The organism is Lentilactobacillus hilgardii DSM 20176 = ATCC 8290 (genome assembly GCF_000159315.1).
Classification (GTDB): domain Bacteria; phylum Bacillota; class Bacilli; order Lactobacillales; family Lactobacillaceae; genus Lentilactobacillus; species Lentilactobacillus hilgardii.
In genome coordinates this window covers 377,668-459,258 of record NZ_GG669993.1, presented here as the reverse complement: position 1 = coordinate 459,258, position 81,591 = coordinate 377,668, and the positions used below count along the sequence as shown (strand labels likewise).

General features: G+C 39.2%; 78 protein-coding genes, 3 pseudogenes and 1 riboswitch. Of the genes and pseudogenes, 57 read left to right on the top strand and 24 right to left on the bottom strand.

Going from position 1 to position 81,591, the window contains the following annotated elements; genetic code table 11:
- Positions 1 to 50: 50 nt before the first annotated feature.
- On the bottom strand, positions 51 to 368 hold the full coding sequence (locus HMPREF0519_RS06250) for a hypothetical protein (protein WP_003560656.1): 318 nt from the start codon (positions 366 to 368) through the stop codon (positions 51 to 53).
- A 174-nt stretch (positions 369 to 542) separates the two neighbouring features.
- Here HMPREF0519_RS06250 and gmk point away from each other — a divergent pair, with 174 nt between their 5' ends.
- From gmk to HMPREF0519_RS06190, 12 genes are all read left to right on the top strand, one after another.
- Positions 543 to 1,157: a guanylate kinase gene (gmk, locus tag HMPREF0519_RS06245; RefSeq protein WP_003554241.1), complete on the top strand. Its 615-nt coding sequence runs from the start codon at positions 543 to 545 to the stop codon at positions 1,155 to 1,157.
- Positions 1,158 to 1,159: 2 nt separating this feature from the next.
- On the top strand, positions 1,160 to 1,372 hold the full coding sequence (rpoZ, locus tag HMPREF0519_RS06240; protein WP_003560653.1) for a DNA-directed RNA polymerase subunit omega: 213 nt from the start codon (positions 1,160 to 1,162) through the stop codon (positions 1,370 to 1,372).
- 24 nt (positions 1,373 to 1,396) lie between these two features.
- A complete protein-coding gene (coaBC, locus tag HMPREF0519_RS06235) occupies positions 1,397 to 2,746 on the top strand; it encodes a bifunctional phosphopantothenoylcysteine decarboxylase/phosphopantothenate--cysteine ligase CoaBC (RefSeq protein WP_004561593.1) in 1,350 nt (449 codons plus the stop codon).
- A 23-nt stretch (positions 2,747 to 2,769) separates the two neighbouring features.
- Positions 2,770 to 5,166: a primosomal protein N' gene (priA, locus tag HMPREF0519_RS06230; protein WP_004561592.1), complete on the top strand. Its 2,397-nt coding sequence runs from the start codon at positions 2,770 to 2,772 to the stop codon at positions 5,164 to 5,166.
- Positions 5,167 to 5,193: 27 nt separating this feature from the next.
- Positions 5,194 to 6,138 (top strand): methionyl-tRNA formyltransferase, encoded by a 945-nt coding sequence (gene fmt / locus HMPREF0519_RS06225; protein ID WP_040472730.1) that lies wholly within the window; start codon positions 5,194 to 5,196, stop codon positions 6,136 to 6,138.
- Entirely contained in the window at positions 6,139 to 7,473 is a 1,335-nt protein-coding gene (rsmB, locus tag HMPREF0519_RS06220; RefSeq protein ID WP_004561590.1) for a 16S rRNA (cytosine(967)-C(5))-methyltransferase RsmB, read from the top strand.
- A 15-nt stretch (positions 7,474 to 7,488) separates the two neighbouring features.
- A complete protein-coding gene (locus HMPREF0519_RS06215; protein ID WP_003560642.1) occupies positions 7,489 to 8,238 on the top strand; it encodes a Stp1/IreP family PP2C-type Ser/Thr phosphatase in 750 nt (249 codons plus the stop codon).
- On the top strand, positions 8,231 to 10,300 hold the full coding sequence (pknB, locus tag HMPREF0519_RS06210; RefSeq protein WP_004561589.1) for a Stk1 family PASTA domain-containing Ser/Thr kinase: 2,070 nt from the start codon (positions 8,231 to 8,233) through the stop codon (positions 10,298 to 10,300). The genes HMPREF0519_RS06215 and pknB overlap by 8 nt, the downstream gene beginning before the upstream one ends.
- 83 nt (positions 10,301 to 10,383) lie before the next feature.
- Positions 10,384 to 11,277, top strand: a complete 894-nt coding sequence (rsgA, locus tag HMPREF0519_RS06205; RefSeq protein WP_004561588.1) for a ribosome small subunit-dependent GTPase A — start codon at positions 10,384 to 10,386, stop codon at positions 11,275 to 11,277.
- 11 nt (positions 11,278 to 11,288) lie between these two features.
- A complete protein-coding gene (gene rpe / locus HMPREF0519_RS06200) occupies positions 11,289 to 11,942 on the top strand; it encodes a ribulose-phosphate 3-epimerase (RefSeq protein WP_004561587.1) in 654 nt (217 codons plus the stop codon).
- Entirely contained in the window at positions 11,942 to 12,604 is a 663-nt protein-coding gene (locus HMPREF0519_RS06195; RefSeq protein ID WP_004561586.1) for a thiamine diphosphokinase, read from the top strand. Before rpe ends, HMPREF0519_RS06195 begins: the two co-directional genes overlap by 1 nt.
- 223 nt (positions 12,605 to 12,827) lie before the next feature.
- Complete coding sequence (locus tag HMPREF0519_RS06190; RefSeq protein WP_004561585.1) at positions 12,828 to 13,358, top strand: nitroreductase family protein; 531 nt, start codon at positions 12,828 to 12,830, stop codon at positions 13,356 to 13,358.
- A 168-nt stretch (positions 13,359 to 13,526) separates the two neighbouring features.
- Here HMPREF0519_RS06190 and rpmB read toward each other — a convergent pair whose 3' ends face one another.
- Complete coding sequence (gene rpmB, locus HMPREF0519_RS06185) at positions 13,527 to 13,712, bottom strand: 50S ribosomal protein L28 (protein ID WP_003554214.1); 186 nt, start codon at positions 13,710 to 13,712, stop codon at positions 13,527 to 13,529.
- Positions 13,713 to 13,938: 226 nt separating this feature from the next.
- Between rpmB and HMPREF0519_RS06180 the strand changes: the two genes are divergently transcribed.
- The 19 genes from HMPREF0519_RS06180 to HMPREF0519_RS06090 all read left to right on the top strand — a co-directional run bounded on the left by HMPREF0519_RS06180 (position 13,939) and on the right by HMPREF0519_RS06090 (position 33,783).
- Positions 13,939 to 14,304, top strand: coding sequence for an Asp23/Gls24 family envelope stress response protein (locus tag HMPREF0519_RS06180; RefSeq protein WP_003554212.1), 366 nt, complete (start codon positions 13,939 to 13,941; stop codon positions 14,302 to 14,304).
- Between the two features lie 32 nt (positions 14,305 to 14,336).
- The gene (locus tag HMPREF0519_RS06175; RefSeq protein WP_004561584.1) at positions 14,337 to 16,052 is read left to right on the top strand and encodes a DAK2 domain-containing protein; all 1,716 of its coding nucleotides are present in this window, start codon (positions 14,337 to 14,339) and stop codon (positions 16,050 to 16,052) included.
- 161 nt (positions 16,053 to 16,213) lie between these two features.
- Positions 16,214 to 18,244 carry an ATP-dependent DNA helicase RecG gene (gene recG, locus HMPREF0519_RS06170; RefSeq protein WP_035462904.1) on the top strand — a complete coding sequence of 677 codons (2,031 nt, stop codon included), beginning with the start codon at positions 16,214 to 16,216 and terminating at the stop codon, positions 18,242 to 18,244.
- Positions 18,245 to 18,256: 12 nt separating this feature from the next.
- Positions 18,257 to 19,300 carry a phosphate acyltransferase PlsX gene (plsX, locus tag HMPREF0519_RS06165; RefSeq protein WP_004561583.1) on the top strand — a complete coding sequence of 348 codons (1,044 nt, stop codon included), beginning with the start codon at positions 18,257 to 18,259 and terminating at the stop codon, positions 19,298 to 19,300.
- Positions 19,301 to 19,348: 48 nt separating this feature from the next.
- Positions 19,349 to 19,594, top strand: a complete 246-nt coding sequence (acpP, locus tag HMPREF0519_RS06160) for an acyl carrier protein (RefSeq protein WP_190870507.1) — start codon at positions 19,349 to 19,351, stop codon at positions 19,592 to 19,594.
- A 59-nt stretch (positions 19,595 to 19,653) separates the two neighbouring features.
- Positions 19,654 to 20,364: a ribonuclease III gene (gene rnc / locus HMPREF0519_RS06155; RefSeq protein WP_003560617.1), complete on the top strand. Its 711-nt coding sequence runs from the start codon at positions 19,654 to 19,656 to the stop codon at positions 20,362 to 20,364.
- 14 nt (positions 20,365 to 20,378) lie between these two features.
- Positions 20,379 to 23,930: a chromosome segregation protein SMC gene (smc, locus tag HMPREF0519_RS06150; RefSeq protein WP_004561582.1), complete on the top strand. Its 3,552-nt coding sequence runs from the start codon at positions 20,379 to 20,381 to the stop codon at positions 23,928 to 23,930.
- A complete protein-coding gene (gene ftsY / locus HMPREF0519_RS06145; RefSeq protein WP_004561581.1) occupies positions 23,931 to 25,376 on the top strand; it encodes a signal recognition particle-docking protein FtsY in 1,446 nt (481 codons plus the stop codon).
- A gap of 136 nt (positions 25,377 to 25,512) precedes the next feature.
- On the top strand, positions 25,513 to 25,860 hold the full coding sequence (locus tag HMPREF0519_RS06140; RefSeq protein ID WP_004561580.1) for a putative DNA-binding protein: 348 nt from the start codon (positions 25,513 to 25,515) through the stop codon (positions 25,858 to 25,860).
- Positions 25,861 to 25,873: 13 nt separating this feature from the next.
- On the top strand, positions 25,874 to 27,310 hold the full coding sequence (gene ffh, locus HMPREF0519_RS06135; RefSeq protein WP_003560609.1) for a signal recognition particle protein: 1,437 nt from the start codon (positions 25,874 to 25,876) through the stop codon (positions 27,308 to 27,310).
- A 107-nt stretch (positions 27,311 to 27,417) separates the two neighbouring features.
- Positions 27,418 to 27,693: a 30S ribosomal protein S16 gene (rpsP, locus tag HMPREF0519_RS06130; RefSeq protein ID WP_003554193.1), complete on the top strand. Its 276-nt coding sequence runs from the start codon at positions 27,418 to 27,420 to the stop codon at positions 27,691 to 27,693.
- Positions 27,694 to 27,710: 17 nt separating this feature from the next.
- The gene (locus HMPREF0519_RS06125) at positions 27,711 to 27,959 is read left to right on the top strand and encodes a KH domain-containing protein (RefSeq protein WP_003554190.1); all 249 of its coding nucleotides are present in this window, start codon (positions 27,711 to 27,713) and stop codon (positions 27,957 to 27,959) included.
- A 65-nt stretch (positions 27,960 to 28,024) separates the two neighbouring features.
- Positions 28,025 to 28,549, top strand: coding sequence for a ribosome maturation factor RimM (gene rimM / locus HMPREF0519_RS06120; protein WP_003560607.1), 525 nt, complete (start codon positions 28,025 to 28,027; stop codon positions 28,547 to 28,549).
- On the top strand, positions 28,539 to 29,324 hold the full coding sequence (gene trmD, locus HMPREF0519_RS06115) for a tRNA (guanosine(37)-N1)-methyltransferase TrmD (RefSeq protein ID WP_004561579.1): 786 nt from the start codon (positions 28,539 to 28,541) through the stop codon (positions 29,322 to 29,324). The genes rimM and trmD overlap by 11 nt, the downstream gene beginning before the upstream one ends.
- Positions 29,325 to 29,416: 92 nt before the next feature.
- Complete coding sequence (gene rplS / locus HMPREF0519_RS06110; RefSeq protein ID WP_003554184.1) at positions 29,417 to 29,779, top strand: 50S ribosomal protein L19; 363 nt, start codon at positions 29,417 to 29,419, stop codon at positions 29,777 to 29,779.
- Between the two features lie 136 nt (positions 29,780 to 29,915).
- Positions 29,916 to 30,911 (top strand): tyrosine recombinase XerC, encoded by a 996-nt coding sequence (gene xerC / locus HMPREF0519_RS06105; RefSeq protein ID WP_003560603.1) that lies wholly within the window; start codon positions 29,916 to 29,918, stop codon positions 30,909 to 30,911.
- 11 nt (positions 30,912 to 30,922) lie between these two features.
- Positions 30,923 to 31,465, top strand: coding sequence for an ATP-dependent protease subunit HslV (gene hslV / locus HMPREF0519_RS06100; RefSeq protein ID WP_035444769.1), 543 nt, complete (start codon positions 30,923 to 30,925; stop codon positions 31,463 to 31,465).
- 13 nt (positions 31,466 to 31,478) lie between these two features.
- Positions 31,479 to 32,888, top strand: coding sequence for an ATP-dependent protease ATPase subunit HslU (gene hslU / locus HMPREF0519_RS06095; protein ID WP_040472729.1), 1,410 nt, complete (start codon positions 31,479 to 31,481; stop codon positions 32,886 to 32,888).
- Between the two features lie 22 nt (positions 32,889 to 32,910).
- Positions 32,911 to 33,783, top strand: a complete 873-nt coding sequence (locus HMPREF0519_RS06090) for an aldose 1-epimerase family protein (protein WP_004561576.1) — start codon at positions 32,911 to 32,913, stop codon at positions 33,781 to 33,783.
- A 170-nt stretch (positions 33,784 to 33,953) separates the two neighbouring features.
- Here HMPREF0519_RS06090 and plsY read toward each other — a convergent pair whose 3' ends face one another.
- On the bottom strand, positions 33,954 to 34,580 hold the full coding sequence (gene plsY, locus HMPREF0519_RS06085) for a glycerol-3-phosphate 1-O-acyltransferase PlsY (RefSeq protein WP_190870461.1): 627 nt from the start codon (positions 34,578 to 34,580) through the stop codon (positions 33,954 to 33,956).
- A 148-nt stretch (positions 34,581 to 34,728) separates the two neighbouring features.
- On the opposite strand from plsY, the gene parE reads away from it, so the two are divergent.
- The 6 genes from parE (at position 34,729) to msrA (ending at position 42,449) form a co-directional block, all read left to right on the top strand.
- Positions 34,729 to 36,684 carry a DNA topoisomerase IV subunit B gene (parE, locus tag HMPREF0519_RS06080; protein WP_035444767.1) on the top strand — a complete coding sequence of 652 codons (1,956 nt, stop codon included), beginning with the start codon at positions 34,729 to 34,731 and terminating at the stop codon, positions 36,682 to 36,684.
- Positions 36,685 to 36,705: 21 nt separating this feature from the next.
- Positions 36,706 to 39,144: a DNA topoisomerase IV subunit A gene (gene parC, locus HMPREF0519_RS06075; RefSeq protein WP_004561575.1), complete on the top strand. Its 2,439-nt coding sequence runs from the start codon at positions 36,706 to 36,708 to the stop codon at positions 39,142 to 39,144.
- Positions 39,145 to 39,348: 204 nt separating this feature from the next.
- Positions 39,349 to 40,308, top strand: coding sequence for a LysR family transcriptional regulator (locus tag HMPREF0519_RS06070; RefSeq protein WP_003554169.1), 960 nt, complete (start codon positions 39,349 to 39,351; stop codon positions 40,306 to 40,308).
- Positions 40,309 to 40,336: 28 nt separating this feature from the next.
- Positions 40,337 to 41,266, top strand: coding sequence for a manganese-dependent inorganic pyrophosphatase (locus HMPREF0519_RS06065; RefSeq protein WP_003554167.1), 930 nt, complete (start codon positions 40,337 to 40,339; stop codon positions 41,264 to 41,266).
- 159 nt (positions 41,267 to 41,425) lie between these two features.
- Complete coding sequence (gene msrB / locus HMPREF0519_RS06060; RefSeq protein ID WP_004561574.1) at positions 41,426 to 41,857, top strand: peptide-methionine (R)-S-oxide reductase MsrB; 432 nt, start codon at positions 41,426 to 41,428, stop codon at positions 41,855 to 41,857.
- A 64-nt stretch (positions 41,858 to 41,921) separates the two neighbouring features.
- Complete coding sequence (gene msrA, locus HMPREF0519_RS06055; RefSeq protein ID WP_003554163.1) at positions 41,922 to 42,449, top strand: peptide-methionine (S)-S-oxide reductase MsrA; 528 nt, start codon at positions 41,922 to 41,924, stop codon at positions 42,447 to 42,449.
- A 73-nt stretch (positions 42,450 to 42,522) separates the two neighbouring features.
- On the opposite strand, the gene HMPREF0519_RS06050 is transcribed toward msrA, so the two are convergent.
- A complete protein-coding gene (locus HMPREF0519_RS06050) occupies positions 42,523 to 43,296 on the bottom strand; it encodes a class I SAM-dependent DNA methyltransferase (RefSeq protein WP_004561573.1) in 774 nt (257 codons plus the stop codon).
- A riboswitch (TPP riboswitch) is annotated at positions 43,291 to 43,385 on the bottom strand. (Overlaps the previous gene by 6 nt.)
- Before the next feature lie 200 nt (positions 43,386 to 43,585).
- Here HMPREF0519_RS06050 and HMPREF0519_RS06045 point away from each other — a divergent pair.
- Positions 43,586 to 44,842 carry a M20/M25/M40 family metallo-hydrolase gene (locus HMPREF0519_RS06045; protein WP_004561572.1) on the top strand — a complete coding sequence of 419 codons (1,257 nt, stop codon included), beginning with the start codon at positions 43,586 to 43,588 and terminating at the stop codon, positions 44,840 to 44,842.
- 176 nt (positions 44,843 to 45,018) lie between these two features.
- On the opposite strand, the gene HMPREF0519_RS14355 is transcribed toward HMPREF0519_RS06045, so the two are convergent.
- Positions 45,019 to 45,318, bottom strand: coding sequence for a zinc-binding metallopeptidase family protein (locus HMPREF0519_RS14355; RefSeq protein ID WP_004561571.1), 300 nt, complete (start codon positions 45,316 to 45,318; stop codon positions 45,019 to 45,021).
- 10 nt (positions 45,319 to 45,328) lie between these two features.
- Positions 45,329 to 46,147, bottom strand: coding sequence for an amidohydrolase (locus tag HMPREF0519_RS06040; protein ID WP_004561570.1), 819 nt, complete (start codon positions 46,145 to 46,147; stop codon positions 45,329 to 45,331).
- 549 nt (positions 46,148 to 46,696) lie between these two features.
- On the opposite strand from HMPREF0519_RS06040, the gene HMPREF0519_RS06035 reads away from it, so the two are divergent.
- The 3 genes from HMPREF0519_RS06035 (at position 46,697) to HMPREF0519_RS06025 (ending at position 49,949) form a co-directional block, all read left to right on the top strand.
- The gene (locus HMPREF0519_RS06035) at positions 46,697 to 47,314 is read left to right on the top strand and encodes a hypothetical protein (protein ID WP_004561569.1); all 618 of its coding nucleotides are present in this window, start codon (positions 46,697 to 46,699) and stop codon (positions 47,312 to 47,314) included.
- Between the two features lie 362 nt (positions 47,315 to 47,676).
- On the top strand, positions 47,677 to 48,666 hold the full coding sequence (locus tag HMPREF0519_RS06030; RefSeq protein ID WP_003560571.1) for an SGNH/GDSL hydrolase family protein: 990 nt from the start codon (positions 47,677 to 47,679) through the stop codon (positions 48,664 to 48,666).
- A 305-nt stretch (positions 48,667 to 48,971) separates the two neighbouring features.
- Complete coding sequence (locus tag HMPREF0519_RS06025; RefSeq protein WP_003560569.1) at positions 48,972 to 49,949, top strand: ADP-ribosyltransferase; 978 nt, start codon at positions 48,972 to 48,974, stop codon at positions 49,947 to 49,949.
- 127 nt (positions 49,950 to 50,076) lie between these two features.
- Here the strand turns inward: HMPREF0519_RS06025 and HMPREF0519_RS06020 are convergent, their stop codons facing one another.
- Positions 50,077 to 51,351, bottom strand: coding sequence for a hypothetical protein (locus tag HMPREF0519_RS06020; protein WP_004561568.1), 1,275 nt, complete (start codon positions 51,349 to 51,351; stop codon positions 50,077 to 50,079).
- A gap of 280 nt (positions 51,352 to 51,631) precedes the next feature.
- On the opposite strand from HMPREF0519_RS06020, the gene HMPREF0519_RS06015 reads away from it, so the two are divergent.
- The 8 genes from HMPREF0519_RS06015 to HMPREF0519_RS05980 all read left to right on the top strand — a co-directional run bounded on the left by HMPREF0519_RS06015 (position 51,632) and on the right by HMPREF0519_RS05980 (position 58,533).
- On the top strand, positions 51,632 to 52,381 hold the full coding sequence (locus HMPREF0519_RS06015) for an apurinic/apyrimidinic endonuclease family protein (RefSeq protein WP_004561567.1): 750 nt from the start codon (positions 51,632 to 51,634) through the stop codon (positions 52,379 to 52,381).
- Positions 52,382 to 52,399: 18 nt separating this feature from the next.
- Positions 52,400 to 53,182: an SDR family oxidoreductase gene (locus HMPREF0519_RS06010; protein WP_004561566.1), complete on the top strand. Its 783-nt coding sequence runs from the start codon at positions 52,400 to 52,402 to the stop codon at positions 53,180 to 53,182.
- 23 nt (positions 53,183 to 53,205) lie between these two features.
- Positions 53,206 to 54,162: a phosphoglycerate dehydrogenase gene (locus HMPREF0519_RS06005; RefSeq protein WP_004561565.1), complete on the top strand. Its 957-nt coding sequence runs from the start codon at positions 53,206 to 53,208 to the stop codon at positions 54,160 to 54,162.
- A 2-nt stretch (positions 54,163 to 54,164) separates the two neighbouring features.
- Positions 54,165 to 54,425, top strand: a complete 261-nt coding sequence (locus tag HMPREF0519_RS06000; protein ID WP_004561564.1) for a hypothetical protein — start codon at positions 54,165 to 54,167, stop codon at positions 54,423 to 54,425.
- 67 nt (positions 54,426 to 54,492) lie between these two features.
- Entirely contained in the window at positions 54,493 to 55,524 is a 1,032-nt protein-coding gene (locus tag HMPREF0519_RS05995; protein ID WP_003560557.1) for a LacI family DNA-binding transcriptional regulator, read from the top strand.
- 345 nt (positions 55,525 to 55,869) lie between these two features.
- On the top strand, positions 55,870 to 56,244 hold the full coding sequence (locus HMPREF0519_RS05990) for a cupredoxin domain-containing protein (RefSeq protein ID WP_004561563.1): 375 nt from the start codon (positions 55,870 to 55,872) through the stop codon (positions 56,242 to 56,244).
- 25 nt (positions 56,245 to 56,269) lie between these two features.
- On the top strand, positions 56,270 to 56,593 hold the full coding sequence (locus HMPREF0519_RS05985) for a cupredoxin domain-containing protein (RefSeq protein WP_004561562.1): 324 nt from the start codon (positions 56,270 to 56,272) through the stop codon (positions 56,591 to 56,593).
- Positions 56,590 to 58,533, top strand: a complete 1,944-nt coding sequence (locus tag HMPREF0519_RS05980) for a copper-translocating P-type ATPase (RefSeq protein ID WP_004561560.1) — start codon at positions 56,590 to 56,592, stop codon at positions 58,531 to 58,533. The genes HMPREF0519_RS05985 and HMPREF0519_RS05980 overlap by 4 nt, the downstream gene beginning before the upstream one ends.
- Before the next feature lie 90 nt (positions 58,534 to 58,623).
- Here HMPREF0519_RS05980 and HMPREF0519_RS14350 read toward each other — a convergent pair whose 3' ends face one another.
- Positions 58,624 to 58,797, bottom strand: a complete 174-nt coding sequence (locus HMPREF0519_RS14350) for an ArsR/SmtB family transcription factor (RefSeq protein WP_233419327.1) — start codon at positions 58,795 to 58,797, stop codon at positions 58,624 to 58,626.
- A 373-nt stretch (positions 58,798 to 59,170) separates the two neighbouring features.
- Between HMPREF0519_RS14350 and HMPREF0519_RS05970 the strand changes: the two genes are divergently transcribed.
- Positions 59,171 to 61,114: a heavy metal translocating P-type ATPase gene (locus HMPREF0519_RS05970; protein ID WP_004561556.1), complete on the top strand. Its 1,944-nt coding sequence runs from the start codon at positions 59,171 to 59,173 to the stop codon at positions 61,112 to 61,114.
- Positions 61,115 to 61,227: 113 nt separating this feature from the next.
- Here the strand turns inward: HMPREF0519_RS05970 and HMPREF0519_RS05965 are convergent, their stop codons facing one another.
- Both HMPREF0519_RS05965 and HMPREF0519_RS05960 read right to left on the bottom strand, forming a co-directional pair.
- Positions 61,228 to 62,496 (bottom strand): chloride channel protein, encoded by a 1,269-nt coding sequence (locus tag HMPREF0519_RS05965; RefSeq protein WP_004561554.1) that lies wholly within the window; start codon positions 62,494 to 62,496, stop codon positions 61,228 to 61,230.
- Positions 62,497 to 62,676: 180 nt separating this feature from the next.
- Positions 62,677 to 63,153, bottom strand: coding sequence for a GNAT family N-acetyltransferase (locus tag HMPREF0519_RS05960; protein ID WP_225428934.1), 477 nt, complete (start codon positions 63,151 to 63,153; stop codon positions 62,677 to 62,679).
- Positions 63,154 to 63,350: 197 nt separating this feature from the next.
- Here HMPREF0519_RS05960 and HMPREF0519_RS05955 point away from each other — a divergent pair, with 197 nt between their 5' ends.
- The 3 genes and pseudogenes from HMPREF0519_RS05955 to HMPREF0519_RS05945 all read left to right on the top strand — a co-directional run bounded on the left by HMPREF0519_RS05955 (position 63,351) and on the right by HMPREF0519_RS05945 (position 65,656).
- Entirely contained in the window at positions 63,351 to 64,061 is a 711-nt protein-coding gene (locus HMPREF0519_RS05955) for a TIGR00266 family protein (RefSeq protein ID WP_004561552.1), read from the top strand.
- A 235-nt stretch (positions 64,062 to 64,296) separates the two neighbouring features.
- A pseudogene (locus HMPREF0519_RS05950) lies at positions 64,297 to 64,951 on the top strand (aldo/keto reductase).
- A 54-nt stretch (positions 64,952 to 65,005) separates the two neighbouring features.
- Positions 65,006 to 65,656, top strand: coding sequence for an NAD(P)H-binding protein (locus tag HMPREF0519_RS05945; RefSeq protein ID WP_004561549.1), 651 nt, complete (start codon positions 65,006 to 65,008; stop codon positions 65,654 to 65,656).
- A 133-nt stretch (positions 65,657 to 65,789) separates the two neighbouring features.
- On the opposite strand, the gene HMPREF0519_RS05940 is transcribed toward HMPREF0519_RS05945, so the two are convergent.
- The 4 genes and pseudogenes from HMPREF0519_RS05940 to HMPREF0519_RS05930 form a co-directional block, all read right to left on the bottom strand.
- On the bottom strand, positions 65,790 to 68,357 hold the full coding sequence (locus HMPREF0519_RS05940) for a YfhO family protein (protein WP_004561548.1): 2,568 nt from the start codon (positions 68,355 to 68,357) through the stop codon (positions 65,790 to 65,792).
- Positions 68,358 to 68,362: 5 nt separating this feature from the next.
- Positions 68,363 to 68,512: pseudogene (locus HMPREF0519_RS14345) on the bottom strand (PAP2 family protein); the annotation flags it as partial.
- The gene (locus tag HMPREF0519_RS14775) at positions 68,445 to 69,032 is read right to left on the bottom strand and encodes a phosphatase PAP2 family protein (protein WP_004561547.1); all 588 of its coding nucleotides are present in this window, start codon (positions 69,030 to 69,032) and stop codon (positions 68,445 to 68,447) included. The pseudogene HMPREF0519_RS14345 and the gene HMPREF0519_RS14775, both read right to left, overlap by 68 nt.
- Before the next feature lie 10 nt (positions 69,033 to 69,042).
- Positions 69,043 to 69,984: a glycosyltransferase family 2 protein gene (locus HMPREF0519_RS05930; RefSeq protein WP_004561546.1), complete on the bottom strand. Its 942-nt coding sequence runs from the start codon at positions 69,982 to 69,984 to the stop codon at positions 69,043 to 69,045.
- 249 nt (positions 69,985 to 70,233) lie between these two features.
- Between HMPREF0519_RS05930 and HMPREF0519_RS05925 the strand changes: the two genes are divergently transcribed.
- The gene (locus HMPREF0519_RS05925; protein ID WP_040472728.1) at positions 70,234 to 70,644 is read left to right on the top strand and encodes a MerR family transcriptional regulator; all 411 of its coding nucleotides are present in this window, start codon (positions 70,234 to 70,236) and stop codon (positions 70,642 to 70,644) included.
- On the top strand, positions 70,628 to 71,371 hold the full coding sequence (locus tag HMPREF0519_RS05920; protein WP_004561544.1) for an SDR family oxidoreductase: 744 nt from the start codon (positions 70,628 to 70,630) through the stop codon (positions 71,369 to 71,371). The genes HMPREF0519_RS05925 and HMPREF0519_RS05920 overlap by 17 nt, the downstream gene beginning before the upstream one ends.
- 114 nt (positions 71,372 to 71,485) lie before the next feature.
- On the opposite strand, the gene HMPREF0519_RS05915 is transcribed toward HMPREF0519_RS05920, so the two are convergent.
- From HMPREF0519_RS05915 to HMPREF0519_RS05905, 3 genes are all read right to left on the bottom strand, one after another.
- A complete protein-coding gene (locus HMPREF0519_RS05915) occupies positions 71,486 to 72,892 on the bottom strand; it encodes a sensor histidine kinase (RefSeq protein WP_004561543.1) in 1,407 nt (468 codons plus the stop codon).
- Positions 72,873 to 73,568: a response regulator transcription factor gene (locus HMPREF0519_RS05910; protein WP_003560522.1), complete on the bottom strand. Its 696-nt coding sequence runs from the start codon at positions 73,566 to 73,568 to the stop codon at positions 72,873 to 72,875. Before HMPREF0519_RS05910 ends, HMPREF0519_RS05915 begins: the two co-directional genes overlap by 20 nt.
- A 90-nt stretch (positions 73,569 to 73,658) precedes the next feature.
- A complete protein-coding gene (locus HMPREF0519_RS05905; protein WP_003560520.1) occupies positions 73,659 to 74,234 on the bottom strand; it encodes a hypothetical protein in 576 nt (191 codons plus the stop codon).
- Positions 74,235 to 74,624: 390 nt separating this feature from the next.
- On the opposite strand from HMPREF0519_RS05905, the gene HMPREF0519_RS05900 reads away from it, so the two are divergent.
- Positions 74,625 to 75,500 (top strand): hypothetical protein, encoded by an 876-nt coding sequence (locus HMPREF0519_RS05900; RefSeq protein WP_225428932.1) that lies wholly within the window; start codon positions 74,625 to 74,627, stop codon positions 75,498 to 75,500.
- A 243-nt stretch (positions 75,501 to 75,743) separates the two neighbouring features.
- On the opposite strand, the gene HMPREF0519_RS13865 is transcribed toward HMPREF0519_RS05900, so the two are convergent.
- The 3 genes and pseudogenes from HMPREF0519_RS13865 to HMPREF0519_RS05890 all read right to left on the bottom strand — a co-directional run bounded on the left by HMPREF0519_RS13865 (position 75,744) and on the right by HMPREF0519_RS05890 (position 78,297).
- Entirely contained in the window at positions 75,744 to 75,896 is a 153-nt protein-coding gene (locus tag HMPREF0519_RS13865; RefSeq protein WP_003554091.1) for a hypothetical protein, read from the bottom strand.
- Positions 75,897 to 75,913: 17 nt separating this feature from the next.
- Positions 75,914 to 76,156 (bottom strand): GlsB/YeaQ/YmgE family stress response membrane protein, encoded by a 243-nt coding sequence (locus tag HMPREF0519_RS05895; protein WP_003560515.1) that lies wholly within the window; start codon positions 76,154 to 76,156, stop codon positions 75,914 to 75,916.
- Positions 76,157 to 76,558: 402 nt separating this feature from the next.
- A pseudogene (locus HMPREF0519_RS05890) lies at positions 76,559 to 78,297 on the bottom strand (pyruvate oxidase).
- A 224-nt stretch (positions 78,298 to 78,521) separates the two neighbouring features.
- Between HMPREF0519_RS05890 and HMPREF0519_RS05885 the strand changes: the two are divergent.
- Positions 78,522 to 79,463, top strand: a complete 942-nt coding sequence (locus HMPREF0519_RS05885; protein ID WP_004561539.1) for a restriction endonuclease — start codon at positions 78,522 to 78,524, stop codon at positions 79,461 to 79,463.
- A gap of 213 nt (positions 79,464 to 79,676) precedes the next feature.
- Here HMPREF0519_RS05885 and HMPREF0519_RS05880 read toward each other — a convergent pair whose 3' ends face one another.
- From HMPREF0519_RS05880 to HMPREF0519_RS05870, 4 genes are all read right to left on the bottom strand, one after another.
- Complete coding sequence (locus HMPREF0519_RS05880; RefSeq protein ID WP_003554083.1) at positions 79,677 to 79,886, bottom strand: helix-turn-helix domain-containing protein; 210 nt, start codon at positions 79,884 to 79,886, stop codon at positions 79,677 to 79,679.
- Positions 79,887 to 79,948: 62 nt separating this feature from the next.
- Entirely contained in the window at positions 79,949 to 80,353 is a 405-nt protein-coding gene (locus tag HMPREF0519_RS05875) for a DUF2975 domain-containing protein (protein WP_233419321.1), read from the bottom strand.
- Positions 80,304 to 80,525, bottom strand: coding sequence for a hypothetical protein (locus HMPREF0519_RS14340; RefSeq protein WP_004561537.1), 222 nt, complete (start codon positions 80,523 to 80,525; stop codon positions 80,304 to 80,306). Before HMPREF0519_RS14340 ends, HMPREF0519_RS05875 begins: the two co-directional genes overlap by 50 nt.
- A 487-nt stretch (positions 80,526 to 81,012) precedes the next feature.
- The gene (locus HMPREF0519_RS05870; protein WP_040472727.1) at positions 81,013 to 81,582 is read right to left on the bottom strand and encodes a nucleotidyltransferase family protein; all 570 of its coding nucleotides are present in this window, start codon (positions 81,580 to 81,582) and stop codon (positions 81,013 to 81,015) included.
- Positions 81,583 to 81,591: the final 9 nt, after the last annotated feature.

Genomic DNA, 81,591 nt, shown 5'->3' with positions numbered 1-81,591 from the left:
GATTTGCACTTTTTGAAACATTTTAACGTGGATAAATATATTTACTGCTATTATTTTATCTTTTGAATGGATCGAATTTCTAAAATATTTACAATTCGGGTCATGTTATGCTGTTGGTTTGCTAATAGGTATCTTTCATTAGATAATTTTGTGAGTTTTCCACTCATTTCCGGTGATTGATTATTAAATTGGATTTTTATTGGAAAACCAGCTTTTAGTGTTTGGCTAAGAAAAAGTTGGATTTGAAATTCCGGCATCTGAGGAAGATCGTTGTAGATCGGCTTTGTGGAATCGATTGCGAAAAAGCGGCGATAGTTGTTTTTAACCGTGTCTCGAATTTCTGCTAAATATGATTGATTACTTTGCATGTTATTTCACTCCGAACATTTGTTTGTGACTTTATTATACGAACGGCAGTTCGAAATATCAACCCCTAATATTAAAATTTTTATGATTTATTGCGAAACAGATGTTAGACTTGTAAAAATCTTAAAAATGAACGATAATGGTTGTTACTACAAATATTTGAAGGGATTTTGACGATGGCAAAAAGAGGAATGTTAATTGTTTTATCCGGTCCTTCCGGCGTTGGTAAGGGAACTGTCAGAAAAGCACTTTTTGAGGAACCGGATGTTGACTTTGAGTACTCAACGTCAATGACGACCAGAAAACCTCGTCCTGGTGAGAAAAACGGTGTTGACTATTATTTTGTTTCAAAGGAGCAGTTTGAACAGAATATTCAAAACGGTGAAATGCTTGAATACGCGAAATACGTTGACAATTATTATGGTACCCCATTAAAATATGTCAATGAGACTTTGAATTCTGGTAAGGATGTTTTCCTTGAAATTGAAGTAAATGGTGCGATGCAAGTTCGTGCAAATTGTCCGGATGCTGTATTCGTATTTTTGACGCCGCCCGACTTAATGGCGTTAAAGCATCGTTTAATTGGTCGTGGAACCGACAAAATGGATGTTATTAACAAGCGTATCAAAAAAGCCGTTGGTGAAATTAGTATGATGCGAAATTATGATTACGCAGTTCTAAATGACAAAGTGCCATTAGCCGTTGATCGGATTAAATCAATTATCAGAAGTGAACGATTAAAGGTTGCCAGAGTGATGCCCGATTATGAATCAATGTTAGGAGACGATTAATAATGTTACTTTATCCATCTGTTGATAAATTACTTGATAAAATTGATTCCAGATATTCATTAATTATGCTTGCAAGTAAGCGAGCACATGAATTGGATGCTGGAGCAAAACCATTGTTGGACAGTTATAAGTCCAGAAAATCGGTTGGTAAGGCTTTTGAAGAGATTGCTGCCGGTGTTTTGAAAATTGATCCCAAGAATCGTGATTTTAACTAATTAAATGAGTATGATGTCAATTAAGTGGCCGGAACAAGCAGATCGTTGTTCCAGGCCATTTTTTTGGGAATAATTAAAAGTCATAAAAGCATTTGGCTTTTGCTAATGCATACATCCTTGTTACAATTAAGTGTGAATTTAAAAATGGTGGTGACTGATTTGTTTCAAAATAAACGCGTTTCGCTGTATGTAACCGGTAGTATTGCTGTCTATAAATCTTTAATTCTGACTCGATTGTTAGTGAAGAATCATAACGATGTGCATGTTGTCATGACAGAGTCGGCTCAACGATTTGTCAGCCCGCTGACTTTTCAGAGTCTAAGCAAGAATCGGGTTGTCAAAGACGATTTTTCAACAGACGATCCTAAAACAATTCCCCATGTTGCGATTGCCGATCAGTCAGATTTAGCAATTGTTGCACCTGCAACGGCCGATACAATTGCCAAGATGTCTAACGGCATTGCGGATAATGTGGTTAATGCGGCGCTACTTGCAACCACCGCGCCGATTTATGTTGTACCAGCGATGAACGTCCATATGCTGGACAATTTTGCAACCCAAACAAATCTGCAGACATTGACTAGCGCCGGTATCAACGTGATGGACACTGCCGAAGGCTTTTTGGCGGAAGGTTATTCCGGTAAGGGGCGATTTCCCGAGCCCGAAGAAATATTAGATTGGGTGGATCAACACTTTAATTCGGGATCAAAGGAACTCGAGGGTAAACGAATTGTCATTACGGCCGGTGGAACGCGCGAGCCTTTGGACCCGGTTCGTTATTTGACAAATCATTCATCTGGAAAGATGGGATTTGCAATTGCAAAGGCAGCGCAGCTGGCTGGCGCCGAGGTGACTTTAATTACTGCAAATACAACGTTACCAAAGCCTGAAAGCGTAAAGGTCCTGCCAGTAGAAACCGCACGAGATTTATTGCAAACTGTTCAGAAGCAGTTTGTGGATGCGGATGTTTTAATAATGGCAGCGGCAGTTGCTGATTTTCGCCCAGCAACTGTTTCAGATAGAAAAATCAAAAAAAACGATCACAATGAGACGATGACTTTAGACTTGGTCAGAAATCCGGATATTCTAAAAGAAGTTGCGACAACTAAGAAAGCCTCACAGATTGTGATTGGTTTTGCTGCCGAAACAAATGATTTGATAACGAATGCCGAAAAAAAGATCAAGGCAAAACATCTTGATCTCATTGTCGCTAATGATGTTTCCCAAAAGGGGATTGGATTTAGTGCAGACAATAATCAAGTCACTTTCCTGTTTGCCAACGGAGATCAACAAAAAACATCAGTTGAGAGCAAACAAAAAGTAGCCCAGCAACTCATTCACATCTTAAGTCATCGTTTAATAAGCCGACAATGATTTACAAAGGGGGTGACTAATTCTTGCAGGTTGCACAAATTATTGTAGATGTGCCAACACGTCAAACAAATAATCCATATAGCTATTTAATTCCTGAAAACCTTGAAGAACAGATTCAACCCGGCATGCGGGTACAAGTTCCCTTCGGCCGCAGAAGAGTCACTGGTTTTGTGATTGGCCTTTCAGATAAAACATCCTTTGATGGCAAGCTTAAAAAAATCAGTTCACTCGTTGATCTTTCGCCGGTTATTACACCGGAATTGTTAAAATTGTCCGAGTGGATGGCAGATAAAACCTTTTCCTTTAAAATTAGTTGTTTGCAGACAATGTTACCCGGTGGTATGCGGACAAAATTTAAAAAGAAGTTATTAGCGACTGATCAAATACGGGATACCTACCCGGCTATTTTTCATGGTCAAAACGAAATTGACTATGATCGGCAAAAGTTTAATAACAAGACAATTGCAGAAATTTTGGCACTCCGAAAATCAAATCAGATTAAAGTTCATTATGAATTATCCAGTCATGCAAAACCGATATTGTCTAGAGCCTATAAAAGTAAGCTTAATCAACAGCAAATCGATCATGTGCTGATAGATGTTCAGAAACGTGCGGTTGGTCAACGCCGATTACTTAAGATGCTGTATGAACAACCGTCTCAAACGTTCCTTCAATCCAAGCTTTTGCACGAGGGTGTCGGTAGACAGGTACTTGATACAGCTGTTAAGCAGGGATGGGTAACCGAAACTCAGGTTAGAAGAATTCGAAATCCATTTTTGCAGCCCGTGTCAAGGAGTTATCCGCTTGACCTGAATGAAGATCAGCAAACTGCCGTCAATCGGATTAATAATGCAATTGGAAAACAAACGGACACGACTTTCCTGCTCGAAGGGGTGACCGGTTCCGGGAAGACGGAAGTCTATTTACAGGCGATGGCCCATGCACTGAGTATTGGTAAGACGGCGCTTATGCTGGTTCCAGAGATTACGTTGACCCCCCAGATTGTTGGCAGAATTCGAAGTAGGTTTGGGGACCAAGTGGCGATGCTTCACAGCGCAATGTCAAGTGGGGAACGGTACGACGAATGGCAACGGATTAATAGCGGTCAGGCAAAAGTTGTTGTTGGTGTTCGTTCGGCAATCTTCGCGCCTTTGAAGAATATTGGTTTAATTATTATGGATGAAGAACATGATAGTAGTTATAAGCAATCCGATACGCCGCGTTACCAGACCAGAGACGTGGCTAAATGGCGGGCAGTGTACAATCATTGCCCTGTTGTATTGGGAAGTGCAACGCCATCGTTGGAATCCCGTGCGCGAGCAATGAAGGGGGTCTATCAGCTGATCATGTTGCCTCATCGTTTCAACAACCATGCACTGCCCCACGTTTCGATTGTTGATATGAAAGATGAAATGGCTCATAATCGACATATTTTGTCCAAACGACTTTCAAACTTGATTACCGATCGGCTGGAAAAGCATGAGCAAATTATTCTGTTACTGAATCGCAGGGGTTACTCCTCTTTTATTATGTGCAGGGATTGCGGTTATGTTCCTCAATGCCCAAACTGTGACATCTCTTTAACCATGCATAAAGATACGCATACACTAAACTGCCATTTATGTGGTCATAAGGAACCGATCCCAACGGTTTGCCCCAAATGCCACAGTAAGCGTATTCGGCATTACGGGATTGGCAGCCAGCAGCTTGAAGAACAGGTTAAGGATCTATTTCCAACTGCCCGTGTTTTGAGAATGGATGTTGATACAACCCGGAAAAAGGGGTCTCATGAGGCAATCATCAATAAATTCGGTGCTCACAAAGCCGATATTTTATTAGGAACTCAAATGATTGCAAAGGGGCTTGATTTCCCGGAAGTGACACTTGTTGGGGTTTTAAATGCTGATTCAGCGCTTCAGTTTCCTGATTTTCGATCCAGTGAGCGAACATTTCAACTATTAACGCAAGTTTCCGGACGCTCCGGACGTGCTGATAAGCAGGGAGAAGTTGTGATACAAACATTTAACCCCGATCATTACGCTATTCAGTTGGCTAAAACACAGGATTACGAAAAGTTTTATCATACTGAAATGCGGATTCGTCATCTTGGCAAGTATCCGCCTTATTATTTCACCATCAAAATTACCGGCAGCTCACCATCTGAAAAACAGACGGCATATGAAATGCACCAAATTGCCGGTTTCCTGCGCCGGTATTTAACGAATAAGGCGATTGTATTGGGACCAACTCCTAAAACAATTACCAGGGTTAATAATCGTTATTTTTATCAAATCATTATTAAATATCGTCAGGAGCCGAAACTTAAAGCTGCACTTGATGACGTTTTAGTTAAGTCTCAAACAAAGCAGCAAGGAGGATTATTAATCTCAATTGATAATGAACCGCTCGACTTTATGTAACTTTAGAATGGAAAGGAAACGATAGTGTTGACAACAGTTGTGTTTATGGGAACTCCAAGTTTTGGCGTTCCGGTTTTGAAAGGATTGGTAGATCAGGGCTACCAAGTATTGGCAGCAGTTACGCAACCTGATCGACCAGTCGGCAGGAAACATCAGATTCAAAAATCTCCAGTTAAACAGCAGGCTGAAGCATTGAACATTCCGGTTCTCCAACCGGAAAAAATCAGTGGCAGTGACGAGATGCAACAATTAATTGAGATGCATCCCGACCTTATTGTCACTGCCGCATTTGGCCAGTTCTTACCAACCAAATTACTCAATGCTGTTAAAATTGCAGCTGTGAATGTTCACGGTTCTTTACTACCGAAATATCGTGGCGGTGCACCCATCCAGTATGCTATTTTAAATGGTGATAAGGAAACCGGGATCAGTATTATTTATATGGTGAAAAAAATGGATGCGGGTGACATTCTTGCGCAACAGGCGATTCCAATTAATAATACGGATGATACGGCTTCAATGTTTGCTAAATTGAGCCTTGTCGGCAGGGACCTGCTTTTAAAGACGCTGCCTAAAGTTATTTCCGGTGAGATAACCCCAATTAAACAGGATCCAGAAAAGGTCATTTTTTCGCCGACAATTAAGCCTGAAGAAGAGAAATTGGATTTTTTTAAATCAGCTTTTTTGGTAGATGCAAAGGTTCGGGCACTTCGACCGGATCCAACAGCGTATACGACTTTGAATGGTAAACGAACTAAGATTTGGAAATCAGCAGTAGTTGATGGGCAGACCCCCCGTAAACCAGGAGTGATTGTTGAGAAAACGAAGCATCAATTACAAATTGCTGCCGGTGGGGGTTCAATCTTGGAAATTTTGGAGCTTCAACCTGCTGGTAAACCAAGACAAGCGATTACAGATTATTTAAACGGAGCAGGGCAGGCCTTAAAAGTTGGCCAAAAGGTGATTAACTAAATGAAATATCAAACGAACAATCCACGGGAACTAGCTGTCAGAACACTATTGCGTACCAGTGGTGGTTCTTATTCAAATTTACAGATTAACGCGGTTATTGAATCAACGTCAATGAGTGATGTAGACAAAGCGCTTTTTACGAATATTGTTTATGGCGTGATTCAACATCGAATGACACTGGAATATCAATTGGTGCCATTTTTGAAAGATTCGGAAAAAACAGAAGACTGGGTGAAAGAACTTTTATATACAGCGATGTATCAGCTCGAATATTTGGACCGTGTTCCTAAACGCGCAATTTTTGACGAATCGATTAAAATTGCAAAGTCAATGGGACATGATGGCACACGGCGTTTTGTAACCGGTATTCTTCACCAGATGGATCGTAAGGGTGTCAGGGAACCTGACAAAATTAAAGATCCAGTCAAAAAGATTTCGATTAAATATAGCGTTCCTGAGTGGTTGGTATCGCTTATTGAAGGCCAATTGGGCAAGCAAAAGGCGGATCAAGTTTTTAAATCATTGAATCAAACGCCTAAACAATCCGTTCGGTTTAATAAAGCAAAAACAACCAAATCAAAATTGACTGATCAACTTACGCAGGCTGGATTTCAAACGGAAGATAGCCTTGTTGCCGGTGAAGGCATTATTGTTGATAAAGGGCAAGTGGTTCATAGTGCATTCTTTGAAAATGGTTTATTAACTATTCAGGATGAGAGTGCTATGCTGCCGGTTGAGTCAATGTCGATTCAGCCTGATGATTTGATTCTTGATGCTTGTAGCGCACCCGGTGGAAAAACGACTCAAATTGCAGCTAATTTAAAAAATGGGCGCGTCATTGCACTGGATATTCACCAAAATAAATTGAAAAATGTGATTAGAAATGCTAAACGACTTGGAGTAGATGGTGTGGTTGAAACCCAGGCGTTGGATGCCCGAAAAGTTGATGAGAAGTTTTCTGATGAAATGTTTGATCATATTTTAGTTGATGCACCATGCTCCGGATTTGGCTTGATGCGTAGAAAGCCGGAAATCAGGTATGATAAGACGTTAGCTGATATCAATCATTTATCACAAATTCAGCTGCAAATTCTTGAAGCCGTTGCACCGAAAGTAAAAACTGGTGGTACTATTACATATAGTACCTGTACAATCGTTCAACAAGAAAATCAAGAAGTGATTAAGCAGTTTCTTGATGCACATCCTGATTTTCAAATCGAACCAACCAAGACTGACCTGAATCTGACAACTGATGAAAACGGGATGATTAATATTTACCCCGATGATTTTGGCTCGGATGGATTCTTTGTCTGCTCTTTGGTTAGGAAATCGTAACGGAGTTGATACAATATGCAAATTGCCTATCAATCGTCTACCGGAAAAGTTCGCGATAAGAACGAGGATGCGGTTGGAAAATTCGAGAACAAGCAAGGATTAATTTTGGCCCTTATCACCGATGGCATCGGTGGCAATAATGCTGGTGAAGTTGCTTCCAAGATGGTCGTTACTCACATTGGTAGTAGTTTTGAAAAAACTGATATTAACAGTCTTTCCGACATTAAATCCTGGTTTACAGAGAAGCTGGCTCAGGAAAATGCCGCAATTATTAATCAATCAAATTCGGACAGGCGACTGAAGGGAATGGGAACAACGATGGTGGCTGCTCTTATCGATGGTGATGAAAGTCTCATTGCCAATATTGGAGATAGTCGCGGCTATGTTCTTTCAGGTGGCAAGCTTACTCAGATAACAGAGGACCATTCCTATGTTAATGAACTTGTCAAACATGGGGATATCACACCTGATCAGGCTAAAAACAATCCCTATAAAAATATTATTACTAAAAGTTTGGGGATTAACGATGATTCTTCGGCTGATTTTAAAGCGTACAGCATTCAAAAAAATGACCAGATTCTTCTTTGTACGGATGGACTGACGAACATGGTAGATGATCCGGATATTGAAGAAATTCTGTCGATGGATGAAGATATTCAAGCAAAATGCAATTTGCTGGTATCGCTTGCGAATAAAAATGGCGGCCTCGATAACATTACGGTTTTAGTTGCCCGCTATGATTCGGAGGTGATGCCGGATGAATAAGGGATTTGTGTTAAATGGCCGTTATAAAATTATTAGTCGGCTTGGTGAAGGTGGCATGGCCGATGTTTATCTGGCTGAAGATTTAATTTTAAATCGAGAAGTTGCCGTCAAGTTGCTGAGGCTTGATTTTCGGGATAATCCCAAAGCTAAAAAACGATTTCAACATGAAGCAATGGCCGCAACTGAATTGGACAATCCTCATATTGTTGGCATTTATGATGTTGATGAAGTTGAGGGTATGCAGTACTTGGTAATGGAGTACGTTGATGGGGAAGACCTTAAACATTATATTAAGGATCGTTTTCCAATTCCATATGCCGAAGTTGTGAACATCATGGAGCAAATTTGTTCGGCTGTTAGTGAAGCTCATCATCATAATATTATTCACCGGGATTTAAAGCCTCAGAATATTTTAGTAGATAAAAACGGTTATATTAAGATTACGGATTTTGGTATTTCACGACTTGAAAGTGAAGATACAATGACGCAGACCAAATCAATCATCGGATCTATTCATTACCTGTCCCCAGAACAGATTAAAGGCCAAATGGCAACTAAGCAATCTGATATATATTCGTTGGGAATTATTCTTTATGAAATATTGACAGGTAAAGTACCGTTTAACGGTGATACAGCCGTCTCAATTGCAATTAAACATTCACAGCAGCCGATCCCATCTGTCAGAGATTTTGATCCCCGGATTCCCCAAGCGCTGGAAAATGTGGTCTTAAAGGCAACAACCAAAAATCCACATGATCGTTACCCGGATGTTAATGCGTTAGCAGCGGATTTAAATACATCACTGGACAAATCCAGGGCAGACGAACCAAGATTCGTTGTTCCCGAAGAAAACGCAGAAATGAATGAAAAAACACGAGTGATGCCATTTTCTGCTTTTCCTGAAAATTCAATGACGGACAATGCTAATGCTGATCAACGTGAAGCACAAGAGACCAATCAAAGCGATGAAAAGCGGCCTAAAAGGAAAAGCCACAAAAGGCGTCGTCGATGGCTAATCGGTGGTATTATTGGTTTTTTAGTTCTTATATTCGCCGTTATTTTTATAGTCAGCGCAAGTGCCCGGACAACAGTGCCGGTCATTAGTGGTACTTTAAGAAATGATGCGACGGAAAAACTTGAAGATGCTGATTTGAGAGTGGGAAAAATTTCTTATCGAAATAGTGAAAAGGTCGATCGAAATCGTGTTATTACGTCTACTCCAAAAGAGAATACTAAAGTCAAAAAAAACACCCGGGTGGCACTCATTGTCAGCTCTGGTATCAAAAAAGTTCGTTTGGACAATTATGTTGGCCAGGATTATGGCGAAGTGAAGTCCCGTTTGGAAGCACAAGGATTTAAAGTTCGTAGAAGAAACGCTCCTTCGGGATCATTTCAGTCGGGAAAAATTCTTCAACAGGATTTTGCATCTGGAAAGCGGGTAAATCCTAAGGGCCATACGTTAATATTCGTTGTGTCCACTGGTATTCAACAAGTCATTCTAAAAGACCTGACTGATATGACCAAGGCTCAGGTTGTCAGTTACGCAAATAAAGAAAAAATCAATCCAACTTTTGATTACGTTTACTCCAACGAACAAAAGAAGGGACGGGTTGTTCGTCAATCACCGGCGGCTAACAATAGTATTCAGCAAGGCGGTAATATTATTGTTTGGTTATCAAGAGGTCCCCAAGCAAAAGCAAAGGATCAACTGGAGAGCTTTAATGTGAAAGTTACTATTCCATATTTTAGTAATTCTAACAATTCACAGTCATCATCAAGTTCTGCGTTTAGCAGTAGTGTTCAACCACAAACGTCTTCAAGTGAAACGCCGGCTCCGGAAACCGAGGCAAGTACGACCGCTTCTGGTGAAAATGTTGTTTTGATTTACTTGAAAGATCATGATCATGACTATTCAACTGTGTATAAACAAATGGTGATTACACGGGATACCACCGTGATATTGCCGTTCAAATTAACAAAGAATGAGGTTGGCCGTTACAAGGTGGTTCGTGACGGTAAAACCATTTTAAGAGATAATAATATTACTTACGATTCTCATTAAAAAAATAAAAACTGCAAAAGAAAGTTACTTGTCTGTATAATAGGGACGAAGTAACTTTTTTATTCTAAGACAGAGGTGATTAATTGACCAAGGGGAAAATTTATCAGTCATTGGCCGGTTTTTACGATGTTCATACCGCTGATGACAAAGTTTATCGGACTCGTGCCCGGGGGAACTTTCGGAAACGAAAGATTACGCCCTTAGTGGGCGACGACGTTGAGTTTCAAATCGAGGATGGCGATAAGGGGTATATTTTAGAAATATTGCCAAGGAAAAATTCTTTGGTTCGACCGCCAATTGCAAATATTGATCAGGCAATTGTCACAACGGCGGCAACGCAACCGGAGTTTTCGAGTAATTTATTGGATCGGCAGTTGATTGCATTAGAGATCAGCCAGATTCAGCCGATCATTTACTTTACCAAAACCGATTTATTGAGCGAAAGCAAACGACAGGTATTTGCAACAATCGCTGCTGATTATGCAAGAATTCCATATGAAGTTATTTTACCGGAATCGGCATTTTCGGATGAAGCTTTGAATCGGCTCCGTAAATTATTTTCAAAAAAAGAAAATGTCATCATGGGCCAAACCGGTGCAGGGAAGTCCACTTTGTTAAATCATCTGGCTCCTGATCTGGATTTAAAAACCGGTGAAATCTCGGCTGCATTGAATCGTGGGAAACATACGACACGTCGAGTGGCATTATTAAATGTCAACGATGGGTTGATTGCTGATACCCCAGGGTTCTCATCGTATGATACACTTGATATAGATTTTCGAGAACTTGCGGGCTATTTTCCTGAGTTTAAGCGAGCATCTTCAAAATGTCGTTTTCGTGGATGTATGCACGTTAATGAGCCGGATTGCGAGGTCAAACGGCAAGTTGAATCCGGTCAAATTATGAAAAGCCGTTACGAAAATTATTTACAGTTGTATACTGATATTAAGAACCGTAAACCAAATTATAAAAAGTGAGGAAGTTAATTATGATTAAGATTGCACCTTCAATTTTGAGTGCTGACTATGTAAATTTGCAAAGAGATATTGAAAAGGTTGATAAAGGTGGTGCTGAGCTACTTCATATTGATATCATGGATGGTGCCTTTGTGCCTGCACTATCATATGGGCCGGGCTGGGTTAAGGCAATTAAACCGATTACTAACTTAACGTTGGATGTTCACATGATGGTCCAAAACCCAGAACGTTATATTGATGACTTTGCAGATGCCGGTGCTGATATTATTGGTGTTCATAAGGAAGCAACACCACATATTCACCGTGCGCTTCAAATGATTAAAAATCGCAATGTTAAGGCTGAAGTGGTCATTAATCCAGGAACACCCGTATCAGCAATTACACCTGTTCTTTACATGGTTGATCAAGTTCTTGTTATGACTGTTAATCCAGGATTTGGTGGTCAAAAGTTCTTGCCTGAAACAGTTAAAAAGATTACAGAATTAGATAAGATTAAAAAAGAACAAGGATTGAACTTTGATATTGAAATTGATGGTGGCGTTAACGAAACCACTGTTGTTGGCGCATACAAAGCTGGCGCTACAGTTGCCGTTGCCGGTTCATATATTTTTAATGCTGACGATCCAGTTTTAAAGATCAAAGCATTAAAGGATGCTACTAGATAATGAAAGTTTTAAACCTTTTGGTTGGTGGGCCAATTGACTTGTGGCCTGCTGAATTGAAAGCGGGCAAAATGAATGGCGATTGGATCGGTATTGATCGTGGAAATCTATATTTAATTGATATGGGAATCGATCCAATTGTGGCTATTGGCGATTTTGATTCATTAAAGCCTGAGGAATTAAAGTTAGTAAAGACACATATCAAAGATATCCGCCAGTCAATTCCTGAAAAAGATGACACCGACACTCAATTGGGATTGAAAGTGGCTATTGAAGAACATCATGCGGATCGATTAGATATTTATGGTGCCACAGGTGGTCGTTTGGATCATTTCCTCGCTAATTTATGGATGGTCTTGGAACCGCGATTTAAAAAATATGCGCCTAAAATCAGAATGATTGATAAGCAAAATACGATCACCTTTTTCTTACCCGGTGAATATGACATCAAAAAGGAACCCGATAAAAAATATTTGGCGTTCGTTGCTTTGACACCAATGGATCATTTAACACTGTTTGATGAGAAATATAAACTAAATGATTATCAGGTTAAACGCCCCGTTTCTCTTGCCAGCAATGAGTTTGTCGGTAACAAGGCTCGATTTAAATTTGCCAGTGGGGTTATGTGTGTGATTCAAAGTAAGGATATTAATCGGTTTAATTAAGGTTGTTTTTCTCACATTCTTACTTGGCCATAAGCGTGATTATACTAAAAGAGGTTGGACAAATGTTATTTTGTCCAACCTTTTTTTGAGCACAAGCTTGTTTTAATGGTGGTAATTCCACCGATTCAAAACATGGTACAATGAGGATGTTGAAACGTTTTCCAACTTACGGTCAGTACTGTTTTTTTATTTATATATAAGAAGCAGGGAAAGAAGTTTTATTTTGAAGACAATTGATGCCATTATTAATCGAAAATCCGTTCGAACTTACACCGGAGAAATGATTTCAGATAATGATCTAAATCAAATCTTGACAACCGCGTATGCATCTCCGGTTTCAATGGGAAAATATGACAGTTTATCGCTTACGGTGATTACTAGTCAAGATTGGCTTCATCGCTTGGATCAAAATGCACAGCAAATTTTTAATGTCAGTCAGTCAATGCTGTATGGCGCACCACTATTTATTATAGTGTCAACGAAACTTCAAGAAACACCAGCAGATAATGCAGCTTATTCAAATGCAGCGACTATCATTGAGAATATGAATATTGAGGCTGTTGCACTCGGGATTGGCGCATGCCATATTTGGGGCGTCATTACAGCCTTAAATCAAAACAAAGCGCTTATAAAGGAAATGAAGCTGCCTGAGAGTCAAACACCAGTTGCAGGTCTGGTCTTGGGACAAACAGATGAAAAATATGAACAGCGTCATATTCCGATGGATCGAATCAAGACGCAAACGCTTGATTAACATTTCAAGTTTAAGTCGGTATTATAAATTGGTGTCGCAGAGTTGTTATGAATAAAGTTATTGTAAAGTGCAACAGAGACTAAAGAATCCGGAAAACCAGTTTATTCGGTTTTCCGGATTCTTTATTTTTCCACAAAAAAAAGACCGATAAAATCGATCTTTTTTTAACTAAACGCGAGTCACTTTACCCGATTTAAGTGTACGGGCAGAGATCCAAACTTTTTTTGGTTTGCCATCAACAAGGATCCGAACTTTTTGCAAGTTTGGCTTCCAGCTGCGACGGCTTGAGTTCAAGGCGTGTGAACGTTTGTTACCAAAGTGAGTACGTTTGCCACTGATAAAATCTTTAGCCATGGGGTAACAAATCTCCCTTCTATAAGAATTCTAGTGCTGAATTTCTGAATCATTACACTTGAATAATTTATCATAGTTGCCTTGATATTGCAACACTTTTCTTTCAAGTAATTATACTTGACACGGCTTTTAATCTTAATGGTGCTTACTTTGGTTTTGCTCGGGATTGTGGTAATATTAATTATCGTTAATATGTTGATAGACTAATTTAAGGAGGCTGTTACACATGGCCGTCAAAATAAAAACAAAGTTTGGTACAGTGGATATTGACAATGATGTCATTGCTAACGTTGTTGGCGGTGCTGCTACCGACAATTATGGTGTCGTTGGCATGGCAAGCCGTAATCAAATTCGTGATAATATGAATGATATTTTGAATAGGGAAAACTATTTCAAAGGTGTCGAGGTTAAACAGCATAACAACGAAATCGTCATCAATGTTTATATTATTGTCGCCTATGGCAATAAGATTTCTGAGGTGGCCAAAGCCGTTCAGGCAAAGGTTAAATATGATTTACAAAGCATGCTTGGTGTAACCGCTAATTCGGTCAATGTAATTGTTCAGGGTGTTCAAGTAGCAAACGAAGACTAAAATTACGACAATTGACCAAGGAGGAAAAGTAGTTGAAAGTAACGGAAATTACCAACACCGAATTTACGGCGATGGTTCAAGCTGCATCTAATAAATTAAATAAAAATACTGACTTTATAAATTCTTTAAACGTTTTCCCGGTTCCCGATGGGGATACTGGGACAAATATGAGCTTGTCGCTGGCAAGCGGTTATAAGTATGTTAATAAGGACGTTAGTACAAGTGTTGGCAGTCTTTGCTCATCTTTGGCAAAAGGGTTGCTAATGGGTGCCAGAGGGAATTCCGGTGTGATTCTTTCTCAAATTTTTAGAGGATTTTCAAAATCAACTGAAAATAAGGAAACATTAAGCGCTCAGGATCTGGCTGACGCCTTTGTATCTGGTACCGAAACGGCTTACAAGTCAGTTATGAAGCCGACAGAAGGAACAATTTTAACGGTTATTAGAATGGCAGCACAAGCCGGCAAAAAAACAGCTGCAACCACAAATGATATTGTAGCTGTAATGGATGCTGTTTACAAAAACTCAAAAATCGCGTTAAAAAAGACGCCGGATCTTTTGCCTGTCCTTAAACAGGTGGGTGTCGTTGACTCTGGCGGTCAGGGGCTCATGTTTGTCTTGGAGGCTTTTGATGACGTGCTAAACGGCCGTGTAGACGCTGAAAAGGGTGAATATCAACCAACGGATGCGGAAATGACAGAAATGATTGATGCAGCTCATCACCAAAGTGTTCAAAGCAAACTAGATCCTGATGATATCGTTTATGGTTATTGTACGCAAATAATGGTTCGAATTGGAAAAGGTAAAGAGGTTGATCGCAAATTTGATTATCAAACCTTTTATGATTATCTTGCTAAATTAGGCGACTCACTATTGGTTGTGAATGATGAGGAAATCGTTAAGGTTCACGTTCACACCGAGCATCCCGGTAAGGTCCTTGCCTGGGGTCAGGAGTTTGGCGATTTAGCAACTGTTAAAGTTGATAACATGCGTTTGCAGCAAGAAACAATTATCGAAAATGATGATGAAAAGGATATATCTTCACCGATTCAAAAGGCAGAAAGTATTGACGCCAAAGCAGACCAACCGGCTTCCGATACTGCCATTATCTCAATTTCTTCCGGTAAGGGACTTAATGATTTATTTAAGAGCTTGGGTGTCAATTACATTGTTAATGGTGGACAAACAATGAATCCCAGCACTGCTGATATTGTGAATGCCATTCAAGAGACGCATGCAAAACAGGTTATTGTGCTGCCTAACAATAAAAATATTTTCTTAGCTGCTGAACAGGCGGCTGAAGTTGTTGATATACCAACGGCTATTGTTCATTCTAAAACAATTTCCCAGGGAATTACGGCAATGCTGGGCTTTAACCCGGAAAATGCGCTAGATGAGAATCAAAAGGCAATGGAAGATAATTTACCAACGGTTAAATCCGGACAAGTCACAACGGCAATCCGTGATTCCAATATTGATGGTCTTGAAATTAAAAAAGATCAGTATATGGGCATTGCAGATGGAGAAATTGTAGCAGTCGATGATGATTTGATTAAAACAGCCGTTTCAATGGTCGGCAAGATGTTGGACGATGATAGTGAAGCAATTACAATCATTTGGGGAGATAACGCCAATGAAAGACTTGCTGATAAAGTCCAAGCCGGGATCATTCAGTTGGATGACGAACTCGAAGTTGAAGTTCATGAAGGCGATCAGCCGGTTTATCCGTTTTTAATTTCTGTAGAATAGTATAAGCAGTGAAGAGAGGCTGGGACAAAAGTTATGATACTTTGGTTCCCAACCTCTTTCTGCCGTCATTAAGGGACTTGTCTTCTAAGGACTTTTGGTCTTTTAAACTCGTAGATTTTGGATATGACCAAGACATTTTTAAAACGAAAGGAACGGTCAATTTGACTAGTTTAAACGATTCGGTGGCCGTACTAAAAGGAGTAGGCACTAAGCGTTTGGTTGCACTCAATAAGCTGGGAATTAACACGATTAATGACTTGCTGACGTACTTCCCTCGCCGATACGATGATTTATCAATTAAAGATCTTTCAAATGCCATTGATGGTCAAAAAGTAACGGTAAAGGGAATGGTTATTGCGCCGCCAACCCTTACCTATTTCGGGCGTAAAAAAAGTCGTTTAGTCTTTCGTCTGAAAATCAATGACAATATCTACACGGTTTCTTTTTTTAATCAGCCATGGCTGAAAAGGGAAGTTAATTCAAATGATGAGATCATTGTATTCGGGACTTATAATCGATCCAGAAATCAAATTCAAGGTATGAAAATTTTAACTGATCAGAGTTCTAATTCATTCGATTCAATTTACCCGGCAAGTAAAGAGGTTAAACAAGCCACAATTAAATCGTTAATTAAGATGGCATATGATATGTATCACACTCAATTAACAAATGTGATTCCGGATAAATTAAGAGCAAAATACCGATTGGAATCTTTTCCGGACACAATTCGAAATATCCATTTTCCAGAATCACCCAAAGCTGCACAGCGTGCTTTCAGAACCGCAAAATTTATGGAATTCTTCTTATTTGCAATGAAAGTGCAAATTCTAAGGGAATCTCATCGAAAAACGGATCCGCACGCGCAAATTCATTATCAACAGAGTTTGTTAGAGAAGTTTCAAAAAAGTTTACCATTTGATTTAACACCGGCACAACAAAAAGTTGCCCGTGAGATTTTGGCTGACTTAAATCGTCCCATTCAGATGAATCGACTGCTTCAGGGAGATGTGGGAAGCGGCAAAACGGTTGTTGCTGCAATGGCTATTCTAGCAACAATCAGTGCCCATAAGCAGGCTGCAATTATGGCACCTACCGAAATCTTAGCAGAACAGCATGCAAATAATTTTGCAAAAATGTTTGATGGTTTAGATGTCAATATTGCATTATTAACCGGAGATACTTCAGCGGCGGCTCGACGAGCAATGCTGCCAAGCATTCAAAGCGGTGAGGTGGATCTGATAGTTGGGACTCACGCCTTATTTCAAAATGACGTGCAATATGACAATTTGGGGTTGGCAGTGATTGATGAACAACATCGATTTGGTGTTAATCAAAGACAGGCACTTCGTCAAAAGGGAACCAGTACCAATATGTTGGCAATGACTGCAACACCAATTCCCAGGACGCTTGCGATTACGATGTATGGTGATATGGATGTTTCAATTATTAATCAGCTTCCCTCCGGTAGAAAGCCGATTAAAACAACATGGATAACATCGGCAAAGACCAATAGTGCGATTCGGTTTGTTAAAAAGCAACTTGACAATGGCAATCAAGTATATGTTGTGACACCGCTTATTGAAGAATCGGAAGCTGTTGATATGAAAAACGCGGTGGCCATTTTTGAGCGCTTTAAAACAATTTTTGAACCACAATTTAAGGTTGGGCTGTTGCATGGCCAAATGTCCAATCAGGAAAAAGATGACACAATGGTCAGCTTTAAAAATAATCAATTTCAAGTATTGGTTGCAACAACGGTAATTGAGGTTGGGGTCGATGTTGCAAATGCAAACACGATGTTAATTTTTGATGCTGATCATTTTGGCCTTGCTCAACTGCATCAACTTCGTGGAAGAGTTGGCCGTGGTTCAACCCAATCCTATTGTGTCTTAATTGCTGATCCTAAAAATGAGGTTGGCAAGGAAAGAATGAAAGCTGTTGCCAGTAGCACTAACGGTTTTTTTCTATCCCAAAAGGATCTGGAACTAAGAGGGCAAGGGGATATTACCGGAGCAAAACAGTCGGGAATGCCCGACTTTAAAGTTGCCGACCCTGTTGGTGATTTAAATATTTTGACAGTTGCTAATCAGGAAGCGCAAAATATTACGGCCGAAAAGCATTGGAAAAACAAGCCAGAGAATGTACAATTAGCAAAGTATTTGCAATTTAATCAAACTATTAATTATGACTAAGGAGATTCAAAAATGAAAATTGCCGTTGATGCAATGGGTGGAGATTATGCGCCCAAAGAGATTGTTGAGGGCATCGAGCTTGCCAGAGATGCCTATCCCGATATTGAGTTTCTTCTATTTGGGTTAACTGATCAAATCCAAAAATACTTAAAGGATGATACCAGAATCGAGGTCAAACAGGCTGACGAGGTCATCGAAATGGGTGATGAACCTGTTAAGGCTGTTAGGACCAAAAAACAATCCAGCATGGTTTTAGCAGCAACTTCTGTTAAAGAGGGGCAGGCGGATGCGTTTTTCTCGGCCGGTAATACTGGGGCAATTTTAGCATCCGGCCTGTTTATTATTGGTCGAATTAAGGGCATTGATCGTCCTGGGCTCGCAACAACGCTCCCAGTTATTACGAAGGATGATCAAAAAAACTTTGTGATGCTTGACGTTGGTGCCAATGCGGATACAAAGGTTTTGAATATGTATCAGTATGCTTTAATGGGTAAGTATTATGCTTCAAACGTTATGAAGGTTAACAATCCGCGTGTTGGCTTGTTAAATAATGGTACTGAGGCTGACAAAGGAGATATGGATCATCGAAAAGTGCATGATCTTTTAGCCGATGACTCTGATATTCACTTTATTGGGAATGTTGAATCTCGTGAATTACTAAATGGCGCAGCTGACGTTGTTGTAACGGACGGTTTTACGGGCAATGCTGTTCTTAAAAGTATCGAAGGTACGGCTTTATCAATGCTTCATTTGATTAAAGGGAGTATCATGTCTGGAGGTATGACATCCAAACTTGGTGCGGCCATGCTAAAGGGGACCTTTGGCCAAATTGCCAAATCAATGGATTATTCTCAATATGGCGGTGCTGTTTTAATGGGTGTCAAAGCGCCGGTTGTAAAAACACATGGTAGTAGCAAAGCGCCGACTGTTAAGAATACAATTGGTCAAATTAAGCAAATGATTGATTCTAAAATGATTTCTGATCTAAATAATTATTTAAACAGTCATACCGATCAGCTTCAGGAGATTAAAGAGACTATTAAAAACAGTAAATAGTTTGATATAATAGTTTTTGAATTAATAAATTGGAATAGGTGTAATATGATGGATAAAAATGAAGTATTTAATAAAATTGCAGACTTAGTCGCGGATCAATTCGATATTGATCGTGAAAAAATTAACGGCAGTTTGAATTTCCGTAAGGATTTAGATGCTGACTCAATTGATTTTGTTGAATTCGTTCTTGATCTTGAAGATACATTTAACGCAGAGATTTCTGACGACGATGCAGAAAAGCTAAATACAATTGACGAAGCTGTTGATTATGTTATGAGTCATCAAAAAGATTAACTTTTGATGGTCGAAATTGTTGATGTAACGAATTTGCACATTAATTTGGAGGCAATTATTTGATACCAGGATTAAATGAGATGTTAAAGCAGGACTTTAATATTCATATTGATGATCAGGATTTACTTGATGAGGCTTTTACACAGGCATCATATGTCAATGAACATCGTGATCAGCATCTAAAGTTTTATGAGCGACTGGAGTTTTTAGGCGATGCTGTTCTACAGTTGATTGTGTCAGAATATATTTTCAAACGCTATCCTAAACTTCCTCAGGGTCGGCTAACGAGATTGCGAGCTGCAATGGTTAATGAGCAGAGTTTCAGTACGTTTGCCAGGGAATGCCACTTTAATAAATATATCCGTTTGGGGAAAGGTGAAGAGAAGGCCGGCGCTCGTGACCGCGATTCGCTTTTATGTGATATTTTCGAATCATTTGTGGGCGCACTCTATCTGGATCAAGGAAAAAAGGTTGTCGAGGGCTTTGTTCAACAAGTGATCTTTCCCAAGTTGGATGAAGGGATGTTTGCTAAATTCTTTGATCATAAGACTGAACTACAGGAGTTGGCTCAAGCCGATGGCCCTGTTGATATTGATTATGAATTGGTTGATGAGTACGGCCCTGATAATGATCGACTCTTTAAAGTTAATGTCGCAATTGACGATAAACTATTAGGAGTCGGTATTGGCCATTCTAAGAAGGATGCGGAACAACGAGCTGCCCAAGAAGCTTTAAAACATTTTAGTAAACGGGAAGATAATTTAGTTTAGATTGGAGAAACATCGTGCAACTTAAATCCATTGAAATTATTGGCTTTAAATCATTCGCCGAAAAAACAAAAATATCTTTTCCGAATGGAATGACTGGAATCGTTGGCCCTAATGGAAGTGGAAAGAGTAATATAGCCGAAGCCATTCGTTGGGTACTGGGGGAGCAGTCTGCCAAAAATTTGCGGGGTTCTCGGATGCCTGATGTTATTTTTTCCGGTTCGGCTGATCGACGGTCGCTTAATATGGCGGCCGTTACTTTACTATTGGATAATTCTGACCATTATCTTGACTCACCATATTCAGAAATCAAGGTTTCACGAAAATTATTTCGTAATGGGGACAGTTCTTATTTTATTAATGAAAAGCAATGTCGTTTGAAAGACATTGCCAGTCTCTTTATGGACACTGGAATTGGGCAAGGTAGTTTATCAATTATTTCTCAAGGGAATGTTGAGAAAATTTTTAATAGTAAATCGGTCGAACGTCGTTCAATCATTGAAAACGTTGCGGGTGTCTATAAGTATAAGCGCCAGAAAACGACGGCGCAGGCTGAGATTGTCCAGACAAGTGATAATCTTGATCGGGTTAATGACATTATTCATGAACTGAAGGTCCGATTAAAACCTTTGGAAGAACAAAGCAGTCAAGCAACTGATTATCTAGATCAAAAGAAACGCCTTGACGAGTTGGAAAAAGAACAGTTAATAATGACCGCTAAAGGTCAGATCCTTCAAGAACAAATATTGGTTCAAAAAGTGAGTGGATCACAGCTGGTTGTGGATCGGCTCACGGCTCGGGTCCACCAAAAAGAGCAACAGCGTAATAAGCTGAAAAAAGCATTGAATTCTGGACGCCAACAGGTTGATAAACTCAATACGACGTTGGTATCAATTGCAACACGTATTGAGTCTTTGAAAAGCAAACAACAATTGTCTTCTCAGGAAAGTAGTTTTAAGAATGCAGATATGAAGCGAGTTTCAAATCAACTTAAGACCATTAATCAGCGACTTTCAGAATTAGAAAAGAAATTGGCCCGATCGTCTAAATTGGTCAATCAGACACAAGTCGCGTTAACGGTTAATAGAAGTAACTTGCGAAAAGTTCAACAGACTGCTGACGAAAACAGTGTTCCTGTTATTGAAGAAAAAATTAAGAAAGGGCATAGTCAATACTTTGACCTTTTACAGCAACAGAGTGATTTAAAAAATCAAATCTTAATGAATCAAAAAGATGCACAGCGATTTAATGAACAAACCGGCGCCCAGCAACAGCGGATTGGACGTGCTAACAGCGACTTAGAAAATCTTGAAAGTCAAATCCGAGATAAGGATGAAGCCTATCAGGGATCGGTGAAAAAGTTGCAAAATGAGCAACAAAAATTAACCGACTTAAAACGATTGTTGAAACAAAAGACTGATCTTGTCAATGAAACGCAGTCAAACTGGTTGTCCGCTTTAAAAATTGCTGAACAGGCTAAAGCTAAAGTTAATTCATTGAAGAATTTGCATGACTCCTACAGGGCTTTTTATCGGGGAACAGCTAACCTGCTTAGACATCGATCGGCTCTTGAGGGTATCTATGGGCCGGTTTCAGATTATGTTAAGGTAAATGATCGGTTCGTAAAAGCGATTGAAACTGCACTTGGCAGTCAGGCACAACATATCATTGTTCGTGATAATACAAGTGCATCGGCGGCAATTAAATTTATGACCAAGAATCGATATGGCCGTGTCACATTATTGCCGGTTTCAACAATCAAATCTAGATTTTTAAATGCCGGCATAGTTTCGTCAGCAAAACAAGTTTCCGGATATGTTGGGATTGCTTCCAATCTAGTTTCCGTGCCGGAAGAATTCCAAGCGATTCTTGACTTCCTTTTGGGGACAACCCTGATTGCTGAAACGTTGGATGATGCCATTCAGCTGTCTCAACAAATCAATCATAGAACGCGTATTGTTTCTTTGGATGGCCAGATTGTTAATGCTGGTGGGTCACTAACCGGGGGCGCAAATAGATCAGAGGGGCAAGGCGTTCTTGTTCAAAAAAGTGAACTTGAGAAGCTTGAAGCTTCAACCAAGGAGATGTCAGTCAAGTTGACTGAAAAAGAACATCAACTGCAAATTGCTAAACAAGAGCTGCAGAAGATTCAGGCTTCCTTTGATCGCGGCAGACAATTGGTGTTTCAGTCAGGGCAGATGGTTGATGCACAAAAATCAGCGCTGGATTCTTTAAGAGCTTCCAAAACCAGTCAAAAACGGGAACTTGATGCGTTAAAGCTATCTTTGCATAACGTTAAACAGCAAAACCAAGATTCTTCAGATCAAAATCTGGTTTTAAAAAAATCACAATTGGACCAAGAAATTAAGCAAGTGGCATCTGCCATAGAAAAGAACCAGTCACTACTTAGTGATGTAAAGAAAAACGCTGAAAGTTTTGAAAAACAAAAGCAATCATTACATGACCAAATTGTCATTTCGAAAGAACAGTTGCAGCATTATCAAGACGATCAAAAAAGACTCTCAAGTCAGTTTGATCAATTGAAAAATCAACGTCAGGATTTGGAGACACGATCAAAAAATCTTCAAGCGGATCTTTCTGAGCAGATCGATCCTGAAAAGATTACAAAATTAATTAAAGAAAGCTCTGACAAACAAAGAGCATTAACAACTTCTTTGAAAACACAAAAGGAGTTGGTTGATCGGTCAGATAAGCAATACGATCAATTACAAAATGACATTCGAAATCAACAAATGAATTTGAATAATGCCACATATGAATTGAAAAATAATCGGGAGGATTTTCAAAATCTTCAAAAATCATTGGATAGCTCACTTAATCAACTATCTCATGATTTCGGGATCCTCAAATCAGATTTAAGCCACACCGAATGGAATTGGGATCTGGAAACGATTTCTCGACAAATAAAATTATTGAGAACGGGTATTAATGAGATTGGTCCCGTCAATATTTCAGCTATTCAGGAATTTCAAGATGTTTCCGATCGTTATGACTTTTTATTGAAACAACAGCAGGATTTAACAGATGCCAAAAATCATCTGACGTCTACTATGGGTGAAATGGACACAACAATTTCCAAAAAATTCCAAACAACCTTTGATAAAGTAGCAAAGTCCTTTTCAAAGGTTTTTGTTGAGATGTTCGGTGGCGGTGAAGCAAAATTAGTCCTAACGGATCCTGACAATATGCTGACAACTGGCATTGAAATAATGGTTAAACCGCCTGGTAAGAATTATCGGAGCTTGAGCCTACTTTCGGGTGGGGAAAAGGCATTAACGGCAATCACGCTGCTTTTTGCAATTATTAAGGTGTCACCTGTGCCTTTCTGCATTTTAGACGAGGCAGAGGCTGCTCTGGATCCCTTTAATGCGGATAGATTTGCTAGGTATTTGAAAAAATTTGGCGATGAGACCCAATTCATTGTTATTACCCACCGAAAGGAAACAATGATTTATGCTGATACGCTTTATGGCATTACCATGCAAGAATCAGGCGTTTCAAAAGTTGTAAGTGTTAATTTGGATAATTTAAAAACAGAGGTGAGTTAAATGGGCTTATTTGATATCTTTAGACGTCGTTCGAAGAAGAACAAGGACGAAGAAAAAGAAAAACAAGAAACCAAATCTGTTCAAGATCAGCAACAAGCTACCGAAGAATCCAAATCGGTTGAACAGGAAGTTAAACAGGAATCATCTCACCAGAATGAGCCGGAAAGTGCTGCTAAAAGTAAGAGTGAGGACTCAAAGGCTGACGAAACCAAGGATTCAAGTGTTTCATTTTCAAAAGATTCACAGAACGCCGAGAAGACAAAGCCAGTTGCTCAAGCATCGACTCCAGACGTATCAGAAGCTGTTGAAACCGGGGGAAAGCCAACTATTGATCCCTCGAAAAGCAATGTGCATGATGAGGATAAGAAACAAGAAGGACCTTTGGATACAGGCGTTACTGGCAAAGCACAGACAATCGACGAAAAACCGGTTTCTGATGTAGATGACCATTCTAAAGTACCAGAAGCTCCCGAGACAGCAGGTATGGATTCTGAGACCGCATCAGAAAGTGGGGCAACTCAATCATATGAGAAGGGATTAGCTAAGTCCCGCTCATCATTTGGTCAAAAGCTCAATGCGTTATTGGCTAATTTTAGACACGTGGATGAATCTTTCTTTGATGATCTTGAAGATATGTTAATTGAGTCTGATGTCGGTTTTGAAACATCTATGAAGATTGCGGACGACTTGCGCGAAGAGGTTAAGCTTCAGAATGCAAAGAAGCCTAAAGATGTTCAAAATGTTATTGTGAAAAAGCTGATTGATATGTATGATCAGGCTGGAAATGGCGAAAATCCCGCCATCAATTTGGCTAAGAGCGGACCAACTGTTATTTTAATGGTCGGTGTCAATGGTGTTGGTAAAACGACAACGATTGGCAAAATGGCCAAGATGTATAAAGATCAGGGGAAGAAAGTTGTGCTTGCAGCAGCAGATACGTTTAGAGCGGGTGCGATTGAACAATTAAATGTTTGGGCTCAACGAGATGGTGTTGATATTGTAAAAAGTAAGCCCAAAAGTGATCCATCATCAGTTGTTTTTGACGCTGTAAAAAAGGCGCGTGATGAACACTATGATATTTTAATGGTCGATACAGCTGGTCGGCTGCAAAATAAAGTCAACCTGATGAACGAGTTAAGCAAAATGAAGAAAATTTTGACACGAGAAATTCCCGAGGCACCACATGAGGTACTATTGGTGCTTGATGCAACTACTGGCCAAAACGCAATGACACAGGCAAAAATGTTTAAAGAAACAACGGATGTGACTGGAATTGTATTAACCAAGCTGGATGGCACTGCTCGAGGTGGCATTGTTTTAGCAATTCGTTCCGAACTTCACTTGCCGGTTAAGTACGTTGGACTTGGGGAAAAAGTGACTGACCTGAAGCCCTTTGATCCAAATGATTTTGTTTATGGGCTGTTCAAAGGATTGATTTCAGAATAAGGTTGTTAAATCCGGAGTTGACGGCATTTAAAAAAGTCGGTAATCTAAGTAAGTGTGTAAGCTAACTCAACGGCATATTGATTTATAGCCAAGGACCATTAGCTTTTGCAGATCACTTAATCAGAGGAGTTCAAGTATGGCTAATGAACTTGAAAAGACTAATTATATCAATTCGTTATTTGAATTTTACGAGCCTTTATTAACTAAAAAACAGGCAAATTATATTCAACTGTATTATGCTGATGATTTTTCGTTGGGTGAAATTGCTGAAGAGTATGAGATTAGCCGTCAGGCAGTGTACGATAATATTCGGCGATCGGAGAAAATATTGCAGCAGTATGAAGATAAGTTAAATTTATATCATAGTTTTGTTGAACGTAATGATAAATTGGATCAGATTCAAGCGTATACTGCAAAGCACTATCCTCATGATGCCGAGTTAAATAAAATGATCAGTAGCTTAGAGACTACCGAAGAAGAATGAAAGTGGTGAAATAATGGCTTTTGAAGGACTAACTGAACGTTTACAAAACGCTATGAAAAAGCTCCGTGGCAAGGGCAAGGTTAGCGAAGCCGATCTTCGTGCAACCATGCGGGAAATTCGTTTGGCATTGCTTGAAGCCGATGTTAATTTCCAAGTTGTTCGAACGTTTGTTAAAACCGTTGAAGAACGTGCAAAAGGTGCCAAGGTTCTTGAAGGATTAAACCCATCTCAACAAATTGTTAAAATTGTTGACGAAGAGTTAACCAAGACAATGGGCCAGGAAGCCGTTCCCTTAAATAAATCCGAAAAAATTCCAACGGTGATCATGATGTCGGGGCTTCAAGGTGCCGGTAAAACGACAACAGTTGGTAAACTGGCGCTTAAATTAAAGAACGAGCAAAATGCCCGACCGTTATTAATTGCAGATGATGTTTATCGACCAGCAGCTATTGAACAATTACAAACGGTTGGTCAACAGGTGGATGTGCCGGTCTTTCAGCTTGGAACGGATGTTGATCCGGTTGAGATTGCCAAGCGAGGTCTTGAAAAGGCCAAGGAAGATCATAACGACTATGTGATTATTGATACTGCAGGTCGTCTTCAAATTGATGAAAAGTTGATGGACGAACTTGGTAACATAAAAAAGGCTGTTAATCCTGATGAAATCTTGCTGGTTATTGATGCAATGACTGGGCAAAATGCTGTTGCGACGGCAGAGGGATTCGATAAGACACTTGATGTTACTGGTGTTGTATTAACAAAATTAGATGGTGACACCCGGGGTGGTGCTGCGCTTTCAATCCGCGCGGTTACAGGTAAACCGATTAAATTTGTCGGCCAAGGGGAGAAAATGGAAGACTTGGATGTCTTTCACCCCGATCGGATGGCTTCTCGTATTTTGGGAATGGGTGATATGCTTTCCCTGATTGAGAAAACCCAGAAAGAATATGACCAAAAACAGGCCGAAGAATTATCTGAAAAGATTAAAGAAAATACGTTTGATTTCAATGATTTTCTTGATCAGTTGGATCAGATTCAAAAGATGGGCCCTTTGGATGAAATTATGAAGATGATTCCGGGGATGGCTAATAACCCAGCCCTTCAAAACGTTAATATGAATCCAAAGGACATGGATCATTTAAAAGCAATTATCTATTCAATGACTGAACAGGAACGAACAGACCCAGATGTTATGAATCCGTCACGTAGACGGCGGATTTCTCGGGGATCCGGTCGGCCGATTCAAGAGGTCAATCGGATGATTAAGCAATTTGGTCAAATGAAGACGATGATGAATAAAGTTTCCAAGGGAAACATGTCCGGAATGGAAAATATGATGGGGCAGACCGGGATGGGCGGTAAGCTCTCCAAGTTGGCAATGAAACAGTTTGGTCGGAAAATGAAAAAGAACAAAAAGAAGCGATTAAAAAAGAAACGTAAAAAGCATTAAAAACCAATATTTTAAAGAGTTTTAACGGTGTAAAGAAAAAAACCTTTACAAGCACTGAAAATACTGGTATATTATTAATCGTTAAATGATTATAGGAGGTAAAATGCATGTCAGTAAAGATTCGCTTAAAACGCATGGGTTCAAAGAAACGTCCTTACTACCGTATCGTAGTTGCAGATTCACGTAGCCCTCGTGACGGTCGTTTCATCGAAAATGTTGGTACTTACAGCCCATTAACTCAACCAGCTAAGGTTACTCTTGAAGAGGAATCAATCATGAACTGGTTAAACAATGGTGCTCAACCATCTGATACTGTTCGTAACTTATTATCAGATGCAGGTATCATGAAGAAATATCACGACGCTAAATACTCAAAAAAGTAAGTGAGTGATTTGTCATCATGGTTAGTGTTGATAGATTAATTAAAAAGATTGTTTCACCGTTAGTCGATTATCCTGACGAAATTCAAATTTCGCATAATGAGTCTGATCGTTTTATGGAATATCATCTTCAGTTAAACGAAGAGGATGTTGGACGAATCATTGGCAAACATGGTCACGTGATTCAGACTATTCGAACGGTTGTTTATAGTGTCCCAGTTAATGGGCCTAAAAAAGCTCGTTTAATCGTTGACGATGAAAAACAGTAAAGTGGTTCTTAAGCGAAACGAATGTTTTGTTTGAGAGCTTTTTTATTATTTGGATGGAGGATTAAATGGACTACTATAACGTTGGAAAAATTGTTAACACACAGGGACTCAAGGGTGAAGTAAGAGTGATCGCAATTACCGATTTTCCAGAAAAAAGATTTAAAAAAGGGAACACGATTTTTGCCCAAACCGAAAAGTCCAAGGCCTTAATTTCGTTAGAAATAGATGGCGTCCGAAAACATAAAGGTTTTGTGCTTTTACATTTTAAAGGTTACCCGACAATTAATGATGTTGAATTTTTAAAACCATCGACACTTTTGATTGGCGCAACCAGTCTCTCAGATGATGATTTAAAACCGGGTGAATATTATTATCACCAAATTATTGGACTGGATGTTTATGAAGGAGATAATCTGGTTGGCCAGGTAAAAGAAATCTTATCTCCCGGAGCCAATGATGTCTGGGTCGTTCAACGGAAGGCCAAAAAAGATTTATTACTGCCTAAAATTGATTCCGTTATTAAAGAAGTCGATCTTAAAAATCACAAAATTAATGTAGAGATTCCGGAGGGCCTAGACGATGCGAATTGATGCGTTAAGTTTGTTTCCAGAAATGTTTGCGGTACCTATGCACGATTCGATTATTGGAAGGGCTATCGAGAATCAAACAATTGATTTAGAAGTCACGAATTTTCGTGAGTTTACGGAAGATAAGCATAGACATGTTGATGATTATCCATTTGGTGGCGGAGCAGGGATGCTTTTGCAGGCACAACCAATTATTGATGCGTATGATCATACAAAAGTCGTGTCACAAAAAGCTGGTTATCCAGCCGGAAAAGTGATTTTAATGGATCCAGCTGGAAAAACATTTACACAACAAGATGCCGAAAAGCTTTCTTCAGATGAACATTTAACATTTGTTTGTGGTCATTATGAGGGCTATGATGAGAGAATTCGATCAATTATTACAGATGAATATTCTCTTGGAGATTTTGTTTTAACCGGTGGTGAGTTGCCTGCGATGGTGATGATTGACGCAATTACGCGACTTATTCCGGGCGTTTTGGGTAATAATCAGTCAAAGGTTGAAGAATCATTTTCTACGGGATTGTTGGAAGAGCCACAATATACTCGTCCAGCAGATTTTCGCGGTATGAAAGTACCTGAAGTATTAATGAATGGTGATCATAAGAAAATTGCTTTATGGAATCAGAAAGAAGCGCTTCGACGGACCTATCTGCGAAGACCGGATTTAATTGATCATCGAAAATTATCCAGTATTCAAAAAAAATTATTTGCGGATGTTCGTATTGAAGAAGAGGAAAAGCAGGCTGACAAGAAAAAGCCCTTTACAGAGGACTGAACTTTGTGTTAAACTTTCTTTTGGCGCGAGCCGCAAAACAACATTCCGCTGTCAAACAAGATAATGAATGTTAGTGAAAGGAAGATTTGTTTATGCGACAAAATAAATTGATCGATATGATCAACGAAAAACAACTACGTAATGATATGCCAGATTTCCGTGCAGGAGATACTGTTCGTGTCCACGTTAAGGTTGTTGAAGGTAACAGAGAACGTATCCAGTTATTCGAAGGCGTTGTTATTAAACGCAAGGGTTCAGGCATTCAAGCTACATACACCGTTCGTAAAGTAAGTAACGGTGTTGGTGTTGAACGTATCTTCCCACTTCATTCACCACGAGTTGATAAACTAGAAGTTATCAGACACGGCCGTGTACGTCGTGCTAAACTTTACTACTTGCGTGCATTGCAAGGTAAAGCTGCTCGTATTAAGGCATCTGTTCGCCCACGTGGCTAATCACAAAAAGCAAACCGTATCCCAAGTGGATGCGGTTTTTGTGTTGAAAGAGCATATTGCCGAACAAACGTTTGAGATTTTTTAAAATATTAACCATATTTGACTGTTTAATAAGAAATTTAATTGGTAATTTGATATGATAAAAAGGGTCGATACCTTGTCAAAGAGAATTGTTTTTTGCTGGAAAGTCGGTGTTAAAATGGATGATCGAAAAAATATGGATTGGTTTTTAAAATATCTCCGAAGTGAACGGCACTATTCTGAGGACACAGTTCAGGCTTATCAAAATGATTTGACTGAATTTCTTAAATTCTTAAATGAGACTTCCAAGGATCATACGTCTTTGATAAAGATTGATTCTTTTGATGTTGAGTCCTACTTAACAGGGCTTTATGATAAGAAGTATGCGCGCAATAGTATTGCCCAGAAGGTGTCTGCGTTACGTTCATTTTACGGCTTTTTAATTAAAAACGAGGTTATCAAAAATAATCCTTTCGAGTACGTTCATTTAAAAAATCAAAATCGCCGTTTACCGCGATTTTTTTATCCTACCGAAATGCAAGCGCTCTTTTCTGCGGCCAAAAAAGGGGAACGTAAACTTGCTTTTCGCAATTCCGCTATTTTAGAAGTGTTTTATTCAACGGGAATCCGAGTCAGCGAAGGTGTCACGATTCAGTTGAAGGATATTGACTTGGAAAACCAACTGATTTTAGTGACTGGGAAAGGTCGCAAACAACGATATGTGCCGTTTGGGGAACCAGCTAAACGGGCAGTTGAAAGTTACCTTAAAGAATCACGGGAACCATTGATGACCAAATATCATCAAAAGCACGATTATCTCTTTGTTAATCATTTCGGAAAACCGTTGACTTCCAGAGGAATTGAGTATATTTTAAATGGAATCATCAAGCAGAGTAGTTTGACCACTAATATTCATCCGCATATGTTACGACATACATTTGCAACGGAAATGTTAAATAACGGTGCCGACATGCGTTCGGTGCAGGAACTTCTTGGTCACAGCAGTTTGTCAACGACGCAAATATATACGCATGTGACCAAGTCTCACTTGATGAATGATTACCAGAAATATTTTCCAAGAAACAATCAATCTTTAAAACCAAAAAAATGAAGGAGCTTATTATGCCAATAAAATTTGAAGCAACAACAATTGTAGCAGTTCGTCATAGTGGCCATCTAGCAATGGCCGGCGATGGTCAAGTCACAATGGGTGAAAAGGTCATTATGAAAGGAACTGCTCATAAAGTTCGTCGGATATACGGAGGTAAGGTTGTGGTCGGATTTGCCGGAAGTGTAGCAGATGCGTTTAATCTTGAAGAACGATTTGAGAAGAAGTTAAGTCAGTATGATGGCGACTTAAAGCGTTCCGCAGTTGAACTTGCCCAAGATTGGCGGGGCGATCAGCAATTGCAAAAACTTGAGGCTTTGCTCATTGTAATGAATGATAAAGATTTACTATTGGTATCCGGACAAGGTGAAGTCATTGAACCAGATGATGACATTCTTGCTATTGGATCTGGTGGCAATTTTGCACTGGCAGCTGCAACTGCTATGAAGCATCACGCGCAAAGCATGAGTGCCAGAGAAATTGCCGAAGCTGCCATTCACATTGCTGGAAATATTGACATTTTTACAAATCAAAATGTCATTTCTGAAGAAATATAGAGGAGAGATTCAATTGACAGAGTCCACACAAACCCCAAAGGAAATCGTTGAAGTTTTAGATCAGTACATTGTTGGCCAGAATGAAGCTAAAAAGGCAGTTGCGGTTGCTTTGCGTAATCGATACCGTCGAATGCAGCTTTCAAAATCCATGCAGGATGAGATTTCACCGAAAAACCTTTTGATGATCGGACCTACCGGTGTTGGTAAAACTGAAATTGCCCGGCGACTTGCAAAAATAGTCAAGGCACCCTTTGTTAAAGTTGAAGCTACAAAGTTTACCGAGGTTGGCTATGTCGGCGGTGATGTTGAATCAATGGTCCGTGACCTAGTTGAAAATGCCGTTTTACTTGAGCGAAATGATGAATATAAAGATGTGCGTAACGATGCAGAAAAGCAGGCTAATAATCAATTGGTTAAACTCTTGGTACCAACTCAAAAGAAAAAGAACCGTCAAAACGACATGCAGAATTTAATGAACATGTTTACACAAATGCAAAATGGTCAGATGCCTTCTGAAAATGATGATCAAGAAGAAGTTACTGATGATATCCGAGAAAAGCGGATGTCTGTTTCTGATAAATTGCGTGCCGGCCTTTTAGAAAATGAAGAAGTTGAAATTGAGATGGATGATCCTTCACAACAAGCTTCCGGACAAAATTCAATGATGAATCAGATGGGGATAGATTTAAATGATACGCTCTCTGGTTTAATGCCAAAGAAAAAGATTAAAAGGACTGTTCCAGTGAGTGAAGCGCGTGAAATTTTGATTCGTCAAGCTTCAGAGGACCTTGTTAATAAGGCTGACTTATACCATAATGCGATTATTCGTGCCGAAAATACGGGTATCATCTTTATTGACGAAATTGATAAAATTGCCCCCGGTAAGGCTCAAAATTCAGGTGAGGTATCTCGTGAAGGGGTTCAAAGAGATATTTTACCAATTGTTGAAGGATCACAAGTCAATACAAAGTACGGTCCGGTCAACACCGATCATATGCTTTTCATTGGTTCGGGTGCTTTTGCGGAAAGCAAACCGTCAGATTTGATTCCCGAATTACAAGGTCGCTTTCCAATTCGGGTAGAATTGGATGATTTAAGCAAAGATGATTTTGTCAAGATTTTGACAGAACCAACCAACTCGCTCACCAAACAATATATTGCACTGATCGGAACGGATAATATTAAAGTTACCTTCACAATTGAAGCTATCAATCGCATTGCCGAGATTGCAACTGAAGTTAATCACAATACTGATAATATTGGTGCTCGTCGACTACACACGATCCTTGAAAAACTGCTTGAGGATATTTTATATGAGGGCCCCGATATGCAGATGGGTGATATCACAATTACGGAAAAGTATGTGGATGATAAGGTTGGCAAGCTTGCTGGTAACAAAGATCTTTCACGTTACATTCTTTAAAAATTGTTGATGGAGGTAAAAAATGATAACCCTTAAGAATCAGTATTTGACGGTTCTTGTTAATGAATTTGGTGCAGAATTAACCAGTGTAAGGGCCGAAGATGGTTCAGAGTACGTTTGGCAGGCTGATCCGACATATTGGAAACGGCATGCACCCGTTCTTTTTCCGATTGTTGGCCGACTAAAAGATAATCAGTATTCATACCAGGGCAACACCTATGAGATGACACAACATGGTTTTGCACGCGATAATCAGTTTCAGATCGAAGATCACCAAGAGACATCGGTAACACTTTTGTTAACTGAAAATGCCGAGACACTTACCAAGTATCCTTTTAAATTTCAATTACGCGTTCGTTTTGAACTCAAAGATCACGAATTAGGTGTCCGTTTTTCTGTGAAAAACTCAAGTGATAAGTCGATGCTGTTTTCACTAGGCGCTCATCCCGGCTTTAATGTCCCATTCGCCGGTGAAGGAGGATTTAACGATTACTTTATACGGGTTGCCCCAAAGAAGGCTTATCAACGAATTCCGTTGAAGCCCCCTTATAGTGATCCTAACGACCTTCAAGAGCTGGATTTTACCAAGCCTTTAGCACTCAATCACGATCTTTTTGATAGTGACGCATTGGTTCTTGATTTAAAAGGACAGCAAACGACGCTAATGCTTGCTAACACCCACAATGATCACGGTATTGCTTTATCGTTAAAGGATGCCCCTTATGTTGGTGTTTGGTCACCCTATCCGAAACAGGCACCGTTTATTTGTATCGAACCCTGGTGGGGACTTGCAGACACTGTAGATGCTGACGGTAAGCTTGAAGATAAGTTTGCGATTAATCGGTTATTTGGGGAGCAACAGTTTGATGCTGGATACCAAATCAGTTTCTTCTAAAATTGTGATTGATTAAATAAAAATCAAAAAAGCGAGCAATTCAGTAGTGAATCGCTCGCTTTTCATTGGCTTATCCAGTCAAAAATGTTAAAAATCTGTTTCTCAGCGTTGTTTCATCAGTAAACAGTATGATAAAATCAAACTTACTTTGCGAAAACAAGTGTCCATTTTTAATGACGATTTCGGAGAATATGACCAAGGCCAAAGGGAACCATATTTTCAGTACCGTTTATGATTCGTTTGATATTAGTTCGGTGTCGATAAAAAATGAACACGGTTAAAACGGCTGCTAATATAAATAAGTACGTGTCATGAATAAAAAATATGGCAATTGTCACACAAGGAAACGCAATGATACTTGCTAAACTGACCATACTTGTTAGGAGAATGACCAAAATCCAAATCCCAGCAGCCAAGAAGAAGAAAGACGGTTTATAGGCAAGTAACATGCCTGCACTTGTTGCAACTGCTTTTCCGCCTTTGAACTTGTCAAAAATCGAGAAGGTATGCCCCAGAATGGCGGCTAACCCAAATAAAAGCGGATTGAAAGTTGTGTTGTTAAAAAATACAGGTAATAGTGTTGCAACTGCACCTTTTGAAATATCCATTGCCATGACGATGGATCCTGCAATTGGTCCCAAAACCCGGTAGGTATTGGTTGTTCCAATATTTCCAGAACCATGTCTTCTGATATCGATATGGAAAAAAAGCTTCCCAATCCATACACCACTAGGAATAGATCCTAGTAAATAAGCAGTAACTAACATTAGTATTATTTCTTCAGTATTAGAATCCATTTTAAACCCCACTACAGTCATGTTTTGTTAATACAATAGCACCTTTAATATTAGCATGATAATGACGATGCGCCAACAAAATTTGTTTTCCAAAGCCATTAATTTAGGTTATGATGAAGTAGATTGTTTTAAGAAGGAGTCACAAAAAATGGTAAAACAGAAACAAAAATATGATGATTCCTCGATTCAAATTCTTGAAGGACTCGAGGCAGTGCGAAAACGCCCCGGTATGTATATCGGTTCAACCGATTATCGTGGCTTGCATCATCTGGTTTATGAAATAGTTGATAATGGTGTCGATGAAGTGTTAGCCGGATACGGGGATATGATCCGTGTGACGATTCATAAAGATAATAGTATTACAGTGGTTGATCATGGCCGTGGGATGCCGGTTGGCATGCACGCTTCAGGTAAACCAACACCCGAAGTTATTCTTACACAGCTTCATGCAGGTGGTAAATTTGGTCAGGGCGGTTATAAAACGTCGGGTGGCCTTCATGGTGTTGGCGCAAGTGTTGTTAATGCGCTTTCGACTTGGTTAAAAGTGACAATTGTCCGAGATGGATACAAGTACGAAGAAGACTTTAAAGACGGCGGTCATCCGGTCGGAACATTGCGTAAGCTTGGAAAAACGAAAGAGCATACAGGGACAACCGTTAGTTTTAAACCCGATTCTTCAATTTTCACGAATACGGTTTATAATTTTTCAACACTTTCTGAACGACTACGTGAATCAGCCTTTTTGTTAAAGGGCACTAAAATTATTTTAATTGATGAACGACCCGGTCAGGAACAGGAAGAAACGTTTCATTATGAAGACGGGATTAAGGAGTTTGTCCAGTATCTTAACGAAGATAAACACACTCTAGGCGATGTGATGTATTTCGATGGAACAAAGGATGGCGTTGAAGTAGAAGTTGCCGCTCAATATAATGACGGTTATTCAGAAACCATGATGTCCTTTGTTAATAACGTTCGGACAAAAGACGGTGGTACTCACGAAGCTGGATTGCGTAATGCCTGGACTAAAGCCTTTAATGATTATGCACGGAAGGTTGGCCTTTTAAAGGATAAGGATAAGAATCTGGAGGGTAGTGACGTTCGTGAAGGCTTATCAGTTGTCCTTTCGTTACGAATTCCCGAGGAAATTTTACAGTTTGAGGGTCAAACAAAGGAAAAACTTGGAACACCTGAGGCTCGATCAATTGTTGATAATGTTGTGAGCGAAAAGCTTGGCTATTATTTAATGGAAAATGGTGAATTTGCTCAAATGCTGGTACATAAAGCACTTCGAGCTCGCCAAGCCCGTCAAGCCGCTCGCCGGGCACGTGATGAAACTAGAAATGGTAAGCGGCATAAGAAGCAGGAGCGATTACTTTCAGGGAAATTAACGCCTGCTCAATCCAAGGATTACAGCCGAAATGAATTATTTCTAGTCGAAGGTGATTCCGCCGGCGGATCTGCCAAACAAGGCCGTGACAGACGATACCAAGCTATTTTGCCATTACGTGGCAAGGTTTTGAATACTGAACGCGCCAAGCTTCCTGAAATCATGAAAAATGAAGAAATCAATACAATGATTTATACAATTGGGGCTGGTGTTGGTGCCGATTTTAATATTGAGGATGCCAACTACGATAAGATTATTATTATGACCGATGCAGATGACGATGGCGCTCATATTCAAATTCTGTTGTTGACGTTCTTTTATAAATATATGCGGCCAATGATTGATAAGGGACGAGTTTTTATTGCACTGCCACCACTTTATAAGCTTCAGAAGGGTGCAGGCAAGAAAGCTAAAATTCAGTATGCTTGGACGAATGAAGAGTTGGATTCAGTTTCTAAAACATTTGGTAAAGGATACAGTCTACAACGGTTTAAAGGTCTGGGAGAGATGAATGCCGACCAACTATGGGAAACAACAATGGATCCTGCCACCCGGACACTTATTAAGGTTAGAATTGATGATGCTGCCTTGGCAGAGCGTCGCGTCACAACATTGATGGGAGACAAAGTTGAACCACGAAGAAAGTGGATTGAGCAAAATGTTAAATTTAACCTTGAAGAAGAAGGAAGCATCCTCGATAACACTGCGAAATAAACATATAGGGGAGATTTTAAATTGAGTAAAATTGAGAATTTATCTCTTGAAGACGTCATGGGAGAACGATTCAGTCGATACTCCCGTTCGATTATTCAAGAGCGGGCGCTCCCTGATATTCGTGATGGCTTAAAACCTGTTCAACGACGTATTCTTTATGCGATGAATAAGGATGGTAACACTTACGATAAAGCTTTCCGAAAATCAGCAAAGTCTGTCGGAAACGTCATGGGTAATTTCCATCCCCATGGAGATAGTTCAATTTATGAAGCACTCGTTAGAATGAGTCAGAATTGGAAAGTCAGGGAACCTTTAATTGAAATGCATGGGAACAACGGCTCAATGGATGGTGATCCGCCTGCTGCAATGAGGTATACCGAAGCAAGATTAAGTAAAATTTCAACTGAAATGCTTCGGGATATCGATAAAGATACCGTTGATTGGGTCTTGAATTTTGATGATACTGAGTACGAGCCAACTGTTCTGCCATCACGTTTCCCTAATTTACTGGTCAATGGATCAACTGGGATTTCTGCTGGTTACGCAACGGATATTCCTCCCCATAATTTAGGTGAAGTTATTGACGCAGTTCTATATCTACAAAAACATCCTAAAGCAACACTGGATGATTTAATGCAGTTTGTGAAAGGGCCGGACTTTCCGACTGGCGCCATTGTTCAAGGAATTGACGGTATTAAAAAAGCTTATGAGACCGGTAGAGGGAAAGTGATTGTTCGGTCAAAAACAAAGATCGAATCTCTCAAAGGAAATAAAGCTCAAATTGTTGTTTCTGAGATTCCGTATGAGGTTAATAAGGCACAACTTGTTAAGCGAATCGATGAACTTCGTCTTAATAAAAGGGTTGATGGGATTTCCGAGGTCCGCGATCAAAGCGACCGCGAGGGTATGAGTATTGTGATCGAGTTGAAACGAGATGTCGATTCAACCGGTATTTTGAATTTTCTCTTTAAGAATACTGATTTACAAATTTCATATAACTTCAATATGGTTGCAATCGACCATATGCGGCCTGAACGACTTTCACTAAAACAAATATTGGTCTCATATCTTGAATTTCAACGAGAGGTTATTAAAAAAAGAACCCAGTTTGATCTTCAAAAAGCATTGGATCGTCAACACATTGTGGAAGGTCTGATTAAAGCCTTATCAATTTTGGATCAGGTGATTAAGACAATCCGAGCCAGTAAAAATCGTAAAGATGCCAGAGATAATCTGGTAAAGACTTATCAGTTTTCCGAAAAGCAGTCGGATGCAATCGTTGCCTTACAACTCTATCGCTTGACTAATACCGATGTCACACAGCTGGAAAAAGAATCTCAGGAATTATCTGATAAGATTACCGGATTCAAAAAAATCTTAGCCGATCCTAAGGAGCTTAATAAAGTTTTGGCTCGTGAGTTACGGGCAATCGCTAAAAATTACCGCAACCCTCGACGGACAGAAATTCAAGATAAGGTTGCTACAATTAAAATTAGCACTGATGTCATTATTCCCGATGAGGACGTTGTGGTGATGGTTAGCCACGATGGTTACATCAAACGTAGTAGTATTCGTTCATATAAAGCTTCTGGAAACGAGAACGGGCTCAAGGATGAAGACTATCCAATCTTTATGAAACAAATGAATGCTCGAGATCATTTATTCATGTTTACCAGTAAGGGTAATTTAATCTATCGACCGATTTTTGAAATTGCCGACGTCCGATGGAAAGATACAGGAGAACATATTTCCCAAACGATCGGGTTGGATAATGATGAAGAAATTATTGGCACATTTGCATTTAGTTCATTGAAGGAAAAAGGGCTCTTCTTAATTGCCACTGATGATGGGCATATCAAGCGTACCAAGTTAACTGATTTGGCTCCTGGGAGAACGTACAAAAAGCATGCGTATATGTATGAAAAACTAAAAGATCCCAAGTCGAGAATTGTTGCAATTGATTACTTGGCAGATCTCGATGCAAGCGGTAAGCTATTGTTAATTTCTAAACTTGGATTGGCATTACGTTACGGAATTGATGAAGTTCCTATTAATGGTGCCAGAACAACGGGGGTTAAGTCCCAAAACCTTGCGGATGGCGATGTTATAACAAACCTGCAGTTGGTAAACGATGACGATGTTATTGCAATTGTCACGCAACGGGGTGCCTTTAAAAAATTAGCTGTTAAAGAAATTCCAGCGACTTCTCGTGCTCGCAAAGGTGTGATGATTCTGAGAGAATTAAAGCAGAATTCTCACCGTGTTGTTGATTTTACGGTCATTAATAATGAAGATACCCCTCTTGAAGTGTTAACGGATCATCAACGGGTTCATGATATTTTGCCAAACGAATTCTCGCTTGGCGGGCGTTATTCCAATGGATCGTTTGTCATTGATGTGGAAAGCGAAGGAACGCCGGTTAAGATTCGTCGAAAGCCGACTGAATTGACAATTAATTAAAATTTTGTGTTCTCTTAATTGATTGTCATTTCATTTAGAATTATAATAATTCATAATGGTTAATTATAAGTTATCTTATAAGCAAGGCAGCTTCCATTAACGACCAGAAATGGTGATTTAAAGCGGTCTTGGACTAGTTTAGTGATCATATATGGAAGTAAGGTTCACACCTTATTAACCTTAACTTCATTAAGGAGAGACTGAATGAAAACCACTCAGGAAAGTATTTTTTCATCAAAAACGTTATCGTATTTTCTTCAGTTGGCTGATACAATGAATTATACGCAGGCTGCACAAATTTTAGGTATCACACAGCCGGCGTTGACTCAGCAAATCAAAAAACTGGAGCGCACTGTTGGAACATCATTATTTTATTCAGTAGGTAAAAAGTTACGGTTAACGGATGCCGGTTATATTATGCTAAAAACGACCCATCAAATCTATGATTTACTGAATGATGCAACCGATGAAATTCAACAAGCAACCAGTTCAACAACTGGTGAAATCAATCTTGGTATTTTGGCTTCAATTGAGACTAAAGTGTTTGAAGATTTTGCTTTGGAACTTTATCATGAGAATCCAGATTTGGTTGTTAATTTCCATATGTTAACCCGAAAAGAGATTTGGGAGAGTTTGGAAAATAACAAAATTGACCTGGCAATTATGTATCTTCCGGATGAATCAATTAAAAACTGGAAACCGTACAGTTCTAAAAAGATCATTTCGGATGATTTGTTGTTAATTCATCATAATCAAGATCTTTCTAAGAAAAAGAAAGTTCATTTAAAAGATGTTAACGATCGACCATGGGTCATGTATCCACAAGATTATTACTTGAACCAGACGTTACGGGAAACGTTTAAAAACCAAATGGTTGACTTTCCAACTGCAGCTGCTCGTTATACCATGCCTGAGCAGATTTTGAAGTTTGCAATTAACACTGGTACAAATACTGCATTACCAAAATCATACATGGTCAATATTAATCTAAAGGATCTGACAAATGATGATATTTTTGTCTCTGAATTTGATCCTAAAATTAAATTTGATTTGAAGTTTGTTTATCGGAAAAATAAGAATGAAATTCCAAGAATCGGTCGTTTCTTGTCTAAATTTGACGAATTTTTGAATACTAAGGATTATCTATCCCGATTAGCAGATTAATTTTTAAAAATTAAAGGAGATTTTGTAAATGAGTAAAGAATTAGTTTTTGGTCACCAAAACCCTGATACAGATGCAATTGTAGCCGCAAAAGCGTACTCGTATCTTCAAAACCAATTAGGTTATGATACTGAGGCCGTCGCTTTGGGACAACCAAATCCGGAAACCAATTTTGTTTTGAATTACTTTGATGAAACAACACCACGAGTGATTAAGACAGCTAGTAATGAAGTTGATTCAGTTATGTTGGTTGATCATAATGAATTTCAACAAAGTGTTAGCGACATTAAAGATGTTAAAATTACCCACGTTGTTGATCATCACCGTATTTCAAATTTCCAAACAGAATTACCATTATATTATCGTGCAGAACCATTAGGTTGCTGCAGTACAATTTTGGTTAAGATGTTTGACGAAAACAAGATTGAAATTCCGGCTCAACTTGCCGGCTTGATGCTTTCAGCAATTATTTCCGATACGTTATTGCTTAAGTCTCCTACAACGACTGATGATGACAAAATTGCTGTTAAGACATTGGCGGAGATTGCTGATATTGATTACGAAAAGTATGGTATTGAAATGCTCAAGGCTGGAACTAACGTTGCAGCTAAAAGTGATCAGGAACTAATCGACTCAGATGCAAAGTCATTTACAATGGGTGGCAAGAGTGTTCGAATTGATCAAATCAACGTTGTTGACTTTGATGATATTGATAAGCGTCAGGATGATATTAAAAAGGCAATGTCAGCCGAAGCTTCCGATAAGGGATACGATTTATTCTTAGTACTTGTTACGAACGTTTTGAATAGTGATTCCAAGTTGATTGCAGTTGGATCATCTTTAGATGCCGTTGAAAAAGCTTTCAACGAAAAGTTTGCTAGTGACAATACAATGCCGTTACCAGGTGTTGTTTCTCGAAAGAAACAGGTAGTACCACCATTAACTGATGCATTAAGTTAATGACTCGTACGTATATTTGATTAAGTTGAAATAGCATGTTAAATTCGGTCCACAGTTTATCACTGAGGCCGTTTTTTGTTTACATAAAAGCAATGACGACCTATAATGTAGAAAGCATTAGTTGCACACAATCTATTTACCCTTGGCAGGAGGTCAAGCATGGTTGAGAAAAAAGATTTAAAACATCGATTAACACCAGAACAGTATGCGGTTACCCAAGAGGCCGCTACGGAGGCACCCTTTAGTGGTCAATATGATCATTTTTATCAAGAGGGTATTTATGTTGACGTCGTAAGTGGTGAACCTTTGTTTTCATCTAAGGACAAATATGACGCTGGGTGTGGATGGCCATCATTTACCAAACCAATTGAGCAAACAAGTATTCATAAGAATTTGGATACTTCTCACGGAATGATTAGAGAGGAAGTTCAAAGTAATGATGCTCATTCTCATCTAGGGCATGTGTTTGGCGATGGACCCAAAGAAGCAGGCGGCCAACGATATTGCATTAATTCCGCGGCCTTGAAGTTCATCCCCGCAGACGAGCTTGAAGAGGCAGGGTACGATCAGTATAAAACAATGTTTAACTGATATGTACAGCTGTTAAAATTGATGTTTAGATGATATTAATAATAAAGTCAAAGAGGTGTCATTAATGGAAGATACAGCAATTTTTGCCGGTGGGTGTTTCTGGTGTATGGTTAAACCGTTTGATACCATGCCCGGTATTAATAAAGTTATTTCCGGATATACGGGCGGTCATGTAGCAAATCCGAGCTACGAACAGGTTAGCAGCCATACAACGGGACATACCGAAGCCGTTAAAATTAATTTTGATCCAGATATTATTAGTTATAAGCAACTGGTTCAAATTTATTGGCAACAAACAGATCCAACAGATGCAATGGGACAGTTTCAGGATCGAGGAGATAACTATCGTCCAGTGATCTTTGTGAAAGATGAAGCGCAACGAAAAATTGCGGAGGCTTCCAAAAAAGCTTTAGAGGAAACCGGTATGTTTGACCAGCCGATTGTCACTCAAATTGAAGATGCCAAACCCTTTTATCCAGCAGAAGAGGAACATCAACAGTTTTATAAAAAAAATCCATTTCGTTTCCAAATGGAGGAAGCTGGCGGACGTGAAAAATTTGTGAAAGACCACTGGCAGTCAAAACAAAAATAATCAGCAGAACCTAAATAAGCTGACATCATTTCCTTGATAAACAAGGGATTGGTGTCAGCTTATTTATTTTGTTTTAAGGCTTTTCGGCAATTATTGCGACATAACCACCTTTTGAAAAGCCATCTTCAGGTTCTTCAGCACTATCGTTTGTGTAGAGTGGGTTTGCTACCAAGGTTTGTTTGAACCTTAAATGTCGTAGCTGAAGCTCGTTTTCTAAAAGGTGCTTTTTTTCTAGGGTGGTATGCCAGTATGCAGAATCAACCAGTTCAATTAGGTATGGCCATTTCGGAAGAACATTTGCCAATTCTTCTGATTGATAATTACCCTGAATTTTGGCAAGCATATACATTAATCCATAAGCACTTTCTTTTGGCACGTCAATTAAAATAAAATGGCCGCCGGACTTGAGTGCTTTGATACAATTTTGATAAGCCGCCAATAAGTCCTTAATATAACTGGAGCTGCCATTAAAGTAAATGGTATCATACTGTCTTGCGGGCAGATTAATACTTTCTGCTTTTCCAACGCGAACGTTTAATCCCCGCTTTTTTGCAATCTGTGCCATATCGGTAGATGGTTCAACACCATCAAAAAGTGGCAGGCCATATTGGCGGTGGAGGGTATCTTCAAATAACCCGCTGCCACAACCGATTGACAAGACATGTTTTGTTGAGCCTAAGTCTAAAACAGATTTTAAAAGTTTTAGTTCACTCAGAAATATCTGCTTATTGGCCAGAAACCACTGATCATATTCAGTCGCATAACCATCAAAAATTTCTATTGCATGTGTTTTAACCATGATAAAACCTCCAAGAATTATTGCTTGGAGAGAAATTAACATACTCATATTGTTAAGCTTCCCTACGCGAGTACTGACTCACAGGTTCAAAGGGTTCCCCAAAATGGTCTCAGCAAATTGCTCCCCTAGCTGCATTTTCAGTATAAACTAGATTAGGCACATTTGCATCAATATTTTGACGTGAGTGTTTTATGATGATTAAGGAAATTTTCAACTGAAATGGCCGAAAAGAAAGCGAATTCGTTAACAATGCCTTATAATAGTATAAAGGCTTAAAACATCGACAGTTACTTTTTAACAATCTATAAAAGCTGACTTAACGGGAGTTGTTAATATTATGGATCGAAAAGACCGGATTAAATTACTGAGCGATTTAATTAAAATTAATACAGTTGGTGGTCGAGAAGAAGGAACGGCCAAATATCTTTCTCGATATTTGGAAAGTTATGGGATTCACGGTAAGACAATTGAGGTTGAACCAGGGAGATTTAATTTAGTTGCCGAAGTTGGTGATAAAACGTCACCAGTAATTGTTTTTGAAGGGCATCAAGATGTTGTTGATATTGGCGAACGGTCAAAATGGCTGCACAATCCCTTAGGGGCCGAAATTGTTGGCGATCGCATGTACGGTCGAGGCACGAGTGATATGAAATCCGGACTTGCTGCCGAAATTATCACAATGATCGAGCTGAAGCAGTCCGGAAATCCGATAAACGGAACCATTCGTTTATTGGCAACAGTTGGTGAGGAGTCTAGTACAGTCAATCATATGCAAGGTGCACAGAACTTTGCTAAACATGGGTATTTGGATGATGTTTCAGCGGCAATCATTGCTGAACCAAGTAGTGAACCTTTAGATTGGCTAACACAGGATACACCGCTAAATCCATTTAAGTTTTCAAAAGCACAGATTAAGGAATTAGTTAAAGAAAACAATTCGACCGAACAATATCTTTTGAGTTTTGCGCACAAGGGTTCCATTACGTATGAAACACTGGCAAAGGGGAAAACGGCTCATAGTTCATCGCCGCAATTAGGAATAAATGCCATTGCACCTTTAATCAAGGCGTACGATAATGAAATTAAATATTTCAGGACACTTCATGAAAAAAATGCTATTTTAGGGAAAACGATTCCTGTGGTCACCAAAATTAATGGTGGTGATCAGTTGAATTCCGTTCCGGCTTCGGCCTCTGTTTATGCTAAGATCAGAACCATTCCAGAAGAACCCAACGATGCCATTATTGACCATTTAAAACGGATTATTTCTAAGAATAATCAGGAGTCGGAAGCCGACTTGTCATTTAAACTTCTTGGGAACAAATATCCCGTGGTAAGCGATCCGAATAATAAATTGATTCAGTTACTTAGAAAGCATGGTGAACAGCAACTCCAACAAAAATTACCATTGGGTGGGTATCCTGGTGGTACGGATGCGGCAGAATTCGTCAAAGTAAACCCAACGATCACGGTTGCGGTCTTCGGCCCAGGTAATATGACGGCACACCAAGTTGACGAGTTTGTTGAGCTGGAAAATTTTGAGCGTTTTATTGAGATTTATAAACAAACCGTTAATGACTATTTTAATGCTTAGAGAATAGTGGTCGAATAAATTAGAATTTGTATACCAAACCATACTAAACGATTAACCGGTGTAGGGTTGATAAAAAGATTATTTATGGCGGCTTTTTCAATCTCCTGTCACAGTTAGTGGCGTGGATTATAACGAATTATTATTGTTGACCCTCTGGTGATTAGTTTTTAGGTTTTTTAAAAGTCGGACAGCATTTTTTTCGAAAAAAGTTGCCCCCCGACAATTAATAAATGATCACTTGCTGTAAAGTGTGAATTGTGAAGACTAACTTGTCCACCGTTTCCAATATTTGCATAGACGTCAGGGATAATGTCCTGGTAGCAGGAAAAGTCGTCACTGCCAAGTTGTTGTTCCTGTACATAGATTGGGGCAAATTTAGCAGTTTCGTCCTTAACAATCTTAGTTAATGTTGGATCGTTATCAACGGATGGATTTCCAGCGTACCAGTTAATATCAGCTTTAACGTTATGTGCCAAAGCTGTATAATTAACAATTTAAAAAAAGGTTCTTAATCTCTTGACGGACATTTTTGTCGGCTGTGCGAACAGTGCCTTCAAAAAATGCATTACTTGGGATAACGTTCCAAGTATTACCGGCACTTAGGTGTGTAATACTTAATACAGCGGCTTTAAATGGATCTAATTTTCTGGAAATTAATGATTGCAGTTCGGTAATTTCATAACCCAGCGCCGCGATCGGATCTTCACCATTTTGCGGTGCGGATGCATGGGTTCCTACACCGGTCAGGGTGACTTTGAATTTATCGATGGCACCAGTTGTAAGGCCGACATGGCCGATTGGCTGATGAGGTGTATTGTGAAATCCGATGATAGCATTAACGCCTTTTAATTGACCATTGTTAATCAATTGAAGAGCCCTTTCTCTATCTTCTTCGGATAATTGAAAAAGAAGTCGAACTTTTCCAGGAAGACTGGCTTCAAGTTGCTTTAACAGGTAGGCACCTCCCAATAACGATACGATATGGGTATCATGTCCGCAAGCGTGCATAACACCCGGAACTTTAGAGCTGAAGGGAACGCCGGATTCCTCCTGAATCGGAAGCGCATCAATGTCGGCTCTTAAAGCAACGGTAGGACCATCGCTTGTACCAATTTCGGCGAACACGCCTGTTTTTAAATTTGTGGGTAGAAGTTTAATTCCCCATTTGGTCAAAATAGCTTTAATGGTTTCTGTTGTTTTAAATTCTCGGTTGGCAAGTTCCAGATATTCGTGAAAATGATGACGGTATTGAATAAGTGTTTCTTCAAGTTGTTTTTTGCTTAATGGTTTATGATTAGTACTCAAAATATTGCATCCTAAAATAAAATCGTCTCCGTGCAGCTTAATGCACAGGGACGATTTTTCGTGGTACCACCCGTTTCTATGGTTTCAATGAACTATCTCAGGATTCTTTTGTTTTAAATTAAAACGTTATCCTTGAGCGATATCGTACCCAAATCGTGTTGTCAGCTTTCACCCCCAACAAAGCTAAGAGTTCATCTTCATTAATTTTTCTGGTGCACTTTTTTCAGCCATATCACGCTTTCTGGAAACCGCATGTGATTAATGACTCTTCTCTTTAAGCTGTTAAATGCTAAATTAATTAGAATTGTAAGATTTGTTTTTAATTTTATCAACTTTATAAAGTTGAGTAATTATGAACTAAATTGTTTGCTGCTAAATGATCATTATGTAGTGTGAGCAGCTTTGGTAGTGAATAGTAGTATTGGATCATTTCAATTGTCTTACGTTGCAATAATTTGTACATGTGTCAGCGATTACATTTTTCAGTCACATTATTTGCTACATGGCGTGTTTAGGGTTTAAATTGGGGGCAAAGAGGAGGGACACAAAATGTTTAATTGGGAAATAAATGAACCAGATGAATATAGTAAAAGTGAACATGCTCACTTTGTGGATCTAACGACTCGAAGTTATATTACGGCCCAAGGACAAGCAACTAAGCATACAGATGACCCCGAATTTTTAAGAATTGCAAAGGCTGCGGCTCGAATTGCCAAAACAATCAGTGGTGGTCCTGAGGGGGATATTCCAATTTCTGGATTTAAGCCTTATGTACCTTATCCGGTGCAGACTGTTTGGAAGCGAAATGGCGATGTTGAAGATTTTAAAATCTGGATTAAGCAACCGTTATTTGTTGATGAAAAGGCATTCAAAGCTGCGTTGGAAAAAATTCACTTTGTTAATACAAAACGAGAAGAGCTTCATTTTGAACAACTTGCTGAAGGCATTGAAGTTCAAACAATTAATCATGGTCCGATAGAGGATGGCTGCCAAGCCTTTCAAGTGCTGAATAAGGCAATTCAAGAAGGCGGTTATCAACGAATTCGAAAGAACGAGCATCGGGAGGTATATATTGATAGCCTGCCCGTAACGCCTGATAGTTTGGTCTTGGTTCGATTTGCCATTGATTTAAATGGGCAGCCGGCACCTGATATGGTGCATAATTGAGTTGCAGATGTTAAAGTCTTAATTCAAAGTATTTTTGGCATTAACCATTGTTAAAAGTCTGTTCCGTAACCGCGCGTTTTCTTTGTGGATATGGTTCAGGCTTTTGTCTTTTTAATTGAATTATTTTAAATTTGTAAGTTGACATAAATGAGTATGCTTATAATATCAATATTATTAAATAATAGATTTAGTCATTAATTCGTAATGTTGTTTTAATATTTATGCAACCTACTTTCACCCCAAGTTATTTATAATATCGTTAGTAGATTACGAAGTAAATTACTCTCGAAATTCAAGTAACTGTTTTTAGGGAATTTGTTTATGATTAATTTGCTATTATCGAACACTGAGAGGGAGAATTGATGAGTTTGAAATCATATTTTAATAAAGGCAGTAGAGAATTATTTTTGCTATTTTTTGGCTTTATGATTATGCAATTTATAAATATTCAAGGCAGTCATGCTGCAGTAGTTGATGCCCATTATCGAATAACATCGGTAAAAAAGGTTTCTTTAAGGACAAAGGCCATTAACTATAAGTCAAAAACGGCAATGTGGACTTATCCGTATCGCTCAAATAAATTGGCTAAGAAGACGCACTGGCTTAAAAATTATGCTAAGAGATCTTTAATGGTGACAAAATCAGCTACTTTGAAAAACGGTTTAAAATATGACTTTGTGCAAGTTGCAAATAAGCCATCTGTTTATGGTTGGGTTTATGCCAAGAATTTGCAACAAATGACAATGGTGAGTTTAGGAGATTCTATTACAAAGGGGTGGACAGGCTCGTCATATGCCACAAGTCCCTATCCTCAGTTAGTTAGTCAACAGCTTTATGTGTTGGATACGAATCTTGGCCAAAATAATGGCAAGGTTGTTGGTGATACAAATTTGGATTTAACATCAAACGTTACTACGACAAATTTTAAAAAGGTTGATATCGCGACAATTGCTTATGGCGTTAATGACTACTTCCATTCCTCTCTGACGGATGTGACACAAGTTCTGGATGATCAGATTAAGGGAATAAAGCGTCAAAATCCGACTATCCAATTATTTGGGATTTTGCCTTTGAACTGTTATGTCACGGCATTTGGAACAGATCAGCAATCAGATGCGTATAGTACCGTTGGGTATCACGATTATACATTGTCTCAATTATGTGATGCCGAAGCTGAAGTTTATGAGGATAATGGCGTCAAATATTTAGATTGGAGATCGGTTGACCCAGATATTGTACCGACAACGATTGACACGTCAATATTCGGAGATGGTAAGTTGCATCCAACCCAAGCGACTTATAATCAGGTTGGTACGGATATTGCTAATTTTTTGGAGAAGAACCTTAAATAAAAATAATTTGTCTAAATAAAAAATCATACTTAAATTTGAAGCAATTGTAGTTGCTTCTTTTTTGTTGTGTATTTTCTCGGATTGTAATGTATTTTTAGTGCTAACCCCTTACTTCTAAAATCCCATTCATAATGATGGGGTTAATTTTTACAATACTAGTACGTCATTAAAATGATATTTATTTAAATTTATTACAAAGAATTAGTTAACTTGTTTTTATTTTTATTAACCTTCAGCTTTAAAGAGGCCATAAATAGGCAAAAAGTGTAGAATTAAACTCATCATTTTGAAGGGAATGAATTATATTGAGGAAAGTTAAGGGATGGATTTTTGCAGTGGCTTTGTTAGCGGGGATTTCAATGCAAAGCCCGACATACGCAAAAACGGCTCATAAACATGCAAGCGAGACGAACCTGTTGATGATCAATACTTATACGCATGCAACAAACGTTGGTAAACAGGCTTTTGTAACCAGGAGGTCGATTACAGCCTACGAGACGAAAAATGATCAGCCTGATTATCAAAATCCGGTTCAAATTCCGAAAAATACCGCATTGACGGTTCAGCAAAAATTAGCCGGGAATGCAGGTTATATCATTACGGTTCCCGGTAATCCGAATAAATTATTTTTCCAGGATACTCACGATTCGCTATACTCTTATAAGTCGATTCGAAACAATGCGCATGAAATTGATAAATTAACGCGTTCTTCTTTAAAATGGTCGAAAAAGTTAACCGGTAATCAGCGTCATGCGATTCGTTACTATACCGGAGATGGTTATGAAGCTATTAATGATGCACTTAGGGGGTCGGAAAAGAAGGCCTCTAAGAAAATTCGCTCGGACGTTAAGAATATTAATTCCGGCATTCATCAATTCAAATTATCAGCACCATTAACGGTTTTTCGAGGGACATCCATGTTTGGCTTAAAAAAATCACTTGATGATCAAGGTGTTAAAGTCGGTGGTGAATATTCCGATATGGCTTATTCGTCAACGACATTAAAGCGAATGGTGGCTTTATCGTTTTCCAAACACGTTATTTTAAAAATTAACGTTCCAAGAGGATATCATGGTGCCTATATTGATCCGATTTCCAAAAATAAAGGGGAAAAGGAGTATTTGATGAATGGCGGTACTAAAATGATTATCACCAGATTGCAAAAAGGCTATACAACCATGTATGCGACAATTGCACAAAAACATAGTGGCTCGAAAACAAAAGTGAAGCACATGACCAAACAATATAAATATTGGATAGTAACACTTGATTTGATGAAATGATTTTTCATATAAGATTATTTAAAAAGCACATGCTTAGCAGAGTAACGTTTCAATCTTTGCTAAGCATGTGTTTTTTGATGTTTTTATGAAAAGCTATCAGTTAATCGTGCACAAACAGTTAATGAGCTTAATGGAACATCATTGCCGCAAGTAACAGATTAATGATACTTGTCAACCACCCATAGGGCACACCGGTTTTTAAAAAGTCTTTAACATTTAATTCCGTGTGTTCAACCACCCACAGGTTCCAAGATTGGGTAATGCAGGTAGAAATTGCAATCGAAACGGCCGGTACAATAATGGCGCAAAAGGCAAAATACTGATTGAAAAAACCGGTTGCTGCCAAAACAGCAGCTGTTGCCGATCCAGCTCCCCAGACCATAAGCGGGCCACGAAATAGTGCAAGTGGGGCAAGAACACCAAAGGCAATTGCCAGAATAAACGGATCATGAGGGACAATACTTTTTAAAATAGTGCCAAAGCGAGCTGTGTTTTTGACTGCCGCTGCACTAAACATGGTTAGAAAAAGCAACATGACAATTAAACCGGAGATATCCGAAATGGCTTTGCTGACAGTTTGATTAATCATGCTCAATGCATTTTTATATGTCTTTAAGTGTCCGGTAGTCAAGAAAACTAAGAAGATCGACAGCATCAGTGCCGGAATAGGCTGCCATCCAAAGATTAAGTTCATTAAAACAGGAAAAACAGGTAAAATGTATGAAATCTTTGGAACACTTGGAATGTTCACATCTTTAACATCAGTGCTGGTAACTTCATTTTTGTGGATGGATTTAGCATGAACTAAAATGAAAAGGATAACAATGATCATTTGGACCGCCATTGCACTGAACCCATATGTTAGGTATTTGGCACCATAAATAACTTTCGGAAAGAATAATTGAATTTGTTTAATGATGACAATATTAACGTACATTGGGGCGCCAATTGACATAACAAAAGCGACAACTGCGACATTTTTGGACAGACCCAATGATTGCAAAATTGGTAGAAGAATGACAGCAATGGCAATGACAGCACCGACACCATATGAACTTGTGAAGATAAAGGCAGTAATCAGGCAGACTAAAATAGCAGCGGAAATAGGATGTTTATAACTTACCTTTACTGCCTGTTCACTGATAGCACCTGCAACACCGGTATCTACTAGAACTCTTCCAAACCACGAACCAAAAATGATTACCATAATCGTGGATCCATAATCCATTGCCGGTTGAGAAAAAATATCATTGATGGCTTCTTTATACGGAATGCCACCGATAACGGTCCAGAGAACGGCCATAATCAAAAAGCCGATCATGATATTGCCGCCACGCATTACGAACACTATAAATCCAATGAAAGTTAAAAATAGCAAAATTCCTATAATGATATTTGACATGTTGTTCACTCCTAAATTGTCATGTGTGTTTGCCAAAAGAGAAACCGGTTAACCATAAAAGCGATTTCATTATAAACATGATTATCGTGAAATGTCAAACTTATTTCGATTTTAGGCTATCTATTAATACTTGATATAAGTAATGAAACGAATCTGAGACGGGTGTTGGCTTTTTAATAATATCTATTTTTGACTTGACGATTATTGTGGTCTTGTAATATGATGATAGTAATCTCAATGAGAAACCGGTTAACCAAAATATTGAACGAGGTGACTTTTCATGTTGAATATGAATCGATTTGTTTTAAATACGTTGCTTTTACAACATGATCACGATATAGGTCAAACACAGCTGCAACTTGTCCAGTCATTAAGACAATTAGGTGTTTCAAATATTGAACTTAGACGGGAATATAATCAAGAAAAAATGAGCGAACTGATGCAACTGGGGCGTTTACGGCTTAACTACAGACTGACATATTTTTATTCAATTCCGGATAATCTTTTTATTAATGGGAAAATTAACGAAAGAATCCTGCTGTATCTGTCAGAAGCCCAGTTGATGGGAAGTTCATATTTAAAAATGACATTAGGTGACTTTCATAAAGATAATGATGGAGAATTGGCAATTTTGAATTCAATTTTGCCCAAAACGATTGAACTGAATATTGAGAATGACCAAACAGCAGAGAATAGTGATCCTGATAAATTAGCAACCTTCTTTAAGACGGCCAAACGTCATGGACTTGAAATTGGATTTGTTAATGATCTTGGTAACTGGATTTATACAAATCATGATACAAAGAAAGTGACAGAGCAATTACTTGATTTCACTAAATATATTCATCTAAAGAGTTATGTTCTCAATGAGAAAGGAGAACCTGAAACGGTTCCCTTTTCTAAAGGACTTTTGGATTGGCAGTCACTGATTGCAAAATTTGATAAACAAATCCCTATTGGACTGGAATACCCAACGGATCTTGCCGGACTTGAGGCTGATCTTGAGGTAGTGGGAAATAGTCACTTTTAGTAGAAGGAGTGGTGGAAAATGTCAGAAAACATTGAATTTAGTACAGATAAATTTCGTTTGGATAATCGAGTTGCAGTGATTACAGGTGGCGCCAGCGGCCTTGGCTTTTCATATACCAAAGCCTTGCTGTTATCAGGAGCAAAGGTATTTGTTGCGAGCTATAGCGATAAGGGCTGGCAGGAAGCAGCCGAATTTGCAAAGAGTGTTAACGGTCAAATTGATTTCATAAAAAGTGATATTACCCAAGAAGGTGCTGCTCAAAAAATTGTTGAAGCGGTTAAAAAATCATTTGGCGGAATTGACATTTTAATTAACAACGCCGGCATTCAGATTCGAAATGAATGGGATCATTTCAATGATGAGGATTGGCGAAAGGTCATTAATACAAACCTAAACGGACTCTATTACTTATCTCATGAAGCCGCAAAAGTGATGGCTGAACAAAAACACGGCAAAATAATTAATGTTGGTTCAATGCAGTCTTTCAGAGCAGGAAAATTTATTTTTCCGTATACTGCAAGCAAGCATGGTGTTGTTGGACTCACAAAAGCCTATGCTGATGCGTTGGCTCCTGACAATATTCAAGTCAATGCAATTGCACCAGGCTACATTGATACGCCAATGACTAAAGCACTTCAAAACAATTCAGAGCGAAACACAGAAATTTTAGCGCATATTCCTGCAGGCCATTGGGCAAAGCCATCAGAATTAATGGGAACCATTGTCTTTTTGGCAAGCAGTGCGTCAGATTACGTGACGGGTGTGACAATTCCGGTTGACGGCGGTTATTTACTTCGTTAAGACTCGGATTAAGGAAAGTGAGGATGTTAAACATGACAAAAGTTGCAGTTCCAAAGGGTCTTTCAGTGGAAGGTAAGCGGTATTTAACGGATCACGGGCTGTCTCTTATTGAGTTGGACAGTATGGCTAGTGACTCAATCGAAAAAAATGCCGGTGATGCAGATGGCCTTATTTTGATGACGGATCCCTTCCCAAATCAAACGATTAAACAACTGCCAAATTTGAAGGTGATTGCAAGACACGGTGTTGGGTACGATAATGTTGATCAAAATTTCATGGCAAAAGCGGGGATTTGGGTGACAATTACGCCAAACGCAAATGCGTCAACGGTCGCCGAAACAACACTCGCTGAAATCCTTGATGTTTCTAAAAACTTAACGTCTATATCTGATGAAATGAGAAAGGGGCATTTTGAGTATAAAAATACTCACATGGGATTCGATGTGGCAGGTAAAACGTTGGGCATTATGGGGTATGGACGGATTGGCAGAATGGTTGCAAAAAAAGCTTCCGGATTAGATATGAAAATAATGATTTACGATCCATTTGTCAAAGAGTCGGAGGACGGCCAATTGGTTGATCGCGAAACGCTTTTGAAAGAGTCGGATATTATCACGTTGCATATGGCGGTAACACCTGATAATCAACAGGGAATTGGCAAGAATGAGTTTGACGAGATGAAGAATTCTGCCGTTTTAATTAATCTGGGAAGAGGCGCACTGGTTGATCAAACTGCCTTGATTAATGCTTTAAGAACGCATACTATTGGCGGTGCAGCTTTAGATGTTTTTAACGAAGAACCCCTTCGCCTAACAAGTGATTTTTATCAACTCGATAATGTTTTGCTGACACCACATATTGCTTCAAATACCAAGGAATGCATGGCCCGAATGGCCGTTGACGCAGCAAGTGAAGCGGTCAGGGTGCTGGCGGGGGATAATCCTAAATGGCCAGTGAATAAGATTGAAACAGGTGACTAAATATGTCAGAAAACAGAACGACTATTGATGCTGAAAAGTTCGCTTTTCATGTTCTTGATACGATTCATTTCCGAGAATCCAGTGATTACGAAAGACAGTTAAAAGACCGTTTAACAGTATTTTTAATGGCTAAATATTTGATAGACGATTTTAATGACTTGGAAAATCAAAACTTTAATATTCATGAGAATAATGATCAGACACTTTCTAAATTAGGGTTTGATTCACTATTAAAACGAATTGAAAGTTTGAATAAATATTAATCGGTTATACTGATTTAGCTTTCAAATTAGGATTATTGCGGGTAAAATACATTTAGGTGATTAGAAAATGAGCGATAAGCAGATGACGATTAACGATATTGCAAAAATGGCAGGCGTTTCCAAGGCGACAATTTCGAGGTTCCTAAATGGTCATTTTGAACGAATGTCAGAGGATACCCGCACAAAAATTGATCAAATTATTAAGACAAGTGGTTATCGAATTAACCAACAGGCAAAAGCCTTGACGGATAAGCAAACCCATCTTATCGGTATGGTGGTGGCTGATATTGAAAATATATTTTCCTCAATGCTTTTTAAGGGAGCAGATCAAATTTTTCAAGAATCCGGTTATCAAATTATTTTGATGAATTCGAATAATTCACTCGATCAAGAACAAAAGCAGTTGGAAAGATTGCTGAGCCTTCGGGTAGACGGGATTATTCTCCAACCTGTTTCTGAAATGGCTTCACATTATCAATTTATTAAAGATACCGGTACAGCAATGGTGATTGTGGATCGCAAGTTGACACCGCAATCATGGCCGGAGATTACGACCGATAATTATGGTTACTCCCAGTTGCTTGGGAACTTTATTGTTCGAATGGGATACCAAAGGATTGTGATGATTGGTGAGAAAATTATTGATAATTCTGCTCGAACGGAAAGATATAGCGCTATCAAGGATATTGTCAACAAAGCAGGTATAAGCGCCAAATTGATTGAGATTGATCGGTCTACCAGTGATAGTGACATCTATAATTTATTAATGGCGCTTAGTGATAATCTGGAAAATCGAACTGCTGTATATGCACTTAAAGGAACGATTTTAATGCGGGTGATTGCAATTCTTTCCCAGTACCATGTGGCCGTACCAGGACAATTAGGGGTTGTGGCGTTTGACGATTGGGACTGGGCCAAACTTGTTCAACCACAAATTACAACTATTCAGCAAAATCCCCAAGTTATGGGGAAAAAATCTGCGCGGCGGTTAATTAATATGTTGGAAAATGACAATATGAAAATTGACACCACTTTAATAGAAAGCTCGTTAAAAGTTAGGGATTCATTAGTTGATTACCACAAAAGTAAATCAATTTGATAAGTGTAATGTGTAACTGAGGATATAAAACAGCATTTTCAGCATTGGAATAAGCCAATGCCGGAGATACTGTTTTTTTGATTATGGTACTTAAACCCGCATGTCATTCTTGTTTGATTTACAATTTTTATCAGCTATAAAGTGTTAGTTTTAGAATGCTCATGCTTAAAAAAATTAATGATCAGGACGACTATTTTTAGTATATTCCAGAAAATACTTGCTTTTTTAAGTTTACAAGTGTAAATTATGAATATAGAAAGTTTACGTTTGTAAATTTGACTAAGACCAACAAGAAATCAGCTGATTGCTTTTGTTAAAGAATATTGATGAAGGGAAGTAGGTTTGATGGTACAGATGATAACGTTTATGGTAGCAATCCTGTTAATCGCATTTATTGTCTGGTGGTTCTTTGGTAAGCATGAAGGGTCGGTTGCTGATGCGCAGGTTGCAGATAATAAACAGGAAACAACTGTTTTGGTTGATGGAGGTTATTCTCCAAGTACATTATTTTTAAAAAAAGGAATACCAGCCAAAGTGAGTTTTCGAATGAATGACTCAACCGCTTGTTTATCACACGTTGTGTTTGAAAAGTTGGGCATTGATAAAGACTTAACAAAACAGAGTGTGACCGAAATTGAAATTCCGACCGATAAAGCACAAGAATTTGATTATGCATGTGGTATGAATATGTTCCATGGGAAAATAATTGTTAAAAACTAATTTTAAATATAGTAAGTAGGAAATAATGATGAACTTTAAAAAACTTTTTGGTGGTCAGGACAAGTCGGAAACAACTAATAGTCATACTCAAATCATTAAGATCAATGTTGATCATGGATATGAACCAAGTACGGTCACGCTTAAACAAGGTGTTCCTGCGAAATTGATTTTTCATCGGATTAACGACTCGTCCTGTTTAGCTAAAGTACAATCTGAAGAATTGTCTTTTAAAAAGAACCTACCGTTAAATAAAAATGTCGAGGTTTCGGTTAGTACTGATAAAAGCGGTGAATTCAATTATGCATGTGGTATGAATATGTTCCATGGAAAGGTGATTGTTAACGAATGAAATTATCCAATATGAAAAAGTTTTGGCTTTCGTTAATTTTGGCAAGCCCAATGCTGCTTCAAATGGTTCTGATGCCGTTTCATTGGATGATGCCCGGATACAACTGGATTGCCTTCATTACAACCACAATGGTTATGTTGGTTTCAGCGGTTTCTTATTGGAAAAGCGCATGGGCGGCATTTAAACATCATAATGCCAACATGAATACACTGGTTGCCGTAGGAACTTCCGTTGCTTATTTTTACTCACTTTTTGCAATGATGACTGGAAGAGCGGTTTACTTCGAAAGCGCTGCGCTTGTAACTGTTTTTGTGTTGCTTGGCGACGCTTTGGAGGAACGGATGCATCACAGTGCTTCTAATGCTCTAGGTAAGTTGATGAGTTTGCAGGTTAAGGAAGCGGAAGTTTTATCCAAGGGACAGTATGTTAAAACGCCACTTGAACAAGTTCAAGTGGGAGACATGATTCGGGTTCGTCCGGGCGAAAAGGTACCTGTTGACGGGGTTGTTACTGAAGGTGTCACTAACATTAACGAATCTATGGTAACGGGCGAAAGTATGCCCGTCGTTAAAAAAATCGGCGACAACGTTATCGGTTCAACGATTAATTCGGACGGTATGATTATTTTTCGGGCTACCAAGGTTGGCAAAGACACAGCTTTGTCCCAAATTGTCGAATTAGTCAGAAAAGCCCAGACCAGTCATGCGCCTATTCAAAATCTGACTGATCGGATCTCGGGTATTTTTGTTCCGGCAGTTCTAATCGCTGCTATTTTGACCTTTGTGATTTGGTTTGTATTTTTAGGTGCACCGGCAGTTCAGGCGATGTTATTTGCCGTATCTGTTATTGTCATTGCTTGCCCGTGTGCCTTGGGATTGGCAACGCCGACTGCTCTGATGGTGGGTACCGGTCGATCCGCAAAAATGGGCGTCTTAATTAAAAATGGCCAGGCACTTGAAGAGGTCAACGACGTTAAAACAGTTGTTTTTGATAAAACAGGTACAATTACAGCGGGAAAGCCGGTTGTTACCGATGTCGTAGGTAATCAGGAAAAAGTGCTTCAAGTTGCTGCAAGTTTGGAAGAGAATTCCGAGCACCCACTGGCAGCCGCGGTTATGGCTAAAGTGAGTGAAGCCAAGATAACTTATCAAAAGGCCAAAAAATTTAAAAATATTGAAGGTAAAGGTGTTAAAGCAGTTGTTAACAATCAAAAAGCCTTTGTTGGCAGTGATAAACTATCAAATGATTATCTGTTATCAGATGAAATGAAGAAGCAAATGGCTAAATTACAGAATGATGCCAAAACGGTTGTGTTGGTCGGCTTAAATGAAAAAATCATTGGGTTGATTGCAATCCAAGATACCCCTAAGAAAACCGCTACTGAAGCAATTACCGAATTACGTTCCCGAGGACTTAAAACGGTTATGTTAACCGGGGATAATCAACGGGTTGCTCAAGCGATTGGCAGACAAGTTGGCATCGATCAAGTCATTGCCGGCGTTTTGCCAAATGAAAAGGCTGACCATGTTAAAGCTTTACAACAGTCAGGCAAAGTCGCTTTCGTTGGGGATGGTATTAATGATGCACCGGCACTAACCGTTGCCAATGTTGGTATTGCAATGGGATCTGGAACGGATATTGCCATTGAATCAGGTGAAATTATTTTAATTCAAAATGATTTACTGGGCGTTGTTCGTGCACTTGATATTGCCAAAAAGACATTTAATCGAATTAAATTAAATCTGTTTTGGGCTTTCATTTACAATTTAATTGGTATTCCAATCTCTGCAGGAATTCTAGTTGGTATCGGCCTTCAGTTAAGCCCTGAATTAGCGGGCTTGGCAATGGCTTTCTCATCCGTTTCGGTGGTGACGTCATCGTTGCTTCTGAATAGATCTAAAATTGCAGGAGACCATGAGAATGATAAGGTCACTGCTTGAGTGCAACGAGATAATTGTCAAAATAGTCACCAAAAAATGATTTGACCTAATGCCTCATAATGGCAAACGGTCAAATCATTTTTTGTTGCATCAGGATAAATGATGTTGTTTCTTTTCTTCTATATGTTCAATGATCTGTTTGAATATTTGAACAATATGATCATCAGTTAATTGATAGTGAATTTGTTTCCCGAGCCGTGTTCCCTTTACCAGTCGATTGTCCTTTAACACCCGAAGTTGGTGGGAGATGCTGGATTGACTCATTGTTAAGATATCGGCAATTTTTAACACTTAACGATGTTTCCGACAACGCCAACAGAATTCTCATTCGTGTTTGATCGGCAATGACTTTAAAAACAGTCGTTACCGTATCAATATGTTCGGAAAGCGGAATGCCATTTTCTTTCATTTGTTCATAGGCTTGTTTGTGATCCTGTTCAGTCAAATGATTACCTCCGTGGAAATCTATAATAATTATAATGTACGAATTTAGTCGCATTGTGTCAAGCAGGAAGGAATGCTTGAGATTTTTGAAAATAAATGATAAGATATTCATATGAGGAGTTACTCATATGAACGTAAATTCAAATGTACGTTAGATTAAAATTGACAATTATTAGACAGGGAGGTAAGTCTCGTGAAAAAATTGAAAATGACAACCAAATTATATTTTTTTGGGGTGATCCTGTATCTACTTGGTCTGGTATTAATGTTTTCTGGTTTTAACTCAGCTATTGTCACCAGTTTATTTTTAATTGCGACAGTTTCTTCGGGATATCACGTTATTTTTGAAGGCTTTGAAAAGACCATTTTGGAAAGCAAAAGAACTGGCAGATTCATGCCTAACATTCATTTATTAATGTCAATAGGTGCTGTTGGTGCCATTCTCATTGGGAGTTACGAAGAAGCAGCGTTACTGGTTCTGATATTTGCCGGTGCACATTTCTTGGAAGAATTTGCTGAAGGCAAAAGCCGGCGGGAAATTAAAGCTTTATTGGAAATGACACCGGTTAAGGCCAAGAGAATCGATGATGACGGAAAGGCTTCGGAAATTTCGGTTAACGATGTCAAAATTGGCGATCGAATTCAGGTACAAAATGGTGACCAGGTACCAATAGACGGTCAAATCATTAGTGGTCAACCTGCCATTAACGAATCAGCTATCAATGGTGAGAGTATTCCCAGAGAAAAAGGACCTGGTGATAATGTTTTTGCGGGTACGGTCAACGGAAATGCCACGTTTATGATGACAGCAACGAAAAGTAATGATGAAACGGTCCTTGCTAAAATTTTAAAATTGGTCGAACAGTCTCAAAGTCATTTAAGTAAGACTGCAACCAGGATTAAACTGTTGGAACCTAAATATGTCACGGCCGTCTTAATTTTATTCCCACTTGTTTTGGCGGCTGGTTATTGGGGCTTTAACTGGGGGTTAAGCGTTAGTTTATATAGAAGTATTGTTTTTCTGATTTCAGCTTCACCATGTGCTTTTGCAGCTGCAGCGGTACCGGCAACACTTTCTGCCCTATCGCAATTAGCTAAAAAGGGTGTTCTATTCAAGGGTGGTTCGTATTTGTCCAATTTAGCAGAATTAGAGACGGTTGCTTTTGACAAAACGGGAACGCTCACCAAAGGAGAACCGGAAGTCACGGACTTTTATTTAGTTGATTCTAAAGACAAAGACAAGTTAACAAACATTATTTTTGCCATTGAATCTCAAATCAATCATCCACTGGCTTCTGCAATTGCAAGTCATTTTGTACCAACCGAAAGGCTTCAGGTTGATGTGTCAAATGAAATTGGTAAAGGGGTTCAAGCTGTTTATGGCAGTAAGGTGTATGCCATTAAAAAGCCAAGCTTATTTTCGGAAGTATCGTCATTAATCGATAAGAAGATGCGTCAGTTTGCCGGTGAAGGCAAGACAGTTGTCTATCTCGCCGAAAACGATAAGGTAATTGGCTTGATTGCATTGATGGATACACCAAATGAAAAATCAAAGCAGACAATTCAGTTTTTGAAAGATCAACGGATTCACACCATGATGATTACGGGCGATTCAAAGCAGACTGGTGAAGCCATTGGTCAATTTTTGGGAATTGATGAAGTGATTACCAATGTTCTACCTGAGCAAAAAGTTGACGTGATTAAACAACAAAAGGGTCAAGGTAAAGTAACCGGAATGGTCGGTGACGGTGTGAATGATGCACCGGCATTGGTGACTGCAGATATTGGGACCGCTATGGGAGATGGTACCGATGTCGCAGTCGATGTCGCGGATGTTGTATTAATGAAAAATGATTTATCAAAATTTGTGACGTCGTATGAAGTATCCAAACGGTTAAAAAAAGTTGTCTGGCAAAATATTATTTTCGCATTGGTTGTCGTAATGGTATTGGTTGGACTTAATTTCTTTGGTCTGATGACGATTGGCTTAGGCGTCTTCATGCACGAGGGAAGTACATTATTGGTAATTTTGAATGGTTTGAGATTGTTAAAAGGAAATAAAGATTCAAATGAGTCTGTAAAAAAGCAAACCGAACCAACACTTGGACAGAAGATGAATCCGGTAATAAAAGGCTGATGAAACATGATCAGATTTATTTTGTTAGTGAATAAAAGACCGTCATTGTTTTTGACTAATCAACGTCGAAAACAATGGCGGTATTTTGATGGTTTACGTGTAAATACATTAACTTACATAACTTTTCTTAAAACAACTCTTGAGATTGCAACTGAGATTGCGACTCCCATTCCCAGTGGGATTAGTGCTATAGAATTCAGATGGCAGACTTCAAAAACCATGAATAATGCCATCAAAGGAGCCTGCTGGGAAGCGGCTAATAGGCTACAGCCGCCAAGCAATGCACACTGCCAAATTGGCATGCCAATGTATGGAAAGATGATGATACCTATGAATGCACCAATAGCGGCTCCAATTGCAACAGAAGGCGTTAAAGTCCCTCCAAAAGCACCAGCCCGAATTGTAAAGACGGTTACGGCGTACTTTGCAATGGCTCCCAGTAACAATACAAGCAGTAAATTTTTACCCGTAGTGCTGATCGAAAATTGGGCAAGGGCCCGACCATTTCCCATTATCTGGGGGAAATTAATTGAAATTAAACCTGTAACTAAAGAAAGTAGTGGTAGTTGCCATAAAATATGGTAATTGTCCGGTTTTACACTTTCAGCCCATGTAAAAGATTTTCGGAAAAGCGCGCCAACAATGCCGCAAAGAAGGGAAATAAAAATAGCAATCAATAAGAATTTAGGCTCGAATTTGGCCTTGCCGACTAAATAGTAAGGTTCTGTTCCTCGGACACTGGAACTAACAAGCACGGCAATCACTGACATTGGTAGGCTAACGCAAACGGATCGCATTGATATTTTCTTAAATAGAACTTCAACACAAAAGAACATCCCCGTTATAGGAGCGTTATAAACGCCGGCAAAACCAGCACCTGCAGCTGAAGCAATTAACAAAACAACGTCGTCTTTAGATAAATGGCCCCAATGCACCCTGTTAAGTAGGTTATTCCACTTTTGGGCAATCATGGCACCGGCTTCTCGGGGTGCCAGTTCTCGACCAATAGAGCCACCAGTTCCTACGTAAAAGATCTGGGTTATAACGTGAAGAATGGTTTGAACAGCAGGCATGTTTTCACCAGCCAACCCTTTTCCAATTGTCACAGGTGGCTTTACTTTTGTCCTTAATATCCACCAAATGACTGCCGCAATGATACCACCGATAAAAACCGAGAACAGTCTGGCATCGTTTGGGCTTCCCGTGACAATTGGTCGAAGTGGCGTTTCTTTAAAATGAAGAAATTCTTCCTCAATAAAAGTTAAAAGCAAACTCAAAAAAAGTGAACTCATACCAACAAAAAGCCCCAAAGCAATTGTTGAAATAGTTAAAATTAAATTTTCCTTTTTCATAACAGAAATTATCTTACCACATCCAACCATTAATAGGATTAACGGTTCATGAAAATTATTAAAAGATAACTAACTTTCAAAAATAAATCGGTTGAGTTCAACAATCAGAAATCTTGGCACCAGCATTTAAACAGGCAAAAATGTGCAGGCGGATTATCAAAAATGCTTGGAATGTGGGTTTGGTTGGCAAAATGAAATTAGTCGTCGTTGTCAGTCCATAAGCTGTTTCACCAGTTTTAATTCATCAAAAATTGGGATGCCGTTATCTGCTTTTAGCGGAATCTCCGGCTTGATTTTTCGGGCCAGTCTAACTGCGTCTGGGATCACTTCCGTTAGCCGAAACCCTCTTTTTTGATAAAAGCCAAGCGCATTCAGATTATCGTTTGTCGTGATAACCCCAAGTTTGTTCAACCGTTTTTCGTATGCCAGCTCTTCAACCATATTTAATAGTTGAGAACCGATACCGATTCCCGTCCTTAGACTATCAATAGAAATAATTTCAAGATAATCCGCCTTTAATTCATAGCTTAATAAACCGATGATTTGGTCATTTTCCATTGCAATAAAGCCTTTTAAATCTTTAATATCATATTGTCCCGTCGAAACAACCATGTTGGTTGTTCCCCATAGATTTTGAAATAATTGAATGGCCGATTGACGATGGCATTCGAGTGGTATGATTTGCATAGATATTTCCATCACTTTCTGATTTTGTTTAATTATACGATAATTGATTGGTGGATAGCCATTATCTAGTCGATTTTGATATCATTCAGGTTGATATTGGCTTTTGTTGTACAGCTGATCTTTTCAGTCAATTAAGCATTAATTTCGACTAATCCTCTGTTATACTGGAGTCAAATTTGGTTAGGGGATGAAGAATCATGGATTTTACAATTTCAAAAGATACTGCATTTCCCACAGTCACGCTCAAACTGCGCAAGGGCGAGCAGATTCAAATTGAACGCGGATCAATGATTGCCCATAATGGTCAAGTGACTTTGGAAGGGCACATGAACAGCAATGGTAAAAAAGGCTTCGGGGGTGTATTAAGCGCGCTGGGTCGTTCTGTAACCAGTGGTGAGGGATTCTTCATTACAACTGCCACAGGCAACACAGACGACGGGGAACTGCTGATTGCGCCTGCCAATCCTGGGGCCATTCGGGAATTGCGTACGGATGAGTCTCATCAGTGGCGTCTCAATACCAGCGCATACTTGGCTTCCGATGAAGGGACCAATTATAAAATGATTCGACAAAAGCTGGGAAGCGCTGTCTTTGGCGGAACCGGCGGGTTGTTTGTCATGGAGACGCAGGGTAGTGGTACTTTTCTGGTTTCGGGATATGCTGATATTATGTCCGTCGAGTTGCAGGGAAATGATGAATACGTTGTTGACAACAGTAATGTTGTTGCTTGGAGTCAAAGCTTGGACTATAACATTGAAGTCGGCAGCGGCACATTTGGTTTTAAGACCGGTGAAGGATTGGTTAACCACTTTAAGGGTATTGGAACCGTTTTGATTCAAACTCGAAGTATTGAGGGGTTGGTAAATTTATTGATGCCGTTTTTGCCAGATAGAAGTAATGATAACTAAACAGATAGGTTTGTTTAATAAATAATTGAGCATTGTGCCGGGCTGTTTTCTTCGAAGGAAAAGTGGCCCGTTTTTTTATACCCTTAAAGTTTTGATTTTTAACCTGGCAGTTAAACAATTGATGGGGCGTATCTTATAAAAAATGTCATTTAAAAAATAATATGGCTTGCCTTGGAGTCCACACCAAGGTTTACACTGATCTTGTTAAAAAATATGAGGAGGCAATCAGTTCATGATGAAAATGGTTAAACTAAACAATGGCGTTGAGATGCCTATACTTGGTTTCGGGGTCTTTCAGGTAACAGATTTGGCTGTTGCACAACGGGCAGTTCTTGATGCAATAAAATCAGGGTATCGATTAATTGACACAGCACAGGCATACGGTAACGAGGAAGCGGTTGGCCGGGCCATTAAGCAAAGTGGCATTGATCGAAAAGAACTGTTTATTACAACTAAACTTTGGCTGACTGATACAGGTTATGATGCGACCAAGAAAGCCTTTCAAGCATCATTAAAAAGACTGCAACTTGATTACATTGATCTTTACCTCATTCATCAACCGTGGGGCGATGTTCATGGATCCTGGCGGGCGATGGAAGATCTGTATCGAGAGGGTAAGATTCGAGCCATCGGTTTTGGCTCAAATCGGCCATAGGTACAATAAGTCAATTGGTCAGGTTATTCTGAGATGGTTACTGCAACGTGGAATTGTCACAATCCCCAAGTCGGTTCATAAAAATCGAATGGTTGAAAATATCAGCATTTTTGATTTTGAACTCACAGATGAAGAAATGACGATGATTCAGAAACTGGATAAACAAGAAAGCCAGTTCTTTGATCATCGGGATCCGGAAGCACAAATGAAAATCGTGGGTCACCGGATTAAATAGTTGTTTTTAGTTAAGTACTACGGAACAATTTGATAGTAAGGAAGGAAATTATTAATGAATTTACTTATATTAGCTGCTAATGGTCAAATTGCCAGAATTGTTGAAAAAAGACTTCTTTCCGAAGATAAATTCAAGGATGTCTCGTTGACGTTGGGTTTGCGTCAACCAAAACGATTAGCTGATTTGGCAAATAACCCCCGAGTCCGCCTTCTTGATGTGGACATGGAGAATCAAGAATCGGTTAGCCAAGCAGTTGCGGGTCAGGATATGATTTTTACGGCAGTCGTTGATCATGATCCTGATAATAAAATGACCAGAAATATCATTTCGGCAATGAAAGCACATAACGTCAGCCGAATTATTTCAACCAATATTTTAGGTATTTATGATGAAGTACCGGGAGAATTTGGTCGTTGGAATCGGTCAATGGTCAAAAGCGGCTTGGCGGCCGCAACTCAATCAGATACGTTGTTAAGCCAATCGGGTTTGGCCTATACGACATTGCGTTTACCTTGGCTGAATGACCGTGATGAAGTTTCGTACCAAATCACGCATAAGAATGATCAATTTGTCGGGGTATCAGGTTCCCGTAAAAGTGTCGCTGATTTAGTGTTGAAAATGATCACTGATCCATCATTGGGTGTCAATGATAGCTTGGGCTCGGCCGATCCCGCAACGCAAGGCAAAAATCGCCCTGTTTATTAGTTGGAGGACCTTGCATTCCCCGGGTTTTGAGGTTTAAAAATAACGTTTAAACACTAATCGGTATGCTGGACAATTTGAAGCTGTCTAGTATACCGATTTTTTTAGATATTAGTGACTATTTTTAATGAAATCCTCAAGATCTTTTACGGTGTTTCAAGGGTTCTTTCAATTTTAATACCATACTAAGGCAAATAAATGATACCAGCCCCAATATAGAAAATATTGATCCGATGATTAATCCCGGTGTGTGGTAGGTTAAAACAATATAATTAAGTCCACTCTTTATCGGAACAGCCATCAATCCATTAAGCACTTTCCCGGGTGCGGTTGGTTGACCATTCACTTTGATTTGCCAGCCCTTATCAAATGGGATCGATAGAAAAGCCGATCTTTGATGTCGGTTGGCGATGATGTCACCGCTTATTTGATTTCCTTGAATCTTTGGCACATAACCCGGAAATTGTAATGATGCAACAAGCTTTTTGAATTTCCACTGGTTCATACTTTCAAATTGCAACGATTTAGGATAAGGACTGGTTGACGTAAGAGCAACTGAAAGTTTCGTTCCTTTGGTGTATGACCCTAGCCGATCCAAAAATCGAAATCGATTGGCAGGAACCTTGGGACTGGCAATGTGTTTGCCATTTACCGTAATAGTGGTGTAATTTGTACCACGAAGCCGCGCATTGAGATATAAGGGGCCGGTTGTGTTAACGGTCATTTGTAAATGATATCGGTAATTAGTCTGCTTGGACTTGTTTCGTACAAGTTGAACACGGTTTTTTCTGACGGGATAGAAATAAGGGGCCTCTCCCTTATTAATTGAGACCAATATTTTTTCGAGGTTCGTGAATTTATCAGTTGGATGCAGCTGAATTGTCGTCAGGGACTTACTTGTAGGAAATCCCATTCCGACATAGCTGGTATTTTGGGTCAATCGATTGGATGGGCTAACATTATATTTAACGCCCAAGAGCATTTCAGTAACCGGATTTAATCCTTGAGCACTGATTCTACGAACATTTTTGCTGAAAAGTCCCAGTGAATTTAATGTTCTTCGGGTAGTATCGTTAATCGTTGAATTATATTCTGAAATCCCCCGATAATTAAATAAAAGCGCATCATTATAGTTATAATATCTCTGAAAACTGTTATTAATGAGTCGGCTTTGATTATTGGTTCGATAAAGTTGTCCTGAATCTTTCGTAATCGGTTTGAGTATGGCAGCTTCCCGTTGGTAACGTTGTTGATATTGGATTTGATTACCAAAAGGTGAGCCAGCCATAGCTATCAGGAAATTACCACTAAGCTCTCCTGCAAACAGCCCAATCATCAAGCAAGCCTGAAGAAGGCGACCAGTGGTGAAAATGATGAGAGATCCAAGTACAATAACAGTTAAATTAAGCGTTAAAATGCCCAATTGCGTACTGGAAAGCCGATTTGAAGCAGATGACATCATTAAAAAGTGGGGGCCAAACGTTCCAAGGATTAAGCACCCCATAATAATTGCTGGTAAAGCAACTTTCCAGTGACGAGAAACCAATTTGGCGTTCTTCAACCAAGCACCGTATGAGATGGTTATCATCATAAAACTAAAGAAAAAAGCTTGTCGAAACGGAAATCCGGACGGTTGCTGAAACAGATGCCAGATCGTATTTGTGATACAGACCTTCATGCTTAACAGCAAACCAAGCAAAAAGATGGCAGCGTGCCACTTTGAAGATCTGCTGATATTAGGATGGACAAAATAACATCCCACTAAAAGCGTGACAATTAATGAGCTGAAAATAGCAGGTGCGTGGATTAAATGGTTGCCATAACTTACACCACCGATTCCCAGTTGAGCGAGCACGGAAAAACTGAACATGGATCTGAACGTAAAATTTGCGGAAACATAGGCATGTTTGGCAGTCTGCATCATGCCAATAACTGTTGGCACCAGAATGACCATTGCACTCATGAGACTGAAGAAACCTGAAAAAATGATCGTTAACAAATGATCCTTGTTTTGCTTTAATAATTGGCTAAATGATAATTGACCATGACCGTCTTCATAGATGATATAAACGGTATAACAGACGATAAAAATACAGATCATATATCCTAAATAGTAATTAACAATGACGCCGAAGAGCAGCCAGACAAAAAAGCGTGTCGGTTTGCCACCCCGAACAATTGTATCCAGCCCATTAATAATGAGTGGGAGACAAATCAGACTATCCAACCACATGATATCAAAATAGTCGGCAGCAACGAAGCCGCATAATCCAAAAGCAGCTCCAAACAAAACTGCCCATCCGCTGACAATTTCAAAATGGCGTTGTAGAAAATAAGCCATTGCAGCAGAAATACAAGCGACTTTTAAAATAATCATCAATGTGATTGCTGATGGCACTTGAGCAGCTGAGAAGAAAACAAGTCCCAGATTAAATGGACTCATGAGGTAGTATGCGAGTGTTGGCACGGCATTACTGCCAAGACTAAGCCCGAATGAGTATAGACTAAATTGGTGTGTGACAAGTGCATGCCGAAGTGCGGTCAGAAACGTGACGTATTGGGCTGCGTTATCACTAAAAAGTAAGTTTTGACGACCAAATGGCGTAATTTGGTAAGCAATCATGACCCCGGTTATGATGAGCAGCGCAAATACCCCGGATATGGCCGTTGTTAATCCAATACTTTGACGAAATTTCGTAAGCATAGTTCTTACCTCGTTTTTTTAGGATCTGAACCCGTTAATTGATTGATGGTAGACGCAATTTGCTGTTCGAGTCGTAAATAACTGATGTTAACAGTTTGCCACCAAGCTTGTGCTAGAATGAACCCACCTAAAACGTCCGAAGGAAAATGAACCTGTAGGTAAACTCTTGAAATGGCCACTAAACCAACCCAATAGATTAAATAAAAAGAATTGATGTTGACTCCGATTTGTTTTTGAAATAACGAAATGCCAAATTAAAACTGCCAACATTGTTGTGCCAAAGACATGGCCGCTTGGAAAGCTGTAACCTGTTGCTCTGACCAGCTCGAAAGCCGGCCGTGGCCTTTGAATAAGTTCTTTTACACATAATTCCAAAAGATCACCGCCAATTACTGTTGTTAATGTGATCAGTGAAAAAAACGGTTGTTTTCGATGGAGCAGCCACCCTGAGAGAATAAGGGCGCCAAGAGTTGTCACAATCGGGCTTCCGGCAAGGGTAATCCATTTAAAAGCAGTCAGTTGTGAAGGTTGTAAAAAGCGATGAATATCAATTAATCCGAGTTGATCAATATTAAAAAGATGGGAAGACTGTTGCTTAACCATGAAGGCGACAAGTGCAAAAAGTCCCCACCAGCTAATCAAAATCTGCGTGTTATAATTATTTTTTTTTTGCATACGAATCACCTCAACGTTCTTTTTTAATCAGGTACAGTGGTCGGTGCTTGGTTTCCAAATAGATTTTACTGATGTATTTGCCAATAATGCCCAAACACAGAAGTTGGATGCCGCCAACCATTAGGATAATTGTGACCAAGGAGGGCCAGCCAATTGTGGGGTCCCCATAGATTAAGGCGCGAACAACGATAAAAATCAGTCCAAAAATAGCTAGTATGAATGAAATAATGCCAATCCAAGAAGCGATTGCGAGTGGAACGGCTGAAAAGTCCATAATGCCATCTAATGAGTAATCTACTAATTGGCTAAATGACCAGTGTGTTTTTCCGGCAACCCGATCATGGTGGGGGAATGTCAGGTATTTTGTTTTAAAACCGACCCAGCTAAAAATCCCCTTGGAAAATCGATTGTATTCAGGAAGAGAAATGATTGCAGTTACGACTGAACGTCGCATAAGTCGATAATCACGGACACCGGAGCGCATTTTTACTTTTGAAATTTTGTTAATAAGGCTGTAAAATCTGTCTGAACACCAGGAACGAATTCTAGGCTCACCATTCCGACCGGTCCTTTGGGTGGCAATGACATCATTATCGGTGGTATCTAACAGTTCGATCATCTTTGGCAGAAGTTCCGGTGGATCCTGCAAATCGACGTCCATAACGCCGATGTATTGGCCGTCAGCTTGGGTAAAACCGGCAAGGAGGGCTGCTTCTTTGCCAAAATTACGGGTGAAGTCAATGTAATGAACTCGGTTGGGATCCTTTGTGTTTAGAATTTCCAGTTCATCAAGCGTTTTATCAGTAGAGCCATCGTTTATGAACCAGTATTCCCACTGATAATGACCGGAATGATTGGCAAATTGGGTCAAAATTTTTTCAACGGTTTTGTAAAAAATGGGGATACTTGCCTGTTCGTTATAGCAGGGAACAACGAGTGAAATAAGTGTCATAGAAGTGCCTTCCTTTTGTAGAGATGATGTCGATAAATAACCGGTTAAATCATTGTCTTTATAATAAAAAAAATCCTGCCTAGTCGAAATAGGCGGGAAAAAAGAGCCAGATGAGATTTTCACAGATTTGATTTATGGTTTAGAAAATTATTTTTAATTTGTGAGATTCTTTGTAGTAGTGCTTGCCTTGAAGTACAGACCAAGGTTTAGACTGGTAATAAGGTTGAAGTGAAGGGAGTAAAAATCAAAATGGCGACGATTAATCAAGTGAGTCAGAAATTTGATTTAATCAAGGATACGCTTCGGTATTGGGAGCGACTGGGATTATTACCGGAGATCCAGCGAAATGGAAGTGGTTATCGGGACTATAGTGAATATGATATGAATTGGGTCTTTTACGTTAAAGCGTTAAGAAAAGCCGGCATGTCAATTGAAGCACTAATTGAATTTGTTAAACTATATCGTGATGGTCAGCAAAATTCTGAAGCTAGAAAAACATTATTAATTGATCAGCGACGGGAATTAATTGATAAAATGACTGAAATCAAAAAAACTGTTGCTTATTTAAGCTTCAAAATCGATCATTTTGAGGATCATACGTTAAATTACGAAAAAGAAAAATTAGTTTACGAGGAGAAAAATAATGACAACAAAAAGTAAAGTCATCGTCATCACTGGTGCATCCAGTGGAATCGGTGAAGCAACAGCTAAATTATTAGCTAAAAAGGGACACCGGTTGGTTCTGGGAGCACGTCGAGAGAAAAAACTACAGGAAATTACAGATTCAATTAACTCGGATGGTAGTCAATCAATATATGCACCGGTTGACGTGACCGATTTAAAAAGTGTTCAATCTTTGGCTGATTTGGCATTAAAGCAATATGGTCGAATCGATGTATGGATGAACAATGCTGGGCTAATGCCTCATTCCGAGTTTATTAAAGGCAGGGTTGATGATTGGAACCGGATGATTGATGTTAATTTACGCGGTGTTTTGTATGGTATTAATTCAGCATTGCCAACGATGAGAAAACAAAAAGCAGGTCAATTCATTAATGTTGCATCAGTCGCCGCCCACAGCGTTCATCCCGGTGGAGGTGTCTATAGTGCAACCAAGGCCGGTGTTTGGATGATCAGCGAAGCATTGCGACAGGAAGAAGCAGCGGCAGGTAGTAACGTTCGTGTCACTGTGGTTTCGCCGGGAGCAATTGCGACAGAGTTGGTGAATCACGTGACCGATCCCGATCAGAAAAAAGCAATGAATGCCTACTATGATCAATTTGCCTCGTCCCCACAGCGGGTAGCTTCGGCCATCCTGTCAGCCGTTGATTTGCCTGCAGACACGGCCATTAATGAAATTGTGTTGCGACCGACACGACAAGGATAATCACAAAACCTGTTATCACGTTTGAGAGTACAATTTCTATTGACTAAACGGTCATTTAAAAAATGGCGCCAAGCAAAATTTGATTGCTTTGGTGCCATTTTTTAATAAGTCGCGTTAATTTTGATTTTCAGGGTTGTTAAAAAGGAGATTGAAACGACTACCCTGTGGTTTTAAGTCTGTAACGGTTATCTGGATATGATTTAATTCAGCAAGTTGCTTAACGATTGACAAGCCTAATCCGGTTCCTGATACCTGATGATTGTGAGCTTGATCACCGCGGTAGAAGCGTTCGAAAATTTGATCTTTTTGGTTATCGGGAATACTTGGTCCGGTATTTTGAACGGAGAGACTATATTGTGAGCCATGTTGAGACAAGGCCACTGTGATTTGTGAGTCAGCAGGTGAATATTTACCGGCATTATCCAACAAGGCGGATAAAATCTGTTGAACGTTGTCAGCATTGGCATAAACAACGGTTTTTGTTGGAATATTTACGTTAATAGTCTGTTTTAACACCGCGCGCTGTTCTTCAACAGTTTCGTTTAAAAGGCTGGTCAGGTCAATGTAATCCAATTTGACGTCTCCGCGATCAGCCCGTGAAAGTGCTAATAAATCATTAACCAATGTTTGCATTCTGGCAGATTCGTTGTTGATAAATTGAATGGAACGATCAACAATTTCCGGATGGTCCCTGCCATGACGTTGGACAAGCTGGATATGTCCTCTGATTGCCGCAATCGGTGTGCGGAGTTCGTGTGCGGCGTTTGAAATAAACGTTTTTTCCTGCTGGTTTTTATAATTAATGGAAGTGAGCAGTTCGTTAAAACTGGTTGTTAGCTGTTTGACTTCCATGGGTGATTTTGGCACCGGTAAAAGTGTTTCATATTCCAGCTCGGACTTACTTTGGTCTCGCGCAGTCTGACTCAACTGGCTAATTGGTTGCGTCAGTCGTTTAGCGGTGGATGAAATGAAGTACCAACCGAATAATAAACTTAGTAGAAAAAGGCTGAAAACAACGATAATTACTGATAACAAGACGTTAACAACCGGATTTAAGCTTAACCAGATTTGAGACATAATTCCAAGTTTACTTCCTGATCTGTAATACATGAAACCATAGCCGTCAACATAGGTTAGTGCGCGGAAAAACGGTAAATGGATTTGTTTTGCTTTTAAAAATGTTTTTGTGCCATGTGAATAAAACTTTGTCGGGATGTTTCGGGTACGGTCATTAACCTTAACGTAAGTATTCTGTGTGTTGATCGTGCTGTTTTTTCGCCACTGTTCCCAATCAGGCCGATCATCGATAATGGATCGTTTAAGACTGCCCAATAACTCAATGGATTCTGCTTGGCGCTGGTGGACAAGCTGGACGCCAACAACACCGACAACTGCCAAACTCATTAGAAAGGCAAACCAAATAAACAAGACTCGAAAACTATGCTGAATTTCCTGTGAGGTGGTCGTCATTTGAGGTGTTTTACGTTTCATTTTTACCCCTCTAACCTTGATAATTGGCACTCAATACATAACCGACACCACGGACGGTATGGATCAGTGTCTTTTTAAAATTTCGGTCGACCTTATTTCTTAGGTAGCGAATGTAAACGTCGACCACGTTAGGCTGACCCTCAAAGTCGACGCCCCAAACCAAATTAAGGAGTTCGTCTCGGGTCATGGTTTCACCGGCATTCTTAATTAATGTGAGTAATAGTTCGTATTCGCGTTGTGTGAGTTGAATGAGCGAATTACCACGAGTAACCTGTCTTGATTTTGTATTTAAAGTCAGGTCTTCGATACGGAAAAGATCATCACTTGTCGCTTGATTTTGAGAGTGACGCAACATCACCCGGATTCGAGCCAATAATTCTTCGATTTCAAATGGTTTTGTGATGTAATCGTCCGCACCGGCATCAAGACCGGCTACTTTGTCACCGACATAATCACGAGCGGTCATCATTAAAATGGGGATGTCGTCATTTTGCCGAATGCGTCTTAAAACTTCCAATCCGTCCAGCTTGGGAAGCATCCAATCCAGAATAATTAAATTAAGTTGCCCCCGCATACTTTCATACGTGTCCAAAGCCTGCTTACCATCTGTGGCTAGAATAATTGTGTAATTTTCGAATTGTAACTCAGTTGTGAGATAGGAGCTCAATCCTTCTTCATCTTCGACTAATAGAATTGTGTTCGCCATAGCATTTTCCCCCCTTAAGGATATTGTTTAGCAATATAACTTATTATCTTCTAGCTTAACGCATAAAACGTGGTTTAATAGTTAAAACCATCATTTGAGTCCAATTGTGTTGAATTGGTGACGAATAACGGTAAAAAGTGTTGGTAAATCTGCAGTAAGTAACGTGCCCAGGTCCGTTAAATTGAGACTATTGCTAAACCAGGAAGCAATAGCGGATTCAAAGGTAAAATCAAAACCAAGATCCAACCAATAGATTAATCTGCTTTCAAACAATAAAAAGTGCGATAGTTTTTGAGTGACAGTCAAATGGTGCTTTAAATAATAAACCGAATAGATTTTGGCAACATACCCGCAGACGAAGAAAAGGCTGCTAATGCCAAAATCAATATTCAAGATATTGGCAAGTGTTGTTCCAGCAACGGCTGTCAGCCCGACTAACAACCAATATATCGGTGAATGGGCGTTAACGTGATTCTTGGTTCGTTGACTTAATTGCACCAAAATTACTACCGCAATTAAGAATGTTGCTGACTGGGAAATCGTTTGAGAAAGGACAAGGGCGATCCAACTTCCAAGTCCCGTCATGATGATTCTGGTAAGCCAAAAGAAAATCGAATTTTCCGGCATTTGAAATAAATTGAATTGAAGACGCTTTGTAAGTTGCATAAATGCCACCTCGATTGTTCTTGATTATATTCAGTGTAATCAAAATGGTCGGGTGGGGTTAGTGTTCATAAATAAAATTAAAATGAGATTCTCACAGAAAATACCAAGTTGACCATAAGAGTCAAATGTGCGGATCAAAACGGTTAGAACCCGGGGTATAAGACGTCGATTTTGGAAATCCTGGGTTGGAGTTTTTCGAATCTATCCCTTATAAGGAGCGGTGCTGTTTTGAAGGGTAGTACTAAAAAGGTGCCAAATCCAAAAACATATTTTTGAAATAATGCCTGATAAGATCGGATTTTTACCAATATAACTATGGTTAAAAAAGTAGTGTACAACACAATCAATCTATGATACATTCAAGTGGAAAATATTTTGAAAGGATCCAAAATGAAAACAAATCAGCTAATCCATTTGACCAGTGAAAAGAGAAACTTTCTGGCAAATAAACTAACTGAACCGCAACGTCTTTTTTTGATTAAGCATCGAAGATATCGGATGCAGAGTAATTTTTTAAATGCCAGTTTATCCGATGGTGAGAAATGGCAATTATATGATTTTAAGGTAGATCCAAATGTTTCTGGGAAACTCACATGCAGATGCGGTCGAACACTGAAATATCAATATATCATTCAAGACCAAAGGACTAAGCAGACGCAAAAGCTTGGCATTAACCATTTCCAAGAACACATGGGCGTGCCGGGAAATATCGCAAAGCAGGTAGCGAAGGGCCTACAAGAAATCAATACCGGCATTGACGAAATTTTAGTTAACACATTTTTATCTACCGATAAGCCAAGTGACGAACTGATCGAGTTCGTACGCCGGTCAGGAGATGCCGTTCGTTATGGTACGGAGTTTTTATCGTTTATCGACATTGGTTTGGTTCCTTATAGGAAAATCATACAGGATTGCGAAAACCGGAGATTATCTATGAAGATGAAACGGAAGCGGCAAAAGTGGGTTGTCCCATTTCAAAGTGATAAACGCAAAAAGACATCCTATATTTTTCGGCAAGGGAATCAAAAAGCGTCACAGCCAACCCAAGAACATCAAAACGGGCGATCCAAAGATCAACGAATGTGGTTAAAACATTATCGGGAAGTTCAAATGCCCAAAGCTGAAGAGGGGTTAAATTATTTGGATCAGCATTTTGATCGCATGAGTTTTACAACTAACCCAAAGATCGGAAAATATATTTTGGGATTTGCATCGTATTTTATGTGTCATATTGGTAGGGCGGTCATTTTGGTATCGAAGAACTAACCGACTTTATTTTACAAATATCCTATGAAACTGATACGAGTCGGTCAAGGGCTTTGGAGGAACTATTGAAGCAAGTCCAACAGATTCTGATCTTATTTATAGAAATAGGTTTCGTGGATATTTTTGATGATCAATCATATATTGTTTTGACTTAAAATAATAAAAAAGCTACCCGGAAAAAACGGATAGCTTTTTTATTTCAATAAAGGGTACTGAATAAACATTTTGTTAAATCCCAAATTTTTAATTTGACTTTGAACCATAAATTTTATTCTGAAGCTTGTCACCGAAAATATCAATCTTTTTTGTTGCGAAAAGTGTACCACCCAATAAGACACCGCTCACAATGAGGGTACTAGCGATCATAAATTTAAAAACAGCTTTTAATGCATCCATAGTTACTCACCTGCTTTCTAGGATCGTTTAACAACAAAGGAAACAATCAGAACTAAAATAACGGCACCGATAATTGACGGAATAAGTGCCATTCCGGCCAAACTCGGTCCCCAAGACCCCAGTAGTGCTTGACCGATGGCTGATCCAATTAAGCCAGCTACAATATTAGCGATCCAACCCATCGATTGGCCGTTGTTCGTAATTGCGCCCGCCAAGGCACCGATGACGGCGCCAACAATAATTGCCCAAATAAAGCCCATGATAAATTCCTCCTAACGTGATGATGGTTATTTGTTACTGACCTAAGTTCAAGTATCAATGAAATGACTGGACACTGACAAGCTGGATATAGTTAAAAGCATTCATATCTCAACTATATATAATATTTAGGTCATTATTAGAAAAGAAACAAATATCATATATTAATTAAAGATTATCACGGCTATCTTAAAACTGTCAAAAACGAAGATTTCAAATTAACTTTTTCAGGTATCATTTATCAATAAATTCTAGGTGAATCCTGAGTTTTAGACCAAAAAGCCCTTCAGCACCAACAAATCACTATGCAATATATCTATTAGTGCCGAAAGGCTTTTGTTAAAAGACACTTCAAATAGTGATTGGGATTTTTTCCTTTGAATTCGGTGGCCTACTTGTTTTGCTTAGAAAAATTGGCGCAAAATATCTTTTAGTGGTGGTAGTTCAGGTATTTTTTTTCTTCTTTAAGATATTGGCTGCCAAATTTCATGTATCCTTTAGCTTCCTGACCGACAATCTTGCCCGGCAAAGGTGCATCATCACTGACATAAGCATTGATCAGTACCGGCATATTCTGGACCCGATAGGCTCTGTTCAATGCGTTCTTAAATTCTTCGGAAGTTTTAGCAGTAATGCCAACGCCGCCAGCCGCATCGGCAAATTTGGCGTAATCCATATCCTGTAAGTCGATTTGATAATTTAATTGGCCGGCGGCCTGTTGTTCGTATTCAATAAAGGCCAGCTTTGAATTATTGAGTACGATATTAATTAATGGTAACTTGTATTTAACTGCCGTAATGAAATCCTGCATGACCATTGCAAACGCACCATCACCATTAACCGAGATAACCGGTCGATCGGGATAATTTATTTTTGCTGCAATCGCTCCCGGTAATGCACATCCCATTGTCCCTAAGTAAGAGGACAAGATAAATTTTTGTGTTGGTGATACGTTTAAGAAACGGGCGCTCCAAGAGGTGGCTGTTCCAACATCAATTGAATAAATTGTATTAAGCGGTGCCGTTTCATTAATATCGTTAAATAATGCTTCGGGTGCAACTGGCTTGGAATCGAGTTCACGTTTGCCGGTCATCCAACGATTCCAGTTAGCAACATTTTCCTGACAGGCCTTTAAGAAACCATCATCAGGATGGAGGATCGTTGTTTCAGAAGAATTAAGTTGCTTTATAACGTCTTTGATATCGGCTACCAATCCAACATCAGCCGGATAACGTTTTCCGATTGCTGACGCACTGGTATTGATTTGGATGCTTTTGGCCGTCCCTGGTTTGGGCAAGTACGCGGTATAGGGATAATTTGTGCCGAACATTAGAAGCAGATCGGTATTTTGCATGGCTTCATAAGCCGGCTTTGTCCCCAACTTACCAACATTTCCCAGCGAATTAGGATGACTGTCGCCAATGATCCCCTTTGCGGGCAACGTTGAAATAAACGGAATATGGTTTTGCTCTAAGAAGGCCGCAACCTGGCTGCCGGCTTTTTTGGCCCCCAAGCCAATCAATGCAAGCGGTTTCTTGGAATCGCGAATCAGTTTAGCGGCTGTATTAAGGCGATTGTCATCTATTTGTGGTGATGTCAATTGGAAAGAAGAAGCGGAACTGATATAGTGGTCGCTGACCCTTTGTTCCGGAAGGTTATCCGGAATGGTTAAAACTGCGACTCCATGTTTCTCATAAGCCGTTCGAATGGCCTCATCAACGATTTCAGCTAAATTGTCAGTGGCAGAAATTAGTTTATTATAGACCGCAACGTCCGCAAATAGTTGTGGTGTATTCACTTCTTGGAAGTATTCCTCGTTTAAAAACTGGGTATCAACCTGACCAAGTAAAGCCAGTACTGGCACGTGATCCATTTTGGCATCATAAAGGCCATTTAACATATGAATTGCGCCTGGCCCACCGATTGAAAGACAGACACCAAGCTTACCGGTTAACTTAGCCTCGGCCGCTGCTGCCAAGGAAGCAACTTCTTCGTGACGGACTTGGACAAATCCGATCTGATCCTGTTGTTTGCGTAAAGCATCGACAGTTGTATCGATGGAATCCCCCGGTAGTCCATAAACGTGTTTTACATGCCAATCAATTAAAACGTCGACTAATTGTTCAGAAGCTTTTTGAGCCATATTGCGTCATCCTTTCCATAAACGATGTTAAGAAAGCTTACTTTCATTGTAGACAATTTAAATGGAATTGCAAAAACTAGAATTATTAATATAACTAATTTTAAGCAAAGTACCATTTTTAAATGGCTGAAGAGATCAGAATTATAAAGAAATTGGCGTTAAATTAATTGGAAAAGCAATGATATACTTAGATTAAAGTAAAGAAAATAGTTAAGGTGGTTAATATGGTCGTTAATCAAAACATTTCCGGGATGCCAGACTGGGATAAAAATGTCGCAATGACACTGACGGTTGTGAATGAAAGGGATAGTTGGCATCGAGTTGAGTTGAGGAAAAAAGTGGCAGATGACTTTAAGTTACCTGATAAAGTCCGCTACCGTAACTATCCAAAAAATCCTAAAAATATAATTATTGAAAATAGGATTGGCTGGGCATTAAGTGATTTGGCGATTAGTGGAGCGATTGAACGTCCTCAACAAGGAATTTATCGAATTACAACTCTGGGTAAAAGGCTTCTTGCCGAGCGGGGGATGAATTTAACCCTTGCTGAAGTATCAAATTTACCAATGTTTCAAGAGCACCAAAAAGAAGTTGCGGAACGTCGAAAACGTAAAGGTAAAATCTCAATGGATACACTTGATGATGTAGAAGATACGGCAGACGTTTCCGAAGTTTTGGCAGACAAGTCTGATAAGTACAATATTGAGGTTAAAACGGAACTGCTTCGTCAGATTATGAACAGCGACCCCATCTTCTTTGAACATCTGGTTGTCAGGTTACTATCCAAAATGGGTTATAAAGGTCCTAATGGCAGTGCAACTGTGACACCTGCAAGTGGGGATGATGGCATTGACGGGATTATTAACCAAGACCCATTAGGGACTAATACTGTTTACGTACAAGCAAAACGATATGCTAAGGATAATCGGGTTCAACGCCCTCAAATCCAATCCTTTTACGGAGCGATTAAAGGTAGAGGAGCCGAAAGCGGTGTTTTCATCACAACGTCGGATTTTAGTCGTTCGGCACGTGAGTACGCGGAGAATTTTCGAATTGTGTTAGTGGACGGTATCGAGCTTACTGACTTAATGTTGGAATACGAGGTGGGTGTTCAAGTAAAGAGCGACTATAAGTTGTATGAAATAGATAACGACTTCTTTGATTAACCGGTTATAGACAAAAGATTGTGATAAAAGGCCAAAAAAATTATTTGAAAGGGCCTGTAAAGTCAGCTTACGGAATACTGACTTACAGGCCCTTTGTTTTTTGGGATTAAGAGTCAGTTATCTAAGCTTTTGACTTCTGCCTCAACCTTTTTAGTATATAGCTACAAATGACGAATTCTTTGAAGAAGTGATTGTGTTTGAAAAAAGTGCTATTCAAAAATCACTCAAATTTGTGGTAGGGTTACTTTCTTCGTCAACGTATTCTAAGATATCCCCTGGCTGACACTTTAGCACTTTACAAATTTTTTCCAGCGTACTGAAGCGAATTGCTTTTGCCTTGCCAGTTTTTAAAATCGAAATGTTAGTTGGCGTAATACCAACCATTTTGGCTAATTCACCAGTGGAAATGTTTCGTTGCGCCATGACAACGTTTAGGGTAATTTTAATCAAAATTCAATCACATCCTTCACATCCTTTAAGCGTCTTTAGACAGTCAACTCGTTTTCCCGTTTCATTTGTTCAGCCATTTTAAATAGCATGTAGATCGCACTAATAATAACAAGTCCCACTAAATCTTCGGGAATGTCGCTCCATGTCACGGAGAAATCACCAATTTTAATACGGTCTAAATAGGTTCTTGTCAGTTGATTGGCACCTGCAAGAAACGGATCTGCTGCCAAGGTATAAAGCTGAGATACAATAAATAACCAAACCAGTTTAACATTTTCAGTGGTAAAGTACCTTTTTTGATTAAGGTTAACCGTAATCTTAACAAGTGCTTTTAATTCGTACAGAACAGCAATTATCGCTAAGATAACACCGATTGACATTAAGGCAGTGTTATATGTACGCCGGAAAGTGGTTGATGTCTGTGAGCGAAACGTGGGCATGATTTGAGATCACCTGAAAATCGTTATTATCCAGAATGTTAGATACAACGTTACCCTTTAAGGCCTGATAGATAAAATACACCGGAATGCAGAAACCAATCCAAGAAATAACAAATGATATTTGTGCCAGAAATGACACGATAAGTAATGCGCTATTCAAAAGTTTTGGCATGTGACGCATCTCCTCTTTTCTGTGCTTTGATTATAAATTATCGAAAATCGATAATCAATGCCTATTTTTCGATGACCGTATATCGCTTATCAATTATTATTAATATTATCAATAAAGAATATGAGATCAATGTCAGCTTTATATATATATCCTTAGTTATGAATTTGAGGAGAGCAAAAATAAGATTGGTTTAATTCATTTCCTATATTAGAAGAGATTTTTTGATAAATCGAAAGATAGTCGCCATTATTTTGAACTAACGAAATCCTCGGCATAGGTTAGTTAACAAAATGATTATAGTAAAAAGAAATGATGCCGTTAAATTGGCATCATTATTTATCTATCCTTGAATTGCGGATAATTAATTGGCTTGGGTAAATAAGAGATCGTAAAAGATTGAATAATGAGTCATTATGTTTAAAAAATTGCTTTTGTTTTTAATAAAGTACAAATAAAAAGCACATGTTTTTAAACGCATGCACTTCGGCTAACTATTAATAATTGCCAAATTCGGCCATCGCTTCTTCCAATTCTTTCTTTGAATACGATTTTGATAAATGGATAAGCACGTTTTGTTATTTTGAAACATCGGGATTGGCCGACACTTTAATTGAATTAAATCTGTCAGGCCGTAAGGTGCAATGATTTCAATGTCGTCGCCCTTAAGGTATGCACCAATACACGTTGGTGTTTCGACAAAGTGTGAAATTGCATCCTCTATAGACGTGAATTTTGGGGCGTCCTTAAAATCGTAATGATGCATGTAAGCTTCATTTTTTACTTGCCACTGGTAATCAGGCATCCTTTTAATTAAAGATGCTTGTATTATTTGGTCATCATTCCTTGGTCGTTGTGGGTCGAAATAGACAACATCAACGTCATTAATCAGTTCTATAGGTTGATGGCTTAACACTTGCCAGACGGTATTTCGGATACTTCCAGCCGCAAGTACGCCTTGTGGTAGGTTCAGTTGTGCAATTGCTTTCAAAATGTTCATTAAATCCGGGGACTTTTTAATGATTTGAACGACTAGACGTTTATCTGTTTTGTTGAGCATCTGGAAACC

Bases quoted from the DNA above. Each gene is read 5' to 3' on its own strand.
- HMPREF0519_RS06070 (WP_003554169.1), top strand. From the start codon at position 39,349: ATGAAAACCACTCAGGAAAGTATTTTTTCATCAAAAACGTTATCGTAT.
- rpsP (WP_003554193.1), top strand. From the start codon at position 27,418: ATGTCAGTAAAGATTCGCTTAAAACGCATGGGTTCAAAGAAACGTCCT.
- HMPREF0519_RS06065 (WP_003554167.1), top strand. From the start codon at position 40,337: ATGAGTAAAGAATTAGTTTTTGGTCACCAAAACCCTGATACAGATGCA.
- HMPREF0519_RS05980 (WP_004561560.1), top strand. From the start codon at position 56,590: ATGAAATTATCCAATATGAAAAAGTTTTGGCTTTCGTTAATTTTGGCA.
- ffh (WP_003560609.1), top strand. From the start codon at position 25,874: ATGGCTTTTGAAGGACTAACTGAACGTTTACAAAACGCTATGAAAAAG.
- pknB (WP_004561589.1), top strand. From the start codon at position 8,231: ATGAATAAGGGATTTGTGTTAAATGGCCGTTATAAAATTATTAGTCGG.
- rsmB (WP_004561590.1), top strand. From the start codon at position 6,139: ATGAAATATCAAACGAACAATCCACGGGAACTAGCTGTCAGAACACTA.
- acpP (WP_190870507.1), top strand. From the start codon at position 19,349: ATGGATAAAAATGAAGTATTTAATAAAATTGCAGACTTAGTCGCGGAT.
- HMPREF0519_RS05955 (WP_004561552.1), top strand. From the start codon at position 63,351: ATGGATTTTACAATTTCAAAAGATACTGCATTTCCCACAGTCACGCTC.
- hslV (WP_035444769.1), top strand. From the start codon at position 30,923: ATGCCAATAAAATTTGAAGCAACAACAATTGTAGCAGTTCGTCATAGT.
- HMPREF0519_RS06090 (WP_004561576.1), top strand. From the start codon at position 32,911: ATGATAACCCTTAAGAATCAGTATTTGACGGTTCTTGTTAATGAATTT.
- HMPREF0519_RS14350 (WP_233419327.1), bottom strand. From the start codon at position 58,797: ATGAGTCAATCCAGCATCTCCCACCAACTTCGGGTGTTAAAGGACAAT.
- HMPREF0519_RS05930 (WP_004561546.1), bottom strand. From the start codon at position 69,984: ATGACACTTATTTCACTCGTTGTTCCCTGCTATAACGAACAGGCAAGT.
- HMPREF0519_RS06140 (WP_004561580.1), top strand. From the start codon at position 25,513: ATGGCTAATGAACTTGAAAAGACTAATTATATCAATTCGTTATTTGAA.
- rpe (WP_004561587.1), top strand. From the start codon at position 11,289: ATGATTAAGATTGCACCTTCAATTTTGAGTGCTGACTATGTAAATTTG.
- HMPREF0519_RS06215 (WP_003560642.1), top strand. From the start codon at position 7,489: ATGCAAATTGCCTATCAATCGTCTACCGGAAAAGTTCGCGATAAGAAC.
- HMPREF0519_RS13865 (WP_003554091.1), bottom strand. From the start codon at position 75,896: ATGGATGCATTAAAAGCTGTTTTTAAATTTATGATCGCTAGTACCCTC.
- plsX (WP_004561583.1), top strand. From the start codon at position 18,257: ATGAAAATTGCCGTTGATGCAATGGGTGGAGATTATGCGCCCAAAGAG.
- HMPREF0519_RS14340 (WP_004561537.1), bottom strand. From the start codon at position 80,525: ATGCCAAAACTTTTGAATAGCGCATTACTTATCGTGTCATTTCTGGCA.
- HMPREF0519_RS06045 (WP_004561572.1), top strand. From the start codon at position 43,586: ATGGATCGAAAAGACCGGATTAAATTACTGAGCGATTTAATTAAAATT.
- HMPREF0519_RS05880 (WP_003554083.1), bottom strand. From the start codon at position 79,886: ATGGCGCAACGAAACATTTCCACTGGTGAATTAGCCAAAATGGTTGGT.
- HMPREF0519_RS06180 (WP_003554212.1), top strand. From the start codon at position 13,939: ATGGCCGTCAAAATAAAAACAAAGTTTGGTACAGTGGATATTGACAAT.
- HMPREF0519_RS06035 (WP_004561569.1), top strand. From the start codon at position 46,697: ATGTTTAATTGGGAAATAAATGAACCAGATGAATATAGTAAAAGTGAA.
- HMPREF0519_RS05940 (WP_004561548.1), bottom strand. From the start codon at position 68,357: ATGCTTACGAAATTTCGTCAAAGTATTGGATTAACAACGGCCATATCC.
- xerC (WP_003560603.1), top strand. From the start codon at position 29,916: ATGATAAAAAGGGTCGATACCTTGTCAAAGAGAATTGTTTTTTGCTGG.
- trmD (WP_004561579.1), top strand. From the start codon at position 28,539: ATGCGAATTGATGCGTTAAGTTTGTTTCCAGAAATGTTTGCGGTACCT.
- HMPREF0519_RS06250 (WP_003560656.1), bottom strand. From the start codon at position 368: ATGCAAAGTAATCAATCATATTTAGCAGAAATTCGAGACACGGTTAAA.
- HMPREF0519_RS05995 (WP_003560557.1), top strand. From the start codon at position 54,493: ATGAGCGATAAGCAGATGACGATTAACGATATTGCAAAAATGGCAGGC.
- HMPREF0519_RS06000 (WP_004561564.1), top strand. From the start codon at position 54,165: ATGTCAGAAAACAGAACGACTATTGATGCTGAAAAGTTCGCTTTTCAT.
- HMPREF0519_RS06010 (WP_004561566.1), top strand. From the start codon at position 52,400: ATGTCAGAAAACATTGAATTTAGTACAGATAAATTTCGTTTGGATAAT.
- HMPREF0519_RS05905 (WP_003560520.1), bottom strand. From the start codon at position 74,234: ATGCAACTTACAAAGCGTCTTCAATTCAATTTATTTCAAATGCCGGAA.
- HMPREF0519_RS05885 (WP_004561539.1), top strand. From the start codon at position 78,522: ATGGTCGTTAATCAAAACATTTCCGGGATGCCAGACTGGGATAAAAAT.
- HMPREF0519_RS06125 (WP_003554190.1), top strand. From the start codon at position 27,711: ATGGTTAGTGTTGATAGATTAATTAAAAAGATTGTTTCACCGTTAGTC.
- HMPREF0519_RS05925 (WP_040472728.1), top strand. From the start codon at position 70,234: ATGGCGACGATTAATCAAGTGAGTCAGAAATTTGATTTAATCAAGGAT.
- HMPREF0519_RS05875 (WP_233419321.1), bottom strand. From the start codon at position 80,353: ATGCCCACGTTTCGCTCACAGACATCAACCACTTTCCGGCGTACATAT.
- rimM (WP_003560607.1), top strand. From the start codon at position 28,025: ATGGACTACTATAACGTTGGAAAAATTGTTAACACACAGGGACTCAAG.
- HMPREF0519_RS06030 (WP_003560571.1), top strand. From the start codon at position 47,677: ATGAGTTTGAAATCATATTTTAATAAAGGCAGTAGAGAATTATTTTTG.
- HMPREF0519_RS06020 (WP_004561568.1), bottom strand. From the start codon at position 51,351: ATGTCAAATATCATTATAGGAATTTTGCTATTTTTAACTTTCATTGGA.
- msrA (WP_003554163.1), top strand. From the start codon at position 41,922: ATGGAAGATACAGCAATTTTTGCCGGTGGGTGTTTCTGGTGTATGGTT.
- rpmB (WP_003554214.1), bottom strand. From the start codon at position 13,712: ATGGCTAAAGATTTTATCAGTGGCAAACGTACTCACTTTGGTAACAAA.
- HMPREF0519_RS05895 (WP_003560515.1), bottom strand. From the start codon at position 76,156: ATGGGCTTTATTTGGGCAATTATTGTTGGCGCCGTCATCGGTGCCTTG.
- parE (WP_035444767.1), top strand. From the start codon at position 34,729: ATGGTAAAACAGAAACAAAAATATGATGATTCCTCGATTCAAATTCTT.
- HMPREF0519_RS06195 (WP_004561586.1), top strand. From the start codon at position 11,942: ATGAAAGTTTTAAACCTTTTGGTTGGTGGGCCAATTGACTTGTGGCCT.
- HMPREF0519_RS05870 (WP_040472727.1), bottom strand. From the start codon at position 81,582: ATGCTCAACAAAACAGATAAACGTCTAGTCGTTCAAATCATTAAAAAG.
- HMPREF0519_RS06005 (WP_004561565.1), top strand. From the start codon at position 53,206: ATGTTAAACATGACAAAAGTTGCAGTTCCAAAGGGTCTTTCAGTGGAA.
- rpoZ (WP_003560653.1), top strand. From the start codon at position 1,160: ATGTTACTTTATCCATCTGTTGATAAATTACTTGATAAAATTGATTCC.
- HMPREF0519_RS05965 (WP_004561554.1), bottom strand. From the start codon at position 62,496: ATGGTTGGATGTGGTAAGATAATTTCTGTTATGAAAAAGGAAAATTTA.
- HMPREF0519_RS05910 (WP_003560522.1), bottom strand. From the start codon at position 73,568: ATGGCGAACACAATTCTATTAGTCGAAGATGAAGAAGGATTGAGCTCC.
- HMPREF0519_RS05920 (WP_004561544.1), top strand. From the start codon at position 70,628: ATGACAACAAAAAGTAAAGTCATCGTCATCACTGGTGCATCCAGTGGA.
- HMPREF0519_RS14775 (WP_004561547.1), bottom strand. From the start codon at position 69,032: ATGCAAAAAAAAAATAATTATAACACGCAGATTTTGATTAGCTGGTGG.
- rplS (WP_003554184.1), top strand. From the start codon at position 29,417: ATGCGACAAAATAAATTGATCGATATGATCAACGAAAAACAACTACGT.
- HMPREF0519_RS05960 (WP_225428934.1), bottom strand. From the start codon at position 63,153: ATGCAAATCATACCACTCGAATGCCATCGTCAATCGGCCATTCAATTA.
- HMPREF0519_RS05985 (WP_004561562.1), top strand. From the start codon at position 56,270: ATGATGAACTTTAAAAAACTTTTTGGTGGTCAGGACAAGTCGGAAACA.
- msrB (WP_004561574.1), top strand. From the start codon at position 41,426: ATGGTTGAGAAAAAAGATTTAAAACATCGATTAACACCAGAACAGTAT.
- HMPREF0519_RS06050 (WP_004561573.1), bottom strand. From the start codon at position 43,296: ATGAGTATGTTAATTTCTCTCCAAGCAATAATTCTTGGAGGTTTTATC.
- HMPREF0519_RS06015 (WP_004561567.1), top strand. From the start codon at position 51,632: ATGTTGAATATGAATCGATTTGTTTTAAATACGTTGCTTTTACAACAT.
- ftsY (WP_004561581.1), top strand. From the start codon at position 23,931: ATGGGCTTATTTGATATCTTTAGACGTCGTTCGAAGAAGAACAAGGAC.
- plsY (WP_190870461.1), bottom strand. From the start codon at position 34,580: ATGGATTCTAATACTGAAGAAATAATACTAATGTTAGTTACTGCTTAT.
- HMPREF0519_RS05945 (WP_004561549.1), top strand. From the start codon at position 65,006: ATGAATTTACTTATATTAGCTGCTAATGGTCAAATTGCCAGAATTGTT.
- HMPREF0519_RS05900 (WP_225428932.1), top strand. From the start codon at position 74,625: ATGAAAACAAATCAGCTAATCCATTTGACCAGTGAAAAGAGAAACTTT.
- HMPREF0519_RS05990 (WP_004561563.1), top strand. From the start codon at position 55,870: ATGGTACAGATGATAACGTTTATGGTAGCAATCCTGTTAATCGCATTT.
- gmk (WP_003554241.1), top strand. From the start codon at position 543: ATGGCAAAAAGAGGAATGTTAATTGTTTTATCCGGTCCTTCCGGCGTT.